The organism is Burkholderia sp. MSHR3999 (assembly GCF_000833595.1).
GTDB classification, from domain to species: Bacteria; Pseudomonadota; Gammaproteobacteria; order Burkholderiales; family Burkholderiaceae; genus Burkholderia; species Burkholderia ubonensis.
Genome location: NZ_JRFO01000006.1, coordinates 454346 through 564878, shown reverse-complemented (window position 1 = coordinate 564878; position 110533 = coordinate 454346). Strand labels below are relative to the sequence as shown.

Below are 110533 nucleotides of genomic sequence, written 5' to 3'. Positions count from 1 at the left end.
GACTTCCGGCGCCTCACCTGCCTGAGCCTCTTCTGGCACTTCCTCGACATCGTCTGGATCTGCGTGTTCTCCTTCGTCTATCTCGCGAGCGTGATCTAAATGGCCCATTCGGAACTCATTCACCACGATGAAGCGCACGGCACGGCCGGCGGCTACATCGTCGGTTTCGTCCTGTCGGTGCTGCTCACGGCCGCGTCGTTCGGCCTCGTGATGGGCGGCGTGCTGGCGCCGAAAGCGGCGATCATCGCGCTCGCGGTGCTCGCGTTCGCGCAGATCCTCGTGCACCTCGTGTGCTTCCTGCACATGAACACGTCGTCGAGCCAGCGCTGGAACGTGATGGCGTTCAGCTACACGGTGCTCACCGCGCTGATCCTGATCGTCGGGACGCTGTGGGTGATGCACAACGTCAGCATGAACATGATGTCGCGGTAACCGGCATCCCGTTCACGCATTCGCGCCGTGTCCTTGCACGGCTGGTTTTCTCTCGGGGGCGCGCGGTCTGCGCGCCTTTCTGCATCATGGTCAACAACGATTCCCAGACACCCGTTCGCGCCGACGCGCCGATGCCGCATCGCAAGGTCATCCGCTCGTGGCTCGTGCCGTTCGCCGCGCGCGAGATCGTGCGCCCGATCCTCCTGCTCGTGCTCGACTACCTGCTGCTGTTCGCGGCGTTCGCGGGCGCGCTGCTGATCCCGGCGATCGTCGGCAAGGTCGTCTGCGGGATGGCGGCCGGCTTCATCACCGGGCGGCTCTTCATCATCGGGCACGATGCGTGCCACCAGAGCCTGACGCCCAACCGCCGGCTGAACCGCTGGCTCGGCCGCATCGCGTTCCTGCCGTCGCTGACGCCGTACAGCCTGTGGGAAGTCGGGCACAACGTGGTGCACCACGGCTACACGAACCTGAAGGGCTTCGATTTCGTGTGGGCGCCGCATACGCCGGCCGAATACGCGGCGCTGTCGCCGACGCGCCGGCTGCTGGACCGCATCTACCGAAGCGGCTGGGCGCCGGGGCTCTACTATTTCGTCGAGATCTGGTGGCTGCGGATGTATTTCCCGACCAAGCGCTATATCGGCGCGTCGCGGCCCGTGTTCAGCCGCGACTGCCTGCTGGTGACCGGCTTCGCGGCCGTGTGGATCGCCGCCGTCGTGTGGGTCGCGCTGGCGACGCAGCAGCCCGTCGCGCTGCTGCTCGCGACCGGCGTGCTCGTGCCGTTCCTGTTCTGGTGCTCGATGATCGGGTTCGTCGTCTACGTCCACCATACCGATCCGCGCATCGCGTGGCATGCGAACCGGGCCGAATGGTCGAACGCCGCGCCGTTCGTGTCGACCACGCTGCATCTCACGTTCCCGTTCGGCATCGGCGGCCTGCTGCACCACATCATGGAGCACACGGCCCACCACGTCGACATGAGCGTGCCGCTGTACCGGCTCAAGCCGGCGCAGGCGAAGCTGGAGGACATGCTGCCCGGGCGCATCGTCGTGCAGCGCTTCAGCTGGCGCTGGTATTTCGACACGGCCCGCCGCTGCAAGCTCTACGACACCGATCGCAAGCTCTGGACCGACTACGCCGGCAACCTGACGAGCGAGCCGGCGCAGGAGCCGCTGACGCCGGCCGCCGTGCCGGAGCCGGCGGGCACAGCGAGCGCGGCGGCCGGCGCGCGCCCTCACGCAGTGTCGTAATCCACGTAGCCGGTCTCGCGGCAGAAGCTGACGAGCCGCAGGCCGGCCTGCCGCGCGATCGCGATCGCGAGCGACGACGGCGCGGAGATCGTCGCGACCATCGGAATGCCGACGCGCGCCGCCTTGCGCACCAGCTCGTAGCTCGCGCGGCTCGACAGGAACACGAAGCCGTCGGTCGCGTCGGCGCGGGCGAGCACCAGCGAGCCGATCAGCTTGTCGAGCGCGTTGTGGCGGCCGACGTCCTCGAACGCCATCCGGATCGCGCCTGTTGCGTCGCACCATGCGGCAGCGTGCAGGCCGCCCGTCAGCCGCGTCAGCGCCTGATGGGCCGGCAGCTCGCCGGCGGCGCGCGCGAGCGCATCGGGCGCGAGGCGCGCGAGGAAGCCGGTATCGGGCACGCGCTCCGGCGCCAGGTCGAGCAGGTCGATGCTCTCGATCCCGCAGACGCCGCAGCCGGTGCGCCCGGCGAGCGCGCGGCGCTTGTCCTTCAGCGCGGCGAACGCCTGCTGCACGACTTCCAGATGGACTTCGGCATGCGGCAGCGGCGCGTCGGCATGCAGGATCACCTCGATGTCCTTGATGTCGCTGCCGCGCGCGACGATCCCTTCCGAAATCGCGAAGCCGACCGCGAACGCCTCAAGGTCGCGCGGCGTGCACATCATCACCGCGTGCGAAATGCCGTTGAAGACGAGCGCGACCGGCCATTCCTGGCCGACGTGGTCGCGCGCCGCTTCGGCGGCGCCGCCGCGCGTGCGGCGCACGGACAGCTCGATCGCGCCGCGCGGTTCGGCGGATTCGGTCGGATTCACTGAGACTCCCGTTCGGTTGACTGGCGCGGGGCCGGACGACGATCGCGTCCGCCGTTCGTGCGCAGAGGTTCTAAAATACCTCAGGCAGGCCGGCCGCGCCGGCATCCGCCACTTCGGGTAATGCCATGGGACTTAGCGACGTACCGTTGCTCTTCAATTTCGAACGCGATTCATCGGAAAATTTCACGTACATCCCGATGATCGTGCGCTTCAATCTCGACCGCTTCGGCCTGCGGATCTCGCTCGAGCAGTGGCAATTGCTGCCGCTCGAGGACCGCAAGCTGCTCGCCCGCTTCCCGGCGGACGACGACACCGCGATCGAGCCCAATTTCGACCACGCGCTGTTCGAGATGCTGCGCACGCACGCCGATCTCGAGCCGAGCTGGTTCCAGCCGGACGAGCAGCCGGCCTGGCGCGGCACCGAGCGGGTGCCGGACGCGCTGGTGCAGCAGAGCGCGCTGGCGGGGCTGCCGGCGCCGGACGTCACGCAATGGCGGCGGCTCGCGCCGTTCCAGCGCTACGTGCTGATGAAGCTGTCCCGCAAGCCGAAGCTGAACCACGATTTTCTGCCGGCGATGCGGGAGTTCGGGCTGGCAGCGGCGCACTGACGCGGCGGCCGACGCGTGTCATGCTGCGCCGGCGCGCGGCTGGCTCATTCGAGCGGCGGCAGCGGGCGCGGCTTGCGGTCCGGGCCGGTCGCGACGTAGGTGAGCGTCGCTTCGGTCACCTTCACGATTTCGCCCGCGAGGCGCATGCGCTGCGCATAGACCACGACGTCGACCGTGACCGACGTGTTGCCGGTGCGCGTGACGGTCGCATAGAAGCTCAGCAGGTCGCCGACGAACACCGGCTGCTTGAACACGAACGAATTGACCGCGACGGTCGCGACCCGGCCGTTCGCGCGCTGGCTCGCGGGGATCGAGCCGGCGATGTCGACCTGCGACATGATCCAGCCGCCGAACACGTCGCCGTGGACGTTGGCGTCCGACGGCTGCGGAACGACGCGCAATGCGGGCTGGTTTTGCGGGAGGGCGAGCGGGGAGTCGGTCATGGCGATGCTTTCATCCTGTAATAAAACGCACCGGCCCGCGCGCGCGGCCGGCAAGGCCGCCGACAGCGGCGCGAACCGGCTTCTGCGACAATACAACGTTCGCAAATTGTACGAGAAAGCGGGCGAGCCGGCGGCCGTCGAGCACGGCCCGCACTGCCGAGCTCCCCGTCCCCCATGCGCCGATTTCCCGCTTCCGGCGAGCCCGCGCCGCTTCACACCGGGCCCCGCAACGACTGGCAGACCATCCGTTCGCTGCTGCCGTACCTGACGACCTACAAGTGGCGCGTCGCGCTCGCGCTCGGCTGCCTGATCGGCGCGAAGGTCGCGAACCTCGGCGTGCCGGTCGTGATGAAGCGCATCGTCGACCATCTCGCCGCGGTGCAGCAGCTGACCGCGCTCGGCCGCGCCGAGCAGTCGGCCGGGATCGTGCTCGCGGGCGGCGTCGGGCTGCTCGTCGTCGCGTATGCGCTCGTGCGGCTGTCGACGTCGCTGTTCACCGAGCTGCGCGAAATCCTGTTCTCGAAAGTGACCGAAAGCGCGGTGCGGCGGCTCGCGCTGCAGGTGTTCCGGCATCTGCACGGGCTGTCGCTGCGGTTTCACCTCGAACGCCAGACGGGCGGCATGTCGCGCGACATCGAACGCGGCACGCGCGGCATCCAGCAGCTCATTTCGTACTCGCTGTACAGCATCCTGCCGACGCTCGTCGAGGTCGGCCTCGTGCTCGGCTTCCTCGTCGTCAAGTACGACGCTTACTACGCGTACGTCACGTTCGCCGCGCTGGTCGCGTACATCGTGTTCACCGTGAAGGTCACCAACTGGCGCACGCATTTCCGCCGCACGATGAACGAGCTCGACTCGCGCGCAAATTCGCGCGCGATCGATTCGCTGATCAACTACGAGACGGTCAAGTATTTCGGCAACGAGGAATGGGAGGCGCAGCGCTACGACGAGAACCTGAAGCGCTACCGCAAGGCCGCGATCCGTTCGCAGAACTCGCTGTCGCTGCTCAACTTCGGCCAGCAGGCGATCATCGGCACCGGGCTCGTGTTCATCCTGTGGCGCGCGACGCAGGGCGTGCTCGCCGGCAAGCTGACGCTCGGCGATCTCGTGCTGATCAACACGTTCATGCTGCAGCTGTACATTCCGCTGAACTTCCTCGGCGTCGTCTACCGCGAGCTGAAGCAGAGCCTCACCGACATGGACCGGATGTTCGGGCTGCTGGCGGCGGCGAAGGAGGTCGCGGACGCGCCCGATGCGGCGCCGCTCGCGGTGGCCGGCGCGCAGGTGCGCTTCGAGCACGTGAGCTTCGCGTACGAGCCGGCGCGGCCGATCCTGCACGACGTGACGTTTACGATCGACGCCGGCACGACGACCGCGGTGGTCGGCCACAGCGGCTCGGGCAAGTCGACGCTGTCGCGCCTGCTGTTCCGCTTCTACGATCTCGACCGGCAGGCGGGCGGCGCGATCCGCATCGACGGGCAGGACATCCGCGACGTCACGCAGGATTCGCTGCGCGCGTCGATCGGCATCGTGCCGCAGGACACCGTGCTGTTCAACGATTCGATCTACTACAACATCGCGTACGGCCGACCGACCGCGACCCGCGACGAGGTGATCGCGGCCGCGCGCGCCGCGCACATCCACGACTTCGTCGAAAGTTTGCCGAAGGGCTATGACACGCCGGTCGGCGAGCGCGGGCTCAAGTTGTCGGGCGGCGAGAAGCAGCGCGTCGCGATCGCGCGCACGCTGCTGAAGAATCCGCCGATCCTGCTGTTCGACGAGGCGACGTCGGCGCTCGACTCGCGGTCGGAGCGCGCGATCCAGCACGAGCTCGAGCAGATCGCGCGGCATCGCACGACGCTCGTGATCGCGCACCGGCTGTCGACGGTCGTGCACGCGCAGCAGATCCTCGTGATGGATCACGGGCGGATCGTCGAGCGCGGCACGCACGACGAACTGGTGTGCGCGGACGGGCTGTATGCGCAGATGTGGGCGCTGCAGCAGCAGCGCGCGGCGGCGGGCGGGGAGGCGGCCGAGGAGGTTTGAGCGGCTTGGGCGGCGCGAAGGCCCCGCCCGGCCCGTTCGCGATCAGCGCGCGCCGCGCAGCCGCATGTCGAGCTCGCCGAGCTGCGCGGGCGTGCCGACGTTTTCCCAGATCCCTTCGTACAGCTCGCCGCTCGCGCGGCCGGCCTCGATCGCCGCGCGGTAGTACGGCGTCAGCGCGCGCCGCGTGCCGGGCGCGAGGTCGGCGAACATCCGCGTGTCGTACAGGCCGATGTTGCCGAACGTGAAACGCCGGGCGCCGTCGAGCGACAGCCGGCCGTCGGCGTCGAGCGCGAAATCGCCCGCCGGATGGAACGGCGGGTTCGGCACCATCACCAGATGCATCGCGGGCGCGTCGAGCGCGGCCATCTGCGCGGCGCGCGCGGCGAGCGTGCGGTAGTCGAATTCGCAGAACACGTCGCCGCTGACCGCGACGAACACCGTCGGCCGGCCGTCACGTTCGAGCAGCGGCAGCGCCTGCGCGATGCCGCCCGCGGTTTCGAGCGCGTCGCCCTCGGCCGAGTACGCGAGCCGCACGCCCCAGCGCGAGCCGTCGCCGAGCGCGGCTTCGATCTGCGCGCCGAGCCACGCGTGATTGATCACGATCGATTCGATGCCCGCCTGCGCGAGCCGCTCGATCTGCCAGACGATCAGCGGCTTGCCGCCCGCCTCGAGCAGCGGTTTCGGGCAGGTGTCGGTGAGCGGGCGCATCCGTTCGCCGCGCCCGGCGGCGAAGATCATCGCCGTGGTGAGGGATGGGCTCATCTTCAGAACGTATAGCCGACGTCGGGGGTGGCGCCTTCGAGCTCGTCGAGCAGCTTCGCGAACGGCGCGAGCGGGCGGTAGCGCAGCGCGACCTTGCGTGCATATGCCAGGAAGCGCGGCAGGTCGGCGAGATACTGCGGCTTGCCGTCGCGATAGTTGAGGCGCGCGAACAGGCCGAGGATCTTGATGTGCCGCTGCAGGCCGATCCATTCGAGCTGGCGGTAGAACTCGCCGAAGTCCGGATCGACCGGCAGGCCGGCCTTCTTCGCCTTCTCCCAGTAATACGCGAAGCAGTCGAGCTCGAACTCCTCGTCCCAGCTGATGAACGCGTCGCGCAGCAGCGACACGACGTCGTAGGTCAGCGGCCCTTCGACCGCGTCCTGGAAGTCGAGCACGCCCGGATTCGGCTCGCAGACCATCAGGTTGCGCGGCATGAAATCGCGCAGCATGAAACCCTGCGGCTGCGCGCGGGCGCTCGCGATCAGCAGCGCGAAGGTGCGCTCGAGCGTGCCGCGCATCGCGTCGGTGACCGTCTTGTCGAGGTGCCGGCCGACGTACCACTCGGGCATCAGCTCCATTTCGCGGCGCAGGAATGCTTCGTCGAACGCCGGCAGCACGCCGGGCGCGGAGCTCAGCTGGAAGCGGATCAGCGCGTCGAGCGCGGCGCGCATCAGCGGCCGCGCGGCGAGCGGCGCGGCCGGGTCGAGCACCGAGAGGTACGACGTCCGGCCGAGGTCCGTCACGAGCATGAAGCCGTCGTCGAAATCGTGCTCGAGCACCTGTGGCGCGTGAACGCCCGCGGCGGCGAGCATCTGCGCGACCTGGACGAACTCGCGGCACTTCTCGGGCGGCGGCGCGTCGACGGCGATCAGCGAGCCGCCGGGGCTCGCGGACGACGCGACGCGGAAGTAGCGGCGAAAGCCCGCGTCCGTGGACGCGGGCGCAAGGGTGGCGAGATCGAGGGCGTGGCGCGCGGCGAGCGGGTGCAGCCAGGCGGTGAGCGCTTCGAGGCGGGAATCGTCGGATGGGGGCGTCATGAAACTCGGAGGAGGGGGGAACGTCTTGCCATATAATACCCCACGACTTTTTTGACGCGCCCCGCGTCAGCATTCGCCGTGCAGGCCTGCTGCCTGTCGCGCCGTTCGCCCGATCGCCTCCCCTGGTTTGCGCTCAGCCGCAGTCACGGTTCGATTGCGCGGGCCGCGATGCGCGGCCGCACGGGTTGACGAGGGGCGATTCGCCAAACGATAGATGCCGCCCAAACCGCTATTCCCGATTGTTTCCCCCGGTGACGGGGCGCCGCGCAAACGGCGGCTCGCGCTCGCGCTCCTGGCCGTGCCGGGCCTCGTGCCGGCGGTGTCGCACGCGCAGCTGACGGGCGCGGCCGCGCAGCCGCAGCCGCTCGATTCGCCGTGGGATCTGCGTCTCGCGCCCCAGCTCGAGGATCATCCGCTCAAGGAAGGGGCGAAGCCAGCCGCCTTCGTGATCGCCGACCACACGAGCGGCACGGCCGACCAGGACCTCGCCGCGAAAGGCTCGGCCGAGCTCCGCCGCGGCAATGCGGTCGTGAAGGCCGACGCGCTCCACTACGATCAGGATACCGACATGGCCGATGCGTACGGCCGGGTCAAGGTGGTCAACGGCGGCACGTCGTTCGCCGGTCCCGAGGCGCACGTGAAGGTCGAGTCGAACCAGGGCTTCATGACGGCGCCGAAGTACCACTTCAACGCGACGGGCGGGTCGGGCAGCGCGGAGCGCGTCGACATGCTCGACGCCGAGCGCTCGGTGTTCGTCAACGGCACCTACACCGCGTGCCAGTGCGAGGCGCATCCCGCGTGGTACCTCAAGGGCAGCCGGTTCGACTTCGACACCGGCGCCGACGAGGGCACGGCCCGCAACAGCGTGCTGTTCTTCCAGGGGGTGCCGATCTTCGCGACCCCGTGGATGACGTTCCCGCTGTCGGGCGACCGGCGCAGCGGCCTGCTGCCGCCGACGTTCGTGCCGAGCTCGGACAACGGGTTCGAGCTGTCGCTGCCGTACTACTTCAACATCGCGCCGAACCGCGACCTGACGCTCACGCCGCGGATTCTCGCGAAGCGCGGGGTGCAGACGCAGGCGACGTTCCGCTACCTGTCGACGAGCTATTCGGGCGTGTTCACCGGCGAGTTCCTGCCGGACGACCGGCTCGCGCACCGCAACCGCTACGCGATCTACTGGCAGCACCAGCAGAACTTCGGCAGCGGCTTCGGCGGCTACGTGTACTACAACAAGGTCTCGGACAACCAGTATCCCGAAAACCTCGGGGCGGTGTCGAGCCAGTTCGTCAACGGTACGCAGACGCTGTACCAGCAGGAGGCCGGCCTCACGTACAACAACGGCCCGTGGTCGGTGCTCGCCCGCTACCAGCACTGGCAGACGCTGCCGCCGTCGACCGCGCCGTACAGCCGCGAGCCGCAGTTGAACGTGAAGTACGCGAAGTACAACGTCGGCGGCTTCGACTTCGGCGCGGAAGCCGACTATTCGCGCTTTCGCATCACGACGGCCGACGCGACGCAGGGCGACCGGATCGTCTTCAACCCGTACATCGCGTACGGGGTTTACGGCCCCGGCTATTTCGCGGTGCCGAAGGTCCAGTACCACTTCGCGTCGTACGACCTGAACTACCTGTCGACGAACACGCCGAACAATCCGAAGCGCTTCACCGAATCGATCCCGACCGTGAGCTTCGACACGGGCCTGATCTTCGACCGCTCGGTGCGCCTGTTCGGCCAGGATTTCATCCAGACGCTCGAGCCGCGCCTGTACTACGTGTACACGCCGTACCGCAACCAGTCGAGTGCGCCGTTGTTCGACACCGCGGAATCGGACTTCGGCCTTGCCGAGATCTACCAGCCGAACACGTTCGTCGGCAACGACCGGGTTGCCGACGCGAACCGCCTGACGGCTGGGCTGACGTCGCGCTTCATCGATCCGCGCACCGGCGACGAGCGCGCGCGCTTCGTGGTCGCGCAGCAGTACTATTTCGCCGACCAGCGCGTGACGCTCACCCCGACGCAGGCGGCCGTGCAGGCGCGTCACTCGGACCTGATCGCGGGCGCCGCGATCAAGCTGGGCGCCGGCTTCGCGTCGGAAACGGCGTTCCAGTACAACCAGAACAACAACCAGCTCACGAAGTCGAGCATCGGTTTCGCGTACAGCCCCGAGGTGCGCAAGGTGATCAGCGTCGGCTACCGCTACACGCGGGCGACCGCGACGCTGGACGGCCGGCCGATCAACCAGTTCCTGGTGTCCGGGCAGTGGCCGCTGACCCGCCGCCTGTACGCGGTCGGCCGCTTCAACTACGACTTCGCCAGCAACCGGATGATCGACAGCGTGGTCGGCTTACAATACGACGCGGATTGCTGGGCGCTCGGGGTCGGTATCCAGCGGTACGCGAACGGCGTGGATTCGTCGTTGCAGCAGCGGAATACGTCGTCGCGGATCATGGCGCAGCTCACGCTCAAGGGGCTGTCGACCATCGACAACGGCCTCGTGAGCGCGTTCCGCGCCGGGGTGCAGGGCTATACGCCGCTGCCGCCCGCGCCGCCGCCGCTGTCCCGCTTCAGCAACTACGACTAACGCCGGGGCGGCCGAAGGCGCCGGCGCCGGACCAGCACGATTTCAATGGAGTATCAGTGGCAATGAAGAAAACCCTTCGCTTCGCGGCAGTCGTCTCCAGCCTCGCCGCGTCCGCCGCGTTGCTCGTCGCTGCGCCGGCTGCGGCGCAGGCGCTCGGCTCGCATGGCGCACAGCTCACCGACGAAGTCGTCGCGGTCGTCAACAACGACGTGATCACGGGCCGCGAGCTCGACCAGCGCGTCGGCCTGATCTCGCGCCGCCTGAAGCAGCAGAACGCGCCGGTGCCGCCGCTCGACCAGATGCGCGCGCAGGTGCTGAACCAGATGGTGCTCGAACGCATCCAGGTGCAGAAGGCCAAGGACGACGGGATCCGGATCGACGACGCAGCCGTGCAGTCGACGCTGCAGCGGCTCGCGCAGGCGAACGGCATGACGCTCGACCAGTATCGTGCGCGGATCGAGGCGCAAGGCGTGCCGTGGAGCGTCTTCACGGGCGACGCGCGCACCGAGCTGATGCTGTCGAAGCTGCGCGAGCGCGAGGTCGACAGCAAGATCACCGTGTCGGACGCCGAGGTCGCGAGCTACATCGCGAGCCAGCGCGGGCCGAGCGCGTCGCAGCAGCAGGACCTGCGCTTGCAGCACATCTTCGTGAAGGCGCCGACCAGTGCGCCGCAGGCCGACATCGAGGCCGCGCAGAAGAAGGCCGACGCGCTGCTGAAGCAGGCGCAGTCGGGCGCGGATTTCGAGCGGCTCGCGAAGAACAATTCGGAAGCGGATGACGCGAAGAAGGGCGGCGACCTCGGCTTCAAGTCGCCCGGCACGCTGCCGGCCGACGTCGTCGCGGCCGCGTCGCAGCTGCGCCCGGGCCAGGTCAATCCGACGCTGATCCGCGTGCCGGACGGCTTCGAGATCGTGCGTCTCGTCGACCGCCGCCAGAGCCAGGGCGCGTCGGCCGCCGCGCCGAAGATCGTGCAGACGCACGTGCGCCATATCCTGCTGCGCGTCGGCGAAGGCAAGTCCGAAGGCCAGGCGCGCCAGCAACTGATCGACATCCGCAAGCAGGTCGAGGGCGGCGGCGATTTCGCGAAGTTCGCGCGCACCTATTCGCAGGACGGCTCGGCGTCGCAGGGCGGCGACCTGGGCTGGATCAGCCCGGGCGAGACGGTGCCCGAGTTCGAGCGCGCGATGAACAACCTGCAGGACGGCCAGGTCAGCATCCCGGTGCGCACCGAGTACGGCTACCACCTGATCCAGGTGCTCGAACGCCGCGAATCGGAAGGCTCGGTGCAGCAGCAGATGGACATCGCGCGCCAGGCGATCGGCCAGCGCAAGGCCGAACAGGCGTATGCCGACTGGCTGCGCGAGCTGCGCGATTCGTCGTACGTGCAGTTCAAGCTCGGCGACTTCGGCGCGGCGAACTGAGCGAGCCGCCGATGACGACGCCCGCGCTGCATATCGCGATCACGACCGGCGAGCCCGCGGGCGTCGGTCCGGAGCTGACCGCGCAGGCGCTGCGCGACGCCGGCGAGCGCTGGCCCGACGCGCGCTTCACGGTGCTCGGCGACGCGGCGCTGGTCGCCGCGCGCGCCGCGGCGGTCGGCGTGGACTGGGCGGCGCTCGTCGCGGCGGGGCAGGTTGCCGTCGCGCACCGCCCGCTCGCCGCGCCCGCGCGCGCGGGCGCGCTGGATGCGGCCAACGGCCGCTACGTGCTCGCGCTGCTCGACGCGGCGATCGACGGCGCGCTCGCGCGCGAATACGACGCGATCGTCACCGCGCCGCTGCAGAAAAGCACGATCAACGATGCCGGCGTTCCGTTCACCGGCCACACCGAATACCTGGCGGAGCGCACCGGCACGCCGCGCGTCGTGATGATGCTGGCGGGCACGGGCGACAAGCCGCTGCGCGTCGCGCTCGCGACGACGCACCTGCCGCTGAAGGACGTGTCCGCCGCGCTGACGATCGACGGGCTGGTCGAGACGCTGACGATCGTCGACCACGACCTGCGGCGCGACTTCGGTCTCGCCGCGCCGCGCATCCTCGTCACGGGGCTCAACCCGCACGCGGGCGAGAACGGCTATCTCGGCCGCGAGGAGATCGACGTGATCGAGCCCGCGCTCGCGCGCGTGAAGGCGCAGGGCATCGACGCGCGCGGCCCGTATCCGGCCGACACGCTGTTCCAGCCGCGTTACCTCGCCGATGCGGACTGCGTGCTCGCGATGTTTCACGACCAGGGCCTGCCGGTGCTCAAATACGCGACGTTCGGCGAGGGGATCAACGTCACGCTCGGCCTGCCGATCGTCCGCACGTCGGTCGATCACGGCACCGCGCTCGACCTCGCCGGCACCGGCCGCGCCGATCCGGGCAGCATGATCGCCGCGCTCGATACCGCCGTCACGATGGCGCGTCACCGCCGCGCAGCCCGGCCTGACGCAGCCTGACTCCATTCCTCGCGTTTTTCGTTTTTTATAGTCGATGTCGAACAGCAGACAGCACCAGGGCCATTTCGCGCGCAAGCGCTTCGGGCAGAACTTCCTCGTCGATCACGGCGTGATCGACTCGATCGTCTCGACGATCGGTCCGGCGCGCGGCCAGCGGATGGTCGAGATCGGCCCGGGTCTCGGCGCGCTGACCGAGCCGCTGATCGCGCGCCTCGCGACGCCCGAGTCGCCGCTGCATGCGGTCGAGCTCGACCGCGACCTGATCGCCCGGCTGCAGCAGCGCTTCGGCCCGCTGCTCGAACTGCACGCGGGCGACGCGCTCGCGTTCGACTTTCGTTCGCTCGCGGCGGCGGGAGACGAGCCGTCGCTGCGCATCGTCGGCAACCTGCCGTACAACATTTCGAGCCCGCTGCTGTTCCACCTGATGACGTTCGCCGACGTGGTCGTCGACCAGCATTTCATGCTGCAGAACGAGGTCGTCGAGCGGATGGTCGCCGAGCCGGGCACGAAGGCGTTCTCGCGCCTGTCCGTGATGCTGCAGTACCGCTACGTGATGGACAAGATGATGGACGTGCCGCCGGAGTCGTTCCAGCCGCCGCCGAAGGTCGATTCGGCGATCGTGCGGATGATTCCGTACGAGCCGCATGAGTTGCCGGACGTCGATCCGGTGCTGCTCGGCGAGGTCGTGACGGCGGCGTTCTCGCAGCGCCGCAAGATGCTGCGCAACACGCTCGGCGACTATCGCGAGACGGTCGATTTCGACGCGCTCGGCTTCGATCTCGCGCGCCGCGCGGAAGATGTGAGCGTGGCCGAGTATGTCGGCGTCGCGCAGGCGCTTGCGGCGGCGCGCAAGGCCGGGTGACGCGCGCGGCGCTGACGCCGGAAACGCACGCCGATCTCCGAGGCTGCCCCGAGGGCAGCCTTTTTCAATTGCGCGCGGGCGCGTTGACGAGCCCGATGCCGGCCAGCACCAGTGCGGCGGCCGACATGAAGCGCCAGCCGACCGATTCGCCGAGCAACAGCACCCCGAACGCGACGCCGAACAGCGGCGACAGGAACGTGAACACCGACAGCCGCGACGCGATGTAGCGGGTCAGCAGCCAGAACCACGACAGATAGCTGACGAACGCGACGATCACCGACTGGTACGCGAGGCTCGCGACCGCGACGGGCGTGATGTGTGCGAACGTGGCCTGGCCGAGCAGCGCCGCGAGCGCGAGCAGCATCGCGGCCGACACCGTGAGCTGGTAGAACAGCGTCTTGCTCGCGCTCGCATGCGCGAGCGACGTCGAGCGCACGACGACCGTCGTCGCCGCCCACATCGCGCCGCCGAGAATCCCGAGCGCGTCGCCGGCAAGCCCCGCGAGCACCGACGAGCCGGGCGCGAGCGGCTTCAGGAAGCCGTCGGCGAACGCGAGCGCGATGCCGGCGAACGCCAGGCCGACGCCGAGCCACTGGGTGCGCTGCAGGCGCTCGCCCGGCGTGAACAGGTGCAGGCCGAGCGCGGTGAAGCACGGAGCCGTGTACAGGAAGATCGCCATGTGCGACGCGCTCGTCAGCGTCAGGCCGAAGAACACACAGATGAATTCGCCGGCGAACAGCGCGCCGGCCGCGAGCCCGGGGCCGAACGTGCGATCCGCGCGGAACAGCGGCGTGCCGCGTGCGCGCGCCCAGCCCCACAGCAGCAGCGCGGCGATCAGCGAGCGCAGGCCGGCCTGGAACATCGGCGGGATCGCGGCGTTCGTGCTCTTGATCGCGACCTGCTGGAAACCCCAGATCGCGCACAGCAGCAGCATCAGGCCGACGGCGCGCGCGTCGGGCGCGCGGCGCGCCGGGGCGGCGGCGAGCGTGCTCATCGGCGGACCTCGCCGGAGCGGGAGGGCGGGCGGCTGGCGCGTGCGGCGCGCTCGAATCGTTGGTGGTGCACGGCGGTCTGGCGGTTGGCTGAGGTGGGCAGGTGAGCGCGCGCCGGCGGCAGGCGCCGCGTGGGGCGAGCTGCGACGATGTTACCCGATCGGTGTGGCGTGTGCTGCCGAGGGGGGCCGGCTAGGCGCCCCCAACGAAATCCCCCCGACTCTGGTAGAGTCTGCCGTTCAGGCAAGTCCCCACGGAGTACAAGAAATGCGTTTACTGCACACGATGCTGCGAGTCGGCGATCTCGACCGCTCGATCAAGTTCTACACCGAATTGCTCGGCATGAAGGTGCTGCGCCGCCAGGATTATCCGGAAGGCAAGTTCACGCTCGCGTTCGTCGGCTACGAAGACGAAAGCACGGGCACGGTGATCGAACTGACCCACAACTGGGATACCGCGTCCTACGATCTCGGCACGGGTTTCGGCCATCTGGCGCTGGAAGTCGACGATGCGTACAAGGCCTGCGAGCAGATCAAGGCGCAAGGCGGCAAGGTCACGCGCGAAGCGGGCCCGATGAAGCACGGCACGACCGTGATCGCGTTCGTCGAGGATCCGGACGGCTACAAGATCGAGTTCATCCAGAAGAAGGCGCACTGAGCGCCGGATGAGCGGCTCGCGGCGCGCCATGCGCGTCGCGATGCAAAACGGGCGGTGCAGGGATTTCCGCACCGCCCGTTCGTTTTTTACAGCGACGGCAGCAGCTCCGGCGGATGATGCTTGAGCGTGTGCCGCGCTTCGCGGAATTCCGGGAAGATCGACTCGACGGTCTGCCAGAAGCGCGGGCTGTGGTTCATCTCGCGCAGATGCGACAGCTCGTGCGCGACGACGTAGTCGATGATCGACATCGGAAAGTGGATCAGCCGCCAGTTCAGGCGGATCTTGCCGTCGCTCGAGCAGCTACCCCAGCGCGTCGCGGCCGACGACAGCGCATACATCGAATACGTGACGCCGAGCTTGTCCGCGTAGAACGCGAGCCGTTCGCCGAAGATCCGCTTCGCCTCGCCCTGCAGCCAGCCCTGTACGCGGTCCTTGATCTGCTGCGCATCGGCGTGCGCGGGCAGCGGCAACCGCAGCGCATCGCCGTCGAACGCGACCGCGCCGGCATCGGACGCGAGCGCGACCGTCACCGATTTGCCCAGATACGGAAGCTGCGCGCCGTCGCGCCAGTCGATCTGCGGCAGCGCGCGCTGCTCGGTGCGCGTCTTCCATTCCGCGAGCTTCGCGAAGATCCAGCGCTGCTTTTCGCTGATCGCCGCCTCGATGTCCGCGAGCGTGACCCAGCGCGGCGCGGTGATCGTCAGCCCGCTGCCGTCGATCGTGAAGCCGATCGTACGGCGCGCGGAGCGCTTCAGCCGGTATTCGAGCGTGCGGCTGTCGAGCGCGAACGTGCGCACGCGCGAACGGTCGGGTGCGGGACCGGGATCGGGTGCCGCCACGGGCGCCGCTTCGGGCGGCGTCTGCTGCGCAGTGGGCGCGGACGGCGCGGCGGCCGGCCCGTCGAAGAGCGGCAGATCCAGCTGGCGATGATCGAGAGCCACGACGGCGGGTCGTGGCCGCGGACGCTTCTTCATCAATTCGCTTCGTCTTGTAGTACGCAACAACGGATCCGGCCCGGGTGAATCAGACTTGCGCGGCATCGCGCTTTTCGGCGCTGCCCGGCGCGCGATAGGCGTCCGGGTCGATGCGGCGCATTTCCGCTTCGATCCACGCTTCGACGCGCGAGTTCAATACGTCGGGCGTGAGACCGGTCACGTCGATCGGCTTGCCGATCGACACCGTGACGGTGCCCGGGTATTTCGTGAAGGAATTGCGCGGCCACACGCGGCCGGCGTTGTGCGCGATCGGCACGACCGGCGCGCCGGTCTCGATCGCGAAACGCGGGCCGCCCGTCTTGTACTTGCCCTGCTTGCCGACCGGCGTGCGGGTCCCTTCCGGGAACATGATCACCCACGCGCCTTCCGCGAGCCGCTTCCGGCCCTGGCGGATCACCGAGTCGAACGCGTTCTTGCCTTCCTTGCGGTTGATGTGAACCATGTGCAGCATGCCGAGCGCCCAGCCGAAGAACGGCACGTACAGCAGCTCGCGCTTGAACACGTAGCAGAGCGGCTTCGGCATCAGCGCCGGAAACGCGAGCGTTTCCCACGCGGACTGGTGCTTCGACAGCAGCACCGCCGGGCCGTCCGGCAGGTTCTCCGCCCCCTCGATGCGGTAGCGGATGCCGTTCAGCCAGCGCACGACCCACAGCGTGGACTTGCACCAGCCGGCCGCCATCCAGTAGCGCGCGTCGGGGCGCAGGAACGGGAACGCGATGAAGCACGCGGTCGCGTACGGCACCGTGTACAGGATGAAGTAGATCAGCAGCAGCAGGGAGCGGACAAAGCGCATCGGCGTGTGTCTGGCGTTAGGGAGGATGCGCGCGGCGGCCGCATCACTCGTGTTCGTCTGAAAGGAAATCGAGCGCGAATGCGCGCAGGTCGTCGTGGACCTTCGTGCCGGGCGGCAGGTTGCCCGCGGCAAGCGTCTTCTTGCCCTTGCCGGTCAGCACGAGATGCGGCTGGAAGCCGAGCGCGACGCCGGCCTGCAGGTCGCGCAGCGAATCGCCGACGACCGGCGTATGGTCCGGATCGATCTCGAAGCGGTCGGCGATCATCTGCATCATGCCGGGCTTCGGCTTGCGGCAGTCGCAGTGGTCTTCCGCCGTGTGCGGGCAGAAGAACACCGCGTCGATGCGCGCGCCGACCGCCGCCGCCGCGCGATGCATCTTCAGATGCATCGCGTTGAGCGTCGCCATGTCGAACAGGCCGCGGCCGATGCCGGACTGGTTGGTCGCGACGACCACGCGATACCCCGCGTGGTTGAGCCGCGCGATCGCCTCGAGGCTGCCGGGCAGCGGGATCCACTCGTCGGGCGTCTTGACGAACGCGTCCGAATCGACGTTGATCACGCCGTCCCGGTCGAGGACGACGAGCTTCCTGGTGGGACTGGTCGGCATCGTGCAGCCCTTATGCGGCAAGCTTCGAGATGTCTGCGACGCAGTTCATCTGCTGGTGCAGCGCGGACAGCAGCGCGAGGCGGTTCGCACGCAGCGCGGGATCGTCGGCGTTGACCATCACGCCGTCGAAGAACGCGTCGACCGGCGCGCGCAGCGCGGCGAGCGCCGACAGCGCGCCCGTGTACGCACGCGCCTCGAGCTGCGACTGCACGCGCGGCGTCACGGCCGCGAGCTGCTCGTGCAGCGCCTTCTCGGCCGCTTCGACGAACAGCGTCGGCTGCACCGCGCCGTTCGCGCCGCTTTCCGACTTCTTCAGGATGTTCGAGATCCGCTTGTTCGCGGCGGCCAGCGCTTCGGCTTCCGCGAGGCGCGTGAATTCGCGCACGGCGTCGAGGCGCGCGACGATGTCGTCGAGGCGGGTCGGGTTCAGGCTCAGCACCGCGTCGACTTCGCCGGCCGTGTAGCCGCGCTCGCGCAGCAGGCCGCGCAGGCGGTCCATGAAGAACGCGAGGATCGCGTCGGTCGATTCGGCGACGTCCGGCACGGTCGCGAAGCGCGCATGCGCGAGGCGCAGCAGCGACACGAGATCGAGCGGCAGCTGCTTCTCGAGCAGCACGCGCAGCACGCCGAGCGCGTGGCGGCGCAGCGCGAACGGGTCCTTCTCGCCGGTCGGCGCGAGGCCGATGCCCCAGATGCCGACGATCGTCTCGAGCTTGTCGGCGAGCGCGACCGCGGTCGACACGGGCGTCGTCGGCAACGCGTCGCCGGAGAAGCGCGGCTGGTAGTGCTCGGTGCACGCGACAGCGACGTCGTCCGGCTCGCCGTCGTGGCGGGCGTAGTACGTGCCCATCGTGCCCTGCAGCTCGGGGAACTCGCCGACCATGTCGGTCAGCAGGTCGGCCTTCGCGAGGCGCGCGGCGCGCTTCGCATGCGCCGCGTCGGCGCCGATCGCCGGCGCGATTTCGCCGGCCAGCGCCTCGAGGCGCTCGACGCGCGCGAGCGTCGTGCCGAGCTTGTTGTGATAGACGACGTTCGCGAGCAGCGGCACGCGGTCGGCGAGCGTCTTCTTCTTGTCCTGCTCGAAGAAGAACTTCGCGTCCGCGAGGCGCGGGCGCACGACGCGCTCGTTGCCTTCGATGATCTCGCCCGGCGTCTTCGTCTCGATGTTCGACACGATCAGGAAGCGCGAGCGCAGCTTGCCGGCGACGTCGGTCAGCGCGAAATACTTCTGGTTGGTCTGCATCGTGAGGATCAGGCATTCCTGCGGCACCTGCAGGAATTCGTCCTCGAAGCGGCATGGATAGACGACCGGCCATTCGACGAGCGACGTCACTTCGTCGAGCAGCGCCTCGGGCATCACGACCGTGTCGCCGTTCGCGTGCTCGTTGAGCTGCGTGCGGATCGTTTCCTTGCGCTCGCCGAAGTGCGCGATCACGCGGCCCTTGTCGCGCAGCGTGTCCGCATATGCGCGCGCATGCGTGATCGCGACGAGGCCGTCGGACAGGAAGCGGTGGCCGAGCGTCGTGTCGCCGGCATCGATGCCGAACGCGGTGACGGGCACGATGCGGTCGTCGTGCAGCACGGTCAGGCGATGCACGGGGCGCACGAACTGCACGTCGGTGCCGTCCGGGCGCTGGTAGGTCATGACCTTCGGGATCGGCAGCTTCGCGAGGGTTTCGTCGAGCGCGGCCTGCAGGCCGTCGGCGAGCGTCGCGCCGGCGGCCGCGTAGTTGACGAAGAACGCTTCGGCCTTGCCGTCCTGCGCGCGCTCGAGATCGGCGATCGACAGGTTCGGGTGGCCGAGCGCCGCGAGCTTCTTCGCGAGCGGCGCGGTGGGCAAGCCTGCGGCGTCGAGCGCGACCGACACCGGCAGCACCTTTTCGCGGACCTGCTTCTCGGGCGCGACGGCGCGCACGTTCTGCACGACGACCGCGAGGCGGCGCGGCGTCGCGTAGCGTTCGAAGACGAGCTCGCCTTCGATCAGGTCGCGCGCCGCGAGGCGTTGCGCGAGGCCTTCGGCGAATGCGTCGCCGAGGCGCGCGAGGGCCTTCGGCGGCAGCTCTTCGGTCAGCAGTTCGACGAGCAGGGGGGCGGGATGATTGTGCGTCATGATGTGAAGAAATCTCGTCTCGTCAGTCCTGATCGATCTTGCGTTCGACCTTCAGCGGCGGCACCCAGGCCGGCTGCGCGGCTTCCTGGGCGTCGGTGGTGAGGCCCGGCACGCCCGGCGGGTTGCCGAGCATCGGGAAGCCGAGCTTCTCGCGCGATTCGTAGTAAGCCTGCGCGACGAGGCGCGACAGCGCGCGGATGCGGCCGATGTACGCCGCGCGCTCGGTCACCGAGATCGCGCCGCGCGCATCGAGCAGGTTGAATGTGTGGCCGGCCTTCAGCACGAGCTCGTACGCGGGCAGCGCGAGCTGCGCGTCGATCATCCGCTTCGCTTCCGCTTCGTAACTGTTGAAGAACGTGAACAGCAGGTCGACGTTCGCATGCTCGAAGTTGTACGTCGACTGCTCGACCTCGTTCTGGTGATAGACGTCGCCGTAGGTCAGGCGGCGCAGCTCGGGGCCGTCCGGGCCTTGCTCTTCCCATTCCGTCCAGATCAGGTCGTACACGTTCTCGACCTTCTGCAGGTACATCGCGAGACGCTCGAGTCCGTAGGTGATCTCGCCGAGCACCGGCTTGCAGTCGAGGCCGCCGACCTGCTGGAAGTACGTGAACTGCGTCACTTCCATCCCGTTCAGCCAGACTTCCCAGCCGAGGCCCCATGCGCCGAGCGTCGGGTTCTCCCAGTCGTCCTCGACGAAGCGCACGTCGTTCTGCTTCAGGTCGAAGCCGAGCGCTTCCAGCGAGCCGAGGTAGAGGTCGAGGATGTTTTCCGGCGCCGGCTTGAGCACGACCTGGTACTGGTAGTAGTGCTGCAGGCGGTTCGGGTTCTCGCCGTAGCGGCCGTCCTTCGGGCGGCGCGACGGCTGCACGTATGCGGCGCGCCACGGCTCGGGGCCGACCGCGCGCAGGAACGTGTGGACATGCGACGTGCCCGCGCCGACTTCCATGTCGATGGGCTGGAGCAGAGCGCAACCCTGCTTGTCCCAGTAGGACTGCAGGGTCAGGATGATTTGCTGAAACGTAAGCATGAAGAGCCTTCGTGGCGCTGGCGCTCCGTTGCGGGCGGCGTCCCGGGCGGGAACCCGGAGGGCGGCTCGCGCGGCGGCGCGGCTTGTTAGTGTGCTGAAACGCGCAATTTTACCGGATCGGCGACGCGATGCGGCCGGAACGGCGACGAAGGGGGCGTCGCGGCCCGGCGCGCGTCGCGCCGGCCGGATCGCGCGGATGCGCCGGCTGGCGTTCCGGCGCCGCGCGCGGACGTTAAGATGCGCGTATTCCGCGTCGCGCGGCCGATGGGCGGCCGCGCAGCTCCCCGTATCCGATCGCATGGACGACTCGACCGATTTCCTCGTTCCGCTGCTGCCGCCGTTCACCGCGCTGCTCGGGCGGGCCGCCGACGCGCAGGCGCGCGGCGACCGCGCCGCGCACGATCTCTGGCTCGCCGCCGCCGCCCACCTGCACGGGGCCGACCCGGCTTCGCTCGCGAGCCTCACCGCGGCGCTCGTCGCGCGGCAGCGCACGGCGGACGCGATCGCGCTGGCCGACCTGGGCGTGCGTCTGCATCCGAATGCGGCCGCCCGCTTCAATCTCGGCTACGCGCTGCAGATGGCCGGCCGCCATGCCGACGCGGTCGCGCCTTACCGCGCGGCGCTCGCGACCGAGCCCGACCTGCCGTCGCTGCGCAACAACCTCGCGATCGCGCTGCGGCTGTCGGGCGGCGACCGCGCGGAGGAGGCCGCGCTGCTCGAGGAGGCGGTGACTTTCGATCCGCGCGACGTGCAGGCGTGGATCAACCTCGTCACCGCGCGTCTCGCCGCGCAGGACCTGACGGGGGCGCTCGCGTGCGCGGAACGGCTCGTCGTGCTCGCGCCGGACAACGCGCTCGCGATGAACAACGTCGCGCTGGCAATGAAGGAGGCGCAGCGCTGGGACGACGCCGAGCGCTATGCGGCGCGCGCGTGCGAGCTCGCGCCGGGCGACGCGTCGCACCGCTTCAACCTCGCGATCGTCCATCTCGTGCGCGGCGATTACGCGGCGGGCTGGCGCGAGCACGAAGCGCGCTGGGACGGCTCCGGCGAGTTGCGCGGCCGCCTGCCGGCGCTGCCCGGGCCACGCTGGCGGGGCGAGCCGCTCGCCGGCAAGACGCTGCTCGTGTGGGGCGAGCAGGGGATGGGCGACGTGCTGCAGTTCTGCCGTTTCATCGCGCCGCTGGCCGAGCGCGTGCATCGCGAAGGCGGGCGGCTCGCGTGGAACACGTTTCCGCAGATGGGCGCGCTGATGCAGCGCAGCCTCGGCGCGCATGCGGACGCGTTCGGCGCGGGCGGCGGCGTCGACGCGCTGCCGCCGTTCGACTACGAAGTGCCGCTGATCAGCCTGCCGCTGATGCTCGGCACGGGCGACGCGACGCTGGCGTCGTCGGTGCCGTACCTGCGGGCCGATCCGCGCGCGCGCGCGATGCGTGGCGCGCGCGCCTCGCGGGTGAAACACGGCCGAAGGTGGGGCTCGTGTGGACGGGCAGCGCGGGGCACCAGCGCAATCCGTTCCGGCGGGTCGGAATCGAGCGCTACGTGGACGCATTCCGCGGGATCGACGGCGTCGCGTTCCATTCGCTGCAGCCGGGCGCGGAGGCCGACGTCGCCGCCGCGCGCGCGGCCGGTCTGCCGATCGCCGATCACACTGCCGAGCTGAAGAGCTTCGACGACACGGCCGCGTTCATCGGCGCGCTGGATCTCGTCATTACCGTGTGCACGTCGGTCGCGCACTTGGCCGGCGCGCTCGGCGCGCCGACGTGGGTGCTGCTCGACGTGAATCCGCACTGGCCGTGGCTGCTCGAGCGGCGCGACAGCCCGTGGTATCCGAGCGCGACGCTGTACCGGCAGGCGGCGTTCGGGCAGTGGGGGCCGGTGATGGAAGAGGTTGCAACGGATTTGCGGCGTCTGGCTGTGGCGCCGACGGCAACGTGATCCCGCTCCCGTTTTGCACAAAATGCATTATGGATGCTTTTAAAACAAGCGGGCGACGTAAGTTTCAAGATAAAGCAGGCTCGCGAGCATGGTTCCGATGCTAAGCGAGATGGTCCATTTTTGTCGCGACCAGCGCTTGTAGGCAATTGCATTGAGAAGGCCAAAGAGTAATGCTGGAGCAAGCAAATAAGAAAGAAGAAGTGCCCCTTCCCACCATGGGATCGCGCATTTGTCGAGCTCGCGGCAGCCATGTGGCGAATTGCTCTGGATTTCTGGCCATTTAATGTTGCTGTATGTGTAAAGGAAAACCCAGGTTAATAGTAGGCCATAGAGAGTTCCAAGCAGAAAGGCCGCGAATCGCTTCACCTGATTTCCCAAAATAGAATCAACTTCGATTTGCTAAGGTCTGAATAGCTGACATCTGGCAGAACGCTAGTGCCTTGTCGAAACGACGATATTCCGATATAGCGCCCGATTGTTGAGACGCTGCTCCAGAAGCCGTTGATTGGCATTCTTGAGCCGTTCCACAAGTCAATGTGCCCACCGCTGGCATTTGCCGCAGTTTCCCCTTCGCGTATCCAGTAACCGTCGAACATGACGATGCCGGTGCGGCCCTTGATCCTCGACTCCCAATCGGGTCCGCTGATGTTTTCAGTCCTTCCCAGACCTGCAAAAGGCTGCAACCTCAGCCATGCCCCAAGCTCGCTGGCGCGCGTAGCCGCTGCCTTTCCGTTCAGCAGGATTCGTCCGATACTCGGTTGACCACCAAGCGGTTTGACCAGTTTCGACGAGAACGACTTCATTTCAATGCCGACGCGATGAAGGGCGACGCTCATGCGAATGGCGCATTGATTGGTATAGGCTGGGTTGTCATAGGGATTGCCGGATGGGTAAGCATCCCACAGCTCCTCGAATGTTACCGCCCGCAATTGCACAACCTTGATGGAATCGGGCGTCGTGTTCGTTCTTACCGTTGTCGGGCTGTTTGGCATCACGTCCAGCCCTCGTGTACAAGAGCGTCTTCGCCCCAATAGATCGTGTAACTGTCGGCGATCTCGGAATGGATCCGCGGCAACTGGCCATTACTGTTGACATGCCCAGCGAAGGTCCGTCCGTCGCTCAGTTCGATCAAATATGGATAGTTCTGCGGTAACGAGGTGCGTATGCCGGCGCGCACCTGTTCATGATACGCAGCTGAAACACCCGTCTGCACTGCCATCGCGACCTCGGTCCCCGTGATGATTGCTGCCGAGGCGCTGCTTCCTCCCGCCAGCGTCGCCGCTTCCTGCGACGTGACGATCATTTTCATGCCGCGCTCGGCATGGAAAACGGGTGGCGGTTTGCATCCACAGACATTGATATCGCCGCTCAACGCCCACGGCTTGCCATTTGGGCCTGTACCGGGCAGGCGCGGCCCCTTTGGCGCGATGAACCCTTCCTGTTTGCAGGCCGTGCAGTAGGTTTTCATGTAGAGCGTCGCGATATTCACCCTTGGTGGCGGGTTCGAACAGGTCACATTGTCAAGACCTTCGGTGATCACCGCTTTTCCGGCTCGGTCGCCTCTGGCGAGAAAGTAGCGAATCATGCTGCCCTGCTATCGGCCTCGTAGGTCGCGATATGGCCGACGTGGACAGCAGCAGTCCCGATGACTGCCGCGCTGCTGGCGGCCTTGGTTATCTGGCTGCCATGCCACGTGCGTGAGCCGACGGTCGCAACAAGATGGATCGGTGCCTTCTGCTCGTGACTCATCCGGATCTCCTTTCTCGACAAAATGGGCGAGAATCGCTTCGCACGATATTTGCGCGAACGAGAAAGGAAAATCAATCAGACGAATTCGAAATTCGGAGCACTGGTTATCTTCTTTGCGGTGCGCTTCCAAAATCTCTGGGCTGGGAAAACGCTGCTGTAGATGATTCGGTGCGGCCGCTTTCGTCAATATCAGTCGGCGAAATCGGCGTGCCGGCTGCACGACGAGCGTCATGCAGCCGTGCATTGCCTGCCACACAACCGATAGAGATTCAGCCGCGCCGCCCCCGCCGCAGCCCCGGCCCGAACGTGAACCCGAACGCGAGCAGCACGAACGACACCGCGAGCACGGCGGCGTTGCCGCTCCTCACGTAGGGCGTGAAGCCGCTCGTGCCTTCGATGCGCACGTCGAGCGAGCCGATCGTGAACGGCTTGAGCTGGCCGAGCACGCGGCCGCGCGCGTCGATCGCGGCCGTCATGCCCGTGTTGGTCGCACGCAGCATCGGCCGGCCGGTCTCGAGCGCGCGCATCCGCGCGATCTGCAGGTGCTGGTCGAGCGCGATCGTGTCGCCGAACCACGCGAGGTTCGTCACGTTGACGAGCACGCCGGGCGGCTGCGGGTTGTCGCGAATGGTGGCGGCGATCTCCTCGCCGAAGATGTCCTCGTAGCAGATGTCGGCCATCACCGGCTGGTTGCGCACGAGGAACGGCTTCTGCACCGGCGCGCCGCGCGCGAAATCGCCGAGCGGCATCTTCATCAGGTCGACGAACCAGCGGAAGCCCCACGGGATGAATTCGCCGAAGGGCACGAGGTGGTGCTTGTCGTAGTGATAGATGTCGCGCGAATTCGGCGTCACGCCGTACAGGCTGTTCGTGTAGTCGACGTAGCGCCCGTCGTCGGTGACCGACGCGCCGACCGCGCCGAACAGCACCGCGGAGCCCGTGCTGTCGCTGAACGTGCGCACCGCGCGCGCGAACGGCTCGGGCAATTCCTGGATCATCACCGCGATCGCCGTCTCGGGCGTGACGATCAGGTCGGCGGGCTTGTCGGTGATCATCTGCGTGTACATCTTGATCGCCGCGTCGATGCCGGCCTGCTCGAACTTGATGTCCTGCTTCACGTTGCCCTGCAGCAGCCGGACCGCGAGCGGCGCGTTCGCGGGCACGGTCCACGTCGCCTGCGACAGCGCGACGCCGGCCGCGACGAGCGCGAGCGCGACGCCGGCCGGCGCCGCGATGCGTACGCGCCGGTCGCCGCCGTTGCCCGCCTGCCGCGCGGGGGGCCGACGGGCGGCGGCGAGCGCCTGCACGACGAGCGCGGCGAACAGCGCGAGCAGCCAGCCGATCCCGTACACGCCGACGATCGCAGCGAACCCCGCGAACGGGCCGTCGACCTGCGGATAACCGCTCGCGAGCCATGGAAAGCCGGTGAAGAGGGTGCCGCGCAGCCATTCGCCGAGCGCCCACGCGCTCGCGAACGCGAACGCGCCGTGCCAGGTCGGCGAGAACGGCCGCGGGTCCGGTTCGCGGCGGTGCCACGCGTGGCCCGCGCAGAACGACCACAGCCCGGCCGAGAACGCCGGATACAGCGACAGGAACAGCGAGAACAGCAACAGCGCGGCGCCGGCGAGCGGCGCGGCCATCTCGCCGTACACGTGCATGCTGATGAAGAGCCACCAGATGCCGGAGATGAAGTTGCCGAAGCCGAACGCGCCGCCCGTCAGCGCCGCGCTCTTCCAGCTCGCGGTGCGCGTGAGCTGCGCGAAAAACCAGACGAATACCACGAGCTGCAGCCATCCGCCGTGCGGCGTCGGCGCGAAGGTCAGGGTATTGGCCGCGCCGGCGAGCAGCGCGGCGGGGTAGTGCCAGCGCGGCAGCGTGCGGCCGGGCGCCGGCGCGAGGAGGCCGCCTGCCGGGCGGGACGGGATCGGATCGTCCATGCGATTCGAAGGATGGCGAAGCGGTTGGTGGAGACGCCGCGCGGGGCGCGGCGGTCAGGATGGGTCAGTCTTCGTGCGACGTTTCGGCACGGCGGCTCGCGAGCGGGCTGCGGCGCACCAGCAGCACGTGGACCTGGCGTGCGTCGCCGCGCTGGATCTCGAACACGAGGTTGCCGAGCTGCAGCTTCTCGCCGCGGTGCGGGACGCGCCCGAAATGGTGCGTGATCAGGCCGCCGATCGTATCGACCTCTTCGTCGGGGAAATCGGTGCCGAACGCCTCGTTGAACTGCTCGATCTCCGTCAGCGCGCGCACGCGGTAGCGGCCGTCCGGGCCGGCGATGATGTTGCCGGCTTCCTCGTCGAAATCGTATTCGTCCTCGATGTCGCCGACGATCTGCTCGAGCACGTCCTCGATCGTGATCAGGCCCGCGACGCCGCCGTATTCGTCGACGACGATCGCGAGGTGGTTGCGGTTGACCCGGAAGTCGTGCAGCAGCACGTTCAGGCGCTTCGATTCCGGGATGAACACGACCGGACGCAGCATCCCGCGCACGTCGAATTCCTCTTCCGCGTAGAAGCGCAGCAGGTCCTTCGCGAGCAGCACGCCGATCACGTTGTCGCGGTTCTCCTCGAAGACGGGGTAGCGCGAGTGCGCCTTTTCGAGGACGAACGGAATGAAATCCTCGGGCTTGTCGGCGATGTTGATCGCGTCCATCTGCGCGCGCGGCACCATGATGTCGCGGGCGCACAGGTCGGACACCTGGAACACGCCCTCGATCATCGACAGCGAATCGGCGTCGATCAGGTTGCGTTCGTGGGCGTCCTGGAGGATTTCGAGCAACTCGCCGCGGGATTCGGGCTCGGGCGAGATGAAGTCGGTCAGGCGCTCGAGCAGCGAGCGCTTTTCATGCGGTTTGTCGTTGGACTTTCGACTGGGATACGAATCGTTCATGGTGGTGCGCCCGGTTCACGTCGGGGCGCGCTGTCACGGAATTGGCAAGGATACACCAAGGGCAAGGCGCGGCCGTGTCACCCCGGCCATCCGGCCAGGGCGGGCAGCCGCGCAAGCCCCGCTTGGGGACAGGCGGGCTCGGCGCCACGCCGTCCTGTCGTTTCCATCCTATCTCAGAAAAGCGCGGCGGGGCAGCGTCGGACGAAATTCCGGGCGGACCGGCCGGTCGGCGTCTTTTTCGGTGAGGGGCGGAGCGCGACGATTTGCCGCCGACGGCGGGCCGCCGGGTTCAGAACCGCATGCCGGCCGAGCAGCCGCCGCCCGCTGCGCCGTTCGTCGCGGCGCCGCCGCAGCCGAATATGCCGCAGCCGGACAGCGCGACGCTCGCGACGACGATCAGTGCGACGGTTTTGCAGCGCGGCCAGCGGAGCGAGGTCATGGCGGGCGTCCTTCGAAGGTGAACGGGCGGTGAGGGCGACGGGCGGCCGGGCGGCGCGTCAGCGGCAGCGTGCCAGCAGTCCTTCCAGCGCGCGATCCGGGATGCCGCTCGCGCGCAGCGCGTCGACGGTCCGGCTCACGTAGTCGAGCGTCGTGCCGTAGCGCCCGGACGCGCAGCCGAACACTTCCTTCACGACGCGGTCCGGCAGCTTGCCGGTGTAGGTCGGTGCATCGCGCCGCATCACGAACGCGAGCGCCATCACGCGTTCGCCGTTCCCGAGCGAGCACGGCAGCCACGCGGGCCGGTACGAGCCCATCGGCATCTCGCGTTTCCACAGCGTTTCGAGGTGCGGCTGCGCGGTCGCGCCGGCGAGCCGGAACGCGATGCCGCTGCACGAGCCGCCGCGGTCGAGCGCCAGCACGAGGCCCGGGCGCTCCGGCGTGCCGCGGTTCACGCGCGACCACAGATAGAGGCCGCGGTGATAGCCGTGCACCTTGCCGCGCACGGCATCGACGGTCGGCAGCCCGGGATTCCAGATCAGCGATCCATAGCCGAACAGCCACAGATCCTGCCGGCCGTCCCAGTCGCGCATCGTGTGCGCGAGCGACGCCGCGAGCTCGTCTTCCGTCAGCAGCCGTCCCTCGCCGATCGACGGCGGGTACGCGGGCGGGAGCGTGGCGGCGTTGCGCATCGGGGGTGGGGCGGCTTACCGGTACGGGTTCGGGAAGCCCAGTTTCGCGAGGATGTCGACTTCGAGCGCTTCCATCTCGGCGGCGTCCTCGTCGCTCGTCTCGTGGTCGTAGCCCTGCGCATGCAGCACGCCGTGCACGAGCAGATGCGCGTAGTGGGCGTCGAGCGGCTTGCCCTGCTCGCGCGCCTCCTTCTCGACGACCGGGCAGCACAGCACGAGGTCGCCGATCACGGTGCCGTCCGGCGCTTCGTCGTACGCGAAGGTCAGCACGTTGGTCGGGTAGTCCTTGTGGCGGTAGCTGTCGTTCAGCGAGCGGCCTTCTTCTTCGCCGACGAAGCGCACGGTGAGTTGCGCGTCGGAGAATAGCGCGGGCGCGATCCATTCGGCGATCAGCTTGCGCTTGGGGCACGCCTTGCGCACGTCGCCGGTGATCTCGTCGCCGTACTGGACGGCGAGGTCGAGCTCGGGATCGCGGATCGCTTCGTCATCGAGGCCGACGTCGGGCGGCGCGGGTTCGGCGCCGACGTGCAGCGTGATGCTGTCGTAATGCTCGGGCTGGAGCGCGAGCTTCGCGCGCATCGCCGGATCGGCGTGCTGCGCGACGATCGCGACGGCGGCTTCGCCGGACGCGCCCGACAGGTCGAACATCAGGCTGCGGCCGTCGGGAAAATCGATTCGCAGCCCCTGCGCGTCGACGGATTTGACCTTGCCCTTCGCATCGAACAGCGAAAGACGGAGCGTTTCGGACGTGGCCTGGTCGGCGCGGACGGACTTGCGGGAGCGGGACGATTTCATGACGCGTCGGGCAATTGGAACGCGATGAGGATACACCAAACGGCCAATCCCGCCCGAATTCGGCCGGCGCGGGAGACGCGCGCCGCGCAGCCGAAAAAACGCCCGGCGCGCCGTGGGGCGGGCCGGGCGTGACGCGCGGGCGCGTCAGTCGTCCGTCAGTCGTCTTTGTGCTGCGCGTGGAACTCGTCGTACGCCTCGACGATGCGCGCGACGAGCGGGTGCCGCACCACGTCGGCGCTCGTGAAGCGCGTGAGCGCGATGCCGCGCACGCCGCCGAGCACCTGCTGCGCCTCGATCAGGCCGCTTTTCTGCGCGCGCGGCAGGTCGACCTGGCTCGTGTCGCCGGTGACGACCGCCTTCGAGCCGAAGCCGATCCGCGTGAGGAACATCTTCATCTGCTCGGGCGTCGTGTTCTGCGCCTCGTCGAGGATGATGAACGCGTGGTTCAGCGTGCGGCCGCGCATGTACGCGAGCGGCGCGATCTCGATCATCTGGCGCTCGAACATCTTCGCGGTCTTGTCGAAGCCGAGCAGGTCGTACAGCGCGTCGTACAGCGGCCGCAGGTACGGATCGACCTTCTGCGCGAGGTCGCCCGGCAGGAAGCCGAGCCGCTCGCCGGCCTCGACGGCCGGACGCGTCAGCACGATGCGCTTGACCTGGTCGCGCTCGAGCGCGTCGACCGCGCACGCGACCGCGAGATACGTCTTGCCGGTGCCGGCCGGGCCGATCCCGAACGTGACGTCGTGCGACAGGATCTGCTTCAGGTATTCGCGCTGCGCGGGCGTGCGGCCGCGCAGGTCGGCGCGGCGCGTGTAGAGCTTCGGCGCGGGCTCCTCGAGCTCTTCGTCGTCGACGCGCGTCACCGGCTCGTCGAACGGATGGTCGGGGTCGCCGCGGAAGCGCACGTCGAGCGTGTCTTCGACGCGGCCGTTGCCGCCCGTGTGACGCACCTCGACGAGCGCGAGCTGGATGTCGTCGACCGACAGCGGGTCGCGCGCGCGGTTGTAGAAGTTTTCGAGCGCGGTAAGCGCGAGCTTGGCGCCGCGCCCGCGGATCGCGATCCGGTGGCCGCGCCGCTGCAGCGTGACGTCGAGCGCCTGTTCGATCTGCCGCAGGTTCTCGTCGAGCGGGCCGCAGAGATTCGCGAGGCGCGCGTTGTCGTCGCGCGGCGCGGTGAATTCCAGTGCTTGGGTGGGCTTCAAAGTGGCGTCGTGCTCCTGTGTCCCGTGGGGCGTCAGTGCGTGGCCGTGCTCGCGTCGTCGTGCGCGAGCACGAGCTCGCCGCGCAGCGAGTGCGGATACGCGTGATTGATCTTCACGTCGATCATCTGGCCGATCAGGCGCGGGTGCGATGCGAGCGGCGCCGGGAAGTTCACGACCCGGTTGTTCTCGGTGCGGCCCGCGAGCTCGTTCGGGTCCTTGCGCGACGGCCCCTCGACGAGGATGCGCTCGACCTTGCCGACCATCGACTGGCTGATGCGTGCGACGTTCTCCTCGATGGTCGCCTGCACATGTTGCAGGCGTTTGAGCTTGACCTCGCGCGGCGTGTCGTCGTGCAGGTTCGCGGCCGGCGTGCCGGGGCGCGGGCTGTAGATGAACGAGAAGCTCGTGTCGTAGCTCATCTCGTGCACGAGCGCCATCATCTTGTCGAAGTCCGCCTCGGTCTCGCCGGGGAAGCCGACGATCAGGTCGGTCGACAGCGACAGGTCCGGGCGGATCGCGCGCAGCTTGCGGATCACCGACTTGTACTCGAGCACGGTGTAGCCGCGCTTCATCGCCATCAGGATCCGGTCCGAGCCGTGCTGCACCGGCAGGTGCAGGTGGTTCACGAGCTTCGGCACCTTCGCGTACGTGTCGATCAGGCGCTGCGTGAATTCCTTCGGGTGCGACGTCGTGTAGCGAATGCGCTCGATGCCGGGGATGTCGGCGACGTATTCGATCAGCGTCGCGAAATCGGCGATTTCGGACGAGCCGGCCGTCAGCGCGCCACGGTAGGCGTTCACGTTCTGGCCGAGCAGCGTGACTTCGCGCACGCCCTGGTCGGCGAGGCCCGCGACCTCGGTCAGCACGTCGTCGAGCGGGCGCGACACTTCATCGCCGCGCGTGTACGGCACCACGCAGTAGCTGCAGTACTTCGAGCAGCCTTCCATGATCGACACGAACGCGCTCGGGCCCTCGACGCGCGCGGGCGGCAGGTGGTCGAACTTCTCGATTTCGGGGAACGTGATGTCGACCTGCGCGCGGCCGCTCGCGCGGCGCTGGTCGATCATCTGCGGCAGGCGGTGCAATGTCTGCGGGCCGAACACGAGGTCGACGTACGGCGCGCGCGACACGATCGACGCGCCTTCCTGGCTCGCGACGCAGCCGCCGACGCCGATCAGCAGGTCCGGCTTCGCCTCCTTCAGCTCGCGCACGCGGCCGAGGTCGGAGAACACCTTCTCCTGCGCCTTCTCGCGCACCGAGCAGGTGTTGAACAGGATGATGTCCGCGTCTTCCGGGGTGTCGGTCTTTTCGAGGCCTTCGGCGGCATTGAGCACGTCCACCATCTTGTCCGAGTCGTACTCGTTCATCTGGCAGCCGAAGGTCTTTACGTAAACTTTTTTCGTCATGGGGATTCGCCGTTCGCAGTGGTTGACCTGGGGGCGTCGTCTAGGGTGAATCGGGACGGCCGCCCGCCGCGCGGCGCATGCGCCGCCGCTGGGGGAAGAGACCGTCGGGAAAGCTTTCTATTATAGCTTTTCGTCCCGCGCCGAACGGCCGGCGGGGCGCGGGCGCATGCGACGGCGGCGGCCGTGGGTCGGACCCCGCCGGCCGGCCGTCGGGGGCGCTCAGCGGCACGCGTTCAGCAGGTCGTCGAGCGCCGCCTCCTCGCGCGCGAAGCGCTCGGCGAGGAAATCGAGCAGCACGCGCACGCGCGGCGCCATGTAGCGCCTGCTGTGATGGATCGCGTGCAGCGGCGCGTCGTCCTGCCGCCAGTCGGGCAGCAGCACGCGCAGCCGCCCCGCGCGCACGTCGTCCGCCACGTCCCAGATCGACTTCTGCACGATCCCGTGGCCGCGCAGCGCCCACGCGCGGGCGAGGCCGCCGTCGTTCGTCTCGAACGCGTTCGCGAGCGGCACGGTATAGGTCTGTACCTCGCCGCCGCGCGTGAAGCGCCACGCGTTCAGCGGCCCGGATGCGAGCGTGATCACGATGCACGGAAAGCGGGCCAGATCGTGCGGATCGCGCGGCGTGCCGTGCCGCGCGACGAACGCCGGGGACGCGCACAGCACGCGCCGGTTCGCGGCGAGCCGGCGGGCGATCAGCGCGCCGTCGGGCGGCGCGGCGAAGCGGATCGCGAGGTCGATCTCGTCCTGCCACAGGTTCAACGAGGAATCGGCCGCCGTCAGCGAGAACGTCACGTCCGGATGCTGCGCGGTGAATGCGTCGAGCCAGTCGAGCAGCTGGTTGCGGCCGAAATCGGACGTCGACGACAGCCGCACCTTGCCGCCGACGACATTGCGGCCCGCCTGCAGCATCGCATCCGCATCGTCGAGCGCCTGCAGCGCCTGCCGGCAGCAGTTCAGGTACAGGCGGCCCTCGTCGGTGAGCCGCAACTGCCGCGTCGAGCGCTCGAACAGGCGGGTCGCGACCTGCGCCTCGAGCTTGGCGAGGCGCGCGCTCGCGGCGGCCGGCGTCAGGTTCAGCCTGCGCCCGGCGGCGGACAGGCTGCCCAGTTCCGCCGCCTCCACGAACAGCCGGATATCGCCCAGTCGGTCCATCCGATTTTCCAATAACTTTTGAAAATGATTCAAATGCTACGCCAATTATCAAAAATCGGCGGATTCGGGAGAATGCGCGCACATCCTGTCCTTTTGTGCAGTGCGGCACCGTTCCGGCGGCGCGCCTGCCGCTCCCGGAGAACACCATGCCCGTCCCGTTGCTGGCGCTCGCGATCAGCGCCTTCGCCATCGGCACCACCGAATTCATCATCATGGGCCTCCTGCCCGAGGTCGCGCACGATCTGGCGGTGTCGCTGCCGTCTGCCGGGCTGCTCGTGACCGGCTACGCGCTCGGCGTCGCGGCCGGCGCGCCGCTGCTCGCGGTGCTGACGAGCCGAATGCCGCGCAAGACCGCGCTGCAGCTGCTGATGGCGATCTTCATCGCAGGCAACGTGCTGTGCGCGACCGCGTCCGGCTACGCGATGCTGATGGTCGCGCGCGTCGTCACGTCGTTCGCGCACGGCTCGTTCTTCGGGATCGGCGCGGTGGTCGCCGCGTCGCTCGTGCCGGCCGACAAGCGCGCGAGCGCGATCGCGCTGATGTTCACGGGCCTCACGCTGTCGAACGTGCTCGGCGTGCCGTTCGGCACGCTCGTCGGCCAGCTGCTCGGCTGGCGCGCATCGTTCTGGATCGTCGCGGCGCTCGGCGTCGCGTCGCTCGCGGGCATCGCCGCGCTGGTACCGAACCGCCACGACGGCGGCCCGATCGGGCTCGGCAGCGAAGTGCGCGTGCTGAAGGAGCCGCAGGTGTGGCTCGCGCTGCTGATGACCGTGCTCGGCTTCGGCGGCGTGTTCGTCGTGTTCACCTATATCGCGCCGATCCTCGAAAGCGTGTCCGGCTTCTCGCCGCGCGCGGTCGCGCTGATCCTCGTGCTGTTCGGCGCCGGCCTCACGATCGGCAACACGCTCGGCGGAAAGCTCGCCGACCGCGCACTGATGCCGTCGCTGATGGCGATCCTCGTCGCGCTGATGGCGGTGATGGCCGTGTTCGCGAAGACGAGCCACCTGCCGGTCGCGGCCGCGCTCACCGTGTTCGTGTGGGGGATCGCCGCGTTCGCGACGGTGCCGCCGCTGCAGGCGCGCGTGGTCGAGAAGGCGGCGAGCGCGCCGCATCTCGCGTCGACGCTCAACATCGGCGCGTTCAACGTCGGCAACGCCGGCGGCGCGTGGCTCGGCGGCCTCGCGCTCGGCCACGGCTTCGCGCTCGACGCGCTGCCGTGGGTCGCGGCCGCGGTGACCTTCGCGGCGCTCGTCGTCACGTGGCTCGCGGCGCGGCTCGACGCGCGCGGCCCGGCGCGGGGCGCCGCGGCGGCGGCGCGATAGCGTGGAAACGGGCCACGCCGATACGCATTCCTCCGCGATGCTGATAACGGTGTGAAGATAACTTCGTTTGCCGGTGCGAAGCCGGGTGATAGCGTCTCGGTACGCGCTTCGATCGATGCGCAACCCGATTCCCACCCGCTTATCCCATTCGCAGGGCCGCGTCGCGGCCCGGAGGCAAGCCCTATGTATTCACCCCTGGCGCTGGTGCGCGATGTGTCTTCCGTGGAGTCCGGCGACGCCGCCGATGTCCGGGCGCAGGCGTCGCTCGACGCGCTCGAGCAGGTCGTCGGCGTCAATCTGGCGCGGCTGCGCGCCGAGCGGCAGCTGTCGCTCGATGCGCTCGCGCGGCTGTCCGGCGTGTCGCGCGCGATGCTCGCGCAGATCGAATCGGCGCGCAGCGTGCCGTCGATCAAGGTGCTGTGCAAGATCGCCGCCGCGCTGAAGGTGTCGGTCGCGGCGTTCCTGCGCCGCCATGCGGTGAACGGCTTCGAGCATCTCGCGGCCGACCGCGCGTCGCGCGTCGTCAGCGCGAACGGGCGCTTCTCGGCGCGCGCGCTGCATCCGGAAGGGGAGCCGGCCGCGGCCGAGTTCCACGAGCTGCGGATCGCGCCGCTGCATACCGAGGCGGGCGTGCGCCGCGCGCCGGGCACGACGATCAACCTGGTGGTCAGCGAAGGCACGCTGGAGGTGAGCGTGCACGACCGCCGCCAGCTGCTCGCGACCGGCGACGCGATCGTGTTCGACGCCGACCAGCCGCACAGCCTGCGCAATCCGGGCGACAGCGAGGCGCGCGCGTTTCGCGTGACGGTGAGCCCGGAGGTGCCGCCGCGCTGGCTCGTGCCGGATGCGGCGCGCGCGGCCGGCTAGGCGTGGCCGGCGCACATTAGACGGGGTCGTCAGTAAGGTTTTAGGTGCCGTTCGCTGCGCCGCGCGTGCGGCTGTTGTATGCTTTGCCCGCCGGTTCGTCCGGCAATCAGTGCGTCTTCAGGGCGGGGTGGAATTCCCCACCGGCGGTAGGCTGGCGTCAAGCCGGCGAGCCCGCGAGCGCCCGCGCGTCATGCGCGGGGTCAGCAGATCTGGTCGAATGCCAGAGCCGACGGTCACAGTCCGGATGAGAGAAGATGTGCAGATGGTCATGTCCGTCAGGGCCGCTTCGCCGTGCGCGCGAAGCGGGTTGCCGTTCTGTCTGTTTGCAAATGCCCTGAAACGTTTTTCGCCCACTTCGTATTGCGAGGAGCGTTTCACATGTCCTTTACTTCCGCTGTTTCGTCCCGTTCGCCGGCGCCTGCCGACGCCTTCGCCGATCTCCCTTTGCTTGATTCCGAACCGGTGCCGCCGCGCATCGCCGCCGCGCTCGACGCATTGCGCGCGGGCCGCGCGGTCGTGCTGCAGGACGATCATGACCGCGAGAACGAAGCCGACCTGATCGTCGCGGCCGAGCGGATCACGCCCGAGACGATGGCGCTGCTGATCCGCGAGTGCAGCGGGATCGTCTGCCTGTGCCTGACCGACGACAAGGTGCGCGCGCTCGCGCTGCCGCCGATGGTGCAGACCAACGAGAGCCGCAACGGCACCGCGTTCACGGTGTCGATCGAGGCGCGCGAAGGCGTGCATACCGGCGTGTCGGCGGCCGACCGCGTGACGACGATCCGCGCGGCGATCGCCGACGACGCGACGCCGCACGACATCGTGCGCCCGGGCCACGTGTTTCCGTTGCGCGCGCAACCGGGCGGCGTGCTCGCGCGCCGCGGCCACACCGAGGGCACGGTCGACCTGGCGATCCTCGCGGGGCTGAAGCCGGCCGGCGTGCTGTGCGAGCTGATGAACCCGGACGGCACGATGACGCGCGGCGACGACGTCGCGCGCTTCGCGCAGCAGCACGGCCTGCCGATGCTGACGATCGCGGAGCTGGTGGAATTCCGCGAGGCGCTTGCGGCCGCGCGCGAGTGCTGCATGAGCGACGCGTAGCGCGAACGCGATCCGGCTGCGCCGAGCGGCGCGCCGGTTTTCCGGCGGCGTGCCGTCCGACGGCCGCCGCCGGGCATTACGACTGCACGTCGCCGAACTCGCCGCGCATGCCGGCGGCGACGAGCGACGGCAGCTCGTCCATCTTCCGCATGATCCGCGTGATGCCCATCGCGCGCAGCGCATCCGCGTAGTTGTCGGGGATGTGGCTCGCGCCGACGAACGCGATCGTCTTCATCCCGGCCGCGCGTGCGGCGTTCAGGCCCGACACGCTGTCCTCGACGACGATGCAGCGCCCGGGCGCGACGCCGAGCGTGCGCGCCGCATGCAGGTAGACGTCGGGGTAGGGCTTCGGCCGCGCGACCTGCTCGGCGCTGAACACGCGCTCGCCGAAGATCTCGGTGAGCGCGGCGCGCTTGAGCGAGCTGCGCACGCGCGCGAGGCGGCTGTTCGACACGACCGCCGCGGGCAGGCTCACCTTCAGCAGCGCGTCGCGCACGCCGGTGATCGGCGCGAGCGATTGCGCGAGACCGGCCTCGATGTTGTGCTCGATCGTCTCGATGAAGTTGTCGGGCATCGTGATGCCGTAGCGCGTCTCGAGCCCGGTGAGAAAGCGCGACGTCTGCTGGCCGAACGCGGTCTTCGCGGCGGCCTCGAAATCGATGTGCGGGAACGTGGCGGACAGCGTGTCGAGCAGCACGCGGTCGGCGATGACTTCGCTGTCGACGAGCACGCCGTCGCAGTCGCAGATGAGGTGATCGAGCATGATGGTGAAGAAGCAGGGGCGTCGGCGACGCCTGTCAGCCGCCATGATACGTGCTTTGCCGGGCGACAGCGCACCGGTGCCGGCCGATCGGCGGCCCGTGCCGACGCCGGTATCCGGCCGCGGCAGGCGCCACAGTGAAACAGCCCGCGGCCTTGCGGCGCGCGGGCTGCGTTGCTTCGGCGATGCGGGCCGCCGGTCAGTGCGGCGCGTGCAGCGTCAGGTACAGCCCGGCTGCGAGCGAGCCGCCGATCAGCGGGCCGATCACCGGAATCCACGCGTAGCGCCAGTCGCTGTCGCGCTTGCCGGGGATCGGCAGCAGCGCGTGCATGAGGCGCGGCGCGAGGTCGCGCGCGGGGCTCATCGCATAGCCGGTCGGGCCGCCGAGCGAGATGCCGATGCCGAGCACGAGCAGGCCGACGGGCAGCGCGTCGAGCGCGCCGAGGCCGACCTGCGGCGACGCGAGGTACAGCACGCCGAGGATCAGCACGAACGTGCAGATCGCTTCGGTCAGCACGTTGTGGCGGACGCTGCGGATCGCGGGCGCGGTGCAGAACACCGCGAGCTTCAGGTCGGGATCGGCTTCCTTCGCGAAGTGCTGGCGATACGCGAGCCACACGACCAGCGCGCCCGCCATCCCGCCGAGCATCTGCGCGACGATGTAGCCGCCGACCTTCGACCACGCGAACTTGTGCGCGAGCGCGAGGCTGATCGTCACGATCGGGTTCAGGTGCGCGCCGCTGAACGACGCGGTCACGTAGACGGCGACGAATACCGCCATCGCCCAGCCCCACACGATCACGATCAGGTCGGCGCCCTTGCCCTTGGTGTTGGCGAGCAGCACGTTCGCGACCGCGCCGTTGCCGAGCAGCACGAGAATGGCCGTGCCGATGAATTCTGCGAAATAAGGTGACATGTTGTCTCTCGTATGTCGCGGCGGACTCGCGCGCTGCGCGGTCCGCCGGTCGTTGTTGTATGCGTTATGGATGACGAATGGTTACTGCGCGTCGTCGGCCCACGCCTTCGCGGCGCGCACCGCGCGCTGCCAGCCGGCCATGCACCGTTCGACCTGCTCCTTCGGCATCGACGGCGAGAAGCGGCGGTCGAGCTGCCACTGGCTGCGCAGTTCGTCGAGGTTCTTCCAGTAGCCGATCGCGAGACCCGCGAGGTAGGCCGCGCCGAGCGCGGTCGTCTCGGTGATCTGCGGACGCACCGCGTCGACGCCGAGCAGGTCCGCCTGGAACTGCATCAGCAGGTTGTTCGCGCTCGCGCCGCCGTCGACGCGCAGTTCGCCGACGCTGATGCCCGAATCGGCCTCCATCGCCGCGAGCACGTCGAGCGACTGGTACGCGATCGCATCGAGCGCCGCGCGCGCCAGGTGCGCGGACGTCGTGCCGCGCGTGACGCCGAACAGCGAGCCGCGCGCGTGGGCGTTCCAGTGCGGCGCGCCGAGGCCGGCGAACGCGGGCACGAGGTAGACGCCGTCGGTGTGCGGCACGCTCTCGGCGAGCGCCTCGATCTCGGCCGCGCTCTTGATGATGCCCATGCCGTCGCGCAGCCACTGCACGACCGCGCCCGCGATGAAGATGCTGCCTTCGAGCGCGTACTGCACGTCGTCGCCGATCTGCCACGCGATCGTCGTCACGAGGTTGTTCTTCGACTCGATCGGCTTGTCGCCGGTGTTCATCATCAGGAAGCAGCCGGTGCCGTAGGTGTTCTTCACCATGCCCGACGTCGTGCACATCTGGCCGAAGAGGGCCGCCTGCTGGTCGCCCGCGATGCCGGCGAGCGGGATCTTCGACGCGAACACGGTGGTCTTCGTGTGGCCGTAGATCTCGGACGACGCCTTCACTTCCGGCAGCATGCTGCGCGGGATGTCGAACAGCTCGAGCAGCTCGTCGTCCCACTGGCGCGCATGAATGTTGAACAGCAGCGTGCGCGACGCGTTCGTCACGTCGGTCACGTGCAGCTCGTGCTTCGTGAAGTTCCACACGAGCCAGCTGTCGACGGTGCCGAACGCGAGCTTGCCCTGGTTCGCGCGGTCGCGCGCGCCGGGCACGTTGTCGAGGATCCAGCGGATCTTGGTCGCGGAGAAGTACGCGTCGATCGGCAGGCCGGTCTTCGCGCGCACCTTCGCTTCGAGGCCCTGCGCCTTCAGCGTGTCGCAGAAGTCGGCGGTGCGGCGGTCCTGCCAGACGATCGCGTTGTAGACCGGCTGGCCCGTCTCGCGATCCCAGACGATCGTCGTCTCGCGCTGGTTCGTGATGCCGATCGCGGCGATCGACGTGCCGTTCAGGCCGGTGCGGGTCACGGCCTCGGCCGCGACGCCCGCCTGCGTCGACCAGATTTCCTGCGGGTCGTGCTCGACCCAGCCGGGTTGCGGGTAGATCTGTTCGAATTCTTTCTGCGCGGTCGACACGATGTTGCCCTGGCGATCGAACAGCATCGCGCGGGAGCTCGTCGTGCCCTGGTCGAGCGCGAGGATGTACTGTTCCTGCATGTCTCTCATCTCCATCCGTAGTTGGCTTAGTTGTGATTCGCGCCGCATGAGGCGGCGCGATTTGGGTGAGTCGAAAACGGTCAGGCGTGTTGCGCGTGCGCGGCGGCGAACCACGCGTCGAGCGCGGCCGTCACCGCGTCGAGCGTGCCCGGCGCGACGTGCAGGCCGAGCTTCGAGCGGCGCCACAGCACGTCCTGTGCGCGCGTCGCCCATTCGACGTCGCGCAGGTAGCGCAGTTCGGCTTCGTGGATGCCCGGCGCGATCGCCGCGCCGAGATCGGCGAGCGACTTCGCATTGCCGACCACGCGTTCCGCGCGCGTGCCGTACGCGCGCGCATAGCGGCGCGCGAGCTCGGCAGGCAGCCACGGATGACGCGCCGCGAACTGCGCGGCGAACGCGTCGAACTTCGCGTTGGCGATGTCGCCGCCCGGCAGCGGCGCGCCGGCGGTCCACGGCGCGGCGTCACGGCCGAGCGCGCGGCACAGCAGGTCGCCGGCTTCCTCGGCGAGCTTGCGGAACGTCGTGATCTTGCCACCGAACACCGACAGCAGCGGCGCGCCCGCGCCGTCGTCCATCTCGAGCCGGTAGTCGCGCGTGACGGCGGACGCGTTGGCCGCGTTCTCGTCCTCGAGCAGCGGGCGCACGCCCGAATACGTCCAGTGCACGTCGGCCGGCGAGATCTTGCGCTTGAAGTAGCGGTTGATCGATTCGCACAGGTATTGCGTCTCGTTGCCGTCGATCGCGACCTTGGCCGGATCGTTCGTATATTCGACGTCGGTCGTGCCGATCAGCGTGAAGTCGCGCTCGTACGGAATCGCGAAGATGATCCGCTTGTCCGGGTTCTGGAAGATGTACGCGTGATCGTGATCGAACAGGCGGCGCGTGATGATGTGGCTGCCCTTCACGAGCCGCACGCTGTGCTGCGCGCCGCGGCCGAGCGCGCCGTGCAGCACGTCGCCGACCCACGGGCCGGCCGCGTTCGCGATCGCCCGGGCGCGCACGACGCTGATCGAGCCGTCCGCGAGCTGCAGTCGCGCTTCCCATTCGTCGCCCACCCGCTCGGCGGACACGAGCTTGGTGCGCGTGAGGATCTCGGCGCCGCGCTCCTTCGCGTCGAGCGCGTTCAGCACGACGAGGCGCGCATCGTCGACCCAGCCGTCGGAGTACACGAAGCCGCGCTTGATCGAATCGATCAGCGGCGCGCCGGCCGCGTGGCGGCGCATGTCGATGCCGCGCGAGCCGGGCAGCAGCTCGCGCTTCGCGAGGTGATCGTAGAGGAACAGGCCGATGCGGATCAGCCAGGCCGGACGCAGGTTCGGCATGTGCGGCATCACGAAGCGCAGCGGCCACATGATGTGCGGCGCCGCGCGCAGCAGCGTCTCGCGTTCCTGCAGCGCCTTGCGCACGAGCCCGAATTCCTTGTACTCGAGATAGCGCAGGCCGCCGTGGATCAGCTTCGTGCTGGCCGACGACGTGTGCGACGCGAGATCGTCCTGCTCGCAGAGCATGACCGACAGGCCTCGGCCGGCCGCATCGCGCGCGATCCCTGCGCCGTTGATGCCGCCGCCGACGACGAGCAGATCGTAGCGATTCGGTTGGGTCACCTGCTGTCCTTATCGTCTGATGGAAATTGACGAACAAGAAATGTTCGAATTCGAAATTTAACGAACGAATTCGAAAAAGTAAAGTTCGAAAAAGAGGGGCGGGTGGCGCGCCGGGCGATCCCGGACGATACTGGTGGAATCGTCCGTTTCATGAGGTGAATCATGCGTATTGGGATGTGGGCCGGCGTTTGCGCCGTCCTTCTGGCGGGGTGCGCGGGCACGCCGCCGCTCGAAGGCAGCTGGCGGGCGCCGTCGTTCGTGGCGTTGCAGGCGGCGTGCGGCGGCACGGCGCGCGATTGGGGCGCGGATGCGCAGCCGGTCTACTCGGCGATCTACGATGCGTATGTCGCGAAGCGGTATCGCGGGCTGTCGGAGGCGAACTACTGCACGTTCGTAAACGAACTTTCGGCGCGCTATGCGGCGCCGGACGCGTCGGCGCGGGCCGGCTGGGTCGCGTATTTCAACGACGCGCGCGCGAAGGCCATCAGCTGGCGCGCGGCGGTCGATCCGACGCTGCGCGGCGGCTGAGCGTCGCCGCCCGGCTTGGGCGAGAGGGGGAGAGGGGGCGGCCGGAAGCCGGCCGCGGTCAGGTCAGGAAAAGCGGCATTTGATGGATCGCAATGCCGCGTCGCCGGTTTCGGTCACGCAGTATTTGCGTCCCGAACCGAGCCCTTCGAGCCGGACGAGTTGCTGCTCGAGCAGCGCGTCGAGTTCATCGCGATCCATGTCGGCCTGATCGGGAGCGTCCTTCACAAGCAGTAGCGTGGCGAATTCATGCGGACTCAGCATCGTTCTCTCCATGGCATCCGGACTGCCCGCGCACACGGCTCGGCGGCCGGTGCGCGATACCCAGCGGGGGTATGGCTTGGGGGGAAAAGCTGCTTTCGCCGGCCCAACGGATCGCCCGCGCCTTGGCACAGGCGGGACGGACGAACAGGCCGGGGAACTGGAGTCTAGTCGAGCGCGCGGGCAACGCCAAATCGCGCCCCATTAATTTTCCGTTTGACAGGCGGATGCGCGGCAAGCGGTCTTGCTGTGCCGCCAACTTCTTGATTTCACTTGAAGTTCTGGGTGCGGCGCAGCATCGCGACGGTCATTCCGCGACGTACACCTGGGTGCCGGCGGCCGCGACCGTCTCCGCCATGTCCGGCGGCAGCGGCTTGTCGGTGAAGAGCGCATGCACCTGGCTCAGGTGCCCCTGGCGCACGAGCGCCGGGCGGCCGATCTTCGAATGGTCGGCCACGAGATAGACGGTGCGCGCATGCTGCATGATCGCCTCGGCGACCCGCACCTCGCGGGTGTCGAAGTCGCGCAGCGTGCCGTCGGTCTCGATCGCCGACGTGCCGATGATCGCGTAGTCGACCTTGAACTGGCGGATGAAATCGATCGCCAGCTCGCCGACGATCCCCTTGTCCCACGGCCGCACGATGCCGCCCGTGATCAGCACCTCGCAGTCCGGGTAGCCGCTCATCATCGACGCGACGTTCAGGTTGTTGGTGATCACGTGCAGGCCGTGATGGCGGTTCAGCGCGCGCGCGACCTCCTCGGTCGTCGTGCCGAGGTTGATGAACAGCGACGCCTGATCGGGGATGTGCGACGCGGCGAGCGCCGCGATGCGCCGCTTCTCGTCGTGGAACATCCGCTGGCGCGCGGTGTACGACACGTTCTCCGAGCTCGTCGGCAGGCTCGCGCCGCCGTGGTAGCGGCGCAGCAGGTTCAGGTCGGCGAGCCAGTTGACGTCGCGGCGGATCGTCTGCGGCGTCACCGCGAAGTGCGCGGCGAGATCGTCGACGGTCACGAAGCCGTCGCGCTGCACCCATTCGAGCAATTCCTGCTGGCGCGCGTTGAGGGTGAGGCGAGGGTCTCGGGTCATGGCTCGATGCCGAAGGCGTGAACACGGAGCGGGTATTGTAAGGGTGTTCGGCCGCCAAGCCGGGCGCCCGGCGGGTGCGCTGCCGATAATTCATGTGCGAAATGCATGGATTCATGTGACAAATGAATTTGCGCGACCGTGCCGATCGCGCTGCAATGGCGGATTGTCCGCGTTCGCGCGCTCATTCAGTTTCCGACGAGGTGGAATCGATGATCGGCTTCAACTGGCACAACCCTTATCCGACGACGCGCATCCCGGTGTTCGCGCGCAATGTCGTGTCGACGTCGCATCCGCTGGCCGCGCAGGCCGGCCTGCGGATGCTGTGGAAGGGCGGCAATGCGGTCGACGCGGCGCTCGCCGCCGCGGCCGCGATCACGGTGGTCGAGCCGGTGTCGTGCGGGCTGGGCGGCGATGCGTTCGCGCTCGTGTGGGACGGCCAGCGGTTGCACGGGCTGAATGCGTCGGGCGTCGCGCCGGCCGCATGGAACGTCGACTATTTCCGCCGGCGTCACGGCGAGGACGCGCACGGCCGCGCGCGCAAGCCGACGCGCGGCTGGGACACGGTCACCGTGCCGGGTGTCGTCGCGGGCTGGGAGGCGCTGCATGCGAAGTTCGGTTCGCTGCCGTTCGCGGACCTGCTCGAGCCGGCGATCGAGATTGCCGAGCGCGGCCATGCGGTGCCGCCGATCGTCGCGCACAAGTGGGCGGCCGCGGTGCCCGAGCTGAAAGGGCTGCCGGGCTTCGCGGAGACCTTCATGCCGCGCGGCCGCGCGCCCGAAGTGGGCGAGCGCGTGTGCCTGCCCGGCCATGCGCAGACGCTGCGCACGCTCGCGAAGGACGGCGCGCGCGCGTTCTACGAGGGCGCGCTCGCCGAGCGGATCGCCGCGTTCGCGCGCGACGGCGGCGGCGCACTGACCGAAGCCGACCTGCGCGCATACCGGCCGGAATGGGTCGAGCCGATCGGCAAGCGCTTTCGCGGCTACACGATTCACGAGATCCCGCCGAACGGGCAGGGCATCGCCGCGCTGATCGCGCTCGGCATCGCCGAGCACGCGGGCGTCGCCGAGTGGCCGGTCGATTCGCCGGAATCGCAGCACCTGCAGATCGAGGCGATGAAGCTCGCGTTCGCGGACGTCTACCGCTACGTCGCCGACCCGCGCGCGATGGAGGTCACGCCCGCGCAGATGCTCGACGACGCGTACCTCGCCGAACGGGCGAAGCGGATCGATCCGGCGCGCGCGACGCACTTCGGCCACGGCCGGCCGCCGTCGGGCGGCACGATCTATCTGTCGGCGGCCGACGAGCGCGGGATGATGGTGAGCTTCATTCAGTCCAACTACATGGGCTTCGGCTCGGGCCTCGTCGTGCCGGGTACGGGGATTGCGCTGCAGAACCGCGGGTACGGCTTCTCGATGGACCCTGCATCGCCGAACGTCGTCGCGGGCGGCAAGCGGCCGTTCCACACGATCATTCCGGCGTTCGTGACCGAAGAGGTCGACGGCCGCACCGGCGCGGTGATGAGCTTCGGCGTGATGGGCGGCGACATGCAGCCGCAGGGCCATCTGCAGACCATCGTGCGGATGCTCGGCTACGGCCAGCAGCCGCAGGCGGCGTGCGACGCGCCGCGCTGGAAGGTCAACCGCGACTTCACGCTCGACGTCGAGTCGAGCATGGATCGTGCGACGGTCGGCGCGCTCGCGGTGCGCGGCCACACGATCAAGTCGGTCGACGATCCCTACATGGATTTCGGCTCGGGCCAGTTCGTGTGGCGGCTCGACCGGAACGATCCCGAGCGCGGCTACGTCGCCGCGAGCGACAGCCGGCGCGACGGGCTCGCCGCCGGTTTCTGACGGTTCGCTTCCACGCGCCTGCATGCATCCTCGACGGGCGGCCGCAAGGCCGCCCGTTTCGTCTGTGCGCCGCGCGTTCGAAGACCTCCTCTGACGAACCGCAACGGTCGGCGCGGAACTGCGCGCGGCCGGCATGGTCAGTGCTCTGAAGCACGATCATCAAAGTACGGCTAAGATGCAAGAATGGTCGGCCGGACCCATTTCTTCTAATAACTTCAAGCAATACGCCGCATCCGGGATGGCTGTCGCCCGCGCCGTGCGCGCGGGCGATTGCCGGATGGGGCGACTGGGAGCGCAACACCATGCAGACTGAAACGACGCATGTCATGCCGTGGCGAATCGAGGACATCGACCTTACGCGGATCGATCGTCAGCGCGCCGCGGCGAACGAGGATTTGCTGCTGCTGCTGTGCGCGGCGTCGTTCATCGAGAGCGGTTCGGATCTCTACACCAGCAACCTGAGTGAATTCTTCAACGACGATCCGGAAGTGTCGGCGTGGCTCAACAATGCATGGGAGCACGAAGAATTGCAGCACGGCCGCGCGCTGAAGGCCTACATCGCGCACGTCTGGCCGGAGTTCGACTGGGATACCGCCTTCGCGAATTTCTTCGACGAATACTCGAAGACCTGCTCGATCGAAGCATTCGAGAAGACCCGCGCGCTCGAGATGGTCGCGCGCTGCGTCGTCGAGACGGGCACGGCCACGCTCTATCGCGCGATCAACGAGTGCTCGGACGAGCCCGTGCTGAAGGAAATCACCGACAACATCCGCACGGACGAAGTGCGCCACTACAAGCACTTCTTCAAATATTTCAAGAAGTACAACCAGCTCGAAGGCAACGGCCGGCTCGCGGTGCTCGGCGCGCTGATGCGCCGCGTGCTGGAAATCAAGAACGAGGATTCGGAGATCGCGCTGCGCCACGTGTTCGCGATCCGCTATCCGGACCGCATCGGCGACGGCGAATACAGCCGCGCGCGGGTCGCGCGCATCAATGCGCTCGTGCGTCGCAACCTGTCGGCGGACATGTGCGTGAAGATGCTGCTCAAGCCGCTCGAGCTGCCCGCGAAGATCCAGCCGGGCGTCCACTATCCGCTCACGAAGCTCACGCAGCACGTGTTCTTCCGCTGATCGCCGCCTGCAGGGCGGCCTGCCGCGGGTATGCTGCGGCATCCTTCACGTTCGACGAGGCCGCTCCATCATGACCGATTCACATCGCAGCGCACTCGAGCAATGGACGTTCGACGCGTGGCCGCCGGCCGTCGCGTCGTTGTTCGACGGCTCGGCGCTCGAGCGCAAGGCCGACGTCGCGGCGTCGCTGATCGTCGCGACCGAAGACGGCCAATTGCGCACGACGCTCCTGAGCGTCGGCGAGATCTACGCGCGCGATGCGCGCGTGCTGCTGCTCGCGCTGTGGCCGCAATCGCGCGCGGCGCGCGCGCTCGCGCAACGGCGCGCGGCCGCGCTGACGCTCGTCGCCGACGGCGCGTTCTTTCAGGCGCAATTGAAGATCGAGCCGCTCGAAGGCGACTTCGGCGGGCTCGCGGGTTTCGTCGCGACGATCGCGCACGGCGATGCGCAGCGCGTCGGCTATGCGCGTCTCGCGACAGGCGTCACGTTTGCACTGGAAGGGGAGCGCGCCACGGTGCTCGAACGCTGGCAACGCCAGGTCGAGCACCTGCGGCGCGCGGCCGCGCGGCTTTAGTGGCCGCGCTGGCCGCTGCGCGACGAACGATTGCGGTTCGCGTGCGCGGCGTTGCCGTTGGCCGCCCGCCCGCTACCGCCGCCGCTCGCCGGACGCGGGCCGTTGCCGCCCGCGTTGCCCGGCTTCGCGGCTTTCTGCTGTGCCGCCTTGGGCTGCGACGACTTCGGCGCGCCGTCGCGCTTCGCGGCCGGCTGCTGGCCTGAGCCGCCCGCACGCGGCGCGCGATTGCCGCCACCGCCACCGCCGCCGCCGCGCGGCTGCTGCCCGCGGCGCTGCTGGATCGGCTCCGGTTTCGCGTTCGGGTCCGGCTCGAAGCCCGGGATCACTTCCTGCGGAATCTCGCGCTTGATCAGCCGCTCGATGTCGCGCAGCAATTGCTTCTCGTCGACGCACACGAGCGACACCGCTTCGCCGGTCGCGCCCGCGCGGCCGGTGCGGCCGATCCGGTGCACGTAGTCTTCCGGCACGTTCGGCAGGTCGAAGTTGACGACGTGCGGCAGCTGGTCGATGTCGATGCCGCGCGCGGCGATGTCGGTCGCGACGAGCACCTGCAGCGTGCTGTTCTTGAACTCCGTCAGCGCGCGCGTGCGCGCCGACTGGCTCTTGTTGCCGTGGATCGCCATCGCGCTGATGCCGTCCTTCGTCAGCTGCTCGGCGAGCCGGTTCGCGCCGTGCTTCGTGCGCGTGAACACCAGCACCTGGAACCAGTTGTGCTGGCGGATCAGGTGCGTGAGCAGCTCGCGCTTGCGGTCGCGGTCGACCGGGTGGATCTTCTGCGCGACGGTCTCGGCGGTGGTGTTGCGGCGCGCGACCTCGATCAGCGCCGGCGAGTCGAGCAGGCTGTCGGCGAGCGCCTTGATCTCGTCGGAGAAGGTGGCCGAGAACAGCAGGTTCTGGCGGCGCGGCGGCAGCTTCGCGAGCACGCGCTTGATGTCGTGGATGAAGCCCATGTCGAGCATCCGGTCGGCTTCGTCGAGCACGAGGATGTCGAGCTGCGACAGGTCGATCGTCTTCTGCTGCATGTGATCGAGCAGGCGCCCCGGCGTCGCGACGACGATGTCGACGCCGCGCCTGAGCGCGTCGATCTGAGGATTGATGCTGACGCCGCCGAACATCACGGTCGAGCGCAGCTTCAGGTACTTGCTGTACGCGCGCACGCTTTCCTCGACCTGGGCGGCGAGTTCGCGCGTCGGCGTGAGGATCAGCGCGCGCACCGCGCGCTTCGCGTTGTGGTGTTCGGCGTAGAAGGTGTGCAGGCGCTGCAGGATCGGCAGCGTGAAGCCTGCGGTCTTGCCGGTGCCGGTTTGCGCGCCGGCGAGCAGGTCGCCGCCGCCGAGCACGGCGGGGATCGCCTGCGACTGGATCGGCGTGGGCGATGTGTAGCCGAGCTCGTTGACCGCTTTGACGAGCGGTTCGGCCAGGCCAAGAGATTCAAAAGACATAGATACGACTCTGGAGTTTTATGATCGGCGACGCATCGCGCGGCCAGCGCGGGGATAGCGTCGCAAGAAAAACAAAAACAAAAGGGCGCGGCCGCGGTTTCCCGCAGCCGCGCCCCGTTTGCGTCACCCGATACTTAGTCGAGCGGTGCGGAACGCAGATCGCTCACCTGCTGCGGCGAGATCGGCGAACCGTTGTTGCCCCACGACATCCGGATGTACGAAACGACCGCCGCGACTTCCTGGTTCGACAGCGACTGCGCGAACGGCGGCATCCCGTACGGACGCGGATTCTTGAACGTGCTCGGCGGATAGCCGCCATTCAGCACCATGCGGATCGGGTTCACGGCCGATTCCATCGTGATCGAATGGTTCAGCGCGAGCGGCGGATAGGCCGGCGGCTTGCCCTGGCCGTTGTCGGCGTGGCAGGTCGCGCAGTTGTCCGCATAGATCTTCTTGCCTTGCTCGAGCAGCACGTTGCCGAACTGCTTCGACGGCTCGTACTGCATGTTCTTCGGCGCTTCAGCCTTCTGCGGGATCGACTTCAGGTACGTCGACATCGCGCGCGTATCCTCGTCGGTCATGTATTGCAGGCTGTTGTGGACCACGTCCGCCATCGGGCCGAACACCGCGCCCTTGTGCGACACGCCGGCCTGCAGCAGGTCGGACAGCTCCTGCACGTGCCAGTCGCCGAGGCCGAGTTCCTTGTCGTTCGTCAGCGACGGCGCATACCAGTTCTGCAGCGGGATCAGGCCGCCCGCGAAGGCCGACGCGCTCACCGGGCCGCCCATCATGTTGATCGACGTATGGCACATCGAGCAGTGGCCGAGGCCTTCGACGAGGTACGCGCCGCGGTTCCATTCGACCGACTTGGTCGGATCCGGCTTGTATTCGCCTTCCTTGAAGAACAGCGTGCGCCAGCCGATCAGCAGGTTGCGGTTGTTGAACGGGAACTTCAGCTCGTGCGGACGGCTCGGCGCCGATACCGGCGCGACCGAGCGCAGGTACGCGAAGATCGCGTCCGAATCCGCGCGCGTGACCTTCGTGTAGCTCGCGAACGGGAAGCCCGGGTACAGCAGGCTGCCGTCCTTCGAGCGGCCCGTGTGCATCGCGCGGTAGAAGTCGTCCGACGTCCACTTGCCGATGCCGGCCTGGTCGTCCGGCGTGATGTTCGGCGTGTACATCGTGCCGAACGGCGTCGCCATCGGCAGGCCGCCCGCGAACGGCTTGCCGCCGCGCACGGTGTGGCACGCGATACAGTCGCCGACGCGCGCGAGGTATTCGCCCTTCTTGATCAGCGCGGCCTGGTCGGCCGGCGTGGCCGCGACGGCGGCGGCGCCGTGCAGCGTGTCGTTGCCCGGCCACAGGACCGGCACGAGAGCCGCTGCCGCGACGATCGCGACAGCCGAGAGTGCAAACAGGGACTTGCGTTTCATTGTGTCTGTCTCCCTAGCCTTATTGCGGTTCGCTGCCGCAGGCAAGCGGAGTCTTCATCGCGCGGGCCGGGGCCGGCACGGGGTTGGCGGGCGCCGGCTGGGCGGCGAGCCATGCGGTCACGGCGGTCACGTCTTCGTCGGAAAGCTTCGCGGCGATATCGTGCATGCAGTCGGGCGCCTTCGCGTGGCGGTTGCCCGAGCGCCATGCGCCGAGCTGCGCGCTCAGGTAGTCGGCGTGCAGGCCGACGAGACCCGGGATCGCCGGCTGCATGCCGGTCAGCGTCGCGCCGTGGCAGGCCACGCAGGCCGGCAGCTTGCGCGACGGATCGCCTTGCGTGACGAGCTGCTTGCCGCGCGCGAGCGTCGCGGCCGGCAGCGTCGGCTTCGCCGGCGCCGGATACGGCGGGCGCTCGGCCGAGAAGTGCGCGGCCATCTCGCGCAGGTAGTCGTCGTTCAGGTACGTCAGCAGATAGTTCATCGGCGGGTACTTGCGACGGCCGTCACGGAAGTTGACGAGCTGGTTGTACAAGTATTCGGCCGGCTTGCCGGCGAGACGCGGGAAGTAGTCGTTGTCCGTGCCCTGGCCGTGGACGCCGTGGCAGGCCGTACAGCCGCGCACGCGCTCGGCCATCGTATCGGGCGCCTTGAGCGGCGCCTGCTGGGCCTGGGTTTGCTCCGTGGGCTTGGTCTGCGCTTGGGCAGCGCTCATGAGGCCCGCACCGCCGATCATCAGAACGGCGAGCAGCGGACGGAAGACGCGTCTTGAAGACACACGAGACTCCATGTTTATTCGTCGGGGACCTGACCGGGCTACGATCGGCTCGGCATGACGGCAGGACAGCCGGGCTGCTGCGACGCGGCATTCTATCATCGATGGGTAATGACGGCTATTTGACAAATGGTCATCGGTTCCTGCCTGTTTACGACTTGCGACAATTTGACGCGTATCGTAAATGGCCGTCGTGAACCGGCGTGCGTTTTGCCTATCGAAGACCGTACACTCGCGGGTCGCGCGGTGCCGCTTCCGCCGCAGATCGTGTCATTTCACAGTTTCCGGATTCATCGATGACGTTTTCTACCGTGCCGTTGCCTGATTTTCATTACTCGTCCTGTCGCCGGGCCGTTGTGCCGTTGCGCGCCGGTCGCCATGGAGGGCGTGCGCGATGAGGATCGACAGCTTGTGGATCGGCCAGGTCGCGCTTGCCGCGCTGATGGACGCGGCGTTCGCGACGGCAGTCGGCTCGGCGCTGCTCAAGGGCTGGCTCGCGAAGGAAGGCGCACGGCCCGTCATCGCGCCGTCGCATCCGGCATGGCTGCGCGCGCAACATTCGCTGATGGCCGCCGCGGCCGCGCTGCTGCTCGCGGACCTCGGCTGGCTCGTCTACGCGGCGGCGGCGATGAGCGGCGCGGGGCTCGGCGGCGCGCTCGGCGCGATTCCGACGGTGCTCGCGCAGACCCACGCGGGCTTTGCGTGGAGCGTCGCGTTCGGCGGCGCGGTCGTGCTTGCCGTCGTCGCGCTGTCGCGGCCGGACGGGCCGCTCGCGTATGCGGTGCTGTGGCTGGCGGTGATCGTGATCGCCGCCGGCAAGGCGTCGCTCGGGCACGCGGCCGATACCGGCGCGCTCTCGGCGGCCGTCGCCTTGCAGACGCTGCACCTGCTCGTCACCGCCGCGTGGGGCGGGCTCGTGCTCGCGGGCGGGCTCGCGGTGCTGCCCGCGCTCGGCTCGTCGGTCGCGCGCGGCGCGCTGATCCGCATCGCGCAGCGGCTGTCGCGGACGTCGATCGTCGCGCTCGCGTTCGTGCTCGCCACCGGCGCGCTCAACGCGGCGCGCGGGCTCGGCGGCTCGCTCGCGCCGCTCGACGGCAGCGCGTGGGGCCGCGTGCTGCTGCTGAAGCTGCTGCTGGTCGCGCTCGCGCTGGTGCTCGGCGGGCTGAACCGCTTCTCGGCGCTGCCGCGCCTGCGCCGCACTGCATCGACCGAGGATGCGCACACGTTCCGCAACATCCTGCATCTCGAAGGGCTGACGATGATCGGCGTGTTCATCGCGGCGGCCGTGCTGGCCGCGAGCGTGCCGGGCTTCGCCGCGCTCGGCTAGCGCCGGCGCCGCCGCCGCGTCGAAGCGGCGGTCCGCCGGGCCGGCGCGCGCCGGCTGCCGGCGGGAACGGGCGCGGCGCGCCGCCCCGTCACCACTCGGCGACGCTGCCGTCCGCGTGGCGCCATACCGGGTTGCGCCAGCGGTGGCCGGTCTGCGCCATCTCGCGCACCTTCTCCTCGTTGACGTCGATGCCGAGCCCCGGGCCTTGCGGGATCGCGACGAAGCCGTCGTCGTAGCGGAACACCTCGGGGTTGCGCAGGTAGTCGAGCAGGTCGTTGCCCTGGTTGTAGTGGATGCCGAGGCTCTGTTCCTGGATGAACGCGTTGTAGCTGACCGCGTCGAGCTGCAGGCACGCGGCGAGCGCGATCGGGCCGAGCGGGCAGTGCAGCGCGAGCGCGACGTCGTAGCTCTCGGCGAGCGTCGCGATCTTCCGGCATTCGGTGATGCCGCCCGCATGCGACGCATCCGGCTGGATGATGTCGACGTAGCCGCCCGCGAGGATGTGCTTGAAATCCCAGCGCGAGTAGAGCCGCTCGCCGAGCGCGATCGGCGTGTCGGTCTGGTTGACGATGTCGCGCAGCGCCTCGGCATTCTCCGACAGCACCGGCTCCTCGATGAACATCAGCTTGTACGGGTCGAGCGCCTTCGCGAGCACCTTCGCCATCGGCTTGTGCACGCGGCCGTGGAAGTCGACGCCGATGCCGACGTGCGGGCCGACCGCGTCGCGCACCGCCGCGACGTTCGCGATCACCTGTTCGACCTTGTCGTAGGTGTCGACGATCTGCAGTTCCTCCGAGCCGTTCATCTTCACGGCCTTGAAGCCGCGCTCGACGACCGCGCGCGCGTTGTTCGCGACGTCGCTCGGCCGGTCGCCGCCGATCCACGAATACACCTTGATGCGCTCGCGCACCTGGCCGCCGAGCAGCGCGTGCACCGGTGCGCCGTGATGCTTGCCCAAGATGTCCCACAACGCCTGGTCGACGCCCGCGATCGCACTCATCGTGATCGGGCCGCCGCGATAGAAGCCGGCGCGGTACATCACCTGCCAGTGATCCTCGATCAGCCGCGGATCCTTGCCGACCAGATAGTCGGCGAGCTCGTGCACGGCCGCCTCGACCGTGTGCGCGCGGCCCTCGACAACCGGCTCGCCCCAGCCGACGATGCCCTCGTCGGTCTCGATCTTGAGAAACAGCCAGCGCGGCGGCACGATGAAGGTTTCGAGGCGGGTGATCTTCATGGCGGATGTCTCCTGACGGTAGGCTCAGCGGCGATCCTAGCGCAGGCCGTTAAAAAATAGTATTAATAGCACTATTGTGCAGATAGTGGGCAGCCCGGCGTCGACGCGGGCTGCCCGCGCATAGGGAGAGCGATCATCATTCAACGCGACCTGCATGGACAAACGGCGTTCCGGCTTGCGACGGCGATCCTGCGCGGCGACCATCCGCCCGAATCGCTGCTGCCGAGGGAGCCCGAGCTGATGGAGCGGTTCGGCGTGAGCCGCACGGTGCTGCGCGAGGCGCTGCGCACGCTGACGTCGAAGGGGCTCGTCGAATCGCGGCCGAAGGTCGGCACGCGGGTGCGGCCGCGCCGCGCGTGGAACCTGCTCGATGCCGACCTGCTCGACTGGTATTCGCGCGTCGCGCCGCCACTTTCGTTCGCGTTGAAGCTGCAGGAGATGCGCGAGATGGTCGAGCCGCATGCGGCGGCGCTCGCCGCGCGCGCGTATGCGCCGGAAGCGTTCGAAGCGATCGACGCCGCCGCGCGCGCGATGGCCGGCGCGCGCAACGTCGACGAATGGGTGCGCGCCGACCTGCGGTTCCACCTGAGCGTGCTCGAGGCGGGCGGCAACGAGCTGCTGGTGCCGCTCGGCGCGCTGATCGACCGCACGCTCGAGGCGCAGCTGCAGCTGAATGCGCGCCGCGCCGACGTGTTCAATGCGTCGCTCGCCGAGCATCTGGCCGTGTGCGACGCGATCCTTGCGCGCGACGCGGAAGGCGCGCGCCGTGCGATGGCGACGCTGCTCGCGATCACGCGCGCGCGGATCGAGTCGAGCTGATCGGGCGGCCCGAACGCGCGGACTGAACGGGCGGCAGGCCCTTGTCGCAGCATTCGCAGCCGGGGCGCGGTTCGAGCATGCCGGTCTCCTTGGTGATTGTGAGTGCTGGATGGGCGTCGGCCGTTGCGGGTGCGCAGGCGGAAGGCTACTGTAAGTGCATCGATGCAGTTTGACCAACGCCCGGCGATGCGGCATCGCAGCGAGCGGGCCACAGGAGACGACCATGCTTTACCGAGGAAGCTGCCATTGCGGCGACGTGCAGTTCGAGGTGGACGGCGAGCTGACGGGCGTGATGGCGTGCAATTGCTCGATCTGCCGGCGCAAGGGCGCGCTGATGTGGTTCGTGCCGCGCGCGAGCCTGTACCTGCTGACGCCGGAAGAGAATCTGGCCAGCTACACGTTCAACAAGCACGTGATCCAGCATCGCTTCTGCAAGCGCTGCGGGATTCATCCGTTCGGCGAGGGCGCCGATCCGAAGGGAAACCGGATGGCGGCGATCAACGTGCGCTGCCTCGAAGACGTCGACATCGACGCGTTGCCGGTCACGCATTACGACGGACGCTCGCACTGACGGCGCGCGGCGGCGCACTCCCGGATCATGACGGCGCCGCGCTGCCCGCAGCCGGCGCGGCCACCTCGGCTTGCGGGCCGACCGCGGCCGGCCGCTCGATCAGCGGCGCGAGCGCCGGCGCCATCGATTTCAGCAGTTGCACGGCCATCGCGCTCGTGAAGTCGTAGCGCGCCGCGTAGGGCTCGTGCGCGGTTGCCGTCAGCACGCCGAAGAAACGGTCGCCGAGCACGAACACGAACGTGCCGCTGCGGTTCACCTTGCGCGACTCGATCAGCCGCGCGCCGCGCGCGTAGACGTTGAAGCGCTGGTCGCCGGTGCCGGTCTTGCCGTACACCTCGAGCGTCTTGCCGCTGGGCAGCGTCATCCCGCCGGCGAGCCGCCTGCCGGTGCCGGTGAGCACGACGTCGCGCAGCAGCTGGTGCACGACGCCGACGATCTCCGGCGACAGCGTCGGCTGCGGCTGCGCGGCCGCCCGCACGAAGCGCGTTTCGTACGGCGTGCCCTTCGCGAAGTCGAGCCGCGTGATCGTCTCGGTCGGCGCCTTGTCGCCGCCGTTCGCGATCAGTCCGATCAGCTTCGCGAGCGCATCCGGCTGGTCGCCCGATGCGCCGATCGCGGCCGCGTACGACGGCGTGACTTCCGCGAACGGATAGCCGAGCGCGCGCCACGACTTGCTGATCGCCGCGTACGCGCGCAGTTCCACCATGCGGCGGATCCGCCGGTCCTGCGTGCCGTGATAGCGTGTCTTGTACAGCCACGTGTAGGTGTAGAAGCGTGCGTCGCGGCTCGCCTGCTCGACGTCGCCGAGCGATGCGTCCGGATGCGCGCGCAGGTAGTTGAGCGTCCACAGCGCGAGCGGGTGCACGCTTGCGATGTAGCCGCGGTCGTTCAGGTTGAAGCGGTCGATCGCGTACTTCGCATAGAGTGCCGCGAGATCGTCGTCGGACAGCGTCGCCGCCGGCGTGCCCTTCAGTTGCGCACGCATCTGCGCATCGAACCACGCGAGCGATTCGTTCGGTGCGACGCTGCGCAGCACGGTCGCGATCTTCGGCGGCGACTTGCGCACGTCCTTCAGCATCAGCGCGAGCGCGTCGTCCGCGGGCTTGCCCGCGTAGCGCGTGTAGAAGCGCTTCACGTAGACCTTGCTTTCGCCGTCGACGAACTGCTGCAGATAATGCCTGCGCTGCTCGGGATCGTCGAGCCACGACGACGACGGCCCGGACGTCTGGATCATCTCGTAGTGGACGATGTCGCGCATCAGCCGCACGAACACGAGGTTGACCGAGTGCGCGAACGCCTGGTGCAGCGTCAGGATGCGGTGGTTGTCGGACTTCTCGAAGTTGCTGAACACCTGCGCGCCGCCGCCCGTATAGAACACGTCGGGGCTCGCCGAATACTTGCGCTCGACGGCCGCGTCGAGCATCGCCTGCAGCGAGCGGTCCTGCGTGCGGGACAGGTAGTCGAGCGCCCACAGCGACAGGCCGTCCATCGGGTCGAGCTTCACGCGCGCGAGTTCGGCCTTCGACAGCGCTCCGTAGCGCGCATGCAGGTCGGAGACGATCTGCAGGTACGTGACGATCGTGCGCAGCTTCGCGGTCGAGCCGAGGTTGATGCGTCCGCCGCGGTTGATGTCGAACGGCTCGTTCACGCTGTCGGTCTGCACGCGCAGCACGTTCGCGCCGTTGCGCCGCTCGTACAGCGTGAAGCTGTACGTGAGGTGCGACGGGTCGTCCTTCGGCGCGAGCATCTCGTAGCCGTACAGGCCGGCGGCCTGCGCGCCTTCGCGCGTCGACGCCTTCGCGAGCCGCTCGGCGACCGCCTGCTGCACGCCGTTGTCGAGCGTGCTCGTCGCTTCCAGGTCGAACTGGTCGAGCTGGTACACGTCGTCGATGCCGAGCGCGGCGAGCAGCGACGCGCGCGCCGACGTGATGGCCTTGCGCGAGATGAACGACTGCACGCGCGCCGGCTGCGGCGGCGGGGCGCGCTCGATGTGCGCGGCGAGCGCGGCGTCGCGCAGCGTGGGCGCGATCACGCCGCCGGCGGCAAGCAGCCGCAGGTAGCTGTCGGTCAGCCGCTGCAGCGCCGGATAGCCGCCGTTCAGGAAGTACGACGGCGCGCGCTGCGCGATCATCAGCGACAACACCTCGCGGAACGCGACGCCTTGCTGGTCGACGTTCTCGGCCGTCGTCGGCGCGGCGAGGAGGCGGTTCAGTTCATTGAAGTCGCGGCCGTACCACGCGGCGAGGCCGTCGCCGATGCCGGTGATTTCGCCGATGTGCGGCCGTGCCGCGAGCGGCACCGAATTCAGGTAGCGGACCACGATCGTGCGGCGCGCGAGCATCGTCTGCGGGCCGTTCAGGTACGCGAGCACCGACGCGGACGCGATTTGCCGCAGCTTCTCGGGCGGCGACGCGGTGCGGCCGTCCGGCGAGTGGCGGAACTTCTCGATCTGGGTCGCGAGCGTGCTGCCGCCCGGCCGCGCCTGGTGCCGGTTGACGACGTGCAGGCCCTGGTCGGCGATTGCGCGGGCGAAGCGGCCCCAGTCGATCGCCGGGTTGCGGTTCGGCTGGCTCGGGTCGAGCAGGTAGCGGTCCTCGATGAACAGCAGCGAATCGACGACGACGCGCGGGATCGCGTCGAAGTCGCGATAGACGCGCTGCGGAAACGCGCTCGCGAACAGCGGCGCGCCCGTCGAATCGAACAGCATCAGGCCGGCCTGGTCCTTCTCGTCATAGGGGAGGAACAGGCCGCGATCGGCGAGCGCCAGCATCCGCTCGGAATCGCGCGCCTGCTTGCTGACGACGAAGCCGCGCGCGAGCAGCCGCTGCTGGAACGCCGGAATCATTGCATAGCCGAGCCGCTCGTCGTACGGGCCGCTGGCGGGAAACCGCACGTGGTCGCTCGCGCCCGCCTCGACCGCGAAGCCGACGTCGCGGGTCAGCTCGGACAGATAGCGGGCCTGCAGCCGGGAGGTCTCGATTTCGACCATGACCAGCCGGGCGATGATCGCGACCGCGACCAGCATCGCGGCGACCAGCGACCATTTGATCCACGTCCAGACCGACGCGATGCCGGTCACACGCGGCAGGATTCGATTCTGCGGCCGATTCATGGCGGCGTCTCCCTGCAGGGGGCGGGCTCCGGCCGCACCCCATTAAGGATTAGTTTAGTCCTCAACCGCGTGCTGCCAAGGACGGTTCGATCCGCAGATGCGCCGAAGCAACGCGCGTGCCGGCGCGGTGCACGCGGATGGGGCTGCATGCGCCGCGGTGCACCGGCGCAGCGCATGCGGCGCACCTTCCGTACCCGTGATGCGCGTTTTCGGCCGCCCCTATTCGAAATATGCATGACGGTTGGTGCGCCGAAATTGGCTGACTACCCTGCGCGCAAGTTCGATCGGCACGACCTGCGTCCAAATGGGGCCCGATGGGGTCTGTTATGATGCGCGCCGCGGGGCGCCCGGACCCGCCCAGGACGCCGTCGCGCGCCTGCCTTTCAGACATCCTCAAAGCTTGCCCGGGCATCGGGATTCGTTATGCAAAAGAAACGCAACATTACTTCATATATCGTGATTGCGATGGTCCTCGGGATCGCGGTCGGTTACGGCTGCCACAGCGCGTTTCCCGACCCGAATGTCACCAAGGAGATCGCCGGCTACGTCTCGCTGCTGTCGGACGTGTTCCTGCGCCTGATCAAGATGATCATCGCGCCGCTCGTGTTCGCGACGCTGACCGTCGGCATCGCGCACATGGGCGACACGAGCTCGGTCGGCCGGGTCGGCGTGAAGGCGCTCGGGTGGTTCTTCATCGCGTCGTTCGTGTCGCTGCTGTTCGGCCTGCTGACCGCCACGCTGCTGCAGCCGGGCAGCCATCTGAGCCTGCCGCTGCCGGCCACCGACGCGGCCACCAACCTGAAGACCGGCGCGTTCACGCTGAAGGACTTCGTCACGCACCTGGTGCCGAAGTCGATCGCCGAGGCGATGGCGAACAACGAGATCCTGCAGATCGTCGTGTTCTCGATCTTCTTCGGCACCGCGCTGTCCTCGCTCGGCGAGTTGGGCAAGCGCCTGACCGGCGTGATCGAGGATCTCGCGCAGGTGATGCTGAAGGTCACCGGCGCGGTGATGTGGTTCGCGCCGATCGCGGTGTTCGCGGCGCTCGCGTCGACGATCACGACGCAGGGCCTCGGCATCCTGCTCACGTTCGCGAAGTTCATGGGCAGCTTCTACATCGCGCTCGCGCTGCTGTGGGGCATGTTGACGCTCGCGGGTCTCGCGTTCCTCGGCAAGCGCACGTTCTCGCTGATCCGCCTGATTCGCGAGCCGTTCCTGCTGTCGTTCGCGACCGCCAGCTCGGAAGCCGCGTATCCGAAGCTGCTCGACGCGCTCGACCGTTTCGGCGTGAACCGCAAGATCTCTAGCTTCGTGCTGCCGATGGGCTATTCGTTCAACCTCGACGGCTCGATGATGTACTGCACGTTCGCGGTGCTGTTCATCACGCAGGCATACGGCATCCACCTGCCGCTCGGCACGCAGCTGACGATGCTGCTGCTGCTGATGCTGACGTCGAAGGGGATGGCGGGCGTGCCGCGCGCGTCGCTCGTCGTGATCGCCGCGACGCTCAACCAGTTCAACCTGCCGGAAGCGGGGCTGCTGCTGATCATGGGCGTCGACACGTTCCTCGACATGGGCCGCTCGGCGACCAACGCGGTCGGCAACTCGATCGCCGCAGCCGTGATCGCGAAGTGGGAAGGGCAGCTCGGCGACGAGAACGATGGGACCAGCGTGGCTGGCGCCGCGGATGCAGGCGCGACGCTCGAGGCACACGAAGTGCGCGAGCGCGCGTGATGTGCGCGTGACGTGCACATGAGGCTCGCGTGATGCGCGTCCGGCCGCCCGTTGTGGCGGCCGTATTTTTTATGCGGGCGTTTCGTGCGTCCACCGGCGAGACCCCGCTGCGCTTCGTCATGCAGCGGCGCGTCAAGCGTGCGGCTTCGCGGATCAGGCGCATATGACCACGTGCTTTCGCCGGATCGTCGGCAATACGCCCGCTCGGATTCGGCGCGAGCGCGGCTGAGCGGCTTCGCGGCGCCGGATAGGCGGCGGCCCCGGCTCCGGGTATCGTGGCGGTTGCGGGCATCGTCCATGATCTCCGCGTGTCCGCCGGGGCGGCGTCGTCCGACGTGGCCGTCCGGCGTGGCTTCCTGTCCCGACCGGAGTCCTCACCATATGAACGTGATCGCTGTTGCTTGTACCGCCGTGCTCGGCCTGCTGCTGTTCGGGCTGGGCCTTGCCGTCTCCGTCATGCGGTTTCGCATGACGACCGGGTCCGGTTGCGCGGAGGATCCGACCAATGCGCTGCACAAGGTTGTGCGCGCACACGGCAACACCGCCGAATACGTGCCGTTCCTCGCGGTGCTGTTTCTCTACTTCGGCGCGCACCAGCCGTCGGGCGCGATCCTGTCGCTGATCGTCGCCGCGACCGTCTGCCGATGCCTGCTCGTGATCGGCCTGCTCGCGTGGCCGACGATGTCGAAGCCGAATCCCGCGCGGTTCGTCGGCGCGCTCGGCACGTATCTGTGCGGCGCGGCGCTGTGCATCCGGCTGTTCGTGTGACAGAGGGCGCATCGGCGCGTGGCGCAAGTGCAGGTTCGGGGCGCCGCGGTGATATCCTCACGGCACGCCCGCAACCGACGGGCGGACAATGAGCGCCAGGCGGCGCCTCCGAGGGAAGAACCAACATCATGAGCCGCAAATTCATTCTGAAGGGCGACACCACCGACCATGGCGGCGTCGTGCTCGACGGCATCGCCGAATCGTCGTTCGACGGCCGGCCGCTGGCCTATCTCGGCGCGCCGGTATTCTGCGCGGCGTGCAAGACGCAAGGCGTGATCGTGTCCGACGGCGGCGCGCGCGCGATGACCGTGATGGGCAAGGTCGTTGCGCTCGAGCATGACCTGTGCCAGTGCCAGTGTTCGCCGTTGCCGAAGCTCGTCCCGTCGCAGGGAACGGGGACGATCTCGGGTTGAGCGCCCCCGGCGCAGGCGCGTTTCGTCAGGCCGGAATATCGGGCTCGCTGCCCCATGCGACGGACGCGACGCGGTACAGTTTCGCGATGCCCGTCCGATTGGCGGCGGAGAACGGCATGCCGGCCGCCACGCTGTCGGTCGAGCGGTAGACGAGCCGGTCGCCGGCGATGGTGCCGACGTAGCGGCCGTTCTTGCCGAAGACCCTGCGGCCGCTGATGCGTCCGACGACCTGTCCCGAGCGGCTGAATACGATCTGGCCGCCGACCTGCAGCGGTTTGCCTTCCTTGGTGTAGAGATTCATGTGCGGGTTCCGCGTGATCGACAGCGCGACAGTCTACCAAGATCGCGGCGACCGGATGCGGGGGATACCGCGCCGCGGCGGCGCGGGCGTCTAGATGCTGCCTTCGGTTTCGACGACGAGAATGCGGGCTTCGCCGAGCGGGTGCGCGACGTGCTCGGTGCCGGCCGGCGCATGGAGCACGTCGCCGGTCGCGAGCATCACTGAACGCTCGACGCCCGCTTCCCGATAGCGCATCTCGACGCGACCGTCGAGCACGGCGAACACTTCGTCGCCGTCGTTGACGTGCCACCGATAGGGCTGGTCGGTCCAGTGCAGGCGGACCGTGATGCCGCGCAGGTTGGCGACGTCCAGTGCGCCCCAGGCGCGATCCGCGGTAAACGCGGTGCTGCGGAAGACGTTCATGGCAGGGATTCGCTCCGTCATCGATCCATTGCGGCGGCGGCCTGCTCGATCACCTGCCGGCGTCGGGCGAGGTTGGCTGCCGAGCGCTCGCGCACCCGCGTGACGACGCCGGCCGGCGCGGTATCGGGCGAGCCTGCGTCGAACGGCGGCGCGGGCGCATATTCGAGCTCCAGTTGAATCGCCTGCGCCTCCTCGTCGCCGGCCAGTTCGGCGGCGATCGTCAGCGCGAAGTCGATGCCGGCGGTCACGCCGCCGCCCGTGAACAGGTTGCCGTCGCGCACCACGCGCTCGCGCACCGGCACCGCGCCGAGCGGTTCGAGTAGCGCATGGAACGCCCAGTGCGTGGTCGCGCGGCGCCCGCGCAGCAGTCCGGCCGCGCCGAGCAGCAGCGCGCCGGTGCAGACCGACGTCACGTAGCGGGCGGCTGCGGACCGTTCGCGCACGAAGTCGATCGTCTCCCGATCGGACAGCAGGTCGGTGATGCCGGTGCCGCCCGGAATGCAGATGACGTCGAGCGGCGGACAGTCGGCGAACGTGTGGCCCGGCGTCAGCGCGAGCCCGCTGCTCGATGCGACCGGCTCGCGCGTCTTCCATACCAGGTGCGCCGCCGTGTCCGGCAGCGACGCGAGTACGTCGTGCGGGCCGGTGAGGTCGAGCTGCTGAACGCCCGGAAACACGAGAAAGCCGATATGCAGAGTCATGTGGATACCCCGAGGGATTGAGCGGAACGCCGTTGTCGACGTGTGATGGACAGATCGATTCTAGGCGGGTAGTGTTTGGCGAAATTGCCATCTCCCCCACGTTTTCCGCCAATCGACATGTCTACCGTTCCGCGCGCGATCTTCGTGCTGGCGTTCCCCGGCGCGCAACTGCTCGACGTGACCGGGCCGCTGCAGGTGTTCGCGTCCGTCAACGAGCTCGCGCTCGAGCGCGGGCAGGCCGCGCCGTACGCGCCGCGCGTCGTGGCTGCCGACGCGGGGCCGGTCGCGACGTCGTCGGGCCTCGTCGTGATCGCCGATTCGCTGCGTTCGGCGGGCGGACATCCCGATACGGTGATCGTCGCGGGCGGCATGGGCGTGCACGCGGCGTCGCGGGACGCACGGCTGATCCGCTGGGTCCGGCGGCAGGCCGAGCGGTCGCGACGGGTTGCATCGGTCTGCACGGGGGCGTTTCTGCTGGCCGAAGCCGGCCTGCTCGACGGGCGCCGCGCGGTCACCCACTGGACGCGCTGCGACGAGCTCGCGGCGCGCTATCCGCGCATCCGCGTCGAAGCGGATCCGATCTTCATTCGAGAGGGCGCGCTGTGGACGTCGGCCGGCGTGACGGCCGGCATCGATCTCGCGCTTGCGCTCGTCGAGGAGGATCTCGGGCGCACGATCGCGCTCGACGTCGCGCGCGAGCTCGTCGTGTTCCTGAAGCGTCCGGGCGGGCAGGCCCAATTCAGCGCGACGCTGTCGATGCAGCAGAGCGGCGACCGGTTCGCCGAACTGCATGCGTGGATCGCGGAGCACCTTGCCGCGGACCTGTCCGTGCCGGTGCTCGCCGAGCGCGCGCGGATGAGCGAGCGCAGCTTCGTGCGGCACTACCGCGCCGAGACCGGGCGCACGCCTGCCCGCGCGGTCGAGCAGATCCGGATCGAGACCGCGCAGCGCCTGCTCGGCGACACGTCGTGGCCGGTCAAGCGGATTGCCGATCGCTGCGGGTTCGGCTCCGAGGAGACGTTGCGGCGCAGCTTCGTGCGCGTGCTGGGCGTCACGCCGCAGGGATATCGGGAGCGGTTTGCCGGTTGAGCGCCGCGTGCGGCTGGAGAGTCGGCGCACGCGTCGGGTTCGGCCGGTTGAATTCGCGTCTTTTCCTACTGCGAAACGCTCGACTATTCGGTGCGTGCGAATAATGGGACGGGGCTTGTGTCGGGGCTTCCACGCGCTCTATCCTGTTCTGTTGGTGATTCGAAGGGGGATAGCATGGACCGTATCCAGGCAATGGAAGTCTTCACCCGCGTGGTCGATGCGAACAGCTTCACGCGCGCGGCGGATACGCTCACGATGCCGCGCGCGTCGGTGACGACGATCATCCAGAATCTCGAGGCGCTGCTCGGCGTGCGGCTCCTGCACCGGACGACGCGCCGGCTGTCGCTGACGCCGGAAGGCGCCGCGTACTACGAGCATTGCGTGAAGATCATCGCGGAGATTGCGGAAGCCGACGCGAGCTTCCAGACCGGCAACCGCAAGCCGAGCGGGGTGCTGCGCGTCCACATGCCGAACGCGCTCGGGCGTCGGCTCGTGATTCCCGCGCTGCCGGCGTTCCGCCAGCGCTATCCGGACATCACGCTCGATCTCGGGCTCTCCGACCGGCCGGTCGACCCGATCGAGGAGGGCATCGACTGCATGATCCGCGTCGGGCCGCTCGAGGATTCGTCGATGGTCGCGCGGCGGATCGGGATGCTCAAGCGCGTGACCTGCGCATCGCCCGATTACCTGAAGCGTCACGGCGATCCGCACGAGATCGCCGATCTCGCCGAGCACGTCGCGGTGAATTTCCGCGCGAGCCACGGCGCGCGGCCGATACCGTGGGTGTTCGTGATCGACGGCAAGCCGGTGGAGATCAGGCTGAAGTCGACCGTCACGGTCAACGATTCGGATGCCTATGTGACCTGCGGCCTCGAAGGTTTCGGGATGATCCAGCCGACGCTGTTCATGGTGCTGCCGCATCTTCTCGACGGTTCGCTGCTGGAGGTGCTGCCGGGCTTCAACCCGAAGCCGAAGCCGATTTCGATCGTCTATCCGCACAACCGGCACTTGTCCACGAAGGTGCGCGTGTTCGCCGACTGGATCCAGGAGTTGTTCGAATCGACGCCGTCGATGGAGGGCGGGGAGGATTGGCGGAGCAGGTTGCAGGCGCGTGCGAGTGATGTGAGTCGCGGGTCGGTGGCGGCGTAGCGACGAACGGGAGGCGCCGGCGCGACGAGTGCGGCGGATGAAATCGTGGTGTTGGGGGGAATGCGCCCGACGAGTTGGCTGCGCTTGTGCCGCCGGAGGCCGGGCAACAGAATCAGGTTTCGCGGATAACCGCAGAGCCAGAACTGAAAAAGCCCGGTAGATCAAAGATCTACCGGGCTTTCGCATTTGGTGGCGAATCAGGGACTCGAACCCCGGACCTGCGGATTATGATTCCGTCGCTCTAACCGACTGAGCTAATTCGCCGAAGACTTGAATTATGCTGATGCCCAACCGGGGTGTCAACACCTTTTTTCATATTTTCTCGAAAAAGGTTGCCGGCACCACGCTCCGGCCCGCCGCAAGCGGCCGAAGCACGCGCCTCAACCGTCAATCCTGCGCATAGATATTCGAATCCTTCGTCTCCTTGACGAACAGCAGCCCGATCACGAACGTGACCAGCGCGATCACGATCGGATACCACAGCCCCGAGTAGATGTTGCCCTGCGCCGCGACGATCGCGAACGCGGTTGCCGGCAGGAAGCCGCCGAACCAGCCGTTGCCGATGTGATACGGCAGCGACATCGACGTATAGCGGATCCGCGTCGGGAACATCTCGACCAGCATCGCGGCGATCGGCCCGTAGACCGCCGTCACGTAGATCACGAGGATCGTCAGGATCACGATCGTCATCGGCCAGTTGATCTGCGCCGGATCGGCCTTCGCCGGATAGCCTGCGGACTTCAGCGTCGCGGCGAGCGTCTTGTCGAACGCCGCGCCCTTCGCCTTCGCGTCGGCCGCCTTGCCGTCGTACGCGTCGATCACGGTGTCGCCGACCTTGATCTGCGCGGTCGCGCCGGCCGGCGCCGCGACGTTCTCGTAGTTCAGGCCCGCCTTCGCGAGTGCGCTCTTCGCGATGTCGCACGAGTTCGTGAACTTCGACGTGCCGACCGGGTTGAACTGGAACGAGCAGGCGGCGGGATCGGCGACGACGGTGATCGGCGCCTTCATCGTCGCGAGCTCGAGCTGCGGGTTCGCGTAGTGCGTGAGCGCCTTGAACAGCGGGAAGTAGGTCAGCGCCGCGATCAGGCAGCCCGCGAGGATGATCGGCTTGCGGCCGATCCGGTCCGACAGCGAGCCGAAGAACACGAAGAACGGCGTGCCGATCAGGAGCGCGATCGCGATCAGGATGTTCGCGCTCGCGCCGTCGACCTTCAGCGTCTGCGTGAGGAAGAACAGCGCGTAGAACTGGCCCGTGTACCACACGACCGCCTGGCCGGCCGTCAGGCCGACGAGCGCGAGGATCACGATCTTCAGGTTCTTCCACTGGCCGAACGCCTCGGTCAGCGGCGCCTTCGACGTCTTGCCCTCGGCCTTGATACGCAGGAACACCGGCGACTCGTTCAACTGCAGCCGGATCCACACCGACACGGCGAGCAGCAGGATCGACGCGACGAACGGCACGCGCCAGCCCCACGCGCCGAACGCTTCCTCGCCGATCATCGTGCGCACGCCGAGGATCACGAGCAGCGACAGGAACAGGCCGAGCGTCGCGGTCGTCTGGATCCACGCGGTGTAGAAGCCGCGCCGGTGCGAGGGCGCATGCTCCGCGACGTAGGTCGCCGCGCCGCCGTACTCGCCGCCGAGCGCGAGGCCCTGCAGCAGCCGCATCGCGATGAAGATCACCGGCGCGGCGATGCCGATCGACGCGTAGCCGGGCAGGAAGCCGACCACGAACGTCGAGACGCCCATGATCACGATCGTCACGAGGAACGTGTGCTTGCGGCCGACGAGGTCGCCGAGCCGTCCGAACACGATCGCGCCGAACGGGCGCACCGCGAAGCCGGCCGCGAAGCCGAGCAGCGTGAAGATGAAGGCGGCGGTCGGGTTGACGCCGGAGAAGAAGCTCTTGCTGATGAAGGCCGCGAGTGAGCCGGCCAGGTAGAAGTCGTACCACTCGAACACGGTGCCGAGCGACGACGCGAAGATTACCTTCTTCTCTTCGCCGGTCATCGGCGCGCGCGCAATTTGCCCGCCTAACGTTGCCATGAATCGTCTCCAAGTCTCTTGATATTGGTGTTGGGTCGCCCTGGAAGGCGAGCCTGTCGACGATTATTGGCAGGCAAACTTACGGCGCACTGACTTGCAGGCATAAAACGATGCCACGTTAACCCGCGGCGAACGGCTGTCTTCGTGTGTCGTTCGCTCGGGAAACGGCACGCAAGTTCGCGCAATCAGCGGCGTTGCGGCAGGATGCTGCGGCGCATGTCAGGGTTATTCCGGGGCCGGGTCGTGCAAGGGGAGCGTCACGCGCACGAGCGTGCCCGCGAGGCGCGGCGTCGCCTGGTAGACGTGATCGTCGAGCGTCAGCGTGCCGCCGTGCTGCGCGACGATCTCGCGCACGATCGCGAGCCCGAGGCCGCTGCCGTCGCCTTCGCGGCCAAGGATGCGGTAGAAGCGCTCGAGCACGCGCTCGCGTTCGGCGGCGGGGATGCCGGGGCCCGTGTCCTCGACTTCCAGGTGCGCGAGCCGCGCGGCGCGATCCTCGCGCACCCGTACGGTGATGCGGCCGCCTTCCGGCGTATAGCGGATCGCGTTGTCGATCAGGTTGCCGAGCATCTCGCGCAGCATCAGCGGATTGCCGTCGACGTCGAGCGGCGCGCCATCGTCGCCGGCGTCCGGGCCTTCGTAGCCGAGGTCCATCCGCTTCGCGAGCGCGGCCTGCACCCAGTCGCGCACCGCGCGCCGCGCGAGCGTGGCGATCTCGACGGGCTCGAACATCAGCCCGCTCGCGCGGTTCTCGGCACGCGCGAGCGCGAGCAACTGCGTGACGAGCCGCGCGGCCTGCTCGGAACTCGTCGCGATCTGTTCGAGCGAGCGCTGCACGTCCGCGGACACGTCGTGGCGCAGCGCGAATTCGGCCTGCGTGCGCAGCCCGGCGAGCGGCGTCTTCATCTGGTGCGCGGCGTCGGCGATGAAGCGCTTTTGCAGCGCCATGCTCTGTTCGAGGCGCGCGAGCAGGTCGTTGAACGACGTGACGAGCGGCTCGATCTCGGGCGGCGCGCGCTGCGCCTCGACGGGCGACAGGTCGTCCGGACGCCGCGCGCGGATGTGGGCCTGCAGCGCATTGAGCGGCGCGAGCCCGCGCGACAGACCGAACCAGACGAGCAGGATCGCGAGCGGCAGGATCACGAACTGCGGCAGGATCACGCCCTTGATGATGTCGTTGGCGAGCGCGTTGCGCTTGTCGAGCGTCTCGCCGACCTGCACGAGCACCGGCTGCGGGCCGCTCGGCTGCGGCAGCGCGACTGTTGTATACGCGACGCGGACGTCGTTGCCGCGCAGCAGGTCGTCGCGGAACGCGACGACGCCCGGCGGCGGGCGGTCCTCGTCGTGCGGCAGCGGCAGGTCCGCTTCGCCCGCGACCAGCTCGCCGCGCGTGCCGAGCACCTGGAAGTAGACGCTGTCGACGTTGTCCGCGCGCAGGAAGTCGCGGGTCGCCTGCGGCAGCGTCAGCTCGGCGACGCCGTTGACGGGGTGGATCTGCCGCGCGAGCACGTACGCGTTGGTCTCGAGCGCGCGGTCGAACGGGCCGTTCGCGATCGTCTTCGCGACGAGATACGTGACGGCGATGCTCATCGGCCACAGCAGCAGGAGCGGCGCGAGCATCCAGTCGAGGATCTCGCCGAACAGCGAGCGCGGCCGCGCGGCCTCGGGCGCGTCGGTTTCGTCGGGCGGCGCGAACGGGTTCTCATAGCGCGCGTCGCGCGCGGCGTCGGCGGCGGAAGCGGGTTCGCCGGTCGGGTGGCGGGAACGGGCCGGCGTGGCCATCGCGGCGACGGCCGGCCGTCAGCGCAGCGGCGTGCCGGCTGGCGCGGGGCGGGGCTCCGCCGCGTCGGCCGGCGGGGCGGCGGCGACTTTCTCGAGGCAGTAGCCGAGCCCGCGCACGGTGGCGATTCGCACGCCGCTCGGCTCGATCTTCTTGCGCAGCCGGTGCACGTAGACCTCGATCGCGTTGTTGCTGACTTCCTCGCCCCATTCGCACAGATGGTCGACGAGCTGCTCCTTCGACACGAGGCGGCCGATCCGCTGCAGCAGCACTTCGAGCAGGCCGAGCTCGCGCGCGGACAGGTCGAGCACGCGGTCGTTCGCGTACGCAATGCGGCCGACCTGGTCGAACGCGAGCGAGCCGTGCCGCACGACGGTCGGGCCGCCGCCCGCGCCGCGCCGGGTCAGCGCGCGCACGCGCGCCTCGAGCTCGTTGAGCGCGAACGGCTTGGCCATGTAGTCGTCGGCGCCGAGGTCGAGGCCCTTCACGCGCTCGTCGACGCTGTCGGCGGCGGTCAGGATCAGCACCGGGAGGTTGGAATTGCGTGCGCGCAGGCGCTTCAGGACGTCGAGCCCGGACAGCTTCGGCAGGCCGAGATCGAGGATCAGCAGGTCGAACGTCTGCATCGACAGGGCCGTGTCGGCCTCGACGCCGTTCTTCACGTGGTCGACGGCATAGCCCGATTGGCGGAGTGACCGGGTGAGGCCGTCCGCGAGTATGCTGTCATCTTCGGCGATGAGAATTCGCATGTGCGTGACCGGTGGCCGGCAGGGCGATCATGCCGGCGCGGCTGTCTCCGAAGTGGTTCGTGTGTTGCGCGGCCCAATTGCGGGCTTGCATAAAACACTGTTTTTTTATACAGTGTCTGCATTCGTGCGCAGCGGCTCGTCCGGCGCACCTCAATCAGACGCTGCTCATCATAGCAAAGGACGATTCATGGAAGATAGCAAGAAAGGCTCCGGGCTGACTGCAGAGAAGAGCAAGGCGCTGGCCGCCGCGCTCGCGCAGATCGAGAAGCAGTTCGGCAAAGGGTCGATCATGCGCATGGGCGACGGTGAAGCCGCCGAGGACATCCAGGTCGTGTCCACGGGCTCGCTGGGCCTCGACATCGCGCTCGGCGTCGGCGGCCTGCCGCGCGGCCGGGTGGTCGAAATCTATGGTCCGGAATCGTCCGGCAAGACCACGCTCACGCTGCAGGTGATCGCGGAGCTGCAGAAGCTCGGCGGCACCGCGGCGTTCATCGATGCCGAACACGCGCTCGACGTCCAGTACGCAGCGAAGCTCGGCGTGAACGTGCCGGAGCTGCTGATCTCGCAGCCGGACACCGGCGAACAGGCGCTGGAAATCACCGACGCGCTGGTGCGCTCGGGCTCGATCGACATGATCGTCATCGACTCGGTCGCGGCGCTCGTGCCGAAGGCCGAAATCGAAGGCGAGATGGGCGATTCGCTGCCGGGCCTGCAGGCGCGCCTGATGTCGCAGGCGCTGCGCAAGCTGACCGGCACGATCAAGCGCACGAACTGCCTCGTGATCTTCATCAACCAGATCCGGATGAAGATCGGCGTGATGTTCGGCAACCCGGAAACCACGACGGGCGGCAACGCGCTGAAGTTCTACTCGTCGGTGCGTCTCGACATCCGCCGGATCGGCTCGATCAAGAAGAACGACGAGGTGATCGGCAACGAAACCCGCGTGAAGGTCGTGAAGAACAAGGTGTCGCCGCCGTTCCGCGAAGCGATCTTCGACATCCTGTACGGCGAGGGCATCTCGCGTCAGGGCGAGATCATCGACCTCGGCGTGCAGGCGAAGATCGTCGACAAGGCGGGCGCCTGGTACAGCTACAACGGCGAGAAGATCGGTCAGGGCAAGGACAACGCGCGTGAATTCCTGCGCGAGAATCCGGAAATCGCTCGCGAGATCGAGAACCGCATTCGCGAATCGCTCGGCGTCGCTGCGATGCCCGATGGCGCAGGCAACGAAGCCGAGGCGATGGACGAAGAAGAGTGATGGTCAGGCGCCGGGGCGGAACAGGCGGGCCGGAAGAGGAGCACGACGCGCGCAGCGCGCCGGGCGATTCCGACCGGCGCGTCGCGTCCCCGGGCGCCAGCCGGCGGTCCACGGGCGCTTCAGCCAGCCATGCCGCGAACCGCACCGCGACGAGGGCATCCGACGATGCCCTCGTTTCATTTGAGGTGACCGCGCCGGACGATCCGTTCGAGCACGACGAATCGTTCGATGCGCACGACCGCGCGCGCCGTCGCGTGTCCGGCGTCGGCTTCCCGCGCGAAAGCGCGTCGTCCGCTGCTTCCGCCGCGGCCACGGAAGACGTCTATACCCGCACGAGCCAGAACCCGCGTCGCACGCGCCGGCCGTCAGGCGCCGCCGCCGAGGCGGAGGGCGCGCGCAAGCCTTCGTCGTCGAAACCCGCTCGGTCACTGAAGGGCCGCGCGCTCGGCTACCTGTCGCGGCGTGAGTACAGCCGCGCCGAACTGGCGCGCAAGCTCGCGCCTTATGCCGGCGAAGACGAATCCGTCGAGCCGGTGCTGGATGCGCTGGAGCAGGAAGGCTGGCTGTCCGACGCGCGTTTCGCCGAAAGCCTCGTGCATCGCCGCGCGTCGCGGGTCGGCGCCGCGCGGATCGTCAACGAGCTGAAGCGACATGCGGTCGGCGACACCCTCGTCGAGGAGGTGGGCGCGCAGCTTCGAGAGACGGAATGGGCGCGCGCGCAGGCGGTCTGGCGCAAGAAATTCGGTGCACTGCCGCAAACGCCCGCCGAGCGCGCGAAGCAGGCGCGCTTCCTGGCGGCGCGCGGCTTCTCGAGCGCGACCATCGTGAAGCTGCTGAAGTGCGGCGACGAAATGTTCGGCGACGACTGATCGCCGAAGTCGCGCGCGACGCGCGATTTTGCTGCGTTGCAACCACTTCCTGACAGGCGGGAATACCCGCCGTCACGTCGGCCTGTCTCAAATACCCGATATGGTAAAATCCACCGGTTTTCCTCTTCGGCCTCAACCTCCAGCATGCCGCTATCCGAGCCCGTGCCCCGTCAGTTGCGACATCGACGCGCAATCCGAGCGGAAGCCTACGAGCGCGGCGACGGCTTGTGGGACATCGAAGCCTGCCTGACCGATCACAAGCCGCGCGACGTCGCGCTTGCGTCGGGCATCCGGCCCCAGGGCCTGCCGATCCACGAACTCTGGCTGCGCGTGACCATCGATCGTGACCTCAATGTCGTCGACGCCGAAGCGTCTTCGGAATGGGTGCCGTATCCCGGTCACTGTCAATCTGCCGCTCCCGCCTATCGGGCCCTCGTCGGGCTCAATCTCTTCCGCAATTTCCGCCGCAATGCGAACCGGCTGCTGGCCGGCGTCGCGGGCTGCTCCCACCTCACCGAACTGTGCGCCGTGCTGCCGACGGCGGCGATCCAGGCGTTCGCCGGTGACGTGTGGAACGTGCGCGAGGAGGGCGGCGAAGCGCCGGATCACGACGGCGCGCACGACGACGCACCGTTCCAGCTCGGCCGCTGCCGTGCGCTGCGGTTCGACGGCGAGGTCGTGCGGCAGTACTACCCGCGCTGGTATGGCGCGAGCCGGCCGGAAGGCGGCACGAAGGAATGAACGGAAATCATTCGAAGAAGCGTCCTGAACGACTTTTCATCCAACTCTCAGACTGAAGGGAATCACGCATGAAGATTCACGAGTACCAGGGTAAGGAAATCCTGCGGAAATTCGGAGTCGCGGTACCGCGCGGCAAGCCGGCGTTCTCGGTTGACGAAGCCGTCAAGGTGGCGGAAGAGCTCGGCGGCCCGGTATGGGTCGTCAAGGCACAGATCCACGCGGGCGGCCGCGGCAAGGGCGGCGGCGTGAAGGTAGCGAAGTCGATCGAGCAGGTTCGCGAATACGCGAACCAGATCCTCGGCATGCAGCTCGTCACGCACCAGACCGGTCCGGAAGGCCAGAAGGTCAATCGTCTGATGATCGAGGAAGGCGCCGACATCAAGCAGGAACTGTACGTCAGCCTCGTCGTTGATCGCATCTCGCAAAAGATCGTTCTGATGGGTTCGAGCGAAGGCGGCATGGACATCGAAGAAGTTGCCGAAAAGCACCCGGAACTGATCCACAAGGTCATCGTCGAGCCGTCGACCGGCCTGCTCGACGCCCAGGCCGACGACCTCGCCGCGAAGATCGGCGTGCCGGCTGCCTCGATTCCGCAAGCGCGTGCCATCCTGCAAGGCCTGTACAAGGCATTCTGGGAAACCGACGCGTCGCTGGCTGAAATCAACCCGCTGAACGTCTCCGGCGACGGCAAGGTCATCGCACTCGACGCGAAGTTCAACTTCGACTCGAACGCGCTGTTCCGCCACCCGGAAATCGTCGCGTACCGCGACCTGGACGAAGAAGATCCGGCTGAAATCGAAGCGTCGAAGTTCGACCTCGCGTACATCTCGCTCGACGGCAACATCGGCTGCCTCGTGAACGGCGCGGGCCTTGCGATGGCGACGATGGACACGATCAAGCTGTTCGGCGGCGAGCCGGCGAACTTCCTGGACGTCGGCGGCGGCGCGACCACCGAGAAGGTCACGGAAGCGTTCAAGCTGATGCTGAAGAACCCGGACCTGAAGGCGATCCTCGTCAACATCTTCGGCGGCATCATGCGCTGCGACGTGATCGCGGAAGGCGTGATCGCCGGTTCGAAGGCCGTGAACCTGAACGTGCCGCTCGTCGTGCGCATGAAGGGCACGAACGAAGACCTCGGCAAGAAGATGCTGGCCGATTCGGGCCTGCCGATCATCTCGGCGGACAGCATGGAAGAAGCCGCACAGAAGGTCGTCGCGGCTGCCGAAGGCAAGTAACGCTATCGTCGAATACGCATGGCGGCGCGGCTGACACGCGACGCCAATCGAACAGAGGTCAAAATACATGTCGATTCTGATCAACAAGGACACGAAGGTCATCACGCAGGGCATTACCGGCAAAACCGGTCAGTTCCACACGCGCGCCTGCCGTGAATATGCAAACGGCCGCGAAGCATTCGTCGCGGGCGTGAACCCGAAGAAGGCCGGCGAAGATTTCGAAGGCATTCCGATCTACGCAAGCGTCAAGGAAGCGAAGGAAGAAACCGGCGCAACCGTGTCGGTCATCTACGTTCCGCCGGCAGGCGCTGCCGCTGCGATCTGGGAAGCGGTCGAAGCCGACCTGGATCTCGCGATCTGCATCACGGAAGGCATCCCGGTGCGCGACATGATCGAAGTGAAGGACCGCATGCGCCGCGAAGGCCGCAAGACGCTGCTGCTCGGGCCGAACTGCCCGGGCACGATCACGCCGGACGAACTGAAGATCGGCATCATGCCGGGTCACATCCACCGCAAGGGCCGCATCGGCGTCGTGTCGCGTTCGGGCACGCTGACGTATGAAGCCGTTGCGCAGCTGACGGCGCTGGGCCTCGGCCAGTCGTCGGCAGTCGGCATCGGCGGCGACCCGATCAACGGTCTGAAGCACATCGACGTCATGAAGATGTTCAACGACGATCCGGATACGGATGCGGTCGTGATGATCGGCGAGATCGGCGGTCCGGACGAAGCCAACGCCGCGCAGTGGATCAAGGACAACATGAAGAAGCCGGTCGTCGGCTTCATCGCGGGCGTCACGGCGCCTCCGGGCAAGCGCATGGGCCACGCCGGCGCGCTGATCTCGGGCGGTGCGGACACGGCCGAAGCGAAGCTGGAAATCATGGAAGCGTGCGGCATCACGGTCACGCGCAACCCGTCGGAAATGGGTCGCCTGCTGAAGAAGGCGCTGTAAATTCCGCCTGGGTTCGTCCTGCAGAAAACGCCGGCTCAGCCGGCGTTTTTTGTTACGCTCGCAAAATGTTCCCGTAAGGCTGCGCGCGCATCGTGCGGCCGGCGGCGAACCTGCGTGCGCCTGCGCCCGGCAGACTGTCCACCCCGCGTCCGTCCATGCTCGAATTCCTGTCCACGCTCCACTGGGGCGCCGTGTTCCAGATCGTCGTCATCGACATCCTGCTCGGCGGCGACAACGCGGTCGTGATCGCGCTCGCGTGCCGCAACCTGCCGGCGAACCAGCGCCTGCGCGGCGTCGTTTGGGGCACCGCCGGCGCGATCCTGCTGCGGATCGTGCTGATCGCGTTCGCGGTCGTGCTGCTCGACGTGCCGTTCCTGAAGTTCGCCGGCGGCGTGCTGCTGCTGTGGATCGGCATCAAGCTGATGGCGCCTGCCGCCAACGCGCACGACGACATCAAGCCGGCCGACAAGCTGTGGGCGGCCGTGAAGACGATCGTGATCGCCGACGCGGTGATGAGCCTCGACAACGTGATCGCGATCGCCGGCGCGGCGGAGCGGGCCGACCCGTCGCACCGGCTCGCGCTCGTGATCTTCGGGCTCGTCGTCAGCGTGCCGATCATCGTGTGGGGCAGCACGCTGGTGCTGAAGATGCTCGACCGTTTTCCGATCATCGTCACGCTCGGCGCGGGGCTGCTCGGCTGGATCGCCGGCGGGCTGATGGTGAACGACCCGGCCGGCGACCGCTGGCCGCTGCTCGACACGCCGGCGGCGATCCACGGCGCGAGCATCGCCGGCGCGCTGATCGTCGTCGTGGCCGGCTACGCGCTGAGGAAGCGCCGTGGCGCGTCGGGCGCGCCCGGTTCGCACTGACGCGTTGGCCGTGCGGCCGACTGCCGGCCGCACGGCCCGCTGGCTACGATCGAAACGCCTGCCTGGATCGGCAGGCGTTTTTCGTTTCCGGAGCCTGTCATGTTCGAAGCCTTTTCCGTTTCCCTGTTCCGCCGTCTCGTCGTCGACCTGCGGCGGGCGCGCCGGCGTCCCGCCGGTTTCACGCTGATCGAACTGATGATCGTGCTGGCGATCGTCGGCGTCGTCGCCGCCTATGCGATTCCCGCCTACCAGGATTACCTCGCGCGTTCGCGGGTCGGCGAGGGGCTTGCGCTCGCGTCGTCCGCGCGGCTTGCGGTCGCCGACAACGCGGCGAGCGGCGCGGGCCTCGCCGGCGGCTACAGCCCGCCGGCCGCGACCCGCAACGTCGAGTCGGTCCGGATCGACGACGAGACGGGCCAGATCTCGGTCGTCTTTACCGCCCGCGTCGCGGCAGGCGACGCGAACACGCTGGTGCTGGTGCCGTCCGCGCCCGACAAGGCGGAGGCGCCGACCGCGCGCGTGGCGCTCAGGAAAGGCGCGATGCAGGCGGGCGCGATCGCGTGGGAGTGCTTCGCCGCGGGCAAGCAGGCGTCGTCGCTGCCCGCGCCGGGGGCGGGGCCGCTGCCGGCCGAAGCCGCGACGCTGCCGGCGAAGTATGCGCCGGCCGAGTGCCGCGCGTAGCGGGCGGGCAGGGCGGTGTTCGCCGGATCGATGCGGCTGGCCATGCATCCGGCGTGACGGCTCCGCACAGAGCGGGGAAAGTTTTGTATAGTGCGCCGGTTGCTGATATCCGGTTTGCTCATGCCCTCTTCCTTTTCCCGCTCGTTGCCGCTCGTCGCGCTGGCGGTCGCCCTGATCGTGCCGTACGCGATCACGAATCACACGTATCCGATTCCGACCTTCTATTCCGAGTTTTCCGCGCTGGCGCTGTATCTGCTGCTGGGCGCGTCCGTGATCCTGCTCGTGCGGACGAGCCGGCCGGCCACGCCGTTTGCGGCGCCGGCCGCGTTCGCCGCGCCGCTCGGCTTCGCGGCCGTGCTCGTCGCGCAGGTCGCGCTGATGCCGCTGCGGGTGCCGTCGATGAACTGGCTGGCCGTCGGCTACCTCGGCGCGGCGCTGGTCGCGATGCAGGCGGGCTACGTGCTCGCGCGCGAGCAGCTCGCGGAAGCGGCGGCGCGGATCATGGCGGGCGCCTTGCTCATCGGCGGCGTGTTCGCCGTGTTCTGCCAGGTCGTGCAGTTGTTCCGGCTCGAGTCGGTGCTGTCGCCGTTCGTCGTCGTGTACAACATTGCGGTCGAGCGCCGGCCGTACGGCAACATGGCGCAGGCGAACCATCTGGCGACCTACATCGCGTTCGCGCTCGCCGGCGCGTTGTATCTGGTGCAGACGCGCCGGCTCGCCGTGTGGGCGTGGCTGATGCTGTCGGTCGTGCTGTCGGGCGGGCTCGCGCTCACCGTGTCGCGCGGGCCGTGGCTGCAGGTCGCGGTGATGGTGGTCGCCGGCTTCTGGATGGCGCGGGTCGAATCGCGCGACAAGCCGGGCGCGCCGGCCAACGTGCGCGCGCGAGCGTGGCTGATGCCCGTGCTGCTCGCCGCCGTGTTCGTCGCGGTGAACGGCGCGGTGCGCTGGGCGAACCTGCACTATCACCTGAATCTCGCGGTGTCGGCGGCCGAACGGATGCGCGACGCGGGCCAGATCGCGCCGCGCCTCGCGCTCTGGAAGTACGGCCTCGCGATGTTCCGCGAGCATCCGCTGCTCGGCGTCGGCTGGGGCGAGTTCCCGTCGCACCAGTTCGCGCTCGCGCGTGCGCTCGGCGGCGTCGAGATCGCGAACAACTCGCACGACATCTTCATCGACCTGCTCGCGAAATCCGGCCTGCTCGGCCTCGGCGTGCTCGTCGTCACGCTCGTGCTGTGGTTCGTGCGCGCGCTGCGCGCGCCGCAGACGAGCACGCGCGTGTTCGGTTTCGCGCTGGTCGGCGTGCTGCTGATGCACGCACTGGTCGAGTATCCGCAGCAGTACATGTTCTTCCTGCTGCCGGTGATGTTCGTGATCGGCCTGCTCGAGGCAAAGCCGCTGCGCATCGTGCCGGGCCGCGCGGCGTTCGCGCTGTTCGCGCTGCTGACGTTCGGCGGCCTGCTCGCGGCGCTGCCGGTGTTGCGCGACTATCAGCGCGCGGAAGTGCTGTATTACGGCACCGACCCGGCCGCGCAGTATCGCGACGCGCCGTCGCTGCTGTTCGGCGCGTGGGGCGACTACGGCGCGGCGACGCTGCTCACGCTTTCGCGCGACGCCCTGCCGGCCAAGCTGGCGGCGCACGAACGCGCGATCGCGCTGCTGCCCGGCGAGACGGTGCTGCGCCGCTATGCGGTGCTGCAGGCGCTGGACGGCCGCGACGCCGACGCGCTGGATACGGTCGCGCGCCTGCATGTTTTCGCGAAGGAGCTGAAGGACTGGCCGCAGCAGCTCGCGGCGCTGTACAAGCTGTGCGACGAACAGCCGTCGCTGAAGGCTTTCAGGGCGGCCTTGGTCGCGAAGTACGGGGAAGTGCCGGCCGACGCGCTCGACGAGTCGGACGACGAAGACGCCGAGTAAGCCAGCCCGCCGATTGCCCCGCTCCGGGCGCGTTCGGCGTCGCATCGATTACGCTGCGGATCGCGCGGATTCCCGGCGGTCTGCAGCGGATTCGCGTCAAGTATTGTCAAATCGCCGCTGCCGGCCGGGCGGGGCGCGCACAATGCGCGCTGGTGTCGCGATGCCCGCCGATCCGGTCGGGTATCGTCGGTTGCAGCATCCGGTCATCGCAGCCTCGGGGAACGCAGGCTGCGCGGCCGGCTCGTCCTGAAGCAACGCAACAGATTCCAATTCGAACATGGCTACCTGCCCGACCTACCTTGCGCTGCCCGTCGTCGCCGTGCTGCTCGCCGGCTGTGCGGTGTCCTCGCAGCAAGACAGCAAGCTGACGTGCCGCATCCCGCGCGCCGTCTATCCGGAGACGGCAAAGCCGCTCACGCGTCCCGCGACGGTGCTGGTGCGGGCGCTGATGACGACCTCCGGGGTCGCGGAAAACGTGACGATCACGACCAGCAGCCGCAATGCCGCCGCAGACCGCGCCGCGGCCGAGGCGATGTCGCGCGCGACCTGCACGCAGACGGGGCCTGCGGCGAATCCGTTCACGCTGACGCAGCCGTTCGTGTTCGAGCCGCGGCGCGGCGGTTGACGTGTGCGCCGCGGCGGCCTGCACGGATCAGTCGCGGCATCAGGTTTGCGCCGCGGCACGTCGGCTCCGGCGCGTCCTGCAATCCGAGCATCGTGAAACCGTTGGCTTCCTGGCGGATCAGGCCGTAGCGCTTCGCGACGGTTTGCCCTGACTTGCCGGTCAGCGCGATCTCGACCTGGAAGCGATCCTTCGCGGTCGAGCAGCCGCGCACCGCACCGTACCCGAACGACGTGTCGGGCGCCTTGCGTTGTTCGTTGAGCGCCTGCCGCGCTTTCAACGCGGCAGCGGCCGATGCGGGGTCGCTCCATTCGCGCGCGAGCGTGTCGTCCACTGTCAGCCATTCGTCGACGAAGTCCCGGCCGTTTGCGGCGGCGGGCTGCACGCGGTGCACGGAGTCGCCGTCCACGCGATAGCGGTAGATGCCCGGCCGCACCAGCAGGTCGAAGTCGATCGAGTGGACCGCCGCACGCAGCTCGAAACTGTCGGGGCGCGTCTTCAGCCGGAAGTTGTCTTCTTCGAACCAATAGTCCTTGCTCATCCGGAACACCGCGCGCTGCGGCGCCGCGCCGTTCGCCGGCACGATCACGTCGGCGACGAAGTGAGTCCACGTCGACGTGCACCAGGGCGTGCCGTGCACGGCCACCACCTGTCCGCCCGGCAGCGCCGCGAATTCGAAGCCCCGGCCGTACGCGCCGGACACGTCCTTGTAGTCGTCGCTCTGCCAGCGCAGCACGCGCCGCCAGCCGCCGTTGTCCCCGCTGTTGTCCCATACATAGCCGGTGAGCAGGTTGTCGTCGCCGCAGGCGACGTCGAAGCCGGTGCGCACGAGGACGAGCGGCCGGGGCGTGGCCGCGCGCTCCACCTGGACCGTGGGATTGTCCCCGAACGACGAATGGCCGTCGGCCCCGGCCGGTTTTGCCGACGCGCGGAGCGTCGCGGCGAGCGTGCGTTGCAAGGCGGCCGGCTCGACGCGTTCGTCGGTGCACGCGAGCCGCGCGTCGATCGCGCCGACGAGCGCCTGCTTGTACGCGCGGATCGCGTCGCGCTGAGCGGGCAACACGGTTTCGCTGACGTAGTCGCTTTGCTGGCCCGGGATCTGCTGCAGCCGATGCCGTGCGTCGAGCGCCGCGCGTGCGGCGGCGTCGGCAGCGGGGCAGGTGCTTGCGGCATGGGCGACGGACGGGCCGGCGGATGCAATGCACAACGCGAGGGCAGCGATTTTCTGAATTGTTTTCATCCGGGACTCCGAGGGGTGTCTGCCGACCGGCCACCGTAGCGGTCTCGGCCGGGCAATGCGATCGAAAGAGGGCGGGCGGCATCCGCGACAGCTTTACAGGCCTTCCACGGGACTCGCTTCCGAACCGAAGATCCGGCAGCCGAATGCGAACCTGCCCGCCGCGCGTTCCTTCGGCGGCAGCCAGCGCGCGGTCGTCGAGCAATTCAGCAGTGCGCGGAGCCCGCGCGCGGCGATGCGGGTGTCTTCCGCATGCGCGGCCGCCGACGCATGCAGCAGGGTTGCGGCCAGCAGGAACGTCAGCGGCGCGGCCGGCAGCGGGCGCGGTGGCCCGGGGCGGAGGTGCAGTTCTCTCATGAATTGTTTTTGTGGTGGTGGCGTATCCAGCAGCCTTGCGCATGTCTGAGCGGGCCACCGTGCAACCGCCCGCTCCTTATGTAGCGCTCAGCATCGAACCAGGGCTTTACGCCTCCGCCTTCCAATCCCCCGACTTCCCGCCGCGCTTCTCCCGCACGCTCACGTCGGTGATCACCATCCCGCGATCGACGGCCTTGCACATGTATGGATGCGGTTCGTGTTCTTGGTGGGTGGTCTTTTAAATCAATGACTTACTGGGTGCGATTCATTCGATCCTGTCCCACTCAGTTGATGAAGTGCGACAGCAGGGGGGGATTTGGGACAACAGTTGCGATCACACTGCGCCGCAAGTTTACGCGATTGAAGCGGTTGGACGGAAGCGCATGTCGCGACATGACCGAGCATCTCTGATGCGATCCTGCGTCGCATCCTTGGACATGCGCCGAGACGCGGCGACGCGCTGCACCGGCATGTGGACTACCCGGAGCAAGGAAAACGGTTGTACAACGCCGGTTCCGGCAAGGCACTTGTCCGCTTCGAGGCAAGTGACGGTTAGCAACCCATCGAGGGACACACATTCGGTTTGCGGGATGCTAGAGTATTTGGTCAGATAAACGGGGGGGCATCAGATGGTAACGAGAAAAACAACTGGAACGCCGAATATTCCGGCCCGAGGCAACTTGCAGGCACCTAAGCGCACGGTCACGGGCGGCGTGACCGGTCCCAAACCACAACCTGTTACGCGTGGTGGTGGATCGCAAGGTGGCGGTAACGGTGGATCAAAGGGCGGCGGTTCCAAATAACGAAGGCGATAACTATGGCCGATCCGACCACGGAACAAGAGAAAGAATTCGAAGAGAGGAAACGACTGTATGAACGCCATCGGGACGACCTATCGAAACGTCAGATTTCAAATGCGGAAAATCTTGATAAATCGATACTGACGTATTCCGGCACAGGCCTTGCGTTATCTCTAGGTTTTCTGAAAGACTTTATCCCAATCGCCAAGGCAAAAATTGCATGGGCGCTATATGCTTCATGGGCATTCTTCACCTTGGCTATGGTTTTGGTTGTTATTTCGTATGTTGTTAGCCTGAAGGTCATCGGATTGCAACTGGATCGGGCTGAGAGATACTACCTGTCAAGCAATGAGGACGCCCTGACGGAACGTGGAAGGTGGGATTCGATTGCCGATCACATGAACAATTGGATGTCGGCGGCTGCGTTTGTTTTGGCAATTGTGTTAACAATACTTTTTGTCTCGGTAAACTTAAAAGGTGCCAATATGTCAGATAAGAAAATTTCGCCTACAATCGCTCAGGATGGAATTTCGGGGATGCAGATGCAGAAGGTGAACCCGCCCGCGTCAACAGTGCAAAAAGGAATAACTGGCACGCCAATGCAGCCAGTTTCATCCAGTCAGCCCGCCGCACCTTCGTCGCAACAGCCACAAAGTCAACCGCAGCAAGGTGGTAACTCTTCTCAAACAAAGCCGTGACACTGAAGTTCTTTGGATTTGTTGGAGTGTCGTCTGCCTGAGGGAGCAACATGTCGGACAAGAAGATAACGTCAATTAGGACCAGCGATGCACTCACTGGAATGCAAATGCAGAAGATAACTTCGCAGCGAGAAGACCCTGGAAAGGCACTCGCCGGAACGCCAATGCAACCAGTGAAAATCAATCCTAAACCAATCCAGCAATCATCAGTGCAACCGACGCAGGCCAATGATTCTTCGCAAACGAAGGCGTCCAAATAGCTGGTTAACTGTCCCTCTTTGAATGCAAGGGCCAAATGCAACTGCTACAAGAAATCATCGCTCTGCTGAGTGACAAGGACGGATCGCTAACGGATGCATTGCTAAAAACGAAAGTTCTGATGCACCGAATCGGCCATAGGGAACTTGCCGAATGGGTTACTGCCGAATTGAATGGCTATACCGCAGATAGGCCAGTGCCCGATTATCGCGCCATTCGAACGCGGCTGTATGGCAACGTATCCAACTTGGCGTGGCGGTATTCCAAAACGCAGTTACCAACGGCCCATCTGCCGAAGGAGGTGCGGGAGAGGTTTACGGTCGAAAAACTGCGTCAATCGATCCAAGTGCTGGAACAATTGTCGAAGTCAGATGGTTCCCTCAACAGCCCAATTGCTCCCGAGTGGTATCACACCCTCGCGAAAGGGGCCATTGAATCCAGTTATAGCATTGACAGTGCGTGGGTGCAGTTCGAACCGACACAACTCGTTACCGTGCTGATTGAAGTGCGATCTCGCTTACTGGACTTTGCACTCAACCTGCAAAGTGAATTGGGGAACGTAGCGGAGGATGAGATGAAGGAAGCTGCAAAAAATATCGACGCCCCGGCGATGTTCGCTTCGGCGGTATTTGGCGACAACACAACGGTCGTGATCGGTAACAGCAATCAAACCACCGTTACCAACAGTGTCTCAAAGGGAGACTTCGCTGCGTTGGAAAAAGCCTTCAAGGACTCAGGCGTCAACGAAGCTGATGTAGACGAACTGCGAACCGCCGTCACTGCTGATGATCCTGATGCCGTGGTCGAGACGAGGCAATTCGGACCGAAGGTGAAGGCGTGGATGGGGAAAATGTCTGAGAAGGCAATCAGTGGTGCGTGGAGCGTCGGGATTGCCGCTGGTGGGAAGTTGCTGGCCGATTCACTTGGAGGCTATTACGGCATTAAGTGAACGGCTGTCGAATCACTAACAAGGTGAGATCAGACTGGGGTGCGTCAAGATGAAAAAATCAGTAGTAGGCTTTTTCACGCTGTTGACACTCACGGGATGCAATCGTGACCTTGGTCATATCGAAGAGTGCGTTAAGGGTAACCCTATACCTGTCTCGCTTGAACAAGCAATCGCCACCGTAAGATCAGCGGGCTTACAAGTTTCATCGCATGCCGATTCCAATGCTGGACCGGTGAGCACACCAGCCACTCGCACCGCTGACACTAGCAGGCTTAATTTACTTTGTCAGACTGACGTCGAAGGGCAGCGGCTTACCGTCGTCCTTCATATCAACCTAGATTCACGGAAGGTGAACGGCCTAGCGGCCAATGTCACGGAAGACGAGATCAACTGGGCATCTGGCACGACCGCGCCGTCTGGCAGGCCTACGTCGCAGCACCATACCTTGAACCGTCTGAATGGGGATTACAGGTCATACCAAGACGGTGCTATTTATGCTGCACCGCCGCCGACCTATCATTGCTCTCCTGCGCCTGCTGCTGCGTTCTAGCGGTGCACATGTTAGCAACAGAAACCAGCGTTCCAATTGGGCGACTAACGCAGGCCGGCCAACGATGGCATACGGCGTTGCCGTCGCCGTATGTTCAATTGCTATTGTCGGTACGACTTGTTTCATGACGTTACCCACTGTCACCTCAAAGCAGGCAACGGTGCGGACGGGACTATTGCGCCGCATCCTTGTAGATGCGCCGAAATGCGATGATATGCTGAACCGGGAATGGTTCCGCAGCCGGGCCGAGGCCAAGGTGCTCATGGAACGCTGGCGGCAGTTCTCCAACGAACGCCGGCCTCATAGCGCACATCGCTATTAACCTCCCGCCACCGTCCGTCGAGCCTGGCTGGATTCCGATAATATCGACGCGAGACTCACTGCCTGACTGGCTACAAAATTCCGCCGCAGGTCAAGACGATGGCGAGGCCGAAGTGGTCCGTTCGGGATCGAGAAAATTTTATAAAACAATCTCTTACGCCTCCGCCTTCCAATCCCCCGACTTCCCGCCGCGCTTTTCCCGCACGCTCACATCGGTGATCACCATCCCGCGATCGACGGCCTTGCACATGTCGTACACGGTCAGGAGCCCGACCTGCACCGCGGTGAGCGCCTCCATCTCGACGCCGGTCCGCCCGAACGTCTCGACCTGCGCGACGCAGCGCACGCCCGGCAGCGCGTCGTCGAGCTCGAAATCGACCGCGACGCGGGTCAGCGCGAGCGGATGGCACAGCGGAATCAGGTCGGCGGTGCGCTTCGCGCCCTGGATCGCCGCGATGCGCGCGACGCCGAGCACGTCGCCTTTTTTCGCCTTGCCGTCGCGGATCAGCTCGAATGTCGCCGGCAGCATCCGGATCGTGCCGCGCGCGACGGCGATACGCTGCGTTTCCTGCTTGCCGCCGACGTCGACCATGTGCGCGTGGCCGGCGGCGTCGAAATGGGTGAGTCCAGACATGTCGTGCTCCTGTCGATCGAATCCGGCGCGTCGACGCCCGGTTCGGTCCCGTGCATAGCTTGAAGGGCGCCTATCATAGCAGCGGGCGCTCGCGCCGCCGGCGCACAACCCGCGGACGATCCGTGCGGGACAGCCGGGCCGGCGCCGGTACAATGGCCACGATATTCATACCAATCGCCGCGAGGCGCGCGCAGCGCGCGGGACGGCGTCGCGATCATCCTGCCATGCGTGTCAAACAGTTGCTTGTCGCGTTGCTGTCGGCGGCCCTGGCGCTGCCGCCCGACGGCTTCGCGCAACGCACGGGCGCCTTGCCGCTCGAGGCGGCGGGCGCCGGTCTCCCGTCGATCTCGACCGTGCCGTCCGGCATTGCGCCCGACGTATTCGGCACCTACGGCGGCGCCGAGAGCCGGTTTTCCGGCGCCACCGGCGTGTCGAATTCCGCCGCCGGCCTGCGCGCGCCGCTGCGGGCGCTGCAGCTGCCCGATCTCGGCGACGGCTCCGGCGGCACGCTGACGCCGCAGGCCGAGCGCAAGCTCGGCGAACGGGTGATGCGCGAGGTGCGGCGCGACCCCGACTATCTCGACGACTGGCTCGCGCGCGATTACCTGAACACGATGGCGGCACGGCTCGCGGCCGCGGCGACCGCGCGCTTCATCGGCGGCTATGCGCCCGACTTCGAGCTGTTCCCGGTGCGCGACGCGCAGATCAATGCATTCTCGATGCCGGGCGGCTTCATCGGCATCAACACCGGGCTCTTCATCACGACGCAGACGGAATCCGAGCTCGCGTCGGTCGTCGGCCACGAGATGGGCCACGTGCTGCAGCGGCATATCGCGCGGATGATCAACGCGAGCGAGAAGACCGGCTACACGGCGCTCGCGACGATGCTGCTCGGCGTGCTGGCGGGCGTGCTCGCGCGCAGCGGCGATCTCGGCAGCGCGATCGCGATGGGCGGGCAGGCTTATGCGGTCGACAACCAGCTGCGCTTTTCGCGCTCGGCGGAGCGCGAGGCGGACCGCGTCGGCTTCCAGCTGCTCGTGGGCGCGGGCTACGACCCGTACGGGATGCCGGGCTTCTTCGAGCGGCTGGACCACGCGTCGATGGGCGATGCGGGCGTGCCGGCCTACGCGCGCACCCACCCGCTGACGGGCGAGCGGATCGCCGACATGGAGGATCGCGCGCGGCGCGCGCCGTACCGCCAGCCGCACCAGTCGGCCGAATACGGGTTCGTGCGCGCCCGGCTGCGTATTCTGCAGAACCGCGCGCCGACCGACATCGCGGCCGAGGCGCGCCGGATGCAGCTCGAGATCGACGACCATACCGCGGCGAACGTCGCTGCGAACGCATACGGCGTCGCGCTCGCGAACACGCTGCTCGGCCAATACGACGCGGCGGGCCAGGCGCTGGCGGCGTCGCGCGCCGCGTTCGATGCGCGCGCGCGGCGCGGCGACGATCCCGCGACGAGCTCGCCGAGCCTCGACGTGCTCGCCGCGGACCTCGCGCGCCGCGCAGGGCGCACCGACGACGCGGTGCGGCTCGCGGCGCTCGCACAGCGGCGCTGGCCGGCGTCGCACGCGGCGATCGTCGCGCATCTGCAGGCGCTCCTCGCCGCGCGCCGCTTCGGCGAAGCGCAGGCGCTCGCCCGCGCGCAGGCGCAGGCCGATCCGCAGCAGCCGGACTGGTGGGACTACCTCGCAAAGGCGAGCGACGGCAAGGGCGACATGCTCGCGCGACGCCGCGCACTGGCGGAGAAGCTCGCGCTCGACGGCGCGTGGCCGGCGGCGATCCGCCAGCTGAAGGACGCGCGCGATGCAAAGGATGTGTCGTTCTACGACCAGTCGATGCTCAACGCGCGCCTGCTCGAATTCGAGGCGCGCTACAAGGAAGAGCGCGAGGACGAGAAGAACGGCAGGAGCTAGCCTGTCGCGGCGGCGTCAGTGCTCGTCGGGCGGCGCGGCACGCGCCCGTTCGGCGGGACTTGCGACGAAGCCGAAGCGCGCCGGCACGTCGGCGCGCGCGATCTCGCCGAGCGGCAGTGCGCGGTCGTCGCGCCAGCGCAGCACGGGCGGCGTCGCGTCGAGATCCGCATGGTCGGCGAACAGCCCGAGATCGTGATCGTGCAGCGCGGCGACGCGCGGCGGCGCGGCAGCGTCGCGAAACAGCACGCCGCCTGCGTCGTCGAGCCATGCTTCCCGCGGCTCGAACGGCCGGCCGGCCTGATCGGCGAGCGTCAGCCGGCCGTCCTGTTCGGCGAGCCGCACGATCCACGGGGTATACGCGAGCTCGACGTACACGCGCTGCGGCCCGTTCTGGAAGAACCACTGGCCGTGCTCGTCGGCTTCGTAGTTGCGGGCGATGAACGCGACCAGCGCCGCATGGCGCAGCGGGGCGCCGAGCTCACCGGCCGCCTGCGCGGCGTCGTCGCGCAGGCGCCAGTCGCCGCGCCGGTCGAGCAGCAGCCAGCCGGTGCAGTGCGGCACGTCCGGCCACTTGGCGAGTGCCTGCCTGACGATGTCATCCATGGTCGACGAACCTGGCGCAATAGCCGAACACCCGCACCGACAGCCAGTCGAGCCGGCCCGGGAACGGCCCGGTCATGAAACCCGCGTGGCCGCCGTCTTCGGGCTGGTCGAGCTCGACGGCGGGCGACACGTCCGCCGGGCCGGGCAGCGCCGACGCGGGCAGGAACGGGTCGTTGCGGGCGTTGAGGAGCAGCGTCGGCACGTCGATCGCGGGCAGGAGCGGGCGGGTGGTCGCCTTCGTCCAGTAGTCGTTCGCGTCGGCGAAACCGTGCAGCGGCGCGGTGACGACGTCGTCGAAGTCGTGCATCGTCACCGCGTTCAGCATCGCTTCGCGGTCGAACAGGCCCGGAAACTGCTCGAGCTTGACGAGCGCCTTGCGCTTCAGCGTCTTCAGGAAGCTGCGCGTGTAGAGCATCGCGAAACCCTGCGACAGCGCACGGCCGCCCGCATGCACGTCGAGCGGCGTCGAGATCGCGGCGGCGGCGCGCACGATCGACGTGTCGCCGCGGTGCTCGCCGAGCCAGCGCAGCAGCACGTTGCCGCCGAGCGACACGCCGGCGGCGACGATCGGCCCGCGATGCTGCGCGGCGAGGCGCTTGAGGATCCAGTCGACCTCGGCGCTGTCCGCGAGGTGGTAGAAGCGCGGCCGGCGGTTCATCTCGCCGCTGCAGCTGCGAAAGTGCGGAACGACGCCGTGCCAGCCCTTCGCGCGCGCGGCGGCCATCAGCGCGAGCGCGTAGTGCGAGCCGGAGCTGCCTTCGAGGCCGTGGAACAGCACGAACAGCGGCGCGTCGGGCGCCGGCGCCGCGCTGTCGAGATGGGCGATCCAGTCGAGATCGATGAAGTCGTGATCGGGTGTTTCCCATCGTTCCCGCCGGTAGGCGACGGCCGGCCGGCGCGCGAACAGCGCCGGCACGATGGTTTGCGCATGGCTGTTCGGCAGCCAGCGTGGCGCGCGATAGCGCAGTGTGTCGTCATCCGGGGTGTTGCCCCCGTCAAGCGATGTGGGCGGAGAAGCCGTACTCATGATCGCCCCGCGTCTTGGTCAATTCGTCAATGCAGCGGGCCTTGCCCGTGGCGGATCTTGGCGGCGAACTGCCCGGCCGCCTGGTCGGGAATCGGGCTCGCATGGATGTGCGCGATGCGCCATTCGCCGCGCTCGTGAATCATCACGTAGGTCGCGAACACCATGTCGGGCTCGGCCGTGAGGTCGGCCTGCTGATGCGCTTCGGCGATCGTGTAGACGACGGTGCCGAGGCTGTCGTACACGCGGATGTCGAGCGGCTCGATCGTCACCGGCTGCGTGGACAGCCGGGCGCCGAGCCCGCTGCGGATCTGGTCGAGGCCGTGCAGATGCGCGCCGTCCGCCCAGATGCAGCTGGCGAAATCCTCGTCGATCCACAGGGCCATCAGCGCGTCGAGATTGGCATCGGCGATGGCTTGGTAGTAGGCGTTGAGCGTATCGGCGGCGGCTTCGAAGAGGCGGGCAAAACGTGGCATCGGGTTGTTCTCTCGCGCGCATCGCGCGCCGTATTCAGCACGGCGGCCAGGAGGCCGCCGCGCACCGGTGAATCGGATTGCCCGGCGCGCGCCTCGCGACGCTGCCGGTGGAGGTCAGCGTTGCCCGACGAGCATGCCGCGCAGATCGCCGAATACCTGCTCCGGGCCGAGTTCGCGCAGGCACTTCAGGTGGCCGAGCGGACACTCGCGCTCGAAGCAGGGACTGCATTCGAGATGCAGCCATTGTACCTTCGCCAGCTCGGACAGCGGAGGGGTATGACGCGGATCCGTCGAGCCGTACAGCGCGACGAGCGGCCGGCGCAGCGCCGCGGCGACGTGCATCAGCCCGGAATCGTTGGTGACGACCGCGTTCGCGCGGGCGATCAGCGCGCACGCCTCGGACAGCGACGTCTGCCCGCACAGGTTGCGCACGTGCGGCGCGTGCTCGGCGATCGCCTGCGCGGCCGCGGCGTCCTTCTGCGAGCCGAGCGCGATGATCTGCGTGTACGGGAACGACTGGTGGACGATCTTCGCGAGCGATGCGAAGTGCTCGGGTGGCCAGCGCTTGGCCGGGCCGTATTCCGCGCCGGGGCAGAACACGACGAGCGGCATCCGTGTATCGAGATTGAAACGTGCGGACACGCGCGCCGTTTCATTCAGGTCGGCTTCGAGGCGCGGCGGCGGCAGGGTTTTCATCGACTCGGGCAGCCTCGCGCCCGGCGCGTACGCGAGCGCCGCGTAGTGGCCCGTCATCGGCGGCCGCTCGCCGTGCGCCTTGTTCGGGTTCGCGTGCCGCACGTTCAAGAGGCCATAGCGGTGCTCGCCCGTGTAGCCGATCCGCAGCGGGATGTTCGCGAGCCACGGGATCACCGCGGACTTCAGCGAGTTCGGCAGCACGTAGGCCGCGTCGTAGCCGTTGTCGCGCAGGTCGCTCGCGAGCTGCCAGCGGCGCAGCAGCTGCAGCTTGCCGTGCGCGAGATCGGTCGCGTAGACATCGTGGATCTCCGGCATGCGCTCCAGCACCGGCGCGACCCAGGTGGGCGCGACGGCATCGATCGCGATGCGGGGATGGAGTTTCTTCAGCAGCGCAAAGAGCGGCTGCGCCATCAATGCGTCACCGATCCAGTTCGGTGCGATAACCAGCGCTCGACGCATCAGGTCGACTTCCGATGTCGTAATGAAACACGGCGCGTGGGCGCCGCGTTCGGGTTGCCAGAATGGGAAAGGGCGGCGCGCCCGTCATCCGGTCGCGCCGCCGTGCGAGTCGTCCGGCCGCGCAGGCCGGGCCGCGGGGGCAGGTCGTCCGGGCTCAGTGGCCCTTGACGACCTCGCCGTCGCGCAGCTTGTAGCGCGTGCCGCAGTACGGGCAGCGCGCCTCGCCGTGCGACACGTCGATGAAGACGCGCGGGTGCGCGCTCCAGCGGGCCATCGCGGGGTTCGGGCAGTAGGCGGGAAGATCCTTGGCCGTCAGCTCGACCAGCGGCATTTCCTTGATTTCACTCATGGGTCTTTCTCTAGTTCACTTTCTTGTGGGGCATTCGCGTGCGGCGCGCTCAGATCTTCGTCAGCCAGTGCGCGTACTTCGCGTTCTTGCCCGACACGATATCGAAAAATGCCGATTGCAGCTTTTCCGTGATCGGGCCGCGCGCGCCGCTGCCGATCGTGCGGTTGTCCAGCTCGCGGATCGGCGTGACTTCGGCGGCGGTGCCGGTGAAGAACGCCTCGTCGGCCGTGTAGACCTCGTCGCGCGTGATGCGCTTCTCGATCACCTCGATGCCGGCATCCTTCGCGAGCGTGATGATCGTGTCGCGCGTGATGCCGTCGAGGCACGACGACAGGTCCGGCGTGAACAGCTTGCCGCGGTTCACGAGGAAGAAGTTCTCGCCAGAGCCTTCCGACACGTAGCCGTCGACGTCGAGCAGCAGCGCCTCGTCGTAGCCGTCGGCGGTCGCTTCCTGGTTCGCGAGGATCGAGTTCACGTACCAGCCCGACGCCTTCGCGCGCACCATCGACACGTTGACGTGGTGGCGGGTGAACGACGACGTCTTCACGCGGATGCCCTTCGCGAGGCCTTCCTCGCCGAGGTACGCGCCCCACGGCCACGCGGCGATCGCGACGTGGATCGTGTTGCCCTTCGCGGATACGCCGAGCTTTTCCGAGCCGACCCAGATGATCGGGCGCAGGTAGCACGACTCCAGCTTGTTCTCGCGCACGACGTCGCGCTGCGCGCCTTCGAGGGTTTCCTGGTCGAACGGCACGTCCATCTGGAAGATCTTCGCGGAGTTCAGCAGGCGCTTCGTGTGCTCGTGCAGGCGGAAGATCGCGGTGCTGCCGTCGGCCGTCTTGTACGCGCGCACGCCTTCGAAGACGCCCATGCCGTAGTGCAGCGTATGGGTCAGGACGTGGATCTTGGCGTCACGCCAGTCGATCAGCTTGCCGTCCATCCAGATCTTGCCGTCGCGGTCGGCCATTGACATAGGATTCTCCTGTCGGAAGCGGTTGTGTGCAGCGTTGAGCGGGAAAGGCGCACATTTTAGCGTCTTTTGGCGTCGACCCGGGCGGTCGGCGCGAGGGCGAGGCTATAATCGCCCGGTACCGATTCCAACGACGACGGGCTGCGCCGGCAGGAGACGCCGGCGCCCCCCGCAAACCGCCCGCCGCGGCGCCTTTCCCATGCCTGCTCGATTGTCCGCCACCGACCGCTTCGCGCTGATCCAGGGCGCGCGCGACTATTCGCCCACGCTGATGGCCATCCTGTCCTGGGGGCTCGTCACGGGCATCGCGATGAGCAAGTCGGTGATGACGCTCGGGCAGGCGACCGCGATGTCGCTGCTCGTCTACGCGGGCTCGTCGCAGCTCGCGGTGCTGCCGCTCCTCCTCGCGAAGCTGCCGCTCTGGACCGTGCTGCTCACCGCCGCGATGGTCAACACGCGCTTCGTGATCTTCAGCGCCGGGCTTGCCCCCCATTTTTCCTACCTGCCGCTGTGGCGGCGTCTCGCGATCGGCTATTTCAACGGCGACGTGATCTACCTGCTGTTCCAGAAACAGGGCTTCGCGCCCGGCCGCGTGCCGGGCAAGGAAGCGTATTTCTGGGGGATGGCGCTGTCGAGCTGGCTGTCGTGGCAGGTGTCGTCGATCGCCGGGATCCTGCTCGCGAGCTTCTTTCCCGCGAGCTGGGGGCTCGAGCTCGCGGGCACGCTCGCGCTGATCCCGATCATGGTGTCGGCGGTCGCGAACCGCTCGACGCTGGCCGCCGTCGCGGTCGCCGGCGTCGTGTCGCTGGTGGCGTTCGACCTGCCGTACCGGCTCGCGCTGCCGCTCGCGGTGCTGGCCGCGCTCGCGGCCGGCTGCACGGCCGACTTCTTCGTCGAGCGGGCCGACTGGCGCCGCATCCGCACCGAAACCGTGCAGCAGAAGGAGGTCGAATGAGCGCCGCGCAGATCTGGCTCGTCATCATCGGCATGACGCTCGTCACGGCCGTCACCCGCGCGCTGTTCCTGATCGGCGGCGAGCGCACGGTGCTGCCCGAGCGCGTGCAGCGCGCGCTGCGCTACGCGCCCGCGGCGGCGCTCGCGGCCGTCGTGCTGCCCGACGTGCTCGAAACCCCGGCCGGGCTGTCGTTCGCACTCGCCAATCATCAGTTCTATGCGGCGCTCGCCGGCTTCGGCTGGTACCTGTGGCGGCGCAGCATGCTCGGCACGATCGTCGTCGGGATGCTCGTGTTCACCGGCCTGCGCCTGGTCGCCTGATGCGCGCGCATCAGCCTGGCCGCGTCGCAGCATTCCGCGTTGTCCCAAATAGGCGGAATTCGCCGCCATGCGGGCAGCCGTCCGAACGGATCGGCTAGAATGCCCGTTCCAGATTTTCTACCCGTGCGCGTCATGCGGATCCGCCAGCCACGGCCGCATCCGGCGCCCCAGCGGCAGCCCGCGCACGTGTTGCGTCAGCCCCTTTTTTCCCCATCCACCACTTCGATATGTCCAACATGAGCCAAGTCAAGCGTCTTACCGACCTGATCGCCGCCGGCCAGCTCGCCGGCAAGCGCGTGTTCATCCGCGCCGACCTGAACGTCCCGCAGGACGACCACGGCAACATCACCGAAGACACCCGCGTGCGCGCGTCGGTGCCGGCCATCAAGGCCGCGCTCGACGCCGGCGCGGCCGTGATGGTCACGTCGCACCTCGGCCGCCCGACCGAAGGCGAGTTCAAGCCGGAAGACTCGCTCGCGCCGGTCGCGAAGCGCCTCGCCGAGCTGCTCGGCCGCGACGTGCCGCTCGTCGCGAACTGGGTCGAGAACGGCGTGAACGTCGCGCCGGGCCAGGTCGTGCTGCTCGAGAACTGCCGCGTGAACAAGGGCGAGAAGAAGAACTCGGACGAGCTCGCGCAGAAGATGGCGAAGCTCTGCGACGTGTACGTGAACGATGCGTTCGGCACCGCGCACCGCGCGGAAGCGACAACCCACGGCATCGCGAAGTACGCGCCGGTTGCCTGCGCGGGCCCGCTGCTCGCCGCTGAGCTCGACGCGCTCGGCAAGGCGCTCGGCAACCCGGCGCGCCCGCTGGTGGCGATCGTCGCGGGCTCGAAGGTGTCGACCAAGCTGACGATCCTCAAGTCGCTCGCGGAGAAGGTCGACCAGCTGATCGTCGGCGGCGGCATCGCGAACACGTTCATGCTCGCGGCCGGCCTGTCGATCGGCAAGTCGCTCGCGGAAGCCGACCTCGTCGGCGAGGCGAAGGCGATCATCGACGAAGCGCGCAAGCGCGGCGCATCGGTGCCGATCCCGACCGACGTCGTCACCGCGAAGGAATTCGCGCCGACGGCCGCCGCGACCGTGAAGAAGGTCGCCGACATCGAAGCGGACGACATGATCCTCGACATCGGGCCGGAAACGGCCAAGGCGCTCGCGAGCCAGCTCGAGAAGGCCGGCACGATCGTCTGGAACGGCCCGGTCGGCGTGTTCGAGTTCGACCAGTTCGGCAACGGCACGAAGACGCTTGCCGACGCCATCGCCAAATCGTCCGCGTTCTCGATCGCGGGCGGCGGCGACACGCTCGCGGCCATCGCGAAGTACGGCATCCACGACCAGGTCAGCTACATCTCGACGGGCGGCGGCGCCTTCCTCGAGTTCCTCGAAGGGAAGAAGCTGCCGGCGGTGGAAGTGCTCGAAACGCGGGCGGCCTGAGCGTGGCGGCGCGCGCAGGGGTGACGAAGGCCGCGCGCTCCGCGAAGGCGGAGCCGACGGCCGGCGCGGGCAAGCGCAAACGCGCGCCCGCGCGGGCGAACTCCGCCCCGCGCGCACCGGCGGCCGCCGGCGACGCGGCCATGCAGCACCACGAGATTCAGAACAAAGCGACGCCGGGCGCCAGCACCGGCGCGCCCCCCGGAGCGGCGGCCGCTGGGCCTGCCGCGTCCGGCTCTCGCAGCGTTTCACCCAGCGCATCCACCTTGATCCAGATGAGGAGTTTCATGCAGCGCGCCACCAAGATAGTCGCCACGATCGGCCCGGCTTCCAGTTCGCCGGAGATTCTGCTGCAGATGATGCAGGCGGGCCTCGACGTCGTGCGGCTCAATTTTTCGCACGGCACCGCCGATGATCACCGCCAGCGCGCCGAGATGGTGCGCGAGGCCGCCCGCAAGGTCGGCCGCGAGATCGCGATCATGGCGGACCTCCAGGGGCCGAAGATCCGCGTCGGCAAGTTCGAGAGCGGCAAGACGACGCTCGAGCCGGGCCAGCCGTTCATCCTCGACGCGGGCTGCGAGCTGGGCAACGACGAGCGCGTCGGCCTTGACTACAAGGAGCTGCCGCGCGACCTGAAGCCGGGCGACGTGCTGCTGCTGAACGACGGCCTGATCGTGCTGACCGTCGAGCGCGTGCTCGGCGACGAGATCCACACGATCGTCAAGGTGGGCGGCGAGCTGTCGAACAACAAGGGGATCAACCGGCAGGGCGGCGGGCTGTCCGCGCCGGCGCTGACCGCGAAGGACATGGAGGACATCCGCACCGCGATGTCGCTCGGCGCGGACTTGGTCGCGGTGTCGTTCCCGAAGAACGCGACCGACATGGAAATGGCGCGCCAGCTCGCGAACATCGCGGGCGCGCCGTACGGCATCAAGCCGAAGATGATCGCGAAGATCGAGCGCGCGGAGGCGATTCCGGCGCTGCAGAGCATCCTCGACGCGTCCGACGGCATCATGGTCGCGCGCGGCGACCTGGCCGTCGAGGTCGGCAACGCGGCCGTGCCGGCGCTGCAGAAGCGCATGATCCGGATGGCGCGCGAGTCGAACAAGCTCGTGATCACCGCGACGCAGATGATGGAATCGATGATCCACGCGCCGGTGCCGACCCGCGCAGAGGTGTCGGACGTCGCGAACGCGGTGCTCGACGGCACCGACGCGGTGATGCTGTCGGCCGAGACGGCTGCGGGCAAGTTCCCGGTCGTGACGATCGAGACGATGGCGGCCGTCTGCGTCGAGGCCGAGAAGTCCGAGCACGTCGAGCTGGACAAGGATTTCCTCGACCGCACGTTCACGCGGATCGACCAGTCGATCGCGATGGGCGCGCTGTTCACCGCTTACCACCTGGGCGCGAAGGCGATCGTCGCGCTGACGGAATCGGGCGCGACCGCGCTGTGGATGTCGCGCCACTACACGCACGTGCCGATCTTCGCGCTGACGCCGCGGGTCGGCAGCGAGCGCACAATGGCGCTGTACCGCAACGTCACGCCGCTGCACGTCGACTTCAACAGCGATCGCGACGCGGCGCTCCAGCAGGCGATCGAGCTGATCGTCCAGCGCGGGCTGGTCGCGCTCGGCGACATGGTCGTGCTGACCGTCGGCGAGCCGATGGGGCAGGCGGGCGGCACCAACACGCTGAAGATCGTCCGGGTCGGCGAGCATTACTGACCCGGCGGCCCGATTCGATCGGGCACCGTTTTATTGCCGAAAGCCGCGCGGGGTCCGATGCCCCGCGCGGCTTTTTTTCTGATTTTTGCCCGCATTGTGCCGTGCGAAGGTAACAAATTGCGAGCGGAGGCCGCCAACCGGTCGGATTCGGAGGCGCTTCGCGATAAAATGCGGCTATTCGACGCTCAGCCGCGCCCGTCCGCCCGGGGCCACCCCGGCCAGGCCGCGCCGGCGCTCAGGGCGCACCGGTTTTCATTCAAGGAGTTCCACAATGCCTCTCGTATCAATGCGTCAATTGCTGGACCACGCGGCAGAGCACGGCTACGGCCTGCCGGCCTTCAACGTGAACAACCTGGAGCAGGTGCAGGCGATCATGGCGGCGGCGGACCAGGTGGGCGCACCCGTGATCATGCAGGCATCGGCAGGCGCGCGTAAGTATGCGGGCGAGCCGTTCCTGCGCCACCTGATCGAAGCGGCGGTCGAGTCGTATCCGCACATCCCGGTCGTGATGCACCAGGACCACGGCCAGTCGCCGGCGGTCTGCATGGCGGCGATCCGCAGCGGCTTCACCAGCGTGATGATGGACGGTTCGCTCGAGGCGGACGGCAAGACGGTCGCATCGTACGAGTACAACGTCGACGTGTCGCGCAAGGTCGTCGAGATGGCGCACTCGATCGGCGTGACGGTCGAGGCGGAACTCGGCGTGCTCGGCTCGCTCGAGACGATGAAGGGCGACAAGGAAGACGGCCACGGCGCCGAGGGCACGATGACCCGCGAGCAGCTGCTGACCGATCCGGAGCAGGCTGCCGACTTCGTGAAGCTCACGCAGTGCGATGCGCTCGCGATCGCGATCGGCACGTCGCACGGCGCGTACAAGTTCTCGAAGAAGCCGACGGGCGACATCCTGTCGATCCAGCGCATCAAGGAAATCCACGCGCGCATCCCGAACACGCACCTCGTGATGCACGGTTCGTCGTCGGTGCCGCAGGAGCTGCTGGAAGAGATCCGCCAGTTCGGCGGCGACATGAAGGAAACCTACGGCGTGCCGGTCGAGGAAATCCAGGAAGGCATCAAGCACGGCGTGCGCAAGATCAACATCGACACCGACCTGCGTCTCGCGATCACCGGCGCGATCCGCCGCTACCTGTTCGAGAACCCGGGCAAGTTCGATCCGCGCGACTACCTGAAGCCGGCGCGCGAAGCGGCGAAGAAGGTCTGCGTCGACCGCTATCTCGCGTTCGGCTGCGAAGGCCAGGCCGGCAAGATCAAGCCGGTGTCGCTCGACAAGATCGCCGAGAAGTACAAGGCAGGCGAGCTCGCGCAGGTCGTGCGCTGAGACTGTAGTACGATCCGGGGCTGCCGGCCGGCGGATGTCCGCCGGCCGTGACCGTCCCGCCGGCCGAAAAAGGGCCGGCCGGCGCCGCCCGGGCCTTGCCGCCCGGCCGCACGCCGAAGTATCGCAAGGCCGCCGTTCCCGCCAGCCGCGGGGAACGGCGTTTCCCTTTTTGTTTGGCTCCTTATCTGCGAAAAGACGATGTCTACCCTCTACGAATCCACGCTCCGCTCGCTGCCGCTCCTCGGTCGCGGCAAGGTCCGCGACAACTACGCGGTCGGCAACGACAAGCTCCTGATCGTCACGACCGACCGCCTGTCGGCATTCGACGTGATCATGGGCGAGCCGATTCCGAACAAGGGCCGCGTGCTGAACCAGATGGCGAACTTCTGGTTCGACAAGCTCGCGCATATCGTCCCGAACCACCTGACGGGCGACGCGCCGGAAGCGGTCGTCGCGGCCGACGAGGTCGAGCAGGTCAAGGGCCGTGGCGTGGTCGTCAAGCGCCTCGAGCCGATCCTCATCGAAGCCGTCGTGCGCGGCTACCTGGCCGGCAGCGGCTGGAAGGAATACCAGGAAAGCGGCGCCGTGTGCGGCGTCAAGCTGCCGGAAGGCCTGCAGAACGCGCAGAAGCTGCCCGAGCCGATCTTCACGCCGGCCGCGAAGGCCGAGATGGGCGAGCACGACGAGAACATCACGTTCGAGGAAACCGAGCGCCGCATCGGCACCGAGCTGGCCGCGACGATCCGCGACATCTCGATCAAGCTGTACAAGGAAGCGGCCGACTACGCGGCGACGCGCGGCATCATCATCGCCGACACGAAGTTCGAATTCGGCCTCGACAACCACGGCAAGCTGTACCTGATGGACGAAGTGCTGACGGCCGATTCGTCGCGCTTCTGGCCGGCCGACCAGTACCAGGTCGGCACCAACCCGCCGTCGTTCGACAAGCAGTTCGTGCGCGACTGGCTCGAGGCGCAGCCGTGGGGCAAGACGGCGCCGGCGCCGGCGCTGCCGGCCGACGTCGTCGAGAAGACGGCCGCGAAATATCAGGAAGCGCTCGAGCGCATCACCGGCCAGCCGCTCGCCTGAGCATCGACGGGAACACGAAATGAGTGAAGTCCAGACTGCCCACACGCACAGCGCGCCGCTCGTCGGCGTGCTGATGGGTTCGAGTTCCGACTGGGACGTGATGAAGCACGCGGTGGCCATCCTGCAGGAGTTCGGCGTGCCGTACGAGGCGAAGGTCGTGTCCGCGCACCGGATGCCCGACGAGATGTTCGACTATGCGGAGAAGGCGCGCGAGCGCGGCCTGCGCGCGATCATCGCCGGCGCGGGCGGCGCGGCGCACCTGCCGGGCATGCTCGCCGCGAAGACGACGGTGCCGGTGCTCGGCGTGCCGGTCGCGAGCAAGTACCTGAAGGGCGTCGATTCGCTGCACTCGATCGTGCAGATGCCGAAGGGCGTGCCGGTCGCGACCTTCGCGATCGGCGAGGCCGGCGCGGCGAACGCGGCGCTGTTCGCGGTGTCGATCCTGTCCGGCACGTCGGCCGACTACGCGAACCGGCTCGCCGCGTTCCGCGTGCGCCAGAACGAGGCCGCGCACGCGATGGTGCTGCCGCCGCTGGAATGAATGCAACGGGCCGCCCGGATCAGGGCTGCCCGGCAACCGGGCAGTCGAACCCGGATTGTCCTCACTGCGGCGGGCGCGCTGCCCGCCGTGACCGACCACTGACATGACCACTTCTCAATCCACTTCCCCGATCCTGCCCGGCGCCTGGCTGGGCATGGTCGGCGGCGGCCAGCTCGGCCGCATGTTCTGCTTCGCCGCGCAAGCGATGGGCTACCGCGTCGCCGTACTCGATCCCGATCCGACGAGCCCCGCCGGCGCGGTCGCCGACCGCCACCTGCGCGCGGCGTACGACGATGAAGCCGCGCTCGCCGAACTGGCGGCGCTGTGCGACGCGGTGTCGACCGAGTTCGAGAACGTCCCGGCCGCGAGCCTCGATTTCCTCGCGCGCACGACGTTCGTCGCGCCGGCCGGCCGCTGCGTCGCGGTCGCGCAGGACCGGATCGCGGAGAAGCGGTTCATCGAGGCGTCCGGCGTCCCGGTCGCGCCGCATGTCGTGATCGAATCGGCCGCGGCGCTCGCCGCGCTCGACGATGCGGCGCTCGACGCGGTGCTGCCGGGCATCCTGAAGACCGCGCGGCTCGGCTACGACGGCAAGGGGCAGGTGCGGGTGAGCAGCGCGCGGGAAGCGCGCGACGCGCACGCGGCGCTCGGCGGCGTGCCGTGCGTGCTGGAGAAGCGCCTGCCGCTGAAGTACGAGGTGTCGGCGCTGATCGCGCGCGGCGCCGACGGCCGCTCGGCCGCGTTCCCGCTCGCGCAGAACACGCACCACGCGGGCATCCTGTCGCTGACGGTCGTGCCGGCGCCGGCCGCCGATGCCGCGCTCGTCGAGAAGGCGCAGCAGGCCGCGGTGCGGATCGCCGACACGCTCGGCTACGTCGGCGTGCTGTGCGTCGAATTCTTCGTGCTCGAGGACGGCTCGTTCGTCGCGAACGAGATGGCGCCGCGTCCGCACAATTCCGGCCACTACACGGTCGATGCGTGCGCGACGAGCCAGTTCGAGCAGCAGGTGCGCGCGATGACGCGCATGCCGCTCGGCAACCCGCGCCAGCATTCGCCGGCCGCGATGCTGAACATCCTCGGCGACGTGTGGTTCCCGGACGGCGCCGCGGGCGTGTGCGTCACGCCGCCGTGGGACCAGGTCGCCGCGATGCCGGCCGCGCATCTGCACCTGTACGGCAAGGAAGAGGCGCGCGTCGGCCGCAAGATGGGCCACGTGAACTTCACGGCCGCGACGCGCGACGACGCGCTCGGCGCGGCCACCGCGTGCGCGCAGCTGCTGCGCGTGCCGCTCGACTGAGCGCTGTGCCGATGTCCAGCGATCTCCCGAAGTCCGTGACGCGCGCGCAGATCGACGCCGCCGCCGCGCTGCTCGATGCGGGCCAGCTCGTCGCGTTTCCGACCGAAACCGTCTACGGGCTCGGCGGCGACGCGGCCAATCCCGAGGCCGTCGCGCGCATCTATGCGGCGAAGGGCCGGCCGGCGAATCATCCGGTGATCGTGCACCTGCCGCCGGGCGGCGATCCGGGCTACTGGGTCGAAGCCTTGCCCGACGATGCGCGCAAGCTGATCGACGCGTTCTGGCCCGGCCCGCTGACGCTGATCCTGAAGCGCCATCCGCGCATTCCGGACGCCGTGAGCGGCGGGCAGGACTCGGTCGGCCTGCGCTGCCCGTCGCACCCGGTCGCGCAGGCGCTGCTGGACGCGTTCAGCGCGCGGCGCGGCGGGCACGGCGGGGTGGCGGCGCCGTCCGCGAACCGCTTTGGGCACGTGAGCCCGACGACCGCGCAGCACGTGCGCGACGAGTTCGGCGACACGGTGCACGTGCTCGACGGCGGGCCGTCGGAAGTCGGCATCGAATCGACGATCCTCGACCTGTCGCGCGGCTTCCCGGCGCTGCTGCGCCCGGGTCATGTGACGCCGCAGCAGATCGCGGACGTGCTCGGCCGCGCGCCGCGGCTGCCGGACGGCAGCGACGCGACCGCGCCGCGCGCGTCCGGCACGCTGAAGGCGCATTACGCGCCGCGCACGCCGCTCGCGCTGCTGCCGTTCGATCAACTGGAGCCGCTGCTCGCCGCCGCGCACGCGGCCGGCGAACGGGTCGCGCTGGTCGCGCGCGCATCGCGCGCGGGCCGCTGGGCGCAGGCCGCCGACGTGCATTTCATCGCCGCGCCGGAAGATCCGCAGGCGTATGCGCACGCGCTCTACGGGATGCTGCGCGCGCTCGACCGGGCGGACGTCGCGCGGATCCTCGTCGAGAAGCTGCCCGACACCGTCGAATGGATCGCGGTCAACGACCGGCTCGGCCGCGCGGCGGCCGCGTTCGAAGCGCAGGGGTAAGGGCGCGGGCGGTTGCCGCGGCGGCATTCGCGGACGAGATGAAAAGAAAACGCCCGACCGGCGAGAACCGGTCGGGCGTTTTTCGTTGCGTGCGTCGCGCTTACTTGCCGACGCCGGTCGATGCGATCTGCTGCTCGACGAACTGCGCGAACAGCGCGTGCAGGCGCGTCGTCGGGTGGACCGTGTCGGCGAACATGTAGGTCTGGTCCGCGTTCGCCGTCGTGTAGGTCTGCGGCGAGCAGAACAGCGACGAGCCGAAGGCCGTCGGCACCGGCGCGCCGAACTTCGTTGCTGCGGCCACCATTGCCTTCAGGTTGCACGCGGTGTCGGTGTTCGACACGGCGAAGCCGTTCGCCTGATAGTTGGCTGCGATGCCGTCCTGCCACGTGAACACGTCGACCAGCTTGTACTTCGTCGGATCGACCTTCAGCGCGGCCAGCGTGCCGGCGAGCGTCTGGTTGAACAGCCCCGACAGCTGCGTGAAGGTTGCCTGCGTGCCGCCTTGCAGCGCGAGCGGCGTGCCGCCGATGTCCGGGATGTTCGACACGAACACGTGCGTGCCGCCTGCGGCGACGATCTGCTGGACGAGCCCCCCGAGCTGCTGCGCGGCCAGGCCGATCGCCTGCGCGGCCGCGAGTTGCGCGGCCGGCGTGTTGCCCTGCGCCTGCGCGACCTGCGCCTGGTAGAAGATGTCGTTCGCGCCGCCGTTGATCAGCACGATCTGGCCGGCGTTGAAGTTGCCGTGCTGCGACAGGTACTGCTTGACCTGGTCGGCGATCGGCGTCGTCGTCGCCTGCGCGAAGTCGGAATTCGGCACGCTCGCGTCCGCGTGGCCGATGCCCGGCTGCAGCGTGACGCGCGAGCCGCCCTGTGCATAGCCGAGGCCGCCCGTCGCCTGCAGCGGGATGCCGAAGCCGCCCTGGTTGGCGGGCTGCAGCGTGTCGCCGTAGTAATTCGCGACGTTCTGCGTCCAGACCTGCCCCGGGTTGGTCGTGAAGCGCCCGCCGCCGAAGCCGAGCAGGATCTGCGAATAGGTGCCGACGTCGGACAGGCTGTCGCCGAACGACACGATCTGCATCTTCACGCCGGACGGCGGCGCGGCGGGCGCGTTGTTGTCGTCGCCGCCGCCGCATGCGGCGAGCAGCGCGAACGCGGCGCCTGCGATCGCAACCTGGGCGGTGCGCAGCAGGCGGTGCCGTGCGCGGGACGGTGCGGTTCGTTGTGGTTGCATCGATCGATCTCCTCGTTGATATGGCCTGATGTTTCGCATCTGCCGCATGCCCGCTCAGGTCCGGGTCGCGGCGGCCGTTGGCTGAAAGTTGTTCTAGCTTGACCGGTTCGCGCCTGCGGGCGGCGCCGTGCGCGGATCGTCAGCGGCGGCGCCAGCGATTCGTGCATGATAAGCGCTCGCCCATTCGGGCGGCCCGAAAACCGCGCGCAGCTTGTTGCGCCATCCGGGCACGCGCCACGCATCGGCGGCCATCGAGCCCCACTCGTGGAACGTCGCGACGAGCGGGTTGTTCGAGCCGAGCCGCTCGACGATCCCGTATTGGGGCGGGTCGGCCGGCGTCTCCTCGACGAAGCTGCCGAACAGCCGATCCCAGATCACGAGCACGCCCGCATAGTTGCGGTCGATGTAGCGCGGGTTGCGCGCATGGTGCGCGCGATGGATCGACGGCGTGTTGAAGACGTATTCGATCCAGCCGAGCTTGCCGAACGCCTGCGTATGCACGAAGAACTGGAACGCGAGGTTGATCAGCACGATGCCGACGATCTGCTGCGGCGGAAAGCCGAGCAGCGCGAGCGGCAGCCAGAACGCCCACATGCCGGCGACCGGATACATCAGGCTCTGGCGCATCGCGGTCGAGAAATTCATCCGCTCGGACGAGTGGTGCACGACGTGCGCGGCCCACAGCCAGCGCACGCGGTGGCTTGCGCGATGGAACACGTAGTAGAGGAGGTCCTGTGCGACGAACAGCACGGCGAACGACAGCCAGCCGTCCTGCCACGTGAAGAGGCGGTAGTACCGGTAGCAGTACGCGTACACGGGAATCACGAACAGCCACGCGACCTTGTCCGCGCCCTGGTGCATCAGCGCGAGCGCGGCGTTGCACAGCGTGTCCCGCCAGGCGTAGACGGCGGCCTGCGGACGGGTGCGGGCGAAGTGCCGGGCCTCCCAGCCGATGCAGAGCAGGAAGACGGGCGCCAGCGCGAGCAGAAGCAATTCGACGTCGAATCGCATGGGCGTGTCTCCTCCTTCTTTCCCCTGCAAGTCTCGTGGCCGGGCAGTCGCCCGATTGTGAATATGGGTCAGGCGACAGCCTACGCAATCGGGTCGCGCTAGGCGAGGGGGGAGCGTAGAGGGTTCCCTCAGAGGACAGGGTTTCTACCGAAGCCGCGCCGTGCGGGGCTGCGCGGTGCGGCCCCGTTTTGCCGGCGCGGCCGTCAGCGCGCGCCCGCGTAGATCCATTCGAGCAGGCTGTCGTGCGCGGCGCGCGCGGCTTCCGCGTGATCGTCGTTGATGAAGCTGACGACGACGTAGCTCTGGCCGTCCGCGCCCGCGACGTAGCCGGCGATCGCGCGCACGTCGCGCAGCGTGCCGGTCTTGATGTGCGCGTTGCCGAGCACGCCCGCGCTCGTGAGCCGGTTCTTCATCGTGCCGTCGATGCCGGCGATCGGCAGCGAATCGATGAACGCCTGCGCGACCGGGCTCGCGTTCGCGGCCTGCAGCAGCGCGGCGAGCGACTGCGCGCTCACGTGCTCGTCGCGCGACAGGCCCGAGCCGTTGTCGAGCACGAGCTCCGGCATCGCGATGCCGCCTTTCTGCAGGAACGCGCGGATCACGCGGCTCGACTGCTCGGGCGTCGCGGGCGGCTTGCCGCGTTCCGCGCCGATCGTCAGGAACAGGTTGCGCGCCATCACGTTGTTGCTGAACTTGTTGATGTCGTAGACGACGCTGCCGAGCACCGGGCTGTGGTGCACGGCGACGGGCCGCGCGCTCGTCGGCACCTTGCCCTCGCTCACGGGGCCCGCGATGGTGCCGCCGTCCTGCTGCCACAGCGCGAGGAAGCCGCGCGCGAAGAACGTCGAGTGGTCGAGGATCGCGAGGTTGGTCGTGCGCGCGCCGCAGCGCAGCGGATAGTCGCCCGCGAACGACGCGGTCAGCATGCCGTCGCCGGCCGTCAGCGTCGGGCGCGCCGCGGCCGACGCCGCGCCGCACGAGCCGTTGCCTTCATGGAGCTGGTTGTCGATCGACAGGTTCGCGAGCGGCGGCAGCACGTCGATCGCGACCTTGCCGTCGTCGCCCGGCGTCAGCGTGAACGAGACGGCCTTGAACGCGTACAGCAGCGGGTCGGGGCCGACGTTGTACGGCGCGCTCGCGTCGTCGTCGAACGCCGGCAGGTCGCGCGTCGATGCCGCGAAATAGGTCTTGTCGAGCACGAGGCCGCCGCTCACGCGCTTGATGCCGGCCTTGCGGATCTTGTCGACGAGGTCGATCAGCTCCTCCGGCACGAGCTTCGGATCGCCGGTGCCCTTGATGTACAGGTTGCCCTGCAGCGTGCCGTCCGGGTCGAGCGTGCCGTCCGCATAGGCGGACGTGCGCCAGCGGAAGTCGGGGCCGAGGATCGACAGGCCCGAGAAGGTCGTGACGAGCTTCATCGTCGATGCCGGCAGCATCGGGCGGCTCGCGTTCCACGCGACGAGCGGCTCCGGATCGCCTACCCGCTCGACGACGACGCTCATCGCCGACGCGGGCACCTTCGCGCGCTGCAGCGCGACCAGCACGGACGGCGGCAGGCCGGCCGCGCGCGCGGCGGCGGACACGACGGGCGGCTTGTGCGGCTTCTTGCGGGCTTGCGCGGGCGGCGCGAACGACAGGGCGGTACAGGCGGCGAGGACGGCGGCGGCGCGCAGGCAGAGGCGGGCGCGGGGCGCGAACCGGGCGGCGAGGACGGAAATCGGCATGGACGAATACGGGAAAGCGGGTGCGTGAGCGAGGCGCGCGCGGCGCCGAAGCGCACATTGTAGAGACAAGTTGGGTCGGATCCGATGAAACCGCCGGGGTGTGGCGCGCGATGCCGCGCACGCAATCCGCGGCGCTACAATGCTCGGCATGATTCACTCGTCCCACGGATGCCGACCCAGATGCGGATATTGCTTGTCGAAGACGACCGGATGATCGCCGAGGGCGTGCGCAAGGCGCTGCGCTCGGACGGCTTCGCGGTCGACTGGGTGCAGGACGGCGACGCGGCGCTCACCGCGCTCGGCGGCGAGACGTACGACCTGTTGCTGCTCGATCTGGGCCTGCCGAAGCGCGACGGCATCGACGTGCTGCGCACGCTGCGCGCGCGCGGGCTGGCGCTGCCGGTGCTGATCGTCACCGCGCGCGACGCGATCGCCGATCGCGTGAAGGGGCTCGACGCGGGCGCCGACGACTACCTGATCAAGCCGTTCGATCTCGACGAGCTGGGCGCGCGGATGCGCGCGCTGATCCGCCGCCAGGCGGGGCGCAGCGAGTCGCTGATCCGCCACGGCGCGCTGACGCTCGATCCCGCTTCGCATCAGGTGACGCTCGACGGCTCGCCCGTCGCGCTGTCGGCGCGCGAGTTCGCGCTGCTCGAGGCGCTGCTCGCGCGGCCCGGCGCGGTGCTGTCGAAGAGCCAGCTCGAGGAGAAGATGTACGGCTGGGGCGAGGAGATCGGCAGCAACACCGTCGAGGTCTACATCCACGCGCTGCGCAAGAAGCTCGGCTCGGACCTGATCCGCAACGTGCGCGGGCTCGGCTACATGGTCGTCAAGGAAAGCTGACGCGTGAGGTCGATCCGTCATCAATTGCTGATCTGGCTGCTGGCGATCGTCGTCGCCGGCGTGGGCCTCGCCGGCTGGCTGATCTACCGGCAGGCGCTCGCGGAGGCGAACGAGCTGTTCGACTACCAGCTGCAGGAGATCGCCGCGGCGCTGCCGTCCGAGCCGTTCTCGCAGGTGTTCGGCTCGCGCACCAACGGCGACGAAGGCATCGTGATCCAGATCTGGAACCGCAACGGCGTGCTGATGTACTTCTCGCATCCGCGCGCGCCGATCGCGCCGCGCGCCGAGCTCGGCTTCTCGACCGAGCGCACCGACCGCGGCGAATGGCGCGTGTACGGCGCGATCGTCGGCGACAACGTCGTGCAGCTCGCGCAGCCGGTGTCGGTGCGCAACCGGCTCGCGGCGAACGTCGCGCTGCGCACGCTGTGGCCGCTGATCGTGCTGCTGCCGTTCCTCGGCGCGGCCGTGTGGATGATCGTCGGGCGCGGGCTCGCGCCGCTGCGCCGCGTGACGCGCGCAGTCGAGGCGCGCCGGCCCGAGGCGCTCGATCCGCTGCCCGATGCGCCGCTGCCGCTCGAGGTGCAGCCGCTCGTGCATGCGCTCAACGGGCTGCTCGCGCGGCTGTCGGCGGCGCTCGACACGCAGAAGGCGTTCGTGGCCGACGCCGCGCACGAGCTGCGCACGCCGCTCGCGGCCGTGCAGATCCAGGCGCAGCTCGTCGGGCGCGCGAAGGACGACGCGTCGCGCCGCGAGGCGCTCGCCGACCTGCAGGACGGCGTCACGCGCGCGACGCGCCTCGCGGAACAGCTGCTCGCGCTCGCCCGCTCGGAACCGGACGGCGGGACGGTGCGCGAGGCGGTCGACCTGCAGGCGCTGCTCGCCGAATGCGCGGCCGCGCACGCGCCGCTCGCGCAGCGGCGCGGCATCGACCTCGGCTTCGAGGAGTCGCAGCCCGCGCGGGTCGTCGCCGATGTTGCCGCGCTGCGCGTGATGTTCGGCAACCTGCTCGACAACGCGGTCAAGTACACGCCCGACGGCGGCCGCATCGACGTGTCGCTGATGCGCGACGCGGCCGGCCGCGCGTGCGTGCAGATCGGCGACAGCGGCCCGGGCATCCCGGCCGAGGAGCGCGAGCGCGTGTTCGACCGCTTCTACCGCGACAGCTCCGCGCGGGCCCGCACCGACGTGTCGGGCAGCGGGCTCGGCCTCGCGATCGTCAAGCGCGTTGCGGCGCAGCAGGGCGCGACGGTGACGCTCGGCGACGCGGCGGCGGGCGGCCTGCTCGTCAGCGTCGTGTTCCGCAACGCCGAGATGCCGGCCGAGACGCCGCGCCAGTCCGAGCCGGTGTGAAGGAGGCGGATTGGGCAGGATCGGCGCAGAAGGCCGTCCGCACGCCTTCCGGCGGTGGTTTAAGCCCCGTTTAAGGCTGATTAAGCCTCCTTTAAGTCAGGGTCGTTACGCTGCGTTGTAACAAAAGAGGAGGTCCTACGATGAACACCCGATTCCTTGCGCGCGGCGCCGTTGCCGTCGCGGTGGCGGCCGCGCTGTCCGCCGGCTACGTGGCGGGCACCCGGCGTGCCGATCCGCAGATCATCACGCCCGCGCAGGCGGCCGCGCTGATGCCGGCCGAAGCGGCCGCGAAGACGGGCATTCCCGATTTCTCCGGGCTCGTCGAGACCTACGGCCCGGCGGTCGTGAACATCAGCGCGAAGCACGTGGTGAAGCAGACCGCGCGGCGCATGCAGCAGCCGCAGCTGCCGATCGACCCGAGCGACCCGTTCTACCAGTTCTTCAAGCACTTCTACGGCCAGATGCCCGGCATGGGCGGCGACGCGCAGCCGGACGAGCAGCCGAGCGCGAGCCTCGGCTCCGGGTTCATCGTCAGCGCGGACGGCTATATCCTGACGAATGCGCACGTGATCGACGGCGCGAACGTCGTCACCGTGAAGCTGACCGACAAGCGCGAGTACAAGGCGAAGGTCGTCGGCGCGGACAAGCAGTCCGACGTCGCGGTGCTGAAGATCGACGCGAGCGGGCTGCCGATCGTGAAGATCGGCGATCCGGCGCAGAGCAAGGTCGGCCAGTGGGTGGTCGCGATCGGCTCGCCGTACGGCTTCGACAACACGGTGACCTCCGGCATCATCAGCGCGAAGTCGCGCGCGCTGCCCGACGAGAACTACACGCCGTTCATCCAGACCGACGTGCCGGTCAACCCCGGCAACTCGGGCGGCCCGCTGTTCAACCTGAAGGGCGAGGTGATCGGCATCAACTCGATGATCTATTCGCAGACGGGCGGCTTCCAGGGCCTGTCGTTCGCGATCCCGATCAACGAGGCGATCAAGGTGAAGGACGAGCTGGTGAAGACGGGCCACGTGAGCCGCGGCCGCCTCGGCGTCGCGGTGCAGGGGCTGAACCAGACGCTGGCCAGCTCGTTCGGGCTGCCGAAGCCGGACGGCGCGCTCGTCAGCTCGGTCGACCCGAACGGCCCGGCCGCGAAGGCGGGCCTGCAGCCGGGCGACGTGATCCTGGCGGTCAACGGCGTGCCGGTGGCCGATTCGACGACGCTGCCGTCGCAGATCGCGAGCTTCAAGCCCGGCTCCAAGGCCGACCTGCAGATCTGGCGCGACAAGTCGAAGAAGACGGTCAGCGTGACGCTCGGCTCGATGGCCGACGCCAAGGTCGCGTCGAACGACGGCGGTCCGGTCGAGCAGGGCCGGCTCGGCGTCGCGGTGCGGCCGCTGTCGCCGCAGGAGCGCAGCGCGACGCAGCTGTCGCACGGGCTGCTGGTCCAGCAGGCGGGCGGCCCTGCCGCGAGCGCGGGCATCCAGCCGGGCGACGTGATCCTCGCGGTGAACGGCCGGCCGGTGACGAGCCCCGAACAGCTGCGCGACGCGGTGAAGGGCGCCGGCAACAGCCTCGCGCTGCTGATCCAGCGCGACAATGCGCAGATCTTCGTGCCGGTCGACCTGAGCTGACCGGCACGCGCCGCCGGCCCGCCGCCGGCGGCGCGAACAGGCCTCGGTTCCGATCCAAAGGAGAGTGCCATGCAACATCCACGCAGCATGTCCCGATTCGCGATCGCCGCGGCGCTGGCCGTCGGCGTTGCGGCCGGCGCAACCGGCGCATACGCGCAGTCGGACGGCCTGCCCGCCGCGCGTCAACAGGGCGACGTCAGCTTCGTGTCCGGCGGCGTCGGGCAGGACGAATCGACGGCGTTCCAGCGCAACGAAGCCGCGTGGCCGCTCGCGCTGCGCTTCACGGGGGCGGGCGGCGAGTTCCTGGCCGACGTCCACGTGCGGATTACCGACGCGAAAGGCGCCGAAGTGCTGAAGACCGACGCGCACGGGCCGTACATGCTCGTGAAGCTGCCGCCGGGCCGCTACACGGTGCAGGCGTCGTACCAGGGCAAGGACGAGACGCGCAGCGTCACGGTGACCGCGAAGGGCGGCGCGAGGCAGGCGTTCACCTGGTCCGCGAAATAGACGGCAATGAGAGACGGCAATGAGCCGGCAATGCCCGGTTGGTGGCGACAGTCGCGCAATTCGTGCGACTTTCGCCGATAATGAAAGCCACGGCGCCCGCGCCGTGGCTTTTGTGCTTCTTGGTGCGTACCCCGGCCCGCCTGCCGGGCCGTCCGTAGGAGGAGATCGATGACCGCTGCAGCCGACCCTCGCCTCGAAATCGTGCCGAATCGCCATCGCGTGCGCGTGATTCATCGGGGGATTACGTACGCGGACACGCTCGGCGCGCTGACCGTGCGCGAGTCGGGCCTGCCGGACGTTTACTACCTGCCCCGCGCCGACGTCAACATGAGCCGGCTCGTGCGGTCGCGCCAGACGACCGTCTGCGGGCTGAAGGGGCAAGCGATCTATTTCGATTTGCAGACGGAAGACGGCGTGATCGAAAACGCCGCATGGAGTTACGAGGAACCGAAGTCGGCGGCGCTGGCGCTTGCGCGCTATGTCGCCTTCGATGCCGCGCGGGTCGACAGTCTCGTCGAGACGTCCTGAGCGGCAAGTGTTCATCGGGGAGGCATCATGGAACTGAACGACGCATTACGCGTGCCGCTTGCGCCGTCGGTCGTCCGGGACGCACTGGAGGACATCGCGCTGCTGCGCGCGAGTTTTGATCATTGTGAATCGTTCGTCGAGCTGACGCGCGGCGAGTACGCGCTGACGCTGACCGTGCCGCTCGGCCCGCTGCGGGCGCGCTACGACGTGCGCGCGCATGTCGCGAGCGAGCAGGGCGATGCGGAGGGGCAGCCGCGCCGGACCCTGAACTTCAAGGCGCGCGCCGACGGTATCGGCGCGCTGCGCGGCCAGATCGAAATCGTGCTGTTGCCGGAGTCGCACGACGCGAACGCGACCCGCGTCGAATACGTGCTGTGGGCGACCGCGACCGGGCCGCTCGCCGAGCTGCCGACGCGGCAGATCGAGAACGCGCTGCACGAATGGGCCGACGACTTCTTCGGCGAATTCTGCGCGGTGGTGCAGGCGAAGCACGGGCTTGCGCCGAACCGCGCGCGCACCACTGCGCATCGGCGCCAGCATGTGTTCCTGCGGCCGGCGTCGCTCGCGGGGACGGCGAAACGTCCGCCGCTGCAGCACCTCGGCGGCGCGCTGACCGGCCGGGCGGCCAGCGCGGTCCATCAACGCGAATCCTCTCCGGTGCCGGTCTGGGCGTGGGCGGCGATGATCGTGATCGTCGCGCTGCTGCTCTACGCGGCGCGCTGGTTCAACGGCTGAGCCCAACCCCGCGCAGGCCGCATCCCGCAGGCCGCCGCGCATGCGGCGGCCGTTACCTCGGCGCGTCCGCCGCCGTTCCCCGAAATTCCCGCCGATAAGCCGACGGCGACGTGCCGAGCGCGCTCGCGAAATGCTGGCGCAGCGACACGCTCGACCCGTAGCCGGCCGCCTGCGCGATCGCGTCGATCGATTGTCCGGTGGTTTCCAGCAGATGCTGCGCGCGCGCGAGCCGTTCGGCCTGCAGCCACGCGATCACGGTCGTGCCGGTCGCCTGGCGGAAGTGCCGGGTGAACGTGCGGCGGCTCATCAGCACGCGCGCCGCGAGCGAGTCGACGCCGTGCGGCGCGTCGAGATGCGTGCGCACCCAGTCGAGCAGGCCGGCGAGCCGCGCGTCGCGCGGGTGCGCGGCGACGGGCTGCGGCACGTATTGCGCCTGCCCGCCCTGGCGGTGCGGCGGAATCACGAGGCGCCGCGCGATCCGGTTCGCCGCGTCGGCGCCGAAGCGGCGGCGCACCACGTGCAGGCAGCAGTCGAGCCCCGCGGCGGTGCCGGCCGACGTCATCAGGTTGCCGTCGTCGACGTACAGCACGTCGGGGTCGAGCCGCACGCGCGGAAAGCGCCGCGCGAAGTCGTCCGCCCACGCCCAGTGCGTGGTCGCCGGGCGATCGTCGAGCAGGCCGGCTGCCGCGAGCACGTACGCGCCGAGGCACAGCCCGACCAGCAGCGCGCCGCGCTCGGCGGCGGCGCGCACCGCGTCGAGCAGCACCGCCGGCGGCGTTTCGTCCGGGTCGCGCCAGCTCGGCACGATGACGATCTGCGCGTCGTCGAGCGCATCGAGCCCGAGCGGGGCCGAGATCGTGAAGCCGCCGGTCGTCGCGAGCGGGCCCCGGTCCGCCGAGCACACGCGGAAGTCGAACGCGGGCGTGTCGGCCGCGTCGCGCTCCTTGCCGAACACGACGGACGGGACCGACAGGTGGAACGGACTGATGCCGTCGAACGCGATCGCGGCGACGACGGTGGGAGAAGAGATGGCGGGGACGGCGGGCATGACGGGCTCCGGAATGCGGATGGCCCGATTCTATCGAAGAATGGCAATCGGGCCGCTGTCGGGGCCGGCGCCGCAGTTCGACAATGCGTCGCATCGCGCTGCCGACTGCGCCCGTTGCGGGGCGGGGCGGCGCGTCCGAACCAGGAGAACAACATGTCGAAGCCCGCTTCAACGCCCACCGGCCGCCGCGCCCTCATCGTGATCGACGTGCAGAACGAATACGTGACGGGCGATCTGCCGATCGAATACCCGCCCGTCGACACGTCGCTCGCGAACCTCGGCCGCGCGATCGATGCCGCGCATGCGGCCGGCGTGCCGGTGATCGTCGTCCAGCACGTCGCGCCGGCCGGCGCGCCGATCTTCGCGCCCGGCAGCGACGGCGTCGAACTGCATCCGGTGGTTGCGTCGCGGCCGTACGCGCACCGGATCGAGAAGTCGCTCGCGAGCGCGTTCGCGGGCACCGATCTCGCCGCATGGCTCGACGCGCACGGCATCGACACGCTCGCGGTGGCCGGCTACATGACGCACAACTGCAATGCGTCGACCGTGTATCACGCGGCGCATGCGGGGCTGAACGTCGAGTATCTGGAGGATGCGACGGGCGCGGTGCCGTACGAGAACGCGGCCGGCGC

Annotated in this window: 106 protein-coding genes, 1 tRNA gene, 3 pseudogenes and 1 riboswitch (2 of these 111 cut by a window edge); of the genes and pseudogenes, 55 read left to right on the top strand and 55 right to left on the bottom strand. The window is 68.2% G+C overall.

The window, feature by feature from the left end; translation table 11 throughout:
• From cyoC to KY49_RS19825, 3 genes are all read left to right on the top strand, one after another.
• Positions 1–99, top strand: partial view of a cytochrome o ubiquinol oxidase subunit III gene (cyoC, locus tag KY49_RS19835; protein WP_042586272.1) — the final stretch only. The gene continues 513 nt to the left of window position 1, outside the view; only the last 99 of its 612 coding nucleotides appear in the window; its start codon lies beyond the left edge, outside the window; the stop codon is at positions 97–99.
• Positions 100–432, top strand: coding sequence for a cytochrome o ubiquinol oxidase subunit IV (gene cyoD / locus KY49_RS19830; RefSeq protein ID WP_042586271.1), 333 nt, complete (start codon positions 100–102; stop codon positions 430–432).
• An 86-nt stretch (positions 433–518) separates the two neighbouring features.
• Positions 519–1682, top strand: coding sequence for a fatty acid desaturase (locus KY49_RS19825; RefSeq protein WP_042586270.1), 1164 nt, complete (start codon positions 519–521; stop codon positions 1680–1682).
• Here KY49_RS19825 and fdhD read toward each other — a convergent pair.
• A complete protein-coding gene (fdhD, locus tag KY49_RS19820) occupies positions 1667–2491 on the bottom strand; it encodes a formate dehydrogenase accessory sulfurtransferase FdhD (RefSeq protein ID WP_042586269.1) in 825 nt (274 codons plus the stop codon). The two genes, KY49_RS19825 and fdhD, sit on opposite strands and share 16 nt — an antisense overlap.
• Before the next feature lie 125 nt (positions 2492–2616).
• Here fdhD and KY49_RS19815 point away from each other — a divergent pair, with 125 nt between their 5' ends.
• Positions 2617–3099 carry a nitrate reductase associated protein gene (locus KY49_RS19815; protein WP_042586268.1) on the top strand — a complete coding sequence of 161 codons (483 nt, stop codon included), beginning with the start codon at positions 2617–2619 and terminating at the stop codon, positions 3097–3099.
• 44 nt (positions 3100–3143) lie between these two features.
• On the opposite strand, the gene KY49_RS19810 is transcribed toward KY49_RS19815, so the two are convergent.
• The gene (locus KY49_RS19810; RefSeq protein ID WP_010090728.1) at positions 3144–3542 is read right to left on the bottom strand and encodes an acyl-CoA thioesterase; all 399 of its coding nucleotides are present in this window, start codon (positions 3540–3542) and stop codon (positions 3144–3146) included.
• 174 nt (positions 3543–3716) lie between these two features.
• On the opposite strand from KY49_RS19810, the gene KY49_RS19805 reads away from it, so the two are divergent.
• Positions 3717–5588 (top strand): ABCB family ABC transporter ATP-binding protein/permease, encoded by a 1872-nt coding sequence (locus tag KY49_RS19805; RefSeq protein ID WP_042586267.1) that lies wholly within the window; start codon positions 3717–3719, stop codon positions 5586–5588.
• Positions 5589–5630: 42 nt separating this feature from the next.
• Here KY49_RS19805 and murU read toward each other — a convergent pair whose 3' ends face one another.
• Together murU and KY49_RS19795 are read right to left on the bottom strand one after the other, a co-directional pair.
• Positions 5631–6350 (bottom strand): N-acetylmuramate alpha-1-phosphate uridylyltransferase MurU, encoded by a 720-nt coding sequence (gene murU / locus KY49_RS19800; protein WP_042586266.1) that lies wholly within the window; start codon positions 6348–6350, stop codon positions 5631–5633.
• Between the two features lie 2 nt (positions 6351–6352).
• On the bottom strand, positions 6353–7387 hold the full coding sequence (locus KY49_RS19795; protein WP_042586265.1) for an aminoglycoside phosphotransferase family protein: 1035 nt from the start codon (positions 7385–7387) through the stop codon (positions 6353–6355).
• Between the two features lie 214 nt (positions 7388–7601).
• Between KY49_RS19795 and KY49_RS19790 the strand changes: the two genes are divergently transcribed.
• The 4 genes from KY49_RS19790 to rsmA all read left to right on the top strand — a co-directional run bounded on the left by KY49_RS19790 (position 7602) and on the right by rsmA (position 13267).
• Positions 7602–9968 (top strand): LPS-assembly protein LptD, encoded by a 2367-nt coding sequence (locus tag KY49_RS19790; RefSeq protein WP_042586264.1) that lies wholly within the window; start codon positions 7602–7604, stop codon positions 9966–9968.
• A 62-nt stretch (positions 9969–10030) separates the two neighbouring features.
• Positions 10031–11389 carry a peptidylprolyl isomerase gene (locus tag KY49_RS19785; RefSeq protein ID WP_042586263.1) on the top strand — a complete coding sequence of 453 codons (1359 nt, stop codon included), beginning with the start codon at positions 10031–10033 and terminating at the stop codon, positions 11387–11389.
• An 11-nt stretch (positions 11390–11400) separates the two neighbouring features.
• Positions 11401–12405, top strand: coding sequence for a 4-hydroxythreonine-4-phosphate dehydrogenase PdxA (gene pdxA / locus KY49_RS19780; protein ID WP_042586262.1), 1005 nt, complete (start codon positions 11401–11403; stop codon positions 12403–12405).
• A gap of 34 nt (positions 12406–12439) precedes the next feature.
• Entirely contained in the window at positions 12440–13267 is an 828-nt protein-coding gene (rsmA, locus tag KY49_RS19775) for a 16S rRNA (adenine(1518)-N(6)/adenine(1519)-N(6))-dimethyltransferase RsmA (RefSeq protein ID WP_042586261.1), read from the top strand.
• Positions 13268–13331: 64 nt separating this feature from the next.
• Here the strand turns inward: rsmA and KY49_RS19770 are convergent, their stop codons facing one another.
• Positions 13332–14261: a DMT family transporter gene (locus KY49_RS19770; protein ID WP_042586260.1), complete on the bottom strand. Its 930-nt coding sequence runs from the start codon at positions 14259–14261 to the stop codon at positions 13332–13334.
• A gap of 265 nt (positions 14262–14526) precedes the next feature.
• Between KY49_RS19770 and gloA the strand changes: the two genes are divergently transcribed.
• A complete protein-coding gene (gene gloA / locus KY49_RS19765) occupies positions 14527–14916 on the top strand; it encodes a lactoylglutathione lyase (RefSeq protein WP_042586259.1) in 390 nt (129 codons plus the stop codon).
• Positions 14917–15002: 86 nt separating this feature from the next.
• Here the strand turns inward: gloA and KY49_RS19760 are convergent, their stop codons facing one another.
• From KY49_RS19760 to glyQ, 5 genes are read right to left on the bottom strand one after another with little or no spacing between them, the layout of a single operon-like run.
• Positions 15003–15890 carry a M48 family metallopeptidase gene (locus KY49_RS19760; RefSeq protein WP_042586258.1) on the bottom strand — a complete coding sequence of 296 codons (888 nt, stop codon included), beginning with the start codon at positions 15888–15890 and terminating at the stop codon, positions 15003–15005.
• Positions 15891–15939: 49 nt separating this feature from the next.
• Positions 15940–16704 carry a lysophospholipid acyltransferase family protein gene (locus tag KY49_RS19755; RefSeq protein ID WP_010090738.1) on the bottom strand — a complete coding sequence of 255 codons (765 nt, stop codon included), beginning with the start codon at positions 16702–16704 and terminating at the stop codon, positions 15940–15942.
• A 43-nt stretch (positions 16705–16747) separates the two neighbouring features.
• A complete protein-coding gene (gene gmhB, locus KY49_RS19750) occupies positions 16748–17311 on the bottom strand; it encodes a D-glycero-beta-D-manno-heptose 1,7-bisphosphate 7-phosphatase (RefSeq protein WP_010090739.1) in 564 nt (187 codons plus the stop codon).
• 10 nt (positions 17312–17321) lie between these two features.
• Entirely contained in the window at positions 17322–19421 is a 2100-nt protein-coding gene (gene glyS / locus KY49_RS19745; protein ID WP_042586257.1) for a glycine--tRNA ligase subunit beta, read from the bottom strand.
• A gap of 22 nt (positions 19422–19443) precedes the next feature.
• Entirely contained in the window at positions 19444–20448 is a 1005-nt protein-coding gene (gene glyQ, locus KY49_RS19740) for a glycine--tRNA ligase subunit alpha (protein ID WP_010090741.1), read from the bottom strand.
• A gap of 298 nt (positions 20449–20746) precedes the next feature.
• Between glyQ and KY49_RS19735 the strand changes: the two are divergent.
• Positions 20747–22383 (top strand): annotated as a pseudogene (locus KY49_RS19735) (tetratricopeptide repeat protein).
• Positions 22384–22422: 39 nt separating this feature from the next.
• On the opposite strand, the gene KY49_RS37515 reads toward KY49_RS19735, so the two are convergent.
• The 12 genes from KY49_RS37515 to KY49_RS19695 form a co-directional block, all read right to left on the bottom strand.
• Positions 22423–22749, bottom strand: a complete 327-nt coding sequence (locus KY49_RS37515; protein ID WP_071752723.1) for a hypothetical protein — start codon at positions 22747–22749, stop codon at positions 22423–22425.
• Positions 22746–23375, bottom strand: coding sequence for a type VI secretion system amidase effector protein Tae4 (locus tag KY49_RS35915; RefSeq protein ID WP_071752724.1), 630 nt, complete (start codon positions 23373–23375; stop codon positions 22746–22748). The genes KY49_RS37515 and KY49_RS35915 overlap by 4 nt, the downstream gene beginning before the upstream one ends.
• Positions 23375–23968, bottom strand: coding sequence for a hypothetical protein (locus KY49_RS38665; RefSeq protein ID WP_231636457.1), 594 nt, complete (start codon positions 23966–23968; stop codon positions 23375–23377). Before KY49_RS38665 ends, KY49_RS35915 begins: the two co-directional genes overlap by 1 nt.
• A complete protein-coding gene (locus tag KY49_RS37510; protein WP_156162577.1) occupies positions 23965–24132 on the bottom strand; it encodes a hypothetical protein in 168 nt (55 codons plus the stop codon). The genes KY49_RS38665 and KY49_RS37510 overlap by 4 nt, the downstream gene beginning before the upstream one ends.
• Before the next feature lie 269 nt (positions 24133–24401).
• Positions 24402–26069, bottom strand: a complete 1668-nt coding sequence (lnt, locus tag KY49_RS19725) for an apolipoprotein N-acyltransferase (protein ID WP_042586256.1) — start codon at positions 26067–26069, stop codon at positions 24402–24404.
• A 64-nt stretch (positions 26070–26133) separates the two neighbouring features.
• Positions 26134–27021 (bottom strand): HlyC/CorC family transporter, encoded by an 888-nt coding sequence (locus KY49_RS19720; protein WP_010090743.1) that lies wholly within the window; start codon positions 27019–27021, stop codon positions 26134–26136.
• Between the two features lie 289 nt (positions 27022–27310).
• Positions 27311–27460: a hypothetical protein gene (locus KY49_RS38215; protein ID WP_175550723.1), complete on the bottom strand. Its 150-nt coding sequence runs from the start codon at positions 27458–27460 to the stop codon at positions 27311–27313.
• A 58-nt stretch (positions 27461–27518) separates the two neighbouring features.
• Complete coding sequence (locus tag KY49_RS19715) at positions 27519–28151, bottom strand: gamma-glutamylcyclotransferase (RefSeq protein ID WP_042586255.1); 633 nt, start codon at positions 28149–28151, stop codon at positions 27519–27521.
• 15 nt (positions 28152–28166) lie between these two features.
• The gene (gene ybeY / locus KY49_RS19710; RefSeq protein WP_042586254.1) at positions 28167–28946 is read right to left on the bottom strand and encodes an rRNA maturation RNase YbeY; all 780 of its coding nucleotides are present in this window, start codon (positions 28944–28946) and stop codon (positions 28167–28169) included.
• A 155-nt stretch (positions 28947–29101) separates the two neighbouring features.
• A complete protein-coding gene (locus tag KY49_RS19705; RefSeq protein ID WP_042586253.1) occupies positions 29102–30148 on the bottom strand; it encodes a PhoH family protein in 1047 nt (348 codons plus the stop codon).
• Positions 30149–30180: 32 nt separating this feature from the next.
• The gene (gene miaB, locus KY49_RS19700) at positions 30181–31554 is read right to left on the bottom strand and encodes a tRNA (N6-isopentenyl adenosine(37)-C2)-methylthiotransferase MiaB (protein WP_042586252.1); all 1374 of its coding nucleotides are present in this window, start codon (positions 31552–31554) and stop codon (positions 30181–30183) included.
• A 219-nt stretch (positions 31555–31773) separates the two neighbouring features.
• Positions 31774–32706, bottom strand: coding sequence for a LysR family transcriptional regulator (locus KY49_RS19695; RefSeq protein WP_042586251.1), 933 nt, complete (start codon positions 32704–32706; stop codon positions 31774–31776).
• Between the two features lie 146 nt (positions 32707–32852).
• Here KY49_RS19695 and KY49_RS19690 point away from each other — a divergent pair, with 146 nt between their 5' ends.
• The 3 genes from KY49_RS19690 (at position 32853) to ribB (ending at position 35996) form a co-directional block, all read left to right on the top strand.
• Positions 32853–34028, top strand: a complete 1176-nt coding sequence (locus tag KY49_RS19690) for an MFS transporter (RefSeq protein ID WP_042586872.1) — start codon at positions 32853–32855, stop codon at positions 34026–34028.
• Positions 34029–34211: 183 nt separating this feature from the next.
• Positions 34212–34895, top strand: a complete 684-nt coding sequence (locus KY49_RS19685; protein WP_042586250.1) for a helix-turn-helix domain-containing protein — start codon at positions 34212–34214, stop codon at positions 34893–34895.
• A 109-nt stretch (positions 34896–35004) separates the two neighbouring features.
• Positions 35005–35155: riboswitch (FMN riboswitch) on the top strand.
• 118 nt (positions 35156–35273) lie between these two features.
• Entirely contained in the window at positions 35274–35996 is a 723-nt protein-coding gene (gene ribB, locus KY49_RS19680) for a 3,4-dihydroxy-2-butanone-4-phosphate synthase (protein ID WP_042586249.1), read from the top strand.
• 76 nt (positions 35997–36072) lie between these two features.
• On the opposite strand, the gene KY49_RS19675 is transcribed toward ribB, so the two are convergent.
• From KY49_RS19675 to glpD, 4 genes are all read right to left on the bottom strand, one after another.
• A complete protein-coding gene (locus KY49_RS19675) occupies positions 36073–36759 on the bottom strand; it encodes an HAD family hydrolase (protein WP_010090753.1) in 687 nt (228 codons plus the stop codon).
• A 196-nt stretch (positions 36760–36955) separates the two neighbouring features.
• Positions 36956–37672, bottom strand: coding sequence for an MIP/aquaporin family protein (locus tag KY49_RS19670; protein ID WP_042586248.1), 717 nt, complete (start codon positions 37670–37672; stop codon positions 36956–36958).
• Positions 37673–37753: 81 nt separating this feature from the next.
• Positions 37754–39256 (bottom strand): glycerol kinase GlpK, encoded by a 1503-nt coding sequence (gene glpK, locus KY49_RS19665; protein ID WP_010090755.1) that lies wholly within the window; start codon positions 39254–39256, stop codon positions 37754–37756.
• An 80-nt stretch (positions 39257–39336) separates the two neighbouring features.
• Positions 39337–40860 carry a glycerol-3-phosphate dehydrogenase gene (glpD, locus tag KY49_RS19660; RefSeq protein ID WP_042586247.1) on the bottom strand — a complete coding sequence of 508 codons (1524 nt, stop codon included), beginning with the start codon at positions 40858–40860 and terminating at the stop codon, positions 39337–39339.
• A gap of 162 nt (positions 40861–41022) precedes the next feature.
• Here glpD and KY49_RS19655 point away from each other — a divergent pair, with 162 nt between their 5' ends.
• Entirely contained in the window at positions 41023–41388 is a 366-nt protein-coding gene (locus tag KY49_RS19655) for a hypothetical protein (protein ID WP_042586246.1), read from the top strand.
• Between the two features lie 63 nt (positions 41389–41451).
• On the opposite strand, the gene KY49_RS19650 is transcribed toward KY49_RS19655, so the two are convergent.
• Together KY49_RS19650 and KY49_RS19645 are read right to left on the bottom strand one after the other, a co-directional pair.
• Positions 41452–41649 carry a phage tail assembly chaperone gene (locus KY49_RS19650; RefSeq protein WP_010090758.1) on the bottom strand — a complete coding sequence of 66 codons (198 nt, stop codon included), beginning with the start codon at positions 41647–41649 and terminating at the stop codon, positions 41452–41454.
• Between the two features lie 304 nt (positions 41650–41953).
• Positions 41954–42733 carry a DeoR/GlpR family DNA-binding transcription regulator gene (locus KY49_RS19645; protein ID WP_010090759.1) on the bottom strand — a complete coding sequence of 260 codons (780 nt, stop codon included), beginning with the start codon at positions 42731–42733 and terminating at the stop codon, positions 41954–41956.
• 209 nt (positions 42734–42942) lie between these two features.
• Between KY49_RS19645 and KY49_RS19640 the strand changes: the two genes are divergently transcribed.
• The 3 genes from KY49_RS19640 to KY49_RS19630 all read left to right on the top strand — a co-directional run bounded on the left by KY49_RS19640 (position 42943) and on the right by KY49_RS19630 (position 46287).
• A complete protein-coding gene (locus KY49_RS19640; protein ID WP_042586871.1) occupies positions 42943–44583 on the top strand; it encodes a gamma-glutamyltransferase family protein in 1641 nt (546 codons plus the stop codon).
• Positions 44584–44885: 302 nt separating this feature from the next.
• Positions 44886–45713 (top strand): ferritin-like domain-containing protein, encoded by an 828-nt coding sequence (locus KY49_RS19635; protein ID WP_042586245.1) that lies wholly within the window; start codon positions 44886–44888, stop codon positions 45711–45713.
• Between the two features lie 70 nt (positions 45714–45783).
• Entirely contained in the window at positions 45784–46287 is a 504-nt protein-coding gene (locus KY49_RS19630) for a hypothetical protein (protein WP_042586244.1), read from the top strand.
• Here the strand turns inward: KY49_RS19630 and KY49_RS19625 are convergent.
• From KY49_RS19625 to KY49_RS19615, 3 genes are all read right to left on the bottom strand, one after another.
• Positions 46284–47729: a DEAD/DEAH box helicase gene (locus KY49_RS19625; RefSeq protein WP_042586243.1), complete on the bottom strand. Its 1446-nt coding sequence runs from the start codon at positions 47727–47729 to the stop codon at positions 46284–46286. The genes KY49_RS19630 and KY49_RS19625 overlap by 4 nt on opposite strands.
• A gap of 134 nt (positions 47730–47863) precedes the next feature.
• Positions 47864–49162: a c-type cytochrome gene (locus KY49_RS19620; RefSeq protein WP_010090765.1), complete on the bottom strand. Its 1299-nt coding sequence runs from the start codon at positions 49160–49162 to the stop codon at positions 47864–47866.
• Positions 49163–49181: 19 nt separating this feature from the next.
• Entirely contained in the window at positions 49182–49946 is a 765-nt protein-coding gene (locus tag KY49_RS19615; RefSeq protein WP_042586242.1) for a c-type cytochrome, read from the bottom strand.
• 379 nt (positions 49947–50325) lie between these two features.
• Between KY49_RS19615 and KY49_RS19610 the strand changes: the two genes are divergently transcribed.
• The gene (locus tag KY49_RS19610) at positions 50326–51258 is read left to right on the top strand and encodes a CopD family protein (protein WP_042586241.1); all 933 of its coding nucleotides are present in this window, start codon (positions 50326–50328) and stop codon (positions 51256–51258) included.
• 88 nt (positions 51259–51346) lie between these two features.
• On the opposite strand, the gene dgoD is transcribed toward KY49_RS19610, so the two are convergent.
• Positions 51347–52495, bottom strand: coding sequence for a galactonate dehydratase (gene dgoD / locus KY49_RS19605; protein WP_042586240.1), 1149 nt, complete (start codon positions 52493–52495; stop codon positions 51347–51349).
• 135 nt (positions 52496–52630) lie between these two features.
• On the opposite strand from dgoD, the gene KY49_RS19600 reads away from it, so the two are divergent.
• Both KY49_RS19600 and KY49_RS19595 read left to right on the top strand, forming a co-directional pair.
• Positions 52631–53314, top strand: a complete 684-nt coding sequence (locus tag KY49_RS19600) for a FadR/GntR family transcriptional regulator (RefSeq protein WP_059627182.1) — start codon at positions 52631–52633, stop codon at positions 53312–53314.
• A 223-nt stretch (positions 53315–53537) separates the two neighbouring features.
• Positions 53538–53885, top strand: a complete 348-nt coding sequence (locus KY49_RS19595; RefSeq protein ID WP_010090770.1) for a GFA family protein — start codon at positions 53538–53540, stop codon at positions 53883–53885.
• Positions 53886–53910: 25 nt separating this feature from the next.
• Here the strand turns inward: KY49_RS19595 and KY49_RS19590 are convergent, their stop codons facing one another.
• The gene (locus tag KY49_RS19590; protein ID WP_042586238.1) at positions 53911–56997 is read right to left on the bottom strand and encodes a transglycosylase domain-containing protein; all 3087 of its coding nucleotides are present in this window, start codon (positions 56995–56997) and stop codon (positions 53911–53913) included.
• Between the two features lie 423 nt (positions 56998–57420).
• Here KY49_RS19590 and KY49_RS19585 point away from each other — a divergent pair, with 423 nt between their 5' ends.
• The 3 genes from KY49_RS19585 to KY49_RS19575 all read left to right on the top strand — a co-directional run bounded on the left by KY49_RS19585 (position 57421) and on the right by KY49_RS19575 (position 59912).
• Positions 57421–58731 (top strand): dicarboxylate/amino acid:cation symporter, encoded by a 1311-nt coding sequence (locus tag KY49_RS19585; protein ID WP_042586237.1) that lies wholly within the window; start codon positions 57421–57423, stop codon positions 58729–58731.
• A gap of 381 nt (positions 58732–59112) precedes the next feature.
• Positions 59113–59499: an MAPEG family protein gene (locus tag KY49_RS19580; protein ID WP_042586236.1), complete on the top strand. Its 387-nt coding sequence runs from the start codon at positions 59113–59115 to the stop codon at positions 59497–59499.
• A 128-nt stretch (positions 59500–59627) separates the two neighbouring features.
• Positions 59628–59912, top strand: coding sequence for a PAAR domain-containing protein (locus KY49_RS19575; protein WP_010090775.1), 285 nt, complete (start codon positions 59628–59630; stop codon positions 59910–59912).
• 25 nt (positions 59913–59937) lie between these two features.
• Here the strand turns inward: KY49_RS19575 and KY49_RS19570 are convergent, their stop codons facing one another.
• The 3 genes from KY49_RS19570 to KY49_RS19560 form a co-directional block, all read right to left on the bottom strand.
• Complete coding sequence (locus KY49_RS19570) at positions 59938–60213, bottom strand: hypothetical protein (protein WP_042586235.1); 276 nt, start codon at positions 60211–60213, stop codon at positions 59938–59940.
• A gap of 90 nt (positions 60214–60303) precedes the next feature.
• The gene (locus KY49_RS19565; protein WP_042586234.1) at positions 60304–60615 is read right to left on the bottom strand and encodes a cupin domain-containing protein; all 312 of its coding nucleotides are present in this window, start codon (positions 60613–60615) and stop codon (positions 60304–60306) included.
• Between the two features lie 17 nt (positions 60616–60632).
• Complete coding sequence (locus tag KY49_RS19560; RefSeq protein WP_042586233.1) at positions 60633–61316, bottom strand: DJ-1/PfpI family protein; 684 nt, start codon at positions 61314–61316, stop codon at positions 60633–60635.
• Positions 61317–61433: 117 nt separating this feature from the next.
• On the opposite strand from KY49_RS19560, the gene KY49_RS19555 reads away from it, so the two are divergent.
• Complete coding sequence (locus KY49_RS19555) at positions 61434–62405, top strand: GlxA family transcriptional regulator (RefSeq protein ID WP_042586232.1); 972 nt, start codon at positions 61434–61436, stop codon at positions 62403–62405.
• A 174-nt stretch (positions 62406–62579) separates the two neighbouring features.
• Positions 62580–63554: a LysR family transcriptional regulator gene (locus tag KY49_RS19550; protein WP_042586231.1), complete on the top strand. Its 975-nt coding sequence runs from the start codon at positions 62580–62582 to the stop codon at positions 63552–63554.
• A gap of 187 nt (positions 63555–63741) precedes the next feature.
• Here KY49_RS19550 and KY49_RS19545 read toward each other — a convergent pair.
• From KY49_RS19545 to KY49_RS19530, 4 genes are all read right to left on the bottom strand, one after another.
• A tRNA-Met gene (locus KY49_RS19545) sits at positions 63742–63818 on the bottom strand.
• Positions 63819–63941: 123 nt separating this feature from the next.
• Positions 63942–65600, bottom strand: a complete 1659-nt coding sequence (locus tag KY49_RS19540; RefSeq protein ID WP_042586230.1) for an MFS transporter — start codon at positions 65598–65600, stop codon at positions 63942–63944.
• 225 nt (positions 65601–65825) lie between these two features.
• Complete coding sequence (locus KY49_RS19535; RefSeq protein ID WP_042586229.1) at positions 65826–67382, bottom strand: sensor histidine kinase N-terminal domain-containing protein; 1557 nt, start codon at positions 67380–67382, stop codon at positions 65826–65828.
• A gap of 18 nt (positions 67383–67400) precedes the next feature.
• Positions 67401–68129, bottom strand: a complete 729-nt coding sequence (locus KY49_RS19530; RefSeq protein ID WP_042586228.1) for a response regulator transcription factor — start codon at positions 68127–68129, stop codon at positions 67401–67403.
• A gap of 187 nt (positions 68130–68316) precedes the next feature.
• On the opposite strand from KY49_RS19530, the gene recA reads away from it, so the two are divergent.
• The 9 genes from recA (at position 68317) to KY49_RS19485 (ending at position 77270) form a co-directional block, all read left to right on the top strand.
• The gene (gene recA / locus KY49_RS19525; RefSeq protein WP_042586227.1) at positions 68317–69387 is read left to right on the top strand and encodes a recombinase RecA; all 1071 of its coding nucleotides are present in this window, start codon (positions 68317–68319) and stop codon (positions 69385–69387) included.
• Positions 69387–70256 carry a recombination regulator RecX gene (gene recX, locus KY49_RS19520; RefSeq protein WP_042586226.1) on the top strand — a complete coding sequence of 290 codons (870 nt, stop codon included), beginning with the start codon at positions 69387–69389 and terminating at the stop codon, positions 70254–70256. The genes recA and recX overlap by 1 nt, the downstream gene beginning before the upstream one ends.
• 144 nt (positions 70257–70400) lie before the next feature.
• Positions 70401–70997: a DUF2889 domain-containing protein gene (locus tag KY49_RS19515; protein ID WP_029226350.1), complete on the top strand. Its 597-nt coding sequence runs from the start codon at positions 70401–70403 to the stop codon at positions 70995–70997.
• A 68-nt stretch (positions 70998–71065) separates the two neighbouring features.
• Positions 71066–72232 carry an ADP-forming succinate--CoA ligase subunit beta gene (gene sucC / locus KY49_RS19510; protein ID WP_010090787.1) on the top strand — a complete coding sequence of 389 codons (1167 nt, stop codon included), beginning with the start codon at positions 71066–71068 and terminating at the stop codon, positions 72230–72232.
• 67 nt (positions 72233–72299) lie between these two features.
• Entirely contained in the window at positions 72300–73181 is an 882-nt protein-coding gene (gene sucD, locus KY49_RS19505; protein ID WP_042586225.1) for a succinate--CoA ligase subunit alpha, read from the top strand.
• Positions 73182–73336: 155 nt separating this feature from the next.
• Entirely contained in the window at positions 73337–74050 is a 714-nt protein-coding gene (locus KY49_RS19500) for a TerC family protein (protein WP_042586224.1), read from the top strand.
• 99 nt (positions 74051–74149) lie between these two features.
• The gene (locus tag KY49_RS19495; RefSeq protein ID WP_042586223.1) at positions 74150–74731 is read left to right on the top strand and encodes a pilin; all 582 of its coding nucleotides are present in this window, start codon (positions 74150–74152) and stop codon (positions 74729–74731) included.
• Between the two features lie 120 nt (positions 74732–74851).
• Positions 74852–76645: a PglL family O-oligosaccharyltransferase gene (locus KY49_RS19490; protein WP_042586222.1), complete on the top strand. Its 1794-nt coding sequence runs from the start codon at positions 74852–74854 to the stop codon at positions 76643–76645.
• 277 nt (positions 76646–76922) lie between these two features.
• On the top strand, positions 76923–77270 hold the full coding sequence (locus tag KY49_RS19485) for a TonB family protein (protein ID WP_042586221.1): 348 nt from the start codon (positions 76923–76925) through the stop codon (positions 77268–77270).
• Here the strand turns inward: KY49_RS19485 and KY49_RS19480 are convergent.
• The 3 genes and pseudogenes from KY49_RS19480 to moaC (KY49_RS38660) all read right to left on the bottom strand — a co-directional run.
• The gene (locus KY49_RS19480) at positions 77224–78507 is read right to left on the bottom strand and encodes a hypothetical protein (RefSeq protein ID WP_231636456.1); all 1284 of its coding nucleotides are present in this window, start codon (positions 78505–78507) and stop codon (positions 77224–77226) included. The genes KY49_RS19485 and KY49_RS19480 overlap by 47 nt on opposite strands.
• 93 nt (positions 78508–78600) lie before the next feature.
• Positions 78601–78861 (bottom strand): hypothetical protein, encoded by a 261-nt coding sequence (locus KY49_RS19475; protein WP_042586220.1) that lies wholly within the window; start codon positions 78859–78861, stop codon positions 78601–78603.
• A gap of 106 nt (positions 78862–78967) precedes the next feature.
• Positions 78968–79063: pseudogene (moaC, locus tag KY49_RS38660) on the bottom strand (cyclic pyranopterin monophosphate synthase MoaC); the annotation flags it as partial.
• 615 nt (positions 79064–79678) lie between these two features.
• On the opposite strand from moaC (KY49_RS38660), the gene KY49_RS35905 reads away from it, so the two are divergent.
• The 3 genes and pseudogenes from KY49_RS35905 to KY49_RS35900 form a co-directional block, all read left to right on the top strand.
• The gene (locus KY49_RS35905) at positions 79679–80359 is read left to right on the top strand and encodes a hypothetical protein (RefSeq protein ID WP_080402301.1); all 681 of its coding nucleotides are present in this window, start codon (positions 79679–79681) and stop codon (positions 80357–80359) included.
• Positions 80360–80654: 295 nt separating this feature from the next.
• Entirely contained in the window at positions 80655–81566 is a 912-nt protein-coding gene (locus tag KY49_RS19470; protein WP_042586219.1) for an AbiTii domain-containing protein, read from the top strand.
• Positions 81567–82324: 758 nt separating this feature from the next.
• A pseudogene (locus KY49_RS35900) lies at positions 82325–82504 on the top strand (integrase core domain-containing protein); the annotation flags it as partial.
• An 87-nt stretch (positions 82505–82591) separates the two neighbouring features.
• On the opposite strand, the gene moaC (KY49_RS19465) reads toward KY49_RS35900, so the two are convergent.
• Positions 82592–83071 (bottom strand): cyclic pyranopterin monophosphate synthase MoaC, encoded by a 480-nt coding sequence (gene moaC / locus KY49_RS19465; protein ID WP_010090797.1) that lies wholly within the window; start codon positions 83069–83071, stop codon positions 82592–82594.
• Positions 83072–83295: 224 nt separating this feature from the next.
• Here moaC (KY49_RS19465) and KY49_RS19460 point away from each other — a divergent pair, with 224 nt between their 5' ends.
• The gene (locus KY49_RS19460) at positions 83296–84990 is read left to right on the top strand and encodes a M48 family metalloprotease (protein WP_042586218.1); all 1695 of its coding nucleotides are present in this window, start codon (positions 83296–83298) and stop codon (positions 84988–84990) included.
• A 15-nt stretch (positions 84991–85005) separates the two neighbouring features.
• Here KY49_RS19460 and KY49_RS19455 read toward each other — a convergent pair whose 3' ends face one another.
• The 6 genes from KY49_RS19455 to KY49_RS19430 form a co-directional block, all read right to left on the bottom strand.
• Positions 85006–85593, bottom strand: a complete 588-nt coding sequence (locus tag KY49_RS19455; protein ID WP_042586217.1) for a DUF2946 family protein — start codon at positions 85591–85593, stop codon at positions 85006–85008.
• Positions 85586–86620 (bottom strand): hydrolase, encoded by a 1035-nt coding sequence (locus tag KY49_RS19450; protein WP_042586216.1) that lies wholly within the window; start codon positions 86618–86620, stop codon positions 85586–85588. Before KY49_RS19450 ends, KY49_RS19455 begins: the two co-directional genes overlap by 8 nt.
• Before the next feature lie 26 nt (positions 86621–86646).
• Positions 86647–87093 (bottom strand): nuclear transport factor 2 family protein, encoded by a 447-nt coding sequence (locus tag KY49_RS19445; protein ID WP_010090801.1) that lies wholly within the window; start codon positions 87091–87093, stop codon positions 86647–86649.
• Between the two features lie 114 nt (positions 87094–87207).
• Positions 87208–88248, bottom strand: a complete 1041-nt coding sequence (waaF, locus tag KY49_RS19440) for a lipopolysaccharide heptosyltransferase II (RefSeq protein ID WP_042586215.1) — start codon at positions 88246–88248, stop codon at positions 87208–87210.
• 154 nt (positions 88249–88402) lie between these two features.
• Entirely contained in the window at positions 88403–88597 is a 195-nt protein-coding gene (locus KY49_RS19435) for a zinc-finger domain-containing protein (protein ID WP_006749970.1), read from the bottom strand.
• Positions 88598–88646: 49 nt separating this feature from the next.
• Positions 88647–89570, bottom strand: a complete 924-nt coding sequence (locus tag KY49_RS19430) for a branched-chain amino acid transaminase (protein WP_042586214.1) — start codon at positions 89568–89570, stop codon at positions 88647–88649.
• 196 nt (positions 89571–89766) lie between these two features.
• Here KY49_RS19430 and KY49_RS19425 point away from each other — a divergent pair, with 196 nt between their 5' ends.
• The 3 genes from KY49_RS19425 (at position 89767) to KY49_RS19415 (ending at position 92275) form a co-directional block, all read left to right on the top strand.
• Entirely contained in the window at positions 89767–90522 is a 756-nt protein-coding gene (locus tag KY49_RS19425; protein WP_042586213.1) for an AzlC family ABC transporter permease, read from the top strand.
• Positions 90519–90842 (top strand): AzlD domain-containing protein, encoded by a 324-nt coding sequence (locus tag KY49_RS19420; protein ID WP_042586212.1) that lies wholly within the window; start codon positions 90519–90521, stop codon positions 90840–90842. Before KY49_RS19425 ends, KY49_RS19420 begins: the two co-directional genes overlap by 4 nt.
• A gap of 236 nt (positions 90843–91078) precedes the next feature.
• A complete protein-coding gene (locus KY49_RS19415) occupies positions 91079–92275 on the top strand; it encodes a phosphoglycerate kinase (RefSeq protein ID WP_042586211.1) in 1197 nt (398 codons plus the stop codon).
• A 157-nt stretch (positions 92276–92432) separates the two neighbouring features.
• Here the strand turns inward: KY49_RS19415 and KY49_RS39030 are convergent, their stop codons facing one another.
• A complete protein-coding gene (locus tag KY49_RS39030; protein ID WP_256250499.1) occupies positions 92433–92561 on the bottom strand; it encodes a hypothetical protein in 129 nt (42 codons plus the stop codon).
• Between KY49_RS39030 and pyk the strand changes: the two genes are divergently transcribed.
• The 6 genes from pyk to KY49_RS19385 all read left to right on the top strand — a co-directional run bounded on the left by pyk (position 92560) and on the right by KY49_RS19385 (position 99299).
• The gene (gene pyk / locus KY49_RS19410) at positions 92560–93996 is read left to right on the top strand and encodes a pyruvate kinase (RefSeq protein WP_042586210.1); all 1437 of its coding nucleotides are present in this window, start codon (positions 92560–92562) and stop codon (positions 93994–93996) included. The genes KY49_RS39030 and pyk overlap by 2 nt on opposite strands.
• Before the next feature lie 271 nt (positions 93997–94267).
• Positions 94268–95332: a class II fructose-bisphosphate aldolase gene (gene fba, locus KY49_RS19405; protein ID WP_042586209.1), complete on the top strand. Its 1065-nt coding sequence runs from the start codon at positions 94268–94270 to the stop codon at positions 95330–95332.
• Positions 95333–95530: 198 nt separating this feature from the next.
• Positions 95531–96421, top strand: a complete 891-nt coding sequence (locus KY49_RS19400; protein ID WP_010090810.1) for a phosphoribosylaminoimidazolesuccinocarboxamide synthase — start codon at positions 95531–95533, stop codon at positions 96419–96421.
• A gap of 19 nt (positions 96422–96440) precedes the next feature.
• Positions 96441–96962: a 5-(carboxyamino)imidazole ribonucleotide mutase gene (gene purE, locus KY49_RS19395; protein WP_006763511.1), complete on the top strand. Its 522-nt coding sequence runs from the start codon at positions 96441–96443 to the stop codon at positions 96960–96962.
• A 103-nt stretch (positions 96963–97065) separates the two neighbouring features.
• A complete protein-coding gene (locus tag KY49_RS19390; RefSeq protein ID WP_042586208.1) occupies positions 97066–98259 on the top strand; it encodes a 5-(carboxyamino)imidazole ribonucleotide synthase in 1194 nt (397 codons plus the stop codon).
• Between the two features lie 11 nt (positions 98260–98270).
• Entirely contained in the window at positions 98271–99299 is a 1029-nt protein-coding gene (locus KY49_RS19385) for an L-threonylcarbamoyladenylate synthase (RefSeq protein WP_042586207.1), read from the top strand.
• A gap of 100 nt (positions 99300–99399) precedes the next feature.
• Here KY49_RS19385 and KY49_RS19380 read toward each other — a convergent pair whose 3' ends face one another.
• The 3 genes from KY49_RS19380 to dacB form a co-directional block, all read right to left on the bottom strand.
• On the bottom strand, positions 99400–100530 hold the full coding sequence (locus KY49_RS19380; protein ID WP_042586206.1) for an SGNH/GDSL hydrolase family protein: 1131 nt from the start codon (positions 100528–100530) through the stop codon (positions 99400–99402).
• Positions 100531–100623: 93 nt separating this feature from the next.
• Entirely contained in the window at positions 100624–101541 is a 918-nt protein-coding gene (locus KY49_RS19375) for a sterol desaturase family protein (RefSeq protein ID WP_042586205.1), read from the bottom strand.
• A gap of 203 nt (positions 101542–101744) precedes the next feature.
• Entirely contained in the window at positions 101745–103265 is a 1521-nt protein-coding gene (gene dacB / locus KY49_RS19370) for a D-alanyl-D-alanine carboxypeptidase/D-alanyl-D-alanine endopeptidase (protein ID WP_042586204.1), read from the bottom strand.
• A gap of 180 nt (positions 103266–103445) precedes the next feature.
• Here dacB and KY49_RS19365 point away from each other — a divergent pair, with 180 nt between their 5' ends.
• The 6 genes from KY49_RS19365 to KY49_RS19340 all read left to right on the top strand — a co-directional run bounded on the left by KY49_RS19365 (position 103446) and on the right by KY49_RS19340 (position 108853).
• Positions 103446–104108 carry a response regulator gene (locus tag KY49_RS19365; protein WP_042586869.1) on the top strand — a complete coding sequence of 221 codons (663 nt, stop codon included), beginning with the start codon at positions 103446–103448 and terminating at the stop codon, positions 104106–104108.
• Positions 104109–104111: 3 nt separating this feature from the next.
• Complete coding sequence (locus KY49_RS19360) at positions 104112–105458, top strand: ATP-binding protein (protein ID WP_042586203.1); 1347 nt, start codon at positions 104112–104114, stop codon at positions 105456–105458.
• Between the two features lie 140 nt (positions 105459–105598).
• Entirely contained in the window at positions 105599–107083 is a 1485-nt protein-coding gene (locus KY49_RS19355) for a DegQ family serine endoprotease (protein ID WP_042586202.1), read from the top strand.
• Positions 107084–107152: 69 nt separating this feature from the next.
• The gene (locus KY49_RS19350) at positions 107153–107590 is read left to right on the top strand and encodes a carboxypeptidase-like regulatory domain-containing protein (RefSeq protein ID WP_042586201.1); all 438 of its coding nucleotides are present in this window, start codon (positions 107153–107155) and stop codon (positions 107588–107590) included.
• A 168-nt stretch (positions 107591–107758) separates the two neighbouring features.
• Positions 107759–108118, top strand: a complete 360-nt coding sequence (locus tag KY49_RS19345; protein ID WP_042586200.1) for a DUF427 domain-containing protein — start codon at positions 107759–107761, stop codon at positions 108116–108118.
• A 27-nt stretch (positions 108119–108145) separates the two neighbouring features.
• A complete protein-coding gene (locus KY49_RS19340; RefSeq protein WP_042586199.1) occupies positions 108146–108853 on the top strand; it encodes a CoxG family protein in 708 nt (235 codons plus the stop codon).
• A gap of 52 nt (positions 108854–108905) precedes the next feature.
• On the opposite strand, the gene KY49_RS19335 is transcribed toward KY49_RS19340, so the two are convergent.
• Entirely contained in the window at positions 108906–109901 is a 996-nt protein-coding gene (locus tag KY49_RS19335) for a helix-turn-helix domain-containing protein (protein WP_042586198.1), read from the bottom strand.
• A gap of 153 nt (positions 109902–110054) precedes the next feature.
• Here KY49_RS19335 and KY49_RS19330 point away from each other — a divergent pair, with 153 nt between their 5' ends.
• Positions 110055–110533 carry the 5' portion of a cysteine hydrolase family protein gene (locus KY49_RS19330; RefSeq protein WP_042586868.1) on the top strand. Its footprint extends 175 nt past the window's final position, so the window shows 479 of its 654 coding nt (coding positions 1–479); it begins with the start codon at positions 110055–110057; its stop codon lies beyond the right edge, outside the window.

Excerpts from the sequence above, each read along its gene's own strand:
- cyoD (WP_042586271.1), top strand. The coding sequence starts at position 100 with ATGGCCCATTCGGAACTCATTCACCACGATGAAGCGCACGGCACGGCC.
- KY49_RS19825 (WP_042586270.1), top strand. The coding sequence starts at position 519 with ATGGTCAACAACGATTCCCAGACACCCGTTCGCGCCGACGCGCCGATG.
- KY49_RS19815 (WP_042586268.1), top strand. The coding sequence starts at position 2,617 with ATGGGACTTAGCGACGTACCGTTGCTCTTCAATTTCGAACGCGATTCA.
- KY49_RS19810 (WP_010090728.1), bottom strand. The coding sequence starts at position 3,542 with ATGACCGACTCCCCGCTCGCCCTCCCGCAAAACCAGCCCGCATTGCGC.
- KY49_RS19805 (WP_042586267.1), top strand. The coding sequence starts at position 3,717 with ATGCGCCGATTTCCCGCTTCCGGCGAGCCCGCGCCGCTTCACACCGGG.
- murU (WP_042586266.1), bottom strand. The coding sequence starts at position 6,350 with ATGAGCCCATCCCTCACCACGGCGATGATCTTCGCCGCCGGGCGCGGC.
- KY49_RS19795 (WP_042586265.1), bottom strand. The coding sequence starts at position 7,387 with ATGACGCCCCCATCCGACGATTCCCGCCTCGAAGCGCTCACCGCCTGG.
- KY49_RS19790 (WP_042586264.1), top strand. The coding sequence starts at position 7,602 with ATGCCGCCCAAACCGCTATTCCCGATTGTTTCCCCCGGTGACGGGGCG.
- KY49_RS19785 (WP_042586263.1), top strand. The coding sequence starts at position 10,031 with ATGAAGAAAACCCTTCGCTTCGCGGCAGTCGTCTCCAGCCTCGCCGCG.
- pdxA (WP_042586262.1), top strand. The coding sequence starts at position 11,401 with ATGACGACGCCCGCGCTGCATATCGCGATCACGACCGGCGAGCCCGCG.
- rsmA (WP_042586261.1), top strand. The coding sequence starts at position 12,440 with ATGTCGAACAGCAGACAGCACCAGGGCCATTTCGCGCGCAAGCGCTTC.
- KY49_RS19770 (WP_042586260.1), bottom strand. The coding sequence starts at position 14,261 with ATGAGCACGCTCGCCGCCGCCCCGGCGCGCCGCGCGCCCGACGCGCGC.
- gloA (WP_042586259.1), top strand. The coding sequence starts at position 14,527 with ATGCGTTTACTGCACACGATGCTGCGAGTCGGCGATCTCGACCGCTCG.
- KY49_RS19760 (WP_042586258.1), bottom strand. The coding sequence starts at position 15,890 with ATGAAGAAGCGTCCGCGGCCACGACCCGCCGTCGTGGCTCTCGATCAT.
- KY49_RS19755 (WP_010090738.1), bottom strand. The coding sequence starts at position 16,704 with ATGCGCTTTGTCCGCTCCCTGCTGCTGCTGATCTACTTCATCCTGTAC.
- gmhB (WP_010090739.1), bottom strand. The coding sequence starts at position 17,311 with ATGCCGACCAGTCCCACCAGGAAGCTCGTCGTCCTCGACCGGGACGGC.
- glyS (WP_042586257.1), bottom strand. The coding sequence starts at position 19,421 with ATGACGCACAATCATCCCGCCCCCCTGCTCGTCGAACTGCTGACCGAA.
- glyQ (WP_010090741.1), bottom strand. The coding sequence starts at position 20,448 with ATGCTTACGTTTCAGCAAATCATCCTGACCCTGCAGTCCTACTGGGAC.
- KY49_RS35915 (WP_071752724.1), bottom strand. The coding sequence starts at position 23,375 with ATGCCAAACAGCCCGACAACGGTAAGAACGAACACGACGCCCGATTCC.
- KY49_RS38665 (WP_231636457.1), bottom strand. The coding sequence starts at position 23,968 with ATGATTCGCTACTTTCTCGCCAGAGGCGACCGAGCCGGAAAAGCGGTG.
- KY49_RS37510 (WP_156162577.1), bottom strand. The coding sequence starts at position 24,132 with ATGAGTCACGAGCAGAAGGCACCGATCCATCTTGTTGCGACCGTCGGC.
- lnt (WP_042586256.1), bottom strand. The coding sequence starts at position 26,069 with ATGGACGATCCGATCCCGTCCCGCCCGGCAGGCGGCCTCCTCGCGCCG.
- KY49_RS19720 (WP_010090743.1), bottom strand. The coding sequence starts at position 27,021 with ATGAACGATTCGTATCCCAGTCGAAAGTCCAACGACAAACCGCATGAA.
- KY49_RS38215 (WP_175550723.1), bottom strand. The coding sequence starts at position 27,460 with ATGACCTCGCTCCGCTGGCCGCGCTGCAAAACCGTCGCACTGATCGTC.
- KY49_RS19715 (WP_042586255.1), bottom strand. The coding sequence starts at position 28,151 with ATGCGCAACGCCGCCACGCTCCCGCCCGCGTACCCGCCGTCGATCGGC.
- ybeY (WP_042586254.1), bottom strand. The coding sequence starts at position 28,946 with ATGAAATCGTCCCGCTCCCGCAAGTCCGTCCGCGCCGACCAGGCCACG.
- miaB (WP_042586252.1), bottom strand. The coding sequence starts at position 31,554 with ATGACGAAAAAAGTTTACGTAAAGACCTTCGGCTGCCAGATGAACGAG.
- KY49_RS19695 (WP_042586251.1), bottom strand. The coding sequence starts at position 32,706 with ATGGACCGACTGGGCGATATCCGGCTGTTCGTGGAGGCGGCGGAACTG.
- KY49_RS19690 (WP_042586872.1), top strand. The coding sequence starts at position 32,853 with ATGCCCGTCCCGTTGCTGGCGCTCGCGATCAGCGCCTTCGCCATCGGC.
- KY49_RS19685 (WP_042586250.1), top strand. The coding sequence starts at position 34,212 with ATGTATTCACCCCTGGCGCTGGTGCGCGATGTGTCTTCCGTGGAGTCC.
- ribB (WP_042586249.1), top strand. The coding sequence starts at position 35,274 with ATGTCCTTTACTTCCGCTGTTTCGTCCCGTTCGCCGGCGCCTGCCGAC.
- KY49_RS19675 (WP_010090753.1), bottom strand. The coding sequence starts at position 36,759 with ATGCTCGATCACCTCATCTGCGACTGCGACGGCGTGCTCGTCGACAGC.
- KY49_RS19670 (WP_042586248.1), bottom strand. The coding sequence starts at position 37,672 with ATGTCACCTTATTTCGCAGAATTCATCGGCACGGCCATTCTCGTGCTG.
- glpK (WP_010090755.1), bottom strand. The coding sequence starts at position 39,256 with ATGCAGGAACAGTACATCCTCGCGCTCGACCAGGGCACGACGAGCTCC.
- KY49_RS19655 (WP_042586246.1), top strand. The coding sequence starts at position 41,023 with ATGCGTATTGGGATGTGGGCCGGCGTTTGCGCCGTCCTTCTGGCGGGG.
- KY49_RS19650 (WP_010090758.1), bottom strand. The coding sequence starts at position 41,649 with ATGCTGAGTCCGCATGAATTCGCCACGCTACTGCTTGTGAAGGACGCT.
- KY49_RS19645 (WP_010090759.1), bottom strand. The coding sequence starts at position 42,733 with ATGACCCGAGACCCTCGCCTCACCCTCAACGCGCGCCAGCAGGAATTG.
- KY49_RS19640 (WP_042586871.1), top strand. The coding sequence starts at position 42,943 with ATGATCGGCTTCAACTGGCACAACCCTTATCCGACGACGCGCATCCCG.
- KY49_RS19635 (WP_042586245.1), top strand. The coding sequence starts at position 44,886 with ATGCAGACTGAAACGACGCATGTCATGCCGTGGCGAATCGAGGACATC.
- KY49_RS19630 (WP_042586244.1), top strand. The coding sequence starts at position 45,784 with ATGACCGATTCACATCGCAGCGCACTCGAGCAATGGACGTTCGACGCG.
- KY49_RS19625 (WP_042586243.1), bottom strand. The coding sequence starts at position 47,729 with ATGTCTTTTGAATCTCTTGGCCTGGCCGAACCGCTCGTCAAAGCGGTC.
- KY49_RS19620 (WP_010090765.1), bottom strand. The coding sequence starts at position 49,162 with ATGAAACGCAAGTCCCTGTTTGCACTCTCGGCTGTCGCGATCGTCGCG.
- KY49_RS19615 (WP_042586242.1), bottom strand. The coding sequence starts at position 49,946 with ATGGAGTCTCGTGTGTCTTCAAGACGCGTCTTCCGTCCGCTGCTCGCC.
- KY49_RS19610 (WP_042586241.1), top strand. The coding sequence starts at position 50,326 with ATGAGGATCGACAGCTTGTGGATCGGCCAGGTCGCGCTTGCCGCGCTG.
- dgoD (WP_042586240.1), bottom strand. The coding sequence starts at position 52,495 with ATGAAGATCACCCGCCTCGAAACCTTCATCGTGCCGCCGCGCTGGCTG.
- KY49_RS19595 (WP_010090770.1), top strand. The coding sequence starts at position 53,538 with ATGCTTTACCGAGGAAGCTGCCATTGCGGCGACGTGCAGTTCGAGGTG.
- KY49_RS19590 (WP_042586238.1), bottom strand. The coding sequence starts at position 56,997 with ATGAATCGGCCGCAGAATCGAATCCTGCCGCGTGTGACCGGCATCGCG.
- KY49_RS19585 (WP_042586237.1), top strand. The coding sequence starts at position 57,421 with ATGCAAAAGAAACGCAACATTACTTCATATATCGTGATTGCGATGGTC.
- KY49_RS19580 (WP_042586236.1), top strand. The coding sequence starts at position 59,113 with ATGAACGTGATCGCTGTTGCTTGTACCGCCGTGCTCGGCCTGCTGCTG.
- KY49_RS19575 (WP_010090775.1), top strand. The coding sequence starts at position 59,628 with ATGAGCCGCAAATTCATTCTGAAGGGCGACACCACCGACCATGGCGGC.
- KY49_RS19570 (WP_042586235.1), bottom strand. The coding sequence starts at position 60,213 with ATGAATCTCTACACCAAGGAAGGCAAACCGCTGCAGGTCGGCGGCCAG.
- KY49_RS19565 (WP_042586234.1), bottom strand. The coding sequence starts at position 60,615 with ATGAACGTCTTCCGCAGCACCGCGTTTACCGCGGATCGCGCCTGGGGC.
- KY49_RS19560 (WP_042586233.1), bottom strand. The coding sequence starts at position 61,316 with ATGACTCTGCATATCGGCTTTCTCGTGTTTCCGGGCGTTCAGCAGCTC.
- KY49_RS19555 (WP_042586232.1), top strand. The coding sequence starts at position 61,434 with ATGTCTACCGTTCCGCGCGCGATCTTCGTGCTGGCGTTCCCCGGCGCG.
- KY49_RS19550 (WP_042586231.1), top strand. The coding sequence starts at position 62,580 with ATGGACCGTATCCAGGCAATGGAAGTCTTCACCCGCGTGGTCGATGCG.
- KY49_RS19540 (WP_042586230.1), bottom strand. The coding sequence starts at position 65,600 with ATGGCAACGTTAGGCGGGCAAATTGCGCGCGCGCCGATGACCGGCGAA.
- KY49_RS19535 (WP_042586229.1), bottom strand. The coding sequence starts at position 67,382 with ATGGCCACGCCGGCCCGTTCCCGCCACCCGACCGGCGAACCCGCTTCC.
- KY49_RS19530 (WP_042586228.1), bottom strand. The coding sequence starts at position 68,129 with ATGCGAATTCTCATCGCCGAAGATGACAGCATACTCGCGGACGGCCTC.
- recA (WP_042586227.1), top strand. The coding sequence starts at position 68,317 with ATGGAAGATAGCAAGAAAGGCTCCGGGCTGACTGCAGAGAAGAGCAAG.
- recX (WP_042586226.1), top strand. The coding sequence starts at position 69,387 with ATGGTCAGGCGCCGGGGCGGAACAGGCGGGCCGGAAGAGGAGCACGAC.
- KY49_RS19515 (WP_029226350.1), top strand. The coding sequence starts at position 70,401 with ATGCCGCTATCCGAGCCCGTGCCCCGTCAGTTGCGACATCGACGCGCA.
- sucC (WP_010090787.1), top strand. The coding sequence starts at position 71,066 with ATGAAGATTCACGAGTACCAGGGTAAGGAAATCCTGCGGAAATTCGGA.
- sucD (WP_042586225.1), top strand. The coding sequence starts at position 72,300 with ATGTCGATTCTGATCAACAAGGACACGAAGGTCATCACGCAGGGCATT.
- KY49_RS19500 (WP_042586224.1), top strand. The coding sequence starts at position 73,337 with ATGCTCGAATTCCTGTCCACGCTCCACTGGGGCGCCGTGTTCCAGATC.
- KY49_RS19495 (WP_042586223.1), top strand. The coding sequence starts at position 74,150 with ATGTTCGAAGCCTTTTCCGTTTCCCTGTTCCGCCGTCTCGTCGTCGAC.
- KY49_RS19490 (WP_042586222.1), top strand. The coding sequence starts at position 74,852 with ATGCCCTCTTCCTTTTCCCGCTCGTTGCCGCTCGTCGCGCTGGCGGTC.
- KY49_RS19485 (WP_042586221.1), top strand. The coding sequence starts at position 76,923 with ATGGCTACCTGCCCGACCTACCTTGCGCTGCCCGTCGTCGCCGTGCTG.
- KY49_RS19480 (WP_231636456.1), bottom strand. The coding sequence starts at position 78,507 with ATGAAAACAATTCAGAAAATCGCTGCCCTCGCGTTGTGCATTGCATCC.
- KY49_RS19475 (WP_042586220.1), bottom strand. The coding sequence starts at position 78,861 with ATGAGAGAACTGCACCTCCGCCCCGGGCCACCGCGCCCGCTGCCGGCC.
- KY49_RS35905 (WP_080402301.1), top strand. The coding sequence starts at position 79,679 with ATGGCCGATCCGACCACGGAACAAGAGAAAGAATTCGAAGAGAGGAAA.
- KY49_RS19470 (WP_042586219.1), top strand. The coding sequence starts at position 80,655 with ATGCAACTGCTACAAGAAATCATCGCTCTGCTGAGTGACAAGGACGGA.
- moaC (WP_010090797.1), bottom strand. The coding sequence starts at position 83,071 with ATGTCTGGACTCACCCATTTCGACGCCGCCGGCCACGCGCACATGGTC.
- KY49_RS19460 (WP_042586218.1), top strand. The coding sequence starts at position 83,296 with ATGCGTGTCAAACAGTTGCTTGTCGCGTTGCTGTCGGCGGCCCTGGCG.
- KY49_RS19455 (WP_042586217.1), bottom strand. The coding sequence starts at position 85,593 with ATGGATGACATCGTCAGGCAGGCACTCGCCAAGTGGCCGGACGTGCCG.
- KY49_RS19450 (WP_042586216.1), bottom strand. The coding sequence starts at position 86,620 with ATGAGTACGGCTTCTCCGCCCACATCGCTTGACGGGGGCAACACCCCG.
- KY49_RS19445 (WP_010090801.1), bottom strand. The coding sequence starts at position 87,093 with ATGCCACGTTTTGCCCGCCTCTTCGAAGCCGCCGCCGATACGCTCAAC.
- waaF (WP_042586215.1), bottom strand. The coding sequence starts at position 88,248 with ATGCGTCGAGCGCTGGTTATCGCACCGAACTGGATCGGTGACGCATTG.
- KY49_RS19435 (WP_006749970.1), bottom strand. The coding sequence starts at position 88,597 with ATGAGTGAAATCAAGGAAATGCCGCTGGTCGAGCTGACGGCCAAGGAT.
- KY49_RS19430 (WP_042586214.1), bottom strand. The coding sequence starts at position 89,570 with ATGTCAATGGCCGACCGCGACGGCAAGATCTGGATGGACGGCAAGCTG.
- KY49_RS19425 (WP_042586213.1), top strand. The coding sequence starts at position 89,767 with ATGCCTGCTCGATTGTCCGCCACCGACCGCTTCGCGCTGATCCAGGGC.
- KY49_RS19420 (WP_042586212.1), top strand. The coding sequence starts at position 90,519 with ATGAGCGCCGCGCAGATCTGGCTCGTCATCATCGGCATGACGCTCGTC.
- KY49_RS19415 (WP_042586211.1), top strand. The coding sequence starts at position 91,079 with ATGAGCCAAGTCAAGCGTCTTACCGACCTGATCGCCGCCGGCCAGCTC.
- pyk (WP_042586210.1), top strand. The coding sequence starts at position 92,560 with ATGCAGCGCGCCACCAAGATAGTCGCCACGATCGGCCCGGCTTCCAGT.
- KY49_RS39030 (WP_256250499.1), bottom strand. The coding sequence starts at position 92,561 with ATGAAACTCCTCATCTGGATCAAGGTGGATGCGCTGGGTGAAACGCTG.
- fba (WP_042586209.1), top strand. The coding sequence starts at position 94,268 with ATGCCTCTCGTATCAATGCGTCAATTGCTGGACCACGCGGCAGAGCAC.
- KY49_RS19400 (WP_010090810.1), top strand. The coding sequence starts at position 95,531 with ATGTCTACCCTCTACGAATCCACGCTCCGCTCGCTGCCGCTCCTCGGT.
- purE (WP_006763511.1), top strand. The coding sequence starts at position 96,441 with ATGAGTGAAGTCCAGACTGCCCACACGCACAGCGCGCCGCTCGTCGGC.
- KY49_RS19390 (WP_042586208.1), top strand. The coding sequence starts at position 97,066 with ATGACCACTTCTCAATCCACTTCCCCGATCCTGCCCGGCGCCTGGCTG.
- KY49_RS19385 (WP_042586207.1), top strand. The coding sequence starts at position 98,271 with ATGTCCAGCGATCTCCCGAAGTCCGTGACGCGCGCGCAGATCGACGCC.
- KY49_RS19380 (WP_042586206.1), bottom strand. The coding sequence starts at position 100,530 with ATGCAACCACAACGAACCGCACCGTCCCGCGCACGGCACCGCCTGCTG.
- KY49_RS19375 (WP_042586205.1), bottom strand. The coding sequence starts at position 101,541 with ATGCGATTCGACGTCGAATTGCTTCTGCTCGCGCTGGCGCCCGTCTTC.
- dacB (WP_042586204.1), bottom strand. The coding sequence starts at position 103,265 with ATGCCGATTTCCGTCCTCGCCGCCCGGTTCGCGCCCCGCGCCCGCCTC.
- KY49_RS19365 (WP_042586869.1), top strand. The coding sequence starts at position 103,446 with ATGCGGATATTGCTTGTCGAAGACGACCGGATGATCGCCGAGGGCGTG.
- KY49_RS19355 (WP_042586202.1), top strand. The coding sequence starts at position 105,599 with ATGAACACCCGATTCCTTGCGCGCGGCGCCGTTGCCGTCGCGGTGGCG.
- KY49_RS19350 (WP_042586201.1), top strand. The coding sequence starts at position 107,153 with ATGCAACATCCACGCAGCATGTCCCGATTCGCGATCGCCGCGGCGCTG.
- KY49_RS19345 (WP_042586200.1), top strand. The coding sequence starts at position 107,759 with ATGACCGCTGCAGCCGACCCTCGCCTCGAAATCGTGCCGAATCGCCAT.
- KY49_RS19340 (WP_042586199.1), top strand. The coding sequence starts at position 108,146 with ATGGAACTGAACGACGCATTACGCGTGCCGCTTGCGCCGTCGGTCGTC.
- KY49_RS19335 (WP_042586198.1), bottom strand. The coding sequence starts at position 109,901 with ATGCCCGCCGTCCCCGCCATCTCTTCTCCCACCGTCGTCGCCGCGATC.